This window comes from Rhizomicrobium electricum, from assembly GCF_011762045.1.
GTDB classification, from domain to species: Bacteria; Pseudomonadota; Alphaproteobacteria; order Micropepsales; family Micropepsaceae; genus Rhizomicrobium; species Rhizomicrobium electricum.
In genome coordinates, this window is record NZ_JAASQS010000006.1 from 109,532 (window position 1) to 224,874 (window position 115,343).

The 115,343-nt window shown below is 64.0% G+C and carries 87 protein-coding genes and 3 tRNA genes (2 of these 90 running past the window's edge); 56 read left to right on the forward strand and 34 right to left on the reverse strand.

The window, feature by feature from the left end; translation table 11 throughout:
* Window positions 1-9 carry the end of a GAF domain-containing protein gene (locus FHS84_RS13020; RefSeq protein ID WP_166934945.1) on the forward strand. The gene continues 462 nt to the left of window position 1, outside the view, so the window shows 9 of its 471 coding nt (coding positions 463-471); the start codon falls outside the window, past its left edge; the stop codon is at window positions 7-9.
* A 198-nt stretch (window positions 10-207) separates the two neighbouring features.
* On the opposite strand, the gene FHS84_RS13025 is transcribed toward FHS84_RS13020, so the two are convergent.
* The 3 genes from FHS84_RS13025 to FHS84_RS13035 all read right to left on the reverse strand — a co-directional run bounded on the left by FHS84_RS13025 (window position 208) and on the right by FHS84_RS13035 (window position 4,010).
* Window positions 208-1,260, reverse strand: a complete 1,053-nt coding sequence (locus tag FHS84_RS13025; protein ID WP_166934947.1) for a substrate-binding domain-containing protein — start codon at window positions 1,258-1,260, stop codon at window positions 208-210.
* A gap of 126 nt (window positions 1,261-1,386) precedes the next feature.
* Window positions 1,387-2,697, reverse strand: coding sequence for a hypothetical protein (locus FHS84_RS13030; RefSeq protein ID WP_166934949.1), 1,311 nt, complete (start codon window positions 2,695-2,697; stop codon window positions 1,387-1,389).
* A gap of 98 nt (window positions 2,698-2,795) precedes the next feature.
* Window positions 2,796-4,010, reverse strand: a complete 1,215-nt coding sequence (locus FHS84_RS13035; protein WP_166934951.1) for a retropepsin-like aspartic protease — start codon at window positions 4,008-4,010, stop codon at window positions 2,796-2,798.
* A 659-nt stretch (window positions 4,011-4,669) separates the two neighbouring features.
* On the opposite strand from FHS84_RS13035, the gene FHS84_RS13040 reads away from it, so the two are divergent.
* Window positions 4,670-15,571: a hypothetical protein gene (locus FHS84_RS13040; protein ID WP_166934953.1), complete on the forward strand. Its 10,902-nt coding sequence runs from the start codon at window positions 4,670-4,672 to the stop codon at window positions 15,569-15,571.
* A 120-nt stretch (window positions 15,572-15,691) separates the two neighbouring features.
* Complete coding sequence (locus FHS84_RS13045; RefSeq protein ID WP_166934955.1) at window positions 15,692-16,774, forward strand: LacI family DNA-binding transcriptional regulator; 1,083 nt, start codon at window positions 15,692-15,694, stop codon at window positions 16,772-16,774.
* Between the two features lie 105 nt (window positions 16,775-16,879).
* On the opposite strand, the gene FHS84_RS13050 is transcribed toward FHS84_RS13045, so the two are convergent.
* The 6 genes from FHS84_RS13050 to FHS84_RS13075 all read right to left on the reverse strand — a co-directional run bounded on the left by FHS84_RS13050 (window position 16,880) and on the right by FHS84_RS13075 (window position 23,066).
* Window positions 16,880-17,437 (reverse strand): lipocalin family protein, encoded by a 558-nt coding sequence (locus FHS84_RS13050; protein ID WP_166934957.1) that lies wholly within the window; start codon window positions 17,435-17,437, stop codon window positions 16,880-16,882.
* A gap of 226 nt (window positions 17,438-17,663) precedes the next feature.
* Window positions 17,664-17,740: transfer RNA gene (locus FHS84_RS13055), tRNA-Arg, on the reverse strand.
* A gap of 93 nt (window positions 17,741-17,833) precedes the next feature.
* Complete coding sequence (locus FHS84_RS13060) at window positions 17,834-20,065, reverse strand: CHASE2 domain-containing protein (protein ID WP_166934959.1); 2,232 nt, start codon at window positions 20,063-20,065, stop codon at window positions 17,834-17,836.
* A 37-nt stretch (window positions 20,066-20,102) separates the two neighbouring features.
* Entirely contained in the window at window positions 20,103-20,918 is an 816-nt protein-coding gene (locus FHS84_RS13065) for a metal ABC transporter permease (RefSeq protein WP_208393858.1), read from the reverse strand.
* The gene (locus tag FHS84_RS13070; RefSeq protein WP_166934961.1) at window positions 20,908-21,636 is read right to left on the reverse strand and encodes a metal ABC transporter ATP-binding protein; all 729 of its coding nucleotides are present in this window, start codon (window positions 21,634-21,636) and stop codon (window positions 20,908-20,910) included. The genes FHS84_RS13065 and FHS84_RS13070 overlap by 11 nt, the downstream gene beginning before the upstream one ends.
* An 8-nt stretch (window positions 21,637-21,644) precedes the next feature.
* Complete coding sequence (locus tag FHS84_RS13075) at window positions 21,645-23,066, reverse strand: nitrilase-related carbon-nitrogen hydrolase (RefSeq protein WP_166934963.1); 1,422 nt, start codon at window positions 23,064-23,066, stop codon at window positions 21,645-21,647.
* Between the two features lie 50 nt (window positions 23,067-23,116).
* Between FHS84_RS13075 and FHS84_RS13080 the strand changes: the two genes are divergently transcribed.
* Window positions 23,117-23,818 (forward strand): esterase/lipase family protein, encoded by a 702-nt coding sequence (locus tag FHS84_RS13080; RefSeq protein ID WP_166934965.1) that lies wholly within the window; start codon window positions 23,117-23,119, stop codon window positions 23,816-23,818.
* Here FHS84_RS13080 and FHS84_RS13085 read toward each other — a convergent pair.
* Entirely contained in the window at window positions 23,808-24,281 is a 474-nt protein-coding gene (locus FHS84_RS13085; RefSeq protein WP_166934967.1) for a hypothetical protein, read from the reverse strand. The genes FHS84_RS13080 and FHS84_RS13085 overlap by 11 nt on opposite strands.
* A 52-nt stretch (window positions 24,282-24,333) precedes the next feature.
* Between FHS84_RS13085 and FHS84_RS13090 the strand changes: the two genes are divergently transcribed.
* Together FHS84_RS13090 and FHS84_RS13095 are read left to right on the forward strand one after the other, a co-directional pair.
* Window positions 24,334-25,503: a PQQ-dependent sugar dehydrogenase gene (locus tag FHS84_RS13090; protein ID WP_166934969.1), complete on the forward strand. Its 1,170-nt coding sequence runs from the start codon at window positions 24,334-24,336 to the stop codon at window positions 25,501-25,503.
* Complete coding sequence (locus FHS84_RS13095; RefSeq protein WP_166934971.1) at window positions 25,500-26,660, forward strand: PQQ-dependent sugar dehydrogenase; 1,161 nt, start codon at window positions 25,500-25,502, stop codon at window positions 26,658-26,660. The genes FHS84_RS13090 and FHS84_RS13095 overlap by 4 nt, the downstream gene beginning before the upstream one ends.
* On the opposite strand, the gene FHS84_RS13100 is transcribed toward FHS84_RS13095, so the two are convergent.
* Complete coding sequence (locus FHS84_RS13100) at window positions 26,645-27,265, reverse strand: UdgX family uracil-DNA binding protein (RefSeq protein WP_208393859.1); 621 nt, start codon at window positions 27,263-27,265, stop codon at window positions 26,645-26,647. The genes FHS84_RS13095 and FHS84_RS13100 overlap by 16 nt on opposite strands.
* A gap of 119 nt (window positions 27,266-27,384) precedes the next feature.
* Here FHS84_RS13100 and FHS84_RS13105 point away from each other — a divergent pair.
* From FHS84_RS13105 to FHS84_RS13130, 6 genes are all read left to right on the forward strand, one after another.
* Window positions 27,385-27,460 (forward strand) — tRNA-Ala (locus FHS84_RS13105).
* Window positions 27,461-27,777: 317 nt separating this feature from the next.
* Entirely contained in the window at window positions 27,778-28,083 is a 306-nt protein-coding gene (locus FHS84_RS13110; RefSeq protein ID WP_208393860.1) for a YggT family protein, read from the forward strand.
* A 4-nt stretch (window positions 28,084-28,087) separates the two neighbouring features.
* Window positions 28,088-28,399 (forward strand): DUF167 family protein, encoded by a 312-nt coding sequence (locus tag FHS84_RS13115; protein ID WP_166934976.1) that lies wholly within the window; start codon window positions 28,088-28,090, stop codon window positions 28,397-28,399.
* Window positions 28,396-29,280 carry a bifunctional methylenetetrahydrofolate dehydrogenase/methenyltetrahydrofolate cyclohydrolase FolD gene (gene folD, locus FHS84_RS13120; protein WP_166934977.1) on the forward strand — a complete coding sequence of 295 codons (885 nt, stop codon included), beginning with the start codon at window positions 28,396-28,398 and terminating at the stop codon, window positions 29,278-29,280. Before FHS84_RS13115 ends, folD begins: the two co-directional genes overlap by 4 nt.
* A gap of 300 nt (window positions 29,281-29,580) precedes the next feature.
* A complete protein-coding gene (locus FHS84_RS13125; protein WP_166934979.1) occupies window positions 29,581-30,933 on the forward strand; it encodes an ActS/PrrB/RegB family redox-sensitive histidine kinase in 1,353 nt (450 codons plus the stop codon).
* A 49-nt stretch (window positions 30,934-30,982) separates the two neighbouring features.
* Window positions 30,983-31,513 (forward strand): ActR/PrrA/RegA family redox response regulator transcription factor, encoded by a 531-nt coding sequence (locus FHS84_RS13130; RefSeq protein WP_166934981.1) that lies wholly within the window; start codon window positions 30,983-30,985, stop codon window positions 31,511-31,513.
* A 92-nt stretch (window positions 31,514-31,605) separates the two neighbouring features.
* Here the strand turns inward: FHS84_RS13130 and FHS84_RS13135 are convergent, their stop codons facing one another.
* The 5 genes from FHS84_RS13135 to FHS84_RS13155 all read right to left on the reverse strand — a co-directional run bounded on the left by FHS84_RS13135 (window position 31,606) and on the right by FHS84_RS13155 (window position 35,762).
* Entirely contained in the window at window positions 31,606-33,129 is a 1,524-nt protein-coding gene (locus tag FHS84_RS13135; RefSeq protein ID WP_166934983.1) for a carboxylesterase/lipase family protein, read from the reverse strand.
* Between the two features lie 107 nt (window positions 33,130-33,236).
* Window positions 33,237-33,623 carry an MmcQ/YjbR family DNA-binding protein gene (locus tag FHS84_RS13140; RefSeq protein ID WP_208393861.1) on the reverse strand — a complete coding sequence of 129 codons (387 nt, stop codon included), beginning with the start codon at window positions 33,621-33,623 and terminating at the stop codon, window positions 33,237-33,239.
* Window positions 33,613-34,056 (reverse strand): MmcB family DNA repair protein, encoded by a 444-nt coding sequence (locus FHS84_RS13145; protein WP_166934985.1) that lies wholly within the window; start codon window positions 34,054-34,056, stop codon window positions 33,613-33,615. The genes FHS84_RS13140 and FHS84_RS13145 overlap by 11 nt, the downstream gene beginning before the upstream one ends.
* A 45-nt stretch (window positions 34,057-34,101) precedes the next feature.
* Window positions 34,102-34,704, reverse strand: coding sequence for an imidazoleglycerol-phosphate dehydratase HisB (hisB, locus tag FHS84_RS13150; RefSeq protein WP_166934987.1), 603 nt, complete (start codon window positions 34,702-34,704; stop codon window positions 34,102-34,104).
* A 53-nt stretch (window positions 34,705-34,757) separates the two neighbouring features.
* Window positions 34,758-35,762, reverse strand: a complete 1,005-nt coding sequence (locus FHS84_RS13155; RefSeq protein ID WP_166934989.1) for a C45 family peptidase — start codon at window positions 35,760-35,762, stop codon at window positions 34,758-34,760.
* A 33-nt stretch (window positions 35,763-35,795) separates the two neighbouring features.
* Here FHS84_RS13155 and hslV point away from each other — a divergent pair, with 33 nt between their 5' ends.
* Together hslV and hslU are read left to right on the forward strand one after the other, a co-directional pair.
* Window positions 35,796-36,338, forward strand: a complete 543-nt coding sequence (gene hslV, locus FHS84_RS13160) for an ATP-dependent protease subunit HslV (RefSeq protein ID WP_166934991.1) — start codon at window positions 35,796-35,798, stop codon at window positions 36,336-36,338.
* Window positions 36,338-37,642: an ATP-dependent protease ATPase subunit HslU gene (gene hslU, locus FHS84_RS13165; protein ID WP_166934993.1), complete on the forward strand. Its 1,305-nt coding sequence runs from the start codon at window positions 36,338-36,340 to the stop codon at window positions 37,640-37,642. Before hslV ends, hslU begins: the two co-directional genes overlap by 1 nt.
* Here the strand turns inward: hslU and FHS84_RS13170 are convergent.
* The gene (locus tag FHS84_RS13170) at window positions 37,632-38,063 is read right to left on the reverse strand and encodes a GFA family protein (RefSeq protein WP_166934995.1); all 432 of its coding nucleotides are present in this window, start codon (window positions 38,061-38,063) and stop codon (window positions 37,632-37,634) included. The two genes, hslU and FHS84_RS13170, sit on opposite strands and share 11 nt — an antisense overlap.
* Window positions 38,064-38,259: 196 nt before the next feature.
* On the opposite strand from FHS84_RS13170, the gene metK reads away from it, so the two are divergent.
* From metK to FHS84_RS13235, 13 genes are all read left to right on the forward strand, one after another.
* Window positions 38,260-39,450 carry a methionine adenosyltransferase gene (gene metK, locus FHS84_RS13175; protein ID WP_166934997.1) on the forward strand — a complete coding sequence of 397 codons (1,191 nt, stop codon included), beginning with the start codon at window positions 38,260-38,262 and terminating at the stop codon, window positions 39,448-39,450.
* Between the two features lie 84 nt (window positions 39,451-39,534).
* Entirely contained in the window at window positions 39,535-40,224 is a 690-nt protein-coding gene (gene trmB / locus FHS84_RS13180) for a tRNA (guanosine(46)-N7)-methyltransferase TrmB (protein ID WP_166934999.1), read from the forward strand.
* Between the two features lie 53 nt (window positions 40,225-40,277).
* On the forward strand, window positions 40,278-40,508 hold the full coding sequence (locus tag FHS84_RS13185; protein WP_166935001.1) for a hypothetical protein: 231 nt from the start codon (window positions 40,278-40,280) through the stop codon (window positions 40,506-40,508).
* Window positions 40,509-40,676: 168 nt separating this feature from the next.
* On the forward strand, window positions 40,677-41,171 hold the full coding sequence (gene rimP / locus FHS84_RS13190) for a ribosome maturation factor RimP (protein ID WP_166935003.1): 495 nt from the start codon (window positions 40,677-40,679) through the stop codon (window positions 41,169-41,171).
* A gap of 2 nt (window positions 41,172-41,173) precedes the next feature.
* Complete coding sequence (gene nusA, locus FHS84_RS13195; RefSeq protein WP_166935005.1) at window positions 41,174-42,802, forward strand: transcription termination factor NusA; 1,629 nt, start codon at window positions 41,174-41,176, stop codon at window positions 42,800-42,802.
* Window positions 42,803-42,938: 136 nt separating this feature from the next.
* Window positions 42,939-43,589: an RNA-binding protein gene (locus tag FHS84_RS13200; RefSeq protein ID WP_166935007.1), complete on the forward strand. Its 651-nt coding sequence runs from the start codon at window positions 42,939-42,941 to the stop codon at window positions 43,587-43,589.
* Window positions 43,586-46,240, forward strand: coding sequence for a translation initiation factor IF-2 (infB, locus tag FHS84_RS13205; RefSeq protein WP_166935009.1), 2,655 nt, complete (start codon window positions 43,586-43,588; stop codon window positions 46,238-46,240). The genes FHS84_RS13200 and infB overlap by 4 nt, the downstream gene beginning before the upstream one ends.
* Before the next feature lie 64 nt (window positions 46,241-46,304).
* A complete protein-coding gene (rbfA, locus tag FHS84_RS13210; RefSeq protein ID WP_166935012.1) occupies window positions 46,305-46,784 on the forward strand; it encodes a 30S ribosome-binding factor RbfA in 480 nt (159 codons plus the stop codon).
* Window positions 46,762-47,706, forward strand: coding sequence for a tRNA pseudouridine(55) synthase TruB (gene truB / locus FHS84_RS13215; protein WP_166935014.1), 945 nt, complete (start codon window positions 46,762-46,764; stop codon window positions 47,704-47,706). Before rbfA ends, truB begins: the two co-directional genes overlap by 23 nt.
* Before the next feature lie 18 nt (window positions 47,707-47,724).
* On the forward strand, window positions 47,725-47,994 hold the full coding sequence (gene rpsO, locus FHS84_RS13220) for a 30S ribosomal protein S15 (RefSeq protein WP_166935016.1): 270 nt from the start codon (window positions 47,725-47,727) through the stop codon (window positions 47,992-47,994).
* A gap of 145 nt (window positions 47,995-48,139) precedes the next feature.
* Entirely contained in the window at window positions 48,140-50,422 is a 2,283-nt protein-coding gene (pnp, locus tag FHS84_RS13225) for a polyribonucleotide nucleotidyltransferase (RefSeq protein ID WP_166935019.1), read from the forward strand.
* Between the two features lie 92 nt (window positions 50,423-50,514).
* Window positions 50,515-50,982, forward strand: a complete 468-nt coding sequence (locus tag FHS84_RS13230; protein WP_166935021.1) for a cupin domain-containing protein — start codon at window positions 50,515-50,517, stop codon at window positions 50,980-50,982.
* Between the two features lie 85 nt (window positions 50,983-51,067).
* Entirely contained in the window at window positions 51,068-51,370 is a 303-nt protein-coding gene (locus FHS84_RS13235) for a hypothetical protein (RefSeq protein ID WP_166935023.1), read from the forward strand.
* A 1-nt stretch (window position 51,371) separates the two neighbouring features.
* Here the strand turns inward: FHS84_RS13235 and FHS84_RS13240 are convergent, their stop codons facing one another.
* The gene (locus tag FHS84_RS13240; protein WP_166935025.1) at window positions 51,372-51,929 is read right to left on the reverse strand and encodes a cob(I)yrinic acid a,c-diamide adenosyltransferase; all 558 of its coding nucleotides are present in this window, start codon (window positions 51,927-51,929) and stop codon (window positions 51,372-51,374) included.
* A gap of 197 nt (window positions 51,930-52,126) precedes the next feature.
* Between FHS84_RS13240 and FHS84_RS13245 the strand changes: the two genes are divergently transcribed.
* The 3 genes from FHS84_RS13245 to FHS84_RS13255 are packed head-to-tail and all read left to right on the forward strand — an operon-like array spanning window position 52,127 to window position 55,667.
* Window positions 52,127-52,303, forward strand: coding sequence for a zinc-finger domain-containing protein (locus FHS84_RS13245; RefSeq protein ID WP_166935027.1), 177 nt, complete (start codon window positions 52,127-52,129; stop codon window positions 52,301-52,303).
* Complete coding sequence (gene polA / locus FHS84_RS13250) at window positions 52,249-55,167, forward strand: DNA polymerase I (RefSeq protein ID WP_166935029.1); 2,919 nt, start codon at window positions 52,249-52,251, stop codon at window positions 55,165-55,167. The genes FHS84_RS13245 and polA overlap by 55 nt, the downstream gene beginning before the upstream one ends.
* Window positions 55,167-55,667, forward strand: coding sequence for a GNAT family N-acetyltransferase (locus FHS84_RS13255; RefSeq protein ID WP_166935031.1), 501 nt, complete (start codon window positions 55,167-55,169; stop codon window positions 55,665-55,667). The genes polA and FHS84_RS13255 overlap by 1 nt, the downstream gene beginning before the upstream one ends.
* Here FHS84_RS13255 and FHS84_RS13260 read toward each other — a convergent pair whose 3' ends face one another.
* From FHS84_RS13260 to FHS84_RS13270, 3 genes are all read right to left on the reverse strand, one after another.
* On the reverse strand, window positions 55,668-57,170 hold the full coding sequence (locus FHS84_RS13260) for a hypothetical protein (RefSeq protein WP_166935033.1): 1,503 nt from the start codon (window positions 57,168-57,170) through the stop codon (window positions 55,668-55,670).
* A gap of 86 nt (window positions 57,171-57,256) precedes the next feature.
* Window positions 57,257-58,978, reverse strand: coding sequence for a hypothetical protein (locus tag FHS84_RS13265; RefSeq protein WP_166935035.1), 1,722 nt, complete (start codon window positions 58,976-58,978; stop codon window positions 57,257-57,259).
* Between the two features lie 58 nt (window positions 58,979-59,036).
* Window positions 59,037-59,813 (reverse strand): HesA/MoeB/ThiF family protein, encoded by a 777-nt coding sequence (locus tag FHS84_RS13270; protein ID WP_166935037.1) that lies wholly within the window; start codon window positions 59,811-59,813, stop codon window positions 59,037-59,039.
* A 237-nt stretch (window positions 59,814-60,050) separates the two neighbouring features.
* Here FHS84_RS13270 and FHS84_RS13275 point away from each other — a divergent pair, with 237 nt between their 5' ends.
* On the forward strand, window positions 60,051-61,655 hold the full coding sequence (locus FHS84_RS13275; protein ID WP_166935039.1) for a phosphoenolpyruvate carboxykinase: 1,605 nt from the start codon (window positions 60,051-60,053) through the stop codon (window positions 61,653-61,655).
* Between the two features lie 35 nt (window positions 61,656-61,690).
* Here the strand turns inward: FHS84_RS13275 and FHS84_RS13280 are convergent, their stop codons facing one another.
* The 6 genes from FHS84_RS13280 to FHS84_RS13305 form a co-directional block, all read right to left on the reverse strand.
* Window positions 61,691-62,224 (reverse strand): rRNA adenine N-6-methyltransferase family protein, encoded by a 534-nt coding sequence (locus tag FHS84_RS13280; protein WP_166935042.1) that lies wholly within the window; start codon window positions 62,222-62,224, stop codon window positions 61,691-61,693.
* Between the two features lies 1 nt (window position 62,225).
* On the reverse strand, window positions 62,226-63,371 hold the full coding sequence (gene dnaJ / locus FHS84_RS13285; protein WP_166935044.1) for a molecular chaperone DnaJ: 1,146 nt from the start codon (window positions 63,369-63,371) through the stop codon (window positions 62,226-62,228).
* Window positions 63,372-63,482: 111 nt separating this feature from the next.
* Window positions 63,483-65,393, reverse strand: coding sequence for a molecular chaperone DnaK (gene dnaK / locus FHS84_RS13290; protein WP_166935046.1), 1,911 nt, complete (start codon window positions 65,391-65,393; stop codon window positions 63,483-63,485).
* A 250-nt stretch (window positions 65,394-65,643) separates the two neighbouring features.
* The gene (locus tag FHS84_RS13295; protein ID WP_166935049.1) at window positions 65,644-66,141 is read right to left on the reverse strand and encodes a TspO/MBR family protein; all 498 of its coding nucleotides are present in this window, start codon (window positions 66,139-66,141) and stop codon (window positions 65,644-65,646) included.
* Window positions 66,142-66,354: 213 nt separating this feature from the next.
* Window positions 66,355-67,749 (reverse strand): M20/M25/M40 family metallo-hydrolase, encoded by a 1,395-nt coding sequence (locus tag FHS84_RS13300; RefSeq protein ID WP_166935050.1) that lies wholly within the window; start codon window positions 67,747-67,749, stop codon window positions 66,355-66,357.
* Between the two features lie 114 nt (window positions 67,750-67,863).
* Window positions 67,864-70,119 (reverse strand): NADP-dependent malic enzyme, encoded by a 2,256-nt coding sequence (locus FHS84_RS13305; RefSeq protein ID WP_166935052.1) that lies wholly within the window; start codon window positions 70,117-70,119, stop codon window positions 67,864-67,866.
* A 102-nt stretch (window positions 70,120-70,221) separates the two neighbouring features.
* Here FHS84_RS13305 and mutS point away from each other — a divergent pair, with 102 nt between their 5' ends.
* From mutS to FHS84_RS13345, 8 genes are all read left to right on the forward strand, one after another.
* Window positions 70,222-72,864: a DNA mismatch repair protein MutS gene (gene mutS, locus FHS84_RS13310; protein WP_166935054.1), complete on the forward strand. Its 2,643-nt coding sequence runs from the start codon at window positions 70,222-70,224 to the stop codon at window positions 72,862-72,864.
* Between the two features lie 44 nt (window positions 72,865-72,908).
* Window positions 72,909-73,370: a universal stress protein gene (locus FHS84_RS13315; RefSeq protein WP_166935056.1), complete on the forward strand. Its 462-nt coding sequence runs from the start codon at window positions 72,909-72,911 to the stop codon at window positions 73,368-73,370.
* An 87-nt stretch (window positions 73,371-73,457) separates the two neighbouring features.
* Entirely contained in the window at window positions 73,458-74,387 is a 930-nt protein-coding gene (locus tag FHS84_RS13320; protein ID WP_208393863.1) for a hypothetical protein, read from the forward strand.
* Window positions 74,384-74,578 carry a twin transmembrane helix small protein gene (locus FHS84_RS13325; RefSeq protein ID WP_166935060.1) on the forward strand — a complete coding sequence of 65 codons (195 nt, stop codon included), beginning with the start codon at window positions 74,384-74,386 and terminating at the stop codon, window positions 74,576-74,578. The genes FHS84_RS13320 and FHS84_RS13325 overlap by 4 nt, the downstream gene beginning before the upstream one ends.
* A 70-nt stretch (window positions 74,579-74,648) precedes the next feature.
* Window positions 74,649-76,049, forward strand: coding sequence for a 3-isopropylmalate dehydratase large subunit (leuC, locus tag FHS84_RS13330; RefSeq protein WP_166935062.1), 1,401 nt, complete (start codon window positions 74,649-74,651; stop codon window positions 76,047-76,049).
* A 156-nt stretch (window positions 76,050-76,205) separates the two neighbouring features.
* Entirely contained in the window at window positions 76,206-76,430 is a 225-nt protein-coding gene (locus tag FHS84_RS13335) for a type II toxin-antitoxin system VapB family antitoxin (protein ID WP_166935064.1), read from the forward strand.
* Window positions 76,427-76,801 (forward strand): type II toxin-antitoxin system VapC family toxin, encoded by a 375-nt coding sequence (locus tag FHS84_RS13340; protein WP_166935066.1) that lies wholly within the window; start codon window positions 76,427-76,429, stop codon window positions 76,799-76,801. Before FHS84_RS13335 ends, FHS84_RS13340 begins: the two co-directional genes overlap by 4 nt.
* 11 nt (window positions 76,802-76,812) lie before the next feature.
* On the forward strand, window positions 76,813-77,085 hold the full coding sequence (locus tag FHS84_RS13345; RefSeq protein ID WP_166935068.1) for a hypothetical protein: 273 nt from the start codon (window positions 76,813-76,815) through the stop codon (window positions 77,083-77,085).
* On the opposite strand, the gene FHS84_RS13350 is transcribed toward FHS84_RS13345, so the two are convergent.
* Window positions 77,086-79,275 (reverse strand): primosomal protein N', encoded by a 2,190-nt coding sequence (locus FHS84_RS13350; protein WP_166935070.1) that lies wholly within the window; start codon window positions 79,273-79,275, stop codon window positions 77,086-77,088.
* A gap of 68 nt (window positions 79,276-79,343) precedes the next feature.
* Between FHS84_RS13350 and FHS84_RS13355 the strand changes: the two genes are divergently transcribed.
* The 3 genes from FHS84_RS13355 (at window position 79,344) to FHS84_RS13365 (ending at window position 82,684) form a co-directional block, all read left to right on the forward strand.
* Window positions 79,344-80,033, forward strand: coding sequence for a DUF484 family protein (locus tag FHS84_RS13355; RefSeq protein ID WP_166935072.1), 690 nt, complete (start codon window positions 79,344-79,346; stop codon window positions 80,031-80,033).
* Window positions 80,009-80,929: a tyrosine recombinase XerC gene (locus FHS84_RS13360; RefSeq protein WP_166935074.1), complete on the forward strand. Its 921-nt coding sequence runs from the start codon at window positions 80,009-80,011 to the stop codon at window positions 80,927-80,929. Before FHS84_RS13355 ends, FHS84_RS13360 begins: the two co-directional genes overlap by 25 nt.
* 63 nt (window positions 80,930-80,992) lie before the next feature.
* The gene (locus tag FHS84_RS13365; RefSeq protein WP_166935076.1) at window positions 80,993-82,684 is read left to right on the forward strand and encodes a formate--tetrahydrofolate ligase; all 1,692 of its coding nucleotides are present in this window, start codon (window positions 80,993-80,995) and stop codon (window positions 82,682-82,684) included.
* An 18-nt stretch (window positions 82,685-82,702) separates the two neighbouring features.
* Here FHS84_RS13365 and FHS84_RS13370 read toward each other — a convergent pair whose 3' ends face one another.
* Window positions 82,703-83,908 carry an MFS transporter gene (locus tag FHS84_RS13370; protein ID WP_166935078.1) on the reverse strand — a complete coding sequence of 402 codons (1,206 nt, stop codon included), beginning with the start codon at window positions 83,906-83,908 and terminating at the stop codon, window positions 82,703-82,705.
* A 329-nt stretch (window positions 83,909-84,237) separates the two neighbouring features.
* On the opposite strand from FHS84_RS13370, the gene FHS84_RS13375 reads away from it, so the two are divergent.
* Window positions 84,238-84,939, forward strand: a complete 702-nt coding sequence (locus tag FHS84_RS13375) for a methyltransferase domain-containing protein (protein ID WP_166935080.1) — start codon at window positions 84,238-84,240, stop codon at window positions 84,937-84,939.
* Here FHS84_RS13375 and FHS84_RS13380 read toward each other — a convergent pair.
* Window positions 84,936-85,841 carry a hypothetical protein gene (locus FHS84_RS13380; protein ID WP_166935082.1) on the reverse strand — a complete coding sequence of 302 codons (906 nt, stop codon included), beginning with the start codon at window positions 85,839-85,841 and terminating at the stop codon, window positions 84,936-84,938. The two genes, FHS84_RS13375 and FHS84_RS13380, sit on opposite strands and share 4 nt — an antisense overlap.
* A gap of 418 nt (window positions 85,842-86,259) precedes the next feature.
* Between FHS84_RS13380 and FHS84_RS13385 the strand changes: the two genes are divergently transcribed.
* The 6 genes from FHS84_RS13385 to FHS84_RS13410 all read left to right on the forward strand — a co-directional run bounded on the left by FHS84_RS13385 (window position 86,260) and on the right by FHS84_RS13410 (window position 100,562).
* Window positions 86,260-93,303, forward strand: coding sequence for a beta strand repeat-containing protein (locus FHS84_RS13385; protein WP_166935084.1), 7,044 nt, complete (start codon window positions 86,260-86,262; stop codon window positions 93,301-93,303).
* 342 nt (window positions 93,304-93,645) lie between these two features.
* Window positions 93,646-94,239, forward strand: coding sequence for a sigma-70 family RNA polymerase sigma factor (locus tag FHS84_RS13390; RefSeq protein WP_166935086.1), 594 nt, complete (start codon window positions 93,646-93,648; stop codon window positions 94,237-94,239).
* Complete coding sequence (locus FHS84_RS13395; RefSeq protein WP_166935088.1) at window positions 94,214-95,182, forward strand: FecR family protein; 969 nt, start codon at window positions 94,214-94,216, stop codon at window positions 95,180-95,182. The genes FHS84_RS13390 and FHS84_RS13395 overlap by 26 nt, the downstream gene beginning before the upstream one ends.
* Before the next feature lie 97 nt (window positions 95,183-95,279).
* Window positions 95,280-98,324, forward strand: a complete 3,045-nt coding sequence (locus FHS84_RS13400; protein ID WP_425061563.1) for a TonB-dependent receptor — start codon at window positions 95,280-95,282, stop codon at window positions 98,322-98,324.
* A 136-nt stretch (window positions 98,325-98,460) separates the two neighbouring features.
* Window positions 98,461-99,426: an alpha/beta hydrolase gene (locus FHS84_RS13405; RefSeq protein ID WP_166935092.1), complete on the forward strand. Its 966-nt coding sequence runs from the start codon at window positions 98,461-98,463 to the stop codon at window positions 99,424-99,426.
* A gap of 14 nt (window positions 99,427-99,440) precedes the next feature.
* The gene (locus FHS84_RS13410) at window positions 99,441-100,562 is read left to right on the forward strand and encodes a pectinesterase family protein (RefSeq protein WP_166935094.1); all 1,122 of its coding nucleotides are present in this window, start codon (window positions 99,441-99,443) and stop codon (window positions 100,560-100,562) included.
* A gap of 16 nt (window positions 100,563-100,578) precedes the next feature.
* On the opposite strand, the gene FHS84_RS13415 is transcribed toward FHS84_RS13410, so the two are convergent.
* Both FHS84_RS13415 and FHS84_RS13420 read right to left on the reverse strand, forming a co-directional pair.
* Complete coding sequence (locus FHS84_RS13415; protein WP_166935096.1) at window positions 100,579-101,226, reverse strand: hypothetical protein; 648 nt, start codon at window positions 101,224-101,226, stop codon at window positions 100,579-100,581.
* 102 nt (window positions 101,227-101,328) lie between these two features.
* Window positions 101,329-102,381 carry a substrate-binding domain-containing protein gene (locus FHS84_RS13420; RefSeq protein WP_166935098.1) on the reverse strand — a complete coding sequence of 351 codons (1,053 nt, stop codon included), beginning with the start codon at window positions 102,379-102,381 and terminating at the stop codon, window positions 101,329-101,331.
* A 650-nt stretch (window positions 102,382-103,031) separates the two neighbouring features.
* Here FHS84_RS13420 and FHS84_RS13425 point away from each other — a divergent pair.
* The 5 genes from FHS84_RS13425 to FHS84_RS13445 all read left to right on the forward strand — a co-directional run bounded on the left by FHS84_RS13425 (window position 103,032) and on the right by FHS84_RS13445 (window position 111,428).
* Window positions 103,032-106,091 carry a TonB-dependent receptor gene (locus tag FHS84_RS13425; protein WP_166935100.1) on the forward strand — a complete coding sequence of 1,020 codons (3,060 nt, stop codon included), beginning with the start codon at window positions 103,032-103,034 and terminating at the stop codon, window positions 106,089-106,091.
* A 57-nt stretch (window positions 106,092-106,148) separates the two neighbouring features.
* On the forward strand, window positions 106,149-108,272 hold the full coding sequence (locus FHS84_RS13430) for an autotransporter outer membrane beta-barrel domain-containing protein (RefSeq protein WP_166935101.1): 2,124 nt from the start codon (window positions 106,149-106,151) through the stop codon (window positions 108,270-108,272).
* 118 nt (window positions 108,273-108,390) lie between these two features.
* Entirely contained in the window at window positions 108,391-110,316 is a 1,926-nt protein-coding gene (locus tag FHS84_RS13435) for a glycoside hydrolase family 9 protein (RefSeq protein WP_166935103.1), read from the forward strand.
* Window positions 110,317-110,550: 234 nt separating this feature from the next.
* A tRNA-Thr gene (locus tag FHS84_RS13440) sits at window positions 110,551-110,626 on the forward strand.
* Between the two features lie 196 nt (window positions 110,627-110,822).
* Complete coding sequence (locus FHS84_RS13445) at window positions 110,823-111,428, forward strand: WHG domain-containing protein (protein ID WP_166935105.1); 606 nt, start codon at window positions 110,823-110,825, stop codon at window positions 111,426-111,428.
* Here FHS84_RS13445 and FHS84_RS13450 read toward each other — a convergent pair.
* Window positions 111,425-112,735, reverse strand: a complete 1,311-nt coding sequence (locus FHS84_RS13450) for a glycoside hydrolase 5 family protein (protein ID WP_166935107.1) — start codon at window positions 112,733-112,735, stop codon at window positions 111,425-111,427. The two genes, FHS84_RS13445 and FHS84_RS13450, sit on opposite strands and share 4 nt — an antisense overlap.
* Window positions 112,736-112,917: 182 nt before the next feature.
* On the opposite strand from FHS84_RS13450, the gene FHS84_RS13455 reads away from it, so the two are divergent.
* Window positions 112,918-113,172 (forward strand): helix-turn-helix domain-containing protein, encoded by a 255-nt coding sequence (locus FHS84_RS13455; protein ID WP_166935109.1) that lies wholly within the window; start codon window positions 112,918-112,920, stop codon window positions 113,170-113,172.
* 78 nt (window positions 113,173-113,250) lie between these two features.
* Window positions 113,251-114,414 (forward strand): class I SAM-dependent rRNA methyltransferase, encoded by a 1,164-nt coding sequence (locus FHS84_RS13460; RefSeq protein ID WP_166935111.1) that lies wholly within the window; start codon window positions 113,251-113,253, stop codon window positions 114,412-114,414.
* A gap of 16 nt (window positions 114,415-114,430) precedes the next feature.
* Here FHS84_RS13460 and FHS84_RS13465 read toward each other — a convergent pair whose 3' ends face one another.
* On the reverse strand, window positions 114,431-115,343 hold the end of the coding sequence (locus FHS84_RS13465) for a KUP/HAK/KT family potassium transporter (protein WP_208393864.1). 1,040 nt of this gene lie beyond the right edge of the window; the window shows 913 of its 1,953 coding nt (coding positions 1,041-1,953); the start codon falls outside the window, past its right edge; the stop codon is at window positions 114,431-114,433.

Genomic DNA, 115,343 nt, shown 5'->3' on the forward strand with positions numbered 1-115,343 from the left:
GCCTTCTGAAGACGGGATGAAAAGAAAAGGGCGGCGCTCGGCCGCCCAAGTCCAGGGAGGAGTGACCAGCACTCACAAAGTTCTCGACCGGGCAACGGTCGAGGGCAGTGGCTGAACTATAGCGCAACCCGCCTGCGCTTACCAGAAGTTTTGACAGCGCTTTCCAAAATCAAGGAAAACTATTTCTTATCAAGACGCTATCTCAGATTATCCGATGGCGCCGGGAGGCGGCACGGTGGATTCCCGGACCACCAGTTCGTGCTCGAACTGGCGCTCGACCGGGGCATCGGTGGCGGTCCTCTGGATCAGCATCGAAACGGCGGCTTCGGCCATTTCGCGGATCGGCTGGCGGCAGGTGGTCAGGCGCGGCGACACCACCTGGGCGACCAGGGAGTCGTCGAAGCCGGCGACCGAAAGATCGTGCGGAATCTTGAGATTGTAGCGCTGCGAGCAGGCCAGCACGGCGGCGGCCATGTCGTCGTTGCCGGCAAAGATCGCGGTCGGCCGGTTCTTCAAGGTCAGCAGCTTTTCGCCGGCTTCCAGGCCCGATTGGTAAGAGAAAAAGCCCTGAACGCAGAGTTCTTCTTCGAGCGGCAGGCCGGCATGTTCCAGCGCGGAGCGATAGCCGGCAAAGCGCGCCTGGGCGGCGCCATGGCCGGGATGGCCCTTGATGAAGCCGATCCGCCGGTGACCGAGACCGATCAGATAGGCGGTCATGTCGTACGCCGCCTTGAAATCGTCGATGCGGACATCGGAGGCACCGGGCAGATGCTTTTCCGGGGCAATGCGCACGAACGGACAATTGGCCCGGTTGAGCGCGTCGATCACCGCCTGGGTATCGCACAAAGGCGGGGTCAGAATGACGCCGTGCAGCGAGGATTCCGTCACCAGCGAATGTACTTGGCGGCCGAGATTGGGATTGGCGGCGTCGAGGCTTTCGACGATCAGGTGATAGCCTTCTTCGCGGCAGCGGGTCAGAACGCCCACCTGCATCGCGGCGATATAGCCGGCCGACGGATTGTCGTAGAGCAATCCGATCAGGAACGAGCGCTCGCTGGCGAGGCCGCGGGCGAAAATATTGGGGCGGTAGGACAACGCCTCGACCGCCTCCATCACCTTTTCGCGGGTGGCGTCGCTGACATTGGACTGGCGGTTGACGACCCGCGACACGGTTTTGATCGAGACGCCGGCGCGCTTGGCGACGTCATAGATGCTGGCCGGTTTGTGGTTTTCGGGGCGTTCGGGGGAAGTTGGTTTCACGGTGCTTTTATTTCTGGAGAGAAAATCTCGGAAAACGCCGATGACAACGCTGCCATCATAACCACCGGTCACCAAGATGCCAGATACCAATCGCCCCAGGCCGACGCGAGAAAAACCGCTGAATAATCATATTAATCGGCGCTGTAAGGCCATGGCACCGGCTACGATAGCCGCCAGCATCACCGGATAGGCATAGCGAACCTCGCAGGCCTGCGGCAGCAGGAAGAAACTGAATTCGTAGGCCAGAGCGAACCCGGCCAGCAGGCGGGCATCGCGGCATCCGACGATCAGCACCAGCAGCAACAGGCCGAGATAGACCACGGCGCGGAACGTGAGGCTGACCGGAAAGATGTGACTTGTCATGATCTTGGCCGAAAGCGCCGGCGCAAAGGCTTGGGCGCCGACCGCCGCCACCGCCGGACGCGGCAGCGTGGAAATCCCTGGCGTGAGCGGGCGGCATCGCCAGATATCGCCGAGCCCGATCACCCGCGCGAACGCGGCCATGCGGTGCTGCAGAAAGGCGCCGGGACGCTCGCTCGCGACCCTGCGCCATTGTTCGAGCACGACGCGGTCGGGCACGTAATACAGCCGTCCGAACACGCCGCTGGTCGGCGTGATGGTGCCGCTATCCTTGGTCTGCCATAGCGTGTCGACCCGCACCGGACTGTACTGCGCGCGCATCTCGCGGGTGAGGCGGACGGTATCGAGATGTTCGCGGGCAAACACCGTCAGCGGTGTCGACGGATCGTGCGCGACCGTGCCGGCGATATCGAAGATTGCCATCTTGCGCAGCGACAGCAAAACGTCGCCCGGTCCGGCTTTGACGAACAGTGCCGCCACCGCCGCGTTCACTAGCACGAAGACGACGACAATACCGGCAGCCCCGGCGAACGCGGTCCGGCGGTCGCGCTCGGGCCACCAGGCGATCGCCAACAGCGGCAGGATCAATCCGAACTGATAGCGCAACAGGAAGGCCAGCGTGCCGACCGCAAACGCCGCGAACCAGCGCGCCGGATTTTTGCCCGCCGCCAAAGCAAAAGCGAGCAGCACGAGATGGGCGCCGAACACGTCCTTCACGGTCACGCCTGCGGTGGCGAGCAGCGGCGGCCACACCAGCAGCACGGCGCAGAACAGCGTTGCCGCCCACGCCGGCGGGCGATGGCGCGCCAAGAGAAGACCGACCGCCAGCCATAAGCTCGCCAGTTGCAACGCGGTGAACAGCGCCGGGCCGCGTACCACCATCTCGCTGAGGCGCCAGATCAGGACCAGCGCAGCCGGATGCTGCGCGAACAGCGTGTGCGTTTCGGCTTCATACCAGACGATGATGCCGTCATAAGGAACATTGCCCGGCAACTGCAGCAGCAGCGCCAGCACAAAAAAACCAGCCGCCATCTTGGCCGCCGCGCGGCCATCGAGCGGGCGCTTGAAAACCTGCATGCTTCACCCCTTCACGCGCGCGCACCTTAGGCAAATCGGGACGTGCTGCGGCAGGTCCAGGCGAAGATTTTCGAGCGCGACGGTTGCGGAAGGACGGGTTAGTCGGCGTCCGGCTCGAGCCAGAAACACATGGCATCGAAATCGAGCACCCAGCGGCGGGCGTCCTTCACGGCATCGAGACCGAGGGCGCCGTGGCGATCGGTTTCCGGGCGCGACTGCACGGCGACATTCTGCAATGTCACCGGCGTATTCCCGATCACGATGCGCCATTCATCGAGAACGCGCGCACGGTCGGTGATGCTGCCGCCGGCGCCGCGCCACGTGAGGACCCGCTCCGATGTCTTCTTGGGGCTCGCCGTCACCGTCCATACCGAGGCATTCAGCGTCGTGGTATCGGCGGCGGTATCGAGCGCCAAACGCACTCTGGCACTGCCCGATTGCACCAGCACGAAAGGATCGAGACCCGACAACAGGACATTCGGCTCCATCGCCGCTGCCGCTGCGCCGCGACCGTAATCGAGACGGCCCGCCTCGCGGTCGTAAGCGATGCGGCCGAGCGTTACCAGCACCGGCAGGCCGATCACGGCCTCGATGCGATAGTCCGGCCGAAGGCGCATCGCCGAATCCGGCAGCACTGCGAAGACGACGTTGGCCAGTTCGGCATCGCCGAACATCAACCGGTCGGCAACAGCGAGCTGCATCGGCTGATCGGGACGAGCGGTGGTGAGAACGGTCAGGGCGTCCGGCAAAATCCGCAATCCGAGGCGTTCGGCCACCGACCGGCTCACCACCGAAAACGAGGCGTCGCTGTCGATCACCGCGCGGATCCGTTCGCCGTTGACGGTGACCGGCACGCGGATCAATCCCGCATGGTCGCGACGCGCCTCTACCGATCCGGCGGCGGAGCGAACCAGCGTCATCGGCTTTTCGCCGGCCAATGCGGCAGTGTCGTGCAGCACTTGCAGCGGTTCGCCCTCGAGCGGCGCGCCCGATTGGACCTCGACACAGTGCAATGCGGCGCGGGCCTCGGCGTAACGGGTCTGGCGCAAATAGATGTCGGAGAGAGCAAAACAAGCACCGGCGCTGATGTCCTGCGACGCCGCAGCGCGCGTCAGCGGCTCCAGGATTGCGAGGGCCGCCGTGTCGCGATGGCGCAACGCCAGCACCGCACCGCGCGCGAGCAGCGCGGCGTCTTCGGTCTCGGCAGACAGTGTTTCGAGTGCCGCGATATCGCGATGCGCGATGGCCGTGGTCAGCGGCGAAGCGGCGGCACCGCACACCAGGCAAAAGCCGATCAGAAGCAGTGACCGCATGATGTCCCCCGGCGGCAAACTTAGCCGTGCACCGGAGGCGCTCCAAGCCGCGATCAAACGGGGCGCGAAATCGTGAAGTCTGCTGCGGCTATGCTTGCAGAGACACAGTGTGCGCGAATGTTTGCTGTGCCGTCCTTCACTTGTAGTTGTCGACTGCGAACAGCGGGTCGATCTCGTTGCAGACCTCAGAGACACCAAATCTGCTTTGCCGTTCTCGGCCTAGTATAGGTCGAAGACCAAACGGCTATGGTTAGTAGTCGGAAGACAAGAGTGATTTGAATTTTCAACACTGTAATTTGACTGTTCAGAGCAATGACTTGACCGGAATTCCGTTTACTCGTTTAAAGGGAATGTTACACTCGTATGCATAAAGAAGTGCACAAAGAGACTCATTAATACCAAGGCGTCCTGTTTCGTCCGCGATCCGGACCGAGACTGGGATTGGGGCATCGGGGAATGGTGTTTGGTTATCACGTTGTGCCCGCAAGCGGCACGGTCGTGAGTGGAGTCTGCCGAAAAGTCCACGCCGCATCGGTGTGAATGCGGCCATCACCCATAAGCCCTCGGGCTTGTGGTGCCGGAAATTGTGTATCGGCCCGCCTTTTGGGAGGCGTCCGGCCGGTTATCGCGCAGGAAATCTGTGCGGAAGGGGGAAGATCATGTTCTCGCTCGCCAAAGCCATTCGCCGCGCCAATCCGGTGATGACATCCGTGATCGCGTTGATGTCGGGCCTTGTCGTTTCCTCCATGCCGGCCCATGCGGGCTGTTCGCTCAGCGGAGCGAGCATTGTCTGCACCGGGACGATCGCCGATCCGCTCGTCAAGGGGGCCACCACCACCATCGACACCATGAGCGTGTCGTCGATTGCCAATAGTACGACCCTGATCGCCTTCGTCGGCGACGGCGACGATGTGACGGTCACCCCTACCGACGGGCACTACACCTGCAGCGTCGCCAATCAGTGCGTGATCGTGCCTTACATCGACGACGATCACGGCGAGACCTGCACGCCCAAAACCGACGGCGACGGCAACCCGCTCGGCGCTTGCATCGAAGGCGTGACCAGCATCGGTCCGACCGGAAAATCCGGCGAGAATGTGCATCTGATCATCGATGCGCCGACCTCCGGCACTATCACGATCGGCGGCGCCAGCCTGGATGCGGCCGTCATGGCCCGCGCCAAGGGCGCTAACGGCGGCAACGGCGGCAACAACTATTTCGCCGGCAACGCGGGCAGCGGCGGCGACGGCGCCGACGGCGGCATCGCCACGGTGTCGTTTGCCGGCGTGGTGACGTCCGGCAACTCCGGCGGCATCCTGGCCGCCAGTATCGGTGGCGCCGGCGGTAACGGCGGCAGCAGCAAAGGTCTCGGCGGCAAAGACGGCTCCGGCGGCAAAGGCGGCTACGGCGGCACCGCTACCGCCCTGTTCAGCGCCGGTTCGGTCGCTACCTCGGGCAAGGGCAATATCGGCGTTCTCGCCATCAGCCAGGGCGGCGAAGGCGGCAAGGCCGGCAGCGGCGGCGGCATCGTTCATTTCGGCGCCGGCGGCGACAACGGCGGTCAGGCCGGTTCGGCGAGCGTCATGACGCTGGCGGATACCCTCGTCACGACCTACGGGAGCTATTCCAGCGGCATCGGTGCGCTCAGCATCGGCGGCGGCGGCGGCAAGGGCTCGGGCGGCTTCGGCCTGATCTATTCCGGCGGCGGCGACGGCTCGGCGGGCGGTAACGGCGGCGCGGTGCTGGTGGACGCCAAAGGCACCGTCATTACCCATGGCGCCTACTCGCAAGGCATTCTGGCGCAATCGATCGGCGGCGGCGGCGGCAGCGCGGAAGGCGTTGCGGGCATGGTCGCGCTCGGCGGCCAGGGCGATATCGGCGGCGTCGGCGGAGCGGTCACGGTCACCAATGCCGGCGCGATCACGACCTACGGATACCGCTCGAACGGTATCGAGGTGCAGTCGATCGGCGGCGGTGGCGGTAACGGCGCCAACTCCGGCGGCCTGTTCTCGCTCGGCGGCAAGGGCTCGTCGGCCACCATCGGCGGCACGGTCGCGGTGACCAACAGCGGCACCATCGTCACCTACAACTCGGATTCCATCGGTATTCTGGCGCAGTCGATCGGCGGCGGCGGCGGCAACGGCGGCACCTCGGGCGGCCTGATGGCGTTCGGCGGCTCCGGCGGCGGCGGCGGCGATGGCGGTATCGTCAGCGTCATCAACGCGGGCAACATCTACACCGGCCTCAACAGCGGGACCGCGGGTTCGGCCGGCATCCTCGCCCAGTCGATTGGCGGCGGCGGCGGTAACGGCGGCGGCTCGGTGGCGGCAGGGCCCGGCTTCGCCGTGGCGTTCGGCGGCTCGGGCGGCGTCGGCGGCAAAGGTAAAAGCGTCACCGTCGGGCTCGACGATCCCGATATCACGCTGGCCAAAGGCTACGCCATCGAAACCCATGGCGACGCATCCTCCGCCATCGTCGCCCAATCCATCGGCGGCGGCGGCGGCAACGGCGGCTTCGCCGTGGCGGCTACGGGCAGCGCCAGCCTGTTCAGCGTCGCGCTCGGTGTCGGCGCCGGCGGCGGCGCCGGTGGCGACAGCTCGACGGTCGTGGTCACCACCAAAGGCAGTCTCGTCACACACGGTTTGGCGTCCGACGGCGTTCTGGCCCAATCGATCGGCGGCGGCGGCGGCAACGGCGGCTTCGGCGTGGCGGCGAGCTTCAATATCGGGACGTCTATCGCCGTCGGAGTCGGCGGCGGCGGCGGGTCGGGCGGCGCGGCTTCGAGCGTCACCGTCACCAGCCTCAGCGACATCGCCACCACCGGCGACAACAGCTACGGCATTCTGAGCCAATCGGTCGGCGGCGGCGGCGGTAACGGCGGCTTCTCGGTCGCCGCAAGTGTCGGCATTGTCGGCGTCAGCGTCGGAGTCGGCGGCACCGGCGGATCGGGCGGCGCCGCGGATTGGGCGCATGCGACCAATACCGGCAGTATCCAGACCTCCGGCGAAAACGCGGTCGGCATGGCGGTGCAATCGATCGGCGGCGGCGGTGGTAACGGCGGCTTCGCCGTGGCCGGCGCAATCGGCGCCGGCGGCATCGGCGTCGGCGTCGGCGGCTCCGGTACGACCGGCGGCGCATCCAGTTCGGCGCGGCTCGACGATTCCGGATCGGTCCTCACCACGGGCGACAACGCCACCGGTCTTCTGGCGCAATCGCTGGGCGGCGGCGGCGGCAACGGCGGTTTCTCGGCCACCGCGGCGATCTCCGTGATGGGATCGGCGTCGGTCGGCATCGGCGGCTCCGGTGGCGGCGGCCAACATGCCGGATCGGCTCTGCTCTATGCCGACGGCGGCAATGCCAATATCGCGGTGAGCGGCTACGGAGACGGCTGGACGCTGGTCACCACGGGCGACAACGCGGCCGGTATCGAAGCCCAATCGATCGGCGGCGGCGGCGGCAACGGCGGTTTCGCCGGGACCTTGTCGTTCTCCGGCGGCAGCGCCGTGACACTGGCGCTCGGCGGATCGGGCGGCGCCGGCAGTTACGCCTCCAATGCCACCGTCCATAGCGGCTACGCCCGTGCCTATGCCGAAAACATCTTCACCCGCGGCGACAACTCGACCGGCATCGTTGTGCAGTCGATCGGCGGCGGCGGCGGCAACGGCGGCTTCGCGGTCAGCCTCAGCGGCGCCGTCAACGGCGGCAGTGCGCTGGCGGTGAGCGTCGGCGGCAGCGGCGGATCCGGCGGATACGCGGCGCGGGCCGCCGGGTTCAGCGTCGGCAATATCACCACCCTCGGCAATATGTCGGACGGCATTCTGGTGCAGTCGATCGGCGGCGGCGGCGGTAATGGCGGCTTCTCGGTGGCGCTTTCGGCCTCGACGCAAAGCTATTCCGGCGCCGTGGCGGTCGGCGGCAGCGGCGGTGCCGGCAATCACGCCGGTGCGGCGATCCTCAATTCCAAAGGCAACATCACCACCTATGGCGATCAATCGATCGGCCTGTTCGCCCAATCGATCGGCGGCGGCGGCGGTAACGGCGGCTTCGCCGGGGCGGGTGCGCTCACCCTCAGCAGCGTCGGACTTGCGGCCGGTATCGGCGGCAAAGGCGCCGGCGGCAGCAACGCGTCCACGGTCGATCTGACCAGTGTCGGCGACGTCACCACCTATGGCAACGAGTCGAGCACGATCATCGCGCAATCCATCGGCGGCGGCGGCGGCAACGGCGGTTCGACCATCGGTCTGGCTTTCGGCGGACTCGGTTCGACCGGCGTCACGGTCGGCGGTTCGGGCGGGATCGGCAGTTCGGCCGATGCCGTGACCGTGACGTCGACCGGCAATCTGTCGACCGGGACCGGATCGACCTCGGCGACGCTCGGCAACAATGCGTTCGGTATTCTCGCCCAGTCCTTGGGCGGCGGCGGCGGCAACGGCGGCTTCGCCGGTTCGCTGTCGGCGGGCGGCGCGGTCGGGATCAGTGTCGCGGTCGGCGGGCAGGGCGGCAAAGGCGGCTCCGCCAGCACCGTGACGGTGACATCGACCGGCAATATCTCGACCGTGTTCGACGATTCCGCCGGCATTCTGGCGCAATCCATCGGCGGCGGCGGCGGCAATGGCGGCTTCTCGGTCGCGTTGTCGGCTTCGGCCACCATCGAAGACACCGGCGCCGCGGCGGCCGTGGCCATCGGCGGCTGGGGCAGCGATGCCGGTAATGCCGACGCCGTGTCGGTCACCTCGACCGGTCTCGTGCATACCGTGGGCGCGCATTCGGCGGCGCTCGAAGCGCAGTCGGTAGGTGGCGGTGGCGGCAACGGCGGCTTTGCGATTTCCGGCGCAGCCACGCTCGGACAGGCCGGCGTCAACGTCTCCATCGGCGGTTTCGGCGCCGGCGGCGGCGATGCCGGCAGCGCCACGCTGGAAAGCTACGGCGCAGGCCTCGACATCGTTCCGGCAGCCGACGTCATCACGATTGAAACGGACGGTGTGCAATCGGACGGCATTCTCGCCCAGTCCCTGGGCGGCGGCGGCGGTAACGGCGGCTTCGCAGTCGGTGCCAGTCTGGCCGCGGACGGCGCGGCGCTCGGCGTCTCGATCGGCGGTTTCGGCGCTGTCGGCGGCGATGCCGCTATCGTGAAGGTCACGAGCTACAACAACATCCTGACCAAAGGCTTCCAGTCGAACGCGATTTCGGCGCAGTCGATCGGCGGCGGCGGCGGTAACGGCGGCTTTGCGGTCGAATTGACGGCCGCGTCCGATTTCACCGCATCGGTGGCGGTCGGCGGCTTCGGCGACGGCGGCGGCGATGCCGACAAGGTCACGGTCGACAGTTTCGGCACGCTGGTTACCTCCGGCGCGGAAGCCAACGGCATCCTCGCCCAGTCTCTGGGCGGCGGCGGCGGCAATGGCGGGTTCGCCTTGTCCGGCGCGTTCAGCATGGAAAACGGTGCTCTCGCGGCCAGCCTCGGCGGCTTGGGCGGCAAGGGCGGCAAGAGCGGCGATGTCCTCGTCGCCAGCAACGCCGGCACAACCCTGACCGGCAATGTCGCCACCATCCAGACATCCGGCGACAGCGCCAACGGTATCGAAGCGCAGTCGATCGGCGGCGGCGGCGGCAACGGCGGCTTCTCCGGTGCCTTCAACGCCACGGCCGATGGCACGTTCGGCATGAGCCTCAGTGTCGGCGGCTTCGGCGGTGCCGGCAATTCGGCCGGTTCGGTCGGCCTTACCTCGGTCGACAACATTCTGACCAAGGGCGACGGCGCCATCGGTATCCTGGCGCAGTCGATCGGCGGCGGCGGCGGTAACGGCGGCTTCTCGTTTGCCGGAACGGTGATGATGTCGTCGTCCAAGGGCTTCGCGGTGTCCGCCTCGCTCGGCGGTCTCGGCGGCAACGGCGCCAACAGCGACACGGTGACGGTGAATTCCACCGGCCTGATCTCGACCTCCGGCAAGCATGCCAGCGGTGTCGTCGCGCAATCGGTCGGCGGCGGCGGCGGCAACGGCGGCATCAGTGTCGCCGGTAGCTTCAACGCGTCCGCTTCGTCCACCAACGCCTCGCTTACCGCCTCGGTCGGCGGCAAGGGCGGCGCCGGCGGCGCAGCGTCCGACGTGTTGGTGACCCGCAATGGCGCCATCACCACGCTCGGCGACGATTCCGTCGGCATCGCGGCCCAGTCGATCGGCGGCGGCGGCGGTAACGGCGGCCTCAGCATCGCCGGTTCGATCGGCGGACCGGATGCCAAGCAGATCACCGCCTCGGTCGGCGGTTTCGGCGGACCCGGCAGCGAAGCGGGCAATGTCCGCGTGCGCAATACCGGCACCATCACCACCGGCAAGATCGCAACCCAGAAGATCCAGATCGCTGCCGTGGGCGAAGTGTATATCGACGCATTGGTCGAATACGGCAACGGCTCGGCGGGCATCCTGGCCCAATCGATCGGCGGCGGCGGCGGCAACGGCGGTTTCTCGTTCGCCGGTTCGGTCGGGCCGATGGGCGACAAGACCTCGCTCAATGCGTCTTTGTCGGTCGGCGGTTTTGGCGGCAGCGGCGGTTACGCGGGTTCGGTCGATGTCGGCAATCTCGGCCTGATCACGACCTATGGCGCCAACGCCAACGGCATCGTGGCGCAATCGATCGGCGGCGGCGGCGGCAATGGCGGCTCCTCGCTGACCGGCCAGATCGCAGCCGGTGACGTCACCGGCGGCGGGCGTTCGATCAATATGGCGGTGTCGGTCGGCGGCTTCGGCGGCGACGGCAACAAGGGCGGCGATGTACTGGTCGAACAGACCGGCGGCATCGTCACCACAGGCGCCGCGTCGAACGGCATCCTGGCGCAGTCGATCGGCGGCGGCGGCGGCAACGGCGGCAACGCCAATTCGCTGTCGCTCCAGCTCGCGACCACCTGCACCTTCGACATTCCCGGCCTGCCCAAGATCAAGGGCTGCAAGTCGCCCGAGAACAAGAGCTGGAACGTCCAGTTCGATATCGGCGGCTGGGGCGGCACCGGCAACGATGCGGGCATCGTTACGGTCCTCAATCACAGCTTCATCTCGACCAGCGGCAGCGCGTCGTCGGGCATCAAGGCCCAGTCGATCGGCGGCGGCGGCGGCGATGGCGGCCAGGCGGTGGTCGGTCTCGCCGGCATGTTCCCGGATGCGGAATATGTCGATTACGGTTTGACCGCGACGTCCCTCATCATCGGCGCGTCCGGCATCACCACCGGCTTCGGCCGTATCACGGTCGGCGGCTTCGGCGGTGCGGCGGGCGACGGCAATACCGTCAGCGTCACCAACGAAGGCGTCATCCAGACCACCAGCGACACCTCGCACGGCATTTCGGCGCAATCGATCGGCGGCGGCGGCGGCAACGGCGGCAACGCGTCTTCGGGCGTGACCGCGCTGGCCAGCGTCGGCGGCTTCGGCGGCGCCTCGGGCAACGGCGGCAGCGTCGATGTCCTCAACAAGCTTGGCGCCAACATCCTGACCACCGACTTCATGTCGAACGCGATCTTCGCGCAATCGATCGGCGGCGGCGGCGGTACGGCCTACAGCGACGGCGATGCCAACGGCAACGGCGGCTCGGCCAGCGCCGCGATTGCGCTCGGCGGTTTCGGCGGCGCTTCGGGCAGCGGCGGCGCCGTGAGCGTCGACAATGCGGCGAGCATCGAGACCCGCGGCTTCAACGCGGTCGGCATCTTCGCACAGTCGGTCGGCGGCGGCGGCGGCAATGGCGGCGGCGTCGGCTTGTCGCTGATCGGCGTCGGCGGTTCGGCCGGCGTCCTCGGCTCCACCGGCGACGGCGGCACCGTCAAAGTGACCAATCGCAGCTCCTCTACCATTTTGACCAAAGGCATCCTCGGCCACGCGATCTTCGCGCAGTCGGTGGGCGGCGGCGGCGGTGCGGGTGGATCCTCCAGCCTCATCTCGCTGGTGGCGACGGTCGGCGGCGAAGGCGGCCGGGCCGGCAAGGGCGGCTTGGTCGACGTCACCAACGACGGCCTGATCGAAACCGACAATGTCGATTCCTTCGGCATTTTCGCGCAGTCGATCGGCGGCAGCGGCGGCGCCGGCGGTGCCACCAACCTGTCGCTCATTACCGTGGGCGGTTTCGGCGGCGCAGCCGGCGACGGCGGCGAAGTCGATGTCACCAATCGCAATCAGATCAGGACGCTGGGCGTCGGTTCGGATGCGGTCGTGGCGCAATCGGTCGGCGGCGGCGGCGGTCAGGCCGGCGGCGTCGGCGCGACGGGCGTCACCAGCCAAGGCCTGGGCTTGCTGGTTTCGGTCGGCGGCTTCGGCGGCGCGGCCGGTAACGGCGGCACGGTATCGGTCAACAATGCGGCGGTGCTGCAGACCGAATCCGCGGTGGCCAAAGGCATTCGTGCGCAGTCCATCGGCGGCGGCGGCGGCGACGGCGGTCATGGCATCGGCACCATCGCGGTCGGCGGCTACGGCGGTGCGGCCGGTGACGGCGGCGCGGTGACGGTCACCAATGCGACCGGCGGAACGATCTGGACCAAGGGCGTTCTGTCCGACGGCATCTTCGCGCAATCCATCGGCGGCGGCGGCGGCAACGGCGGCGGCGCGTATTCGGGCTCGTTCATCGGCGTTGCGGCGAGTGTCGGCGGCAAGGGCGCCGGCGGCGGCAAGGGCGGTGACGTCGTGGTCGACAACAATGCCGTTATCCAAACCGACGGCTTGGCGTCGAGCGCGATCTTCGCGCAGTCGATCGGCGGCGGCGGCGGCAATGGCGGCGTGGCCGGTTCGATTTCCGTCCAGGCCATATCGTCGACTTTGCCGGCAGGCTCGCTGGCCATCGGCGGCAGCGGCGGGATCGCCGGCGACGGCGGCCATGTCGTGGTTCGCAACCGGCTCGGCGGTCTGCTCAACAGCACGGCTTTATATTCGACGGGCATTCTCGCCCAGTCGGTCGGCGGCGGCGGTGGCACCGGCGGCTACACGCTGACCGAAGCGGCGGCGGCGACGTTCTCGGTTGCGGTTGCGCTCGGCGGCAGCGGCGGCGCGGCGGGTAACGGCGGCGCGGTCGATGTCTCCAACGCCAGCACCATCGTCAATTCCGGCAAGAACGCGATGGGCATCATCGCCCAGTCGGTCGGCGGCGGCGGCGGCATCGCCTCGGCGTCGTTCAACGTCAGCGATGTTCCGATCACCATCGGCGGCCAGACCGGCGCCAACGGCAACGGCGGCGCGATCACGGTCGACAATTCGGGCTCGATGGGCTTCACCGCCAACAACGCGGTCGCCATCTTCGCGCAAAGCGTCGGCGGCGGCGGCGGCCTAGTGCGGACCGGCGGCGACGTCACCAGTGTGACGCAAACGAACGGCGGCGGCGGCAACGGCGGCACCGTCACGGTGACCAACACCGCGGCAGCGCTCGTGCTCAACGGCCAGAACAGCATCGGCGTCTACGCCCAAAGCGTCGGCGGCGGTGGCGGCGCGGTCGGATTGAATGTCGATCCGCCCGGCCAGGTCGGCGCCTTCCTGTTCTCCGGGACAGCCGGAGGCACGGGCACGGCGGCGGCTGTCACTCTCAACCAGACCGGCAATGTCTTTGCCACGGGCTTGAATTCGATTGCGCTGGTGGCGCAGTCGAGCGCGGCCGGCGGCCAAGGCGACATCACGGTCGCTATCACCAATCCGGCATCGAGCCGCAGCTTCGTGCTCGGCGGTCTCGGCAGCGGTGCGGCGGTCGAGATTCTCGACGGCGGCGCCAACACGCTGAACAATGCCGGCGTGATCGCGGCCGTCACGGCGATTACCGGCACCATCACCGGCGTCTCGGACAACGACGGCACCTTCACGGTCGCGGGCACGCCGGCGACGATTGTCGACGGCACCCAAGGCTATGCCGTGCGCGCCAGCAGCGGGACCGGCACCACGATCAACAACACCGGCCTGATGATGGGTTCGATCGATCTCGGACTCACCGGTCTCAATGCGATCAACAATCGCCAGGGCGGCGTGTTCGATGCCGGTGCCGTGGTCATATTGGGCGCAGGCAATACCTTGACCAATGCGGGTCTGTTGGCGCCGGGCGGCTATTACCATCTGTCGAGCCTCGCCATCACCGGCAATCTGGTGCAGACCGCGACCGGCACCTACGGGCTGGATCTCGATCTCAAGCCGGACGCCACCGACCGCATCACGGTCAGCGGCACGGCGGCGATGTCGGGAACGGTGCTGACCAATCTGACCGATCCGTTGACGGCACCGGGCTTCTCGCTGCCGGGAACGCACACCAAGGTGATCCTGACGGCGACCGGCGGCGTGACCCATACCGGCTTGACGCTGGCGGCGTTCAACACCGCGGTGGCGAATTATGCTCTGGTCTATCCGGATGCGCAGACGGTCGATCTGCAATACGTGGTCGACTATTCGCCCACCGGCCTAACCGGCAACCAGCATGCCACCGGCGATGCGGTCAACATCATCCAGACGGCGCAGACGTCGCCGGCCTTCCGGCCGATCGCGACCAATCTGTTCTATCTGCCCGATGTTGCGACCCTCGGCCGGGCCTACGACCTGTTGTCGGGCGAAGGCATTGCGGCCCTGGAACAGGCCTCGTTCGACTCGAACGAACGCTTCCTTGCGGCAGCCGGCGCGCAAACCGCCGACTGGCGCGATACGCCGCGTTCGCCCGAGCACGCCTGGCGTTTGTGGATGATGCCTTACGGCTACACCGCGCTTTACGGCGGCGACAAGGATATGGGCGCAGCCAAGGTGAAGGATCAGGCCTGGGGCATCGTGGGCGGTGTCGATTACCAGATCTCGTCGCGCGCGCTGATCGGCGTGGCGGTCGGCGGCGGTACCACCTGGATCAATGTTCCCGACCGGCTCACCAAAGCCAGCACCGATGCCATCCATTTCGGTCTCTATGGCGGCTGGAACGGCGATGCCTATTACGCCGACGGCGCCTTCGGCTACGACCTGTTCACGAACGCGGAATCGCGCGTTGCGATCATTCCGGGCGTGACCTTGCCGAAGTCGTTGTTCGTCGACGGCCCGTACCGGGTGCCCGGCTTCTCCGAAACGCCGGAAGCACGCTTCCACTCGTCGTCCTATAGCGGCCACTTGGAGGCGGGCTATCACTACGACCTCGGCATCGTGCGGGCGACGCCGTTCATCGGGCTCAATTTCGGCAGCCTGACCACGGACGGCTTCACCGAGACCAATGCCGGCCAGACCAGCGTTATCGGGATGATCTCCAATCAGCAAACCGTCGATTCGCTGCCCGGCCTCTTGGGCGTCATGGTCGACGGCAAGTTCGATCTCGGCGGCGACCTGATGCTGGCCGGATGGCTCAAGGGCACCTGGAAGCACGAGTTCGACATCAGCCGGAAGACGAGCACCCAGTTCATCTCGGCGCCCGGCTTCGCGTTCCAGGTCCATGGTGCCGAACCTGCCCGCGAGACGGGTGTCGTGGATACCGGTCTGCGTCTGTCGATCGACGGTCACTTGTCGGTGTACGCCAACTACTCCGGCGCGTTCGGCGGACCGAATTCGTCGCACACCGGTACGGCCGGCGTGAGCATTACATGGTGACGAAAGGGAGTTTCTGACCGCGGGCGAGGGCCTGCGCCGACCTGAAAAAGTGGTACGCTCGAAAACCGGACCGGATTGCGCTAGAGCTTGACCGGTCCGAGAGCGGGCGTGTCAGGCCGAATGAAAAAGCAGGTTAGCGAGGGGCGCTCGCCCACTATCGTCGATATCGCGCGGGAGGCCGGTGTGGCCTTCAAGACGGTGGCGCGCGTCGTCAACGGCGATGGCGCGGTCAAGCAGGAGACGCGCGAGCGGGTCGAGGCGGTTATTGCGCGCCTCGGCTACAAGCGGAACGTCTGGGCGCGCTCGCTGCGCAGCGCACGGTCGCATCTCATCGCCATGGCCATCATGCCGACCGCCTCGCCCGACGCCGAGAATTTCGAGCTCACCAGCGAGGAAAACCTCGCAGTTTCGTCCTACTTCAACCGCCTCCAGATGACGGCGATGGCGCGCAGCCAGGAGGCCGGCTACCACCTTTTCGTCGACGTTCAACGCAGCGGCGCAGCCGGCGTCGCCAAGCACATCGTCGATATGGTCGAGCATGCCAACGTCGACGGCGTTCTTCTGGTGCCGCCGCTGTCCGACGATCTCTCCGTGATGAAGGCTTTGCGGAAAAAAGGGGTGCCGTTTGTGCGGGTGTCGCCTTATCAGCACCTCGAAATGTCGTCCTACGTCTATATCGACGACCGGCAAGCCTCTTACGAGCTGACGCGCCATTTCATCAAGCTCGGCCATCGCGACATCGCGTTTTTCAAAGGCGCCCCCGACCACCTGTCGAGCACGGCTCGCTTCGCCGGTTTCGAAGATGCGATGCGGGAGGGGGGCATCGCCATCCGGCCGGAATGGGTCGTCGATCGCGTGTACAGCATGCGCTTCGGCGGCAGGGCCGGCGATCTCCTGCTGGCCCAACCCCGCCGGCCGACGGCGGTCATTTGCTTCAACGACGACGTCGCCGCCGGTGTCATGACGGCCGCGTATCGCATGGGCCTCGAACTGCCCCGCGATCTGTCGATTGCGGGATTCGACGATTCGCCGATCGCCGCCGCGATGTGGCCGGCCCTCACCTCGGTATATCAACCGGTCGGCACGCTGGCGTCGGCGGCGGCGGAAATGCTGATCCACGAGATCGAGCATGGCGCGGAGCACGTCGCTCGCAAGCTGGAGTACCGGCTGGTGCTGCGGGACTCGACCGCTCCGATCCGCTGAATCTCCGGTCCTGCCGCGGCTTTCGGTGCGGTGGCGGCTCCCAAATTGACAACGTTGTCATTCGGCAGCGGAGAGCAGCTTAAAACGACCGGCACGAACGCCCGATCAGGCCCCCGGCCGGTGCTTGGTGGGACGCACCAGGGCCCAATCATAACCGAGCTCTTCGACCCGGCGCTTCAGCATGGCGCGCGCATCGCTCGACGGCTCGGGGCTGCGGGACAGGACCCACAGATAGCGGCCCGATGGCTCGCCGACGATCGACCACTGATAATCGGCATCATGGTCGAGCACCCAGTAATCGCCGTAGAAGGGCCAGAAGAACGTGACCCTCAGCTTGGCGTTGGTGGCGGTATCCGCAACCCGCGCCTTGCCGGTTGCGCTTTTCGAGGGTCCGTCCACCGTCCCCTGGCGGCAGCTGTTCAGAACCCGGATGGAGCCGTCCGGATTCAGCGAGTAATCGGCGGTGACCGCTTCGCAGTCTTTCTGGAACGGCGCCTCGTAGCGGTAAAGCTCGTACCAGCGGCCGAGATAACGGCCTAGATCGACCGGCTTTGCCGGCTGAGGAACGTTGTGATTGCCGACGGGACGCGAGGAAAAAGCGGCACACCCGGCCAACGCCAGCACCATACCGATCAATGCTGCCTTGCCTGCGGACTTGCCCATCGCGTGTCTCCCTTGCCCGACTGAAACGCCACGCCGCACCCATCACGAAAGCCACGCGATGCGCCCGGCGCCCAGAGTGAAGGGATCATCGCCCAAGGCGCCATTGGTTGCCATGCTGAAGTAACGGCCACGATGGGGCGGCGCCGACCGGCGGTGGAGCGCCGGCAACGCGCCTGTGCCGTGCGTGGAAAACCAGCGCAATCTCTGAAACGCGGCATGGGAAAACTGGCGCACCCGACAGGATTCGAACCTGTGGCCTCTGCCTTCGGAGGGCAGCACTCTATCCAGCTGAGCTACGGGTGCGGACAGGGCGGTGAGCTATAGCCGATAGGGCCCGGCACCGCAATCAAGCGGGGTAACACTCGGGCAGAATTTCTCTTTTCGGGTCTGGGGGCGTTACTGCAGGATCGGGCGGAAGGCGCCGTCCCAGTCTTCGCCGGGCGGGTTGGCCTCGAAATAGGCGATCCGGGCGAGGTGCAGGTCGTACAGTTTCTGGCTGGCGCCCGACAGCGTGCGGCATTGGGCGATCAAAGCGCGGGCCTTGTGCCACTCCCGGTCGCGCATCGACTGGAAGATGTGGACGTGGAAGGTGGCCAGGGCCCGGAATTTCGGGCTCGCCCGCATCACCGGATTGCCCAGCATGGCATAGAGCTTGACCGGACCGTCGTGGTTCTCGACCTCGATGAAATCCACTTCGAGGAAGGCAAAGCCGCGCTCGGCGGCCTTGCGGGTGTCTTCGGTGACGACCACGGCCGGGCCGTATTGCCCCGAAAGCTGCTGCACCTTGACGGCCACGACGGCGCAGTCGCCGTTGACCGAATAGGCGGTGCGGCCGTGCACCCTAAAGCCGCCGGCAATGGCCGGGCCGCTGGAAAGGCCGACGCCGATCTCGACCGGATCGAGCGCCACCCCGTCACTGCGCCGCTCATGGGTGATGATCTCGTTGGTGCGGGCAATGGCTTCCATCATGCCCATCGCCGCCTCGCAGGCATGCACGGCATGTTCGGGATCGTCGAGCGGAGCATTCCAGAAGGCGGTGAAACCGTCGGCGGTCAGTTTGTCGATGGCGCCGCCATGCGCCAGCGCCTCGTTCATCAAAGGCTCGAGCACGCGCTGGATCAGCCGAGTGAACGCGGCCGGATCGCCGCGGAACGAAGAGGCCAGTTCGGCAAAGCCGCGCACGCCGCAGGCGAGATAGGTCACGGTGCGGCTTTCGCCTTCCAGCTTCATCGATCCCTGGCGGCGCGCGATCTGATCGATCACCCGCGGCGGCAGCACATCGGTGAAGGCGCGCTTCAGCGACGAACGGACCCAGAGAATTTCCACCGTCCGCGCCGCGGCGCCGGTCGCCCAGACGGCCCACAGACCGGCGGCCAGTCCGACGCCGTCGAACAAGACGCCGTTGCCGGTATAAAGCCGCCACGAGACGGTGCCGATGATGGCGGTGACGAGCAGGACGTAGCCGGCCGCCCAGCGCACGCCGAACTTGGCGATCAGCAGCGAACAGCCAAGCCCGAACAGCGCCAAGCACAAGAGTTCGGCCTGCCCCGCGCTCGGCGGACGCCGCAGCATGCTGCCGGTGAGAAGATCTTCGGCGGCTTCGGCGTGGACTTCGGCGACCGGGCGCGGGCCCAGCGGGGTCTGGATCATCGCGTCGGGCGCGCCGATGTAAACGATCGCATCGCGCACCGCGTCCGGCGGCAACGTGCCGTCCATCAAGGCGGCGGCGGAAATCATCCGGGCCGGATTGGCGCCGGCATAGGCCATCCAGATGCTGCCATCCGGCGTCGTGGCGAGCAGGCCGCGTGCGGTCTCCACCCCCAGCACGCCGGGCGGGCCGCCCAACAGGCCGCTCTGGCCGTCGTCGCTCTTGACCGTCAGAACCGGTTTGTCTTCGGCAAGGCGCAGCACTTCGGCGTCGAGGCTCGGCAACGCTTTGTCGCCGAAGCGGAACACCAGCGGCATGCGGCGGACCTTGCCGTCGGCATCGACCGCCAGATTGAGTGCGCCAAGCCCGGTGCTGGCCGCCTGAACCGCTTCGATCGAACCGGCCGCCCGGCTGGTCGCGGGAACGCGCGGCATCGGATCGCGGCTGCCGCTCCACGCCACTTGCGATTTGAGCGCCACATTGGCGGGCGGCGCATCGCCGTCGAGGGTGAAGCCGGTGACCGATTTCACGCCGGCAAAGGCCGTCGTCAGCGCGGTGTCGGGCGAGGGCAGATGCTCCAGCGCCTGGCGGGCGGCATCATATGCGGGTCCGGGCGGCACCAGCGCGGTGAGATTCCTGGCCGCCGCGGCATCGGGCCGGTCGATGGTGCCGACGAACACCACCAGATACGCGCCGCGGTTTTTCAGGGCATCGACCATTCCGGCCAGCGTGGCGTGCGGCCAAGGCCAAGCGCCGTAGCGGGCGATGGCGGAGGGATCGGCCTCCAGCACTTTCACCGGATGGCCGTAAGCGCGCGTATCCTGGTAGGTGCGCGGACGCGCGCTCGCCAAATTATCGAACAACAAGCCGCGCAAGCGGGTCGCCACGCCGCTCGCATCGGTGCCGAGCACCAGCAATGCAAGCAGCAGCGTGACCAGCGGCAGGCCCCAAACGGCAAACGGTCGGTCGCGAAAAATCATCCAGTCCCCCGGCGGCGCTGCCGCCGATGAGGTTGATTTATCGCGCTTTTTTAGCCAAAGCGGAAGAGGAAATCGCAGCCGCGATGGACGTCAATGCGAACAGCGCACCGGCGGCCAGCACGATGCAAGGTCCGGCCGGCGCATCGCTGCCGAGCGAGGCGGCCAAACCCAGCGGTGCCGCGGCGGCGCCGAGAATCGCGGCCCTGATCGCCATCGCTTCCGGCGTCTTGGCGAGCGGGCGGGCGGCCGCCGGCGGAATAATCAGAAGCGCGACGATCAACAGTGCGCCCACCACCTTGAGGCCGAACGCGACCAGGACGGCGGTGAGGATCAGAAATCCGGTCTGCGCCAGCGGACTGGAGCCGCCTTCGGCGGCGGCGATCGGGCCTCCGGCGGCGGCGCGCAGCAGCGGTTTCCAGATCACGGCCGTCACGCCCAGCACGACAATCCCGACTGCGGCGATGGCGATCAGGTCGCGGTCGGTCAAGGCAAGCACATCGCCGAACAAATATCCCAGCAGGTCGGTGCGGACGGTTTCCATCAGCGACAGCACGACGAAGCCGAGCGCCAGGCCGATATGACCGACGATGCCGACAAAGGTTCCGGCCGGAATGGTGCGGTCGGCGGCACGCGCCATCACCAGCGCGGCGATCACCGCGAGCGCAGCGGTGCCGAGCAGCGCGTTGACGCCCATCAACAAGCCGAGCGCGGCTCCGAGCAAGCCCATATGCGCCACCGACTCGCCGACATAGGCCATGCGCCGCCACAGGATGAAGCAGCCGATCGGGCCGCAGGCGGCCGCCAGCACACTCGCGCCCAGTCCGGCGCGCCAGAGGAAATCGTCAATGATCATGGATGGCAGCGCCGGACGGCGAATGGGCGTGATCGTGGTGGTGAGGATAAAGCTTGAGATCGCTCCGGTCGCCGAAAAGTTCGAGGAAGGCCGGGTCTTGCGCCACGGCATGGGGCGCGCCTTGGCAGCAGATATGATGGTTGAGGCAGACGACGCGGTCGGTCTTGCCCATCACCACATGCAGATCGTGGCTGACCAGAAGGATGCCGCAGGAAAGTTCGTCGCGCAGGTCGGCGATGAGATGATAAAGCGCCGCCTCGCCGGAAATATCGACGCCGCTGAGCGGCTCGTCGAGCACCAGAAGATCGGGCTTGGCGGCGATGGCGCGGGCGAGCAGCACGCGCGCCAACTCTCCGCCCGACAAAGTCGCCAGCTGGCGGTCGTGTGCGTCGGCGATGCCGACCCGTTCGAGCGCCGCGCAGCCCGCGGCGTGTCCGGCAAACAGATCGAGAAACCGGTGCACGGTCATCGGCAGGCTGGGATCGGGCGCATATTGCTGCGGCACATAGCCGATCCTGAGACCGGGACGGCGCACGATCTCGCCTTTGATGCGGATAAGACCGAGCAGAGCCTTCAACAGCGTCGTCTTGCCCGAGCCGTTGGGGCCGATAACGGTGACGATCTCGCCGCGGTGAATGGCCAGCGATATGTCGTTGAGAATGGTCAGCCGCCCGGCGACCAGAGACAGGCCGCGGGCGGTAATGAGAGGCTCGGTCATGCCGCTTCTTACACTGCCCGCTTGGAGGCCGCCACCGCCACGACCAGAAGCAGGAACGACATCGCCAGCGCGATATAGGCGAGTCCGTCGCCGATATCGGCATAAAGCGTGCGTCCCGGCCCGCGCGCAACCTCGGCCCGGAGCGTGACCATGCCGCCGCCGGCGGTGGCTTTGGCGGCAATGACGCGGCCATACGCATCGCTGACGGTGAGAAGTCCGTTGTTGGCGGCGCGCGCCACGGCAAAGCCGTTTTCGACGCCACGCATGATGGCCAGCCGGGCATGCCAAGCGCCGTCTTTGTCAAAGTCCCATGCCGGCACCGCATAAAGCGAAGGCTGCAGCACCGCTTCCGTGCGCACGCTGGCGGGGAAATCCATATCCTTGCAGACCGCGACGCCGGTGAATTCGCTGGTCATGAAGCTTTTCTTGCCGGGTTCGAAGACGGATTCGAGACCGGGGATGAGATGGCGTTTGGCATACGCGATCGGTGCCGCGCCGTTGGCGAAATAATACAGCGCGGCATTGCTGCGGGGCGGCGTGCGGTCGTCGAACCCCATCACCACCGCGGTATGGCCGCCATGGGCAACGGTTTCGAGGTCGGCGTTGGCCGTGCCGCGCCATTCCGGCTTCAGCACCGCGACACGCTCCGGAATCACGATCAGATCGGTCCGTTGCTGCGCCAGCGTTTTGCCGGCACCGGCATAGGCCTTCACCACTTTGAGCGCGCTGGTCTCGTCTTCCTTGAAACGGAGCGGCACCAGCGTGTCGTCGGCGGCAAGGCCGACCGTAACCTTGGTGCGCTCGGGCGCGGTCTGAAGCCGGTAGGCGCCATAACCAAGATCGAGCGCCAGGACGGCGACCGCCAGCACGGCCATCGTGCGCTCTTTGGTGGCGGCGAACATCGCCAGTGCGGCTGCAAACAGAGCCACCACGAAGGTGATGCCCCACAGCCCGAACACCGACGCGATCTGCAGCATCGCGGGCATGCCGATCTGCGCATAGGCGGGCGACGAGGCGGCGCCGTTGGGTCCGAGCGACAACAGGTAATCGACACCGGTCCACAACGCGGCGAACGCGACCGCGCCGCTGATCGGCGCCACGCGGCGCACGACGAAGCGCGCACCGGCCACGGCGAGAGCGAAGCCCAGAGCCGGCGTCAGCAGTGCCGGTACAAGGATCGCGGGCGGCAGCACGCCGGCATAGGCCGGAAGGATGTTGCAGGCGCCGAGCGCCGAGGCGGCGAAGGCGGCCAGGAATGCGGCCCAGCCTCGTTCGGCGCGGAACGCGAACCACAACACCGGCACCGGCGCGAGAAGGGCAACTACCCATAAGACTCCAAGGCCCGGCGCTACCGTTCCGGCAAGCCCCATCGAGAAGAACATCAGCAGGCCGCTCAAGGCGGCGCATAACCAGGGTATCAGGCGTGTCATTGGACTTCCGTGCGGGGTGGGGTCACTATTGCGCAAACCGGACGGACATTATGCCAGAACGCGTAGCGGTCTATCCAGCAGCCGGTTCGGGTATCGGATGGGCGTCGTGGCTGCGCGAGATTGCGGCCGGGATGGCCGTGACTCTTTGGCCGGCCCCGCCTCCATCATCCGTTGTCGCGCGTGGCGACGGGCATCGCGTGCTGCTGATTCCAGGATTTTCGTCCGGCGACTGGTCCCTGGTGCGGCTCAAGGCTTTTCTTCAACGCAGCGGTTATCGTCCCGCAACGGCCGGTATCTGGTTCAATCCTGGGCCAACGCGCCGGCTGATGCGCCGCCTCGAAACCCGGCTCGCGGCGTTGTCGGGCGAGGGCAAGGTGACGCTGATCGGCGTCAGTCTCGGCGGGACATTGGCACGCGACCTGGCGCGTCGTCATCCGGATCAGGTCCGTGCGGTCATCACGCTCTGCAGTCCGGTGCGTTTTCCGGTCACGACACCTCTGGCGCCGTTTGCTTCGGTGCTATCCCCGCTTCACGTATCCGTGTGGGTGGCGCGCCGGCATGACATCGAAAAACCGCTTCCGGTTCCGGTCACCGCTCTGCACGCACTGAAGGACGGCGTCGTTTTGCGCGAGCAATGCTGGCTGGCGGAGCCGTCGGGCGGACGCAACGTCGTCGTGGCAGCGCGTCACATGACGGTCGCATCGCATCCGCAGGCGTTGGAGGCGATCGCCGCGGCGCTGGCTACTTGTTGAGCCGGATCGCCACTTGGGCCAGCAGGACTCTGGCGCCCTTCTTGTTCAGGATACGGTCGGTCACGTCCTGCAGGCGGTTGGCGATCGCGGCCACGTCGGGCTGGCGCCAGGAGCGCACATTGGTGGCGGTGAAGGCCATCAGGCTGCGGACGTAGCCGTCGCGCAATTGCGGCATGTCGCGTTCGACCCGGTCGCGCAGCTCTTTGTCGGGAATATCGAGGCCGATGCCGACCATCAGCAGACCCAGCGGCCGGTTGCCTTCGAGGATGGAGGTATAGAGCGGGTCCATCCCAAGATAGCTTTCCGACTGGGTGATTTTGTGGGTCGCGGCCTTCTTGTCGTCCTTCTTGCCTTTTTCGGCGGACTTTTCGCTCGCCGCCGCGCCTTCCGCGGCGACGGCAGGGGCGGGAACGGCCAGGGCGGCCGCCGCAAGAATTGCCAGGGGAAGAAGAGTCCTTCTCATCGCCTTATGCGTTTAGACCAACATGGTAAAGCGTTGGTGAAGGGGTCTTCCGATGAGAATGCGATTTGCGGTCCTTGCCCTTGCGGCGGTTTTGCTCCCGGCCGGGGCAGAGGACCAGCCGGGTCAGGAATTCCAGGTTTCTCCTGCAAAATTGCCGGCTCCCTATGCGACACCGGGGGTTGATAACCATGCCGATACGATAGCGCGCCCGGCCAAGGCGATGCCGAAAGTGATGCCGGGCTTCACGGTCGAGCCTTACGTCACCGGTCTCGCCAATCCCCGTTTCCTGGCGCTGGGGCCGAACGGCGACGTCTACGTAACCGAAACCCGCGCCGGCAAAGTCAGCGTCATCCGCAACGGCAAAGCGTCCGATTTCGCCGCCGGATTTTCCGGTCCCAGCGGCATCGCCTTCCACAACGGTGCGCTCTATGTCGGCGACCTCGAGGCGGTGTGGCGGGTCGATCCGGCCACCAAAGCCAAGACGCGGATCACCAAGGACGACTTCGGCGGCCGTGGCGGCCACAGCACCCGGACTATCGCGTTCGGGCCGGACGGCACGCTGTATCTCGCCATCGGCAGCGCCTCCAACGTCTCCGAAGAAAAGGCGCCGCGCGCCACCGTGCAAGTGGTGGGCAAGGACGGGCATTTGACGACGTTCGCGTCAGGCACGCGCAATCCGGTCGGCATCGCGCTCTATCCCGGCAGCAACGATCTCTACGTCACCGTCAACGAGCGTGACGGTCTCGGCGACGGCTTGCCGCCCGACTATTTCACCCGGCTGCAGAAGGGCGATTTCCTCGGCTGGCCCTATGCCTATATCGGCCCGCACCCCGATCCCGATTTCGGCAGCAAACGGCCCGATCTGGTCAAGAAGACCAAGACGCCCGATGTGCTGTTCCAGCCTCATTCGGCGCCGTTGGGCGTCGCTTTCTATGACGGCAAGCAGTTTCCCGCCGAGTACAAAGGCAATGCGTTCGTGGCGCTGCACGGCTCCTGGGATGCCGCCAAGCCGACCGGCTTCAAAGTGGTGCGGGTGAAGTTCGCCAACGGCAAACCGCAGAACGCCTATCAGAACTTCGCCACCGGATTCTGGTCGAGTGGAACCACGCCGCCGAAAGTCTGGGGACGTCCGGTCGGGCTTCTGGTCGACAAGGACGGCAGCCTCTTGATCGCCGACGATGTCGCCAACATCATCTGGCGCGTCCGCTACGCCGGCAAATGAAGCGCGTTCTGATGCTGGTCGGCGCCATCGGAATGGCGCAGGCCGCCGAGCGTCCCGGCGAGCGCGTCGTGGTCGATCCGGCGCATCTGCCTGAGCCGTTTGCGACTCCGGCAGCCGACAACGGCGGCAACATGATCGCGCGGCCGAACGGTGTCGTGCCCGACGTGCCGCCGGGGTTTATCGCCGAACCCTATGTCACCAACCTCGCCAATCCGCGCTTTATGGCGCTGGCGCCGGACGGCGGCGTCTTCGTGGCGGAATCGCATGCCAACAAAATCACGCTGCTCAAAAACGGCCGCGCCACGCCGTATCTGACGGGGTTTCAGTATCCGCATGGTCTCGCGGTGAAGGACGGCGCGCTCTATGTCGGCGATCTCGAAACGGTGTGGCGGATCGATCTCGAAACCAAAAAACGCACGCGCGTGACGAAGGATTCGTTCGGCGCCAGGACCTATCACATCACCCGCGACATCGCCTTCGATCCGGCCGGCGCGCTCTACATCGCCATCGGCAGCGCCAACAACGTCGCCGAAGAAAAGCCGCCGCAAGCGACGATCCAGAAGGTGCTGCCCGGCGGCCATATGAAGACGTTCGCATCGGGCTTGCGCAATCCGGTCGGCATCGCATTTTATCCGGGTACGGATCGTCTCTATATCACCGCCAACGAACGCGACGGCTATGGCGACGGTCTGCCGCCGGATTTCTTCACGAGGGTAGAGGAGGGCGATTTCTTCGGCTGGCCATATGCCTATGCCGGGCCTCATCCCGATCCTCAGTTCGGTGCCAAACGGCCCGATCTGGTGAAGCGAACCAAGACTCCCGACGTGCTGTTTCCGGCGCATTCGACTGCGCTCGGACTGGTTTTCTACAACGGCACGCAGTTTCCGGCGGCGTATCGCGGCAACGCCTTCGTGGCGCTGCACGGCTCCTGGGATTCGGCCCAGCCGACCGGCTACAAAGTGGTGCGGATTCCGTTTCGCAACGGACGGCCCGACAAGGGCGCCATCGCTTTCGCCACCGGATTCTGGTCGGGCGGAAAACAGCCGCCGCAGGTGTGGGGACGCCCGGCCGGGCTGCTGGTCGATCGCGACGGCAGTCTGCTGATCGCCGACGACCAGGGCCGCACCGTCTGGCGGGTGCGCTATGCCGGCAAGTGAACGCGCGCGGTCACGAGGTCCTTCACCAAGGCGGCGTATTCGCGCCGTCGGGCGTCGGGATCGGGCATGCGCAAGAGGAACGAGGGATGGATCGTCGCCATTGCCTTGGTGCCGCCGGCCTCAAGGATTTGTCCGCGCACTTTGCCGACCGTCACCGGCCGCCCGAACACGCTGCGGGCCGCGCTGGCGCCCAAGGCGACGATCAGGACCGGCGCCACGAGCTTGGTTTCCAGCTCCAGCCACCAGCGGCACAGCGCCAACTCTTCGGCACTGGGCCGCTGATGCAGCCGCCGCTTGCCGCGCGGGATGAATTTGAAGTGCTTGACCGCGTTGGTGACGAAGGTCTTGTCGCGGGCGATCCCGGCCTCGGCGAGGGCCTGGTTCAGGAGTTTTCCGGCCGGTCCGACGAACGGCCGCCCGGCCAGATCCTCGTCGTTGCCGGGCTGCTCGCCGACCAGCATCAGGGGGGCTCGGGAGCCTTCGCCGGGGACCACCTGGGTGGCATTGGCGTAGAGCGGGCAGCGCCGGCACAGGGCCAAATCCTGGGCGAGACCGCGGAGGCTGTGCGGATTTGGAGCGAAAGCCGGGTCGGTGCGGGGTGCCATCGCTAGAAAAACCGCTGCGCGACAAGACGGTTGCAAGGGGATGCTTGACAGCGGGAGGGCCCGCTTTCTACATACGCGCCCCATCCCGGCCGCATCTTTGGCGACCGGGGACCCGGCTAGGGGCTGTAGCTCAGTTGGGAGAGCGCTTCGTTCGCAATGAAGAGGCCAGCGGTTCGATTCCGCTCAGCTCCACCAGCCTTCGCTCGCGAAGCGAGAGAAGGCTGCCGCGCCGTAGCCAGTTCGGCGAAGGCGGGCCGTCTGCCGCGAGCTACGGCTCGGCAAGCCTGTTCCATCCCTGAAAAAGTTGTTCCGGGCATTCCTCGTGCCGCGCGCTCGTACGCTGCGCGCTACTCGCCGCCCAGGCCGGCCCTTTTTCTGGTTGCCGCGCGCTACGGCCCGGCAAGCCAACCAATTGCCCACCATCAATTGATTTACCCCGCCTGCTGCCACTGCTTGCGGGAGTGGGCCGAAACAGGGTAGTCCCCAAGGCCTCAACCGGAGCCGCGAACGCGATGTTCTATCCCCCGATCAATCCCGTCATCTGGCTGATCGTCACCCTGCTCGACATCTATTCCTGGATCGTCCTGGCGGCCGTGATCATGAGCTGGCTCTTGGCGTTCAACGTGGTGAACTATCACAACAATATCGTGCGCAGTGTGGTCCGTTTCCTCGACGTCCTGACCGAGCCGGTGTTCCGTCAGGTGCGCCGCTTCCTGCCGACCCTCGGCGGTCTCGACCTGTCGCCGATCGTGGTGTTCATCGCCATCATCTTCCTGCAGAAGCTGGTGGTCTGGCTCTATTTCCGCTTCCCGTTCTGATGACATGGCGGACCGCGTTCGCATCGCCGGCGGGGCCGTCAGCTTTCACGTCCGGCTGACGCCCAAAGGCGGACGCGATGCCGTGGAAGGCTGGGAAGCCGCCTCCGACGGGTCCGAACACCTGAAAGCCCGCGTCCGCGCCGTCCCCGAAGACGGCAAGGCCAATACTGCCCTGGTGGCTCTTCTGGCCGACCGGTTCGGCGTGCCAAAATCGACGATAAGAATTGTTGCGGGCGCCACGGCGCGCTTGAAACGTGTGGAAATCGCGGGCGATACGGCCGTGCTCGCCGCCCGTCTTGAGGGGGTAACGAAATGACCGCAGCGCTGATCGACGGCAAGGCCCACGCCGCCAAACTGAAAGCCCGCCTGATCGAGGAAACCGCCCGCCTCAAGGCCGAACACGGTCTGGTGCCGGGCCTCGCCACCGTGCTGGTCGGCAACGATCCGGCGTCGGAAGTCTATGTCCGCAACAAGAACAAGACCGCCGAAGCGCTCGGCTTCAAGTCGGTGCACCACCACCTCGCCGAAACGGCGAGCGAAGCCGAGGTGCTCGATCTGGTGCGTGCGCTCAACGCCGATCCGTCGGTGCACGGTATCCTGGTGCAGATGCCGCTGCCCAAGCAGATCCGCGAGCAGGCGGTGCTCGACGTGCTCGATCCCGCCAAAGACGTCGATGCCCTGACGCCCACCAATGCGGGTCTGTTGCTGTCGGGACGCGCCAAACTGGTGTCGTGCACGCCGGCCGGCATGATGATCCTGCTCAAGGAAACCATCGGCGCTGTGGCCGGTCTCGAAGCCTTGGTGATCGGCCGCTCGCTGTTGTTCGGCAAGCCGGCGGCGCTGCTTCTGCAGGCGGCCAACGCCACCGTGACCATGGCCCATTCCAAGACCCGCGACCTCGCCGAGGTCTGCCGCCGCGCCGACATCCTGGTGGCGGCGATCGGCAAGCCCGAATTCGTCCGCGGCGACTGGGTCAAACCCGGCGCCACCGTGATCGATGTCGGTATCAACCGTGTGCCTGCTGCCGAAGGCAAGACCAAGCTGGTCGGCGATGTCGCCTTCGCCGAAGCCGTCGAACGCGCCGGACACATCACGCCGGTCCCCGGCGGGGTCGGGGCGATGACGATCATCTGCCTGATGCGCAATACATTGATTGCGGCCGCCGCCCTCGCTGGGCTGGCCGTGCCGTCGGTGTAATTGGGTGTATCGCTTCTGATTTGCAATTGCAGATACGATCACATTTTACCGTACACGCAAAATCCAGGTGTTTTCTGGGGAGTATGACAGCGGTGGACACAAATTTGCCAGTTTGCCGCACTAAAGCCCCCAAGACCCGTCCGGTAATGGACCGGAAGTGGGCGCTTTTCGTCAGCTAAGTCGTGCGGATCATTACGTATTGCACTTCTGGTCGCACCCAAGGCTGATAGAGGCATGGAATACATGTCGCAGACGGCAGAGAGCCCGGACGGAGACCACGCCACACCACGGGCGTTGCCTATGGCTCCGGCCTCCGCTTTGCGCGGCCGGGTGAGACTGAGAACTCTTACCAATCTAAGGTGGATGGCGACCGGCGGTCAGACCGTGGCCTTGTTCCTGGTCTATTTCGGTTTCGGCTATCCCCTGCCCATCGCACAGTGTCTTGCCTGCGTGTTGTTCAGCGCCGGGCTCAATCTGGTGCTCGCATTCCGCTATCCGGCCAGCCATCGCCTGACCAACCGCGAAGCGACCGTCTATCTCGCCATCGACGTGCTGCAGCTGGCCGCTCTGCTCTATCTCACCGGCGGCATCGAAAATCCCTTCGCGCTGATGTTCATCGCACCGGTGGTGATCGCGGCCTCGACCCTCAACCTCGGCAACACCATGATCCTCGGCGCCATCGCGCTGACGGCCGCGTCGGTCATCGCCGTGGTGCATGAGCCGCTGCCGTGGGACATGCATCAACCGCACGTGGTGCTGCCGCCGCTCTATCTGGCCGGGACCTGGGCCTCGCTGGTGCTCGGGATCGGCTTCACCTCGGTTTATGCTTGGCGCATCGCGTCGGAAGGCGCCCGCATGTCGGCCGGTCTCGCCGCCACCCAGCTGGCGCTGTCGCGCGAGCAAAGGTTGTCGACCATCGGCGCGCTGGCAACCGCGGCGGCCCATGAACTCGGCACCCCGCTCGGCACCATCGCGGTCGTCTCTCACGAACTCGAACGCGCTTTGCCGGCCGGATCGCCCGAAGCCCAGGATGCCCGCCTGTTGCGCAGCCAGGCCGAGCGCTGCCGCATGATCCTGATGAAACTGGCGCGTCCCGACGAACCGATGCTCGGCGGCACGGGCCGTCTGCCGATCTGCGCTTTGCTCGACGATCTTGCCGACCAGTATCGCGACGAAGAACTCGAAATCGTCATTACCGCCGTTCCCTCGGACCGCGAAATTCCCCAGCCGCAAGTATGGCGTGCACCCGAACTGCTGCACGGCCTCGGCAATATCATCGAGAACGCCGCCGATTTCGCCCGCTCGCGGGTACGGATCGAGGCGTCGTGGTCGCCGACCGCCCTGAAAGTCACCGTCGAAGATGACGGCCCCGGCTTTGCCCCTGACATCTATGAAAAAATCGGCGAGCCCTACATCACGTCGCGTCCCGGCGATCATGCCGTGGGCGAAACCGAAATCGGGCCGCCGGCCTCCAAGATCGGCAAGCATGAAGGCATGGGCCTCGGCTTTTTCATTGCCAAGACCTTGCTCGAGCAGACCGGGGGTAGTGTCAAAGCCTTGAATCCACCCGGAGGCGGTGCACGCGTCAGCGTGTCGTGGCCGCGTGGCTCGATCGACGGCGAGACGACACCCGAACAGGGCGAAGAGGATTGACCAGGCCTGCAACCAGGCCTATGTGCGACAGGCGTAAGGAAGAAGAACAATGATGGAAGATAAAACACTTTTGATTGTCGAGGACGATCGCCCCTTGCGCGAACGTCTGGCCCGCGCCATGGAAACGCGCGGCTTCGTGGTGACGATCGCCGAAGGCGTAGCCGACGGCAAAGCGCGCGCCAAAGAGACCCCGCCGGCGTATGCGGTGGTCGACCTCAAGCTCGAAGACGGAAACGGTCTCGACGTGGTCGAAACCCTGCACACCGTTCGCCCCGACAGCCGCGTCGTGGTCCTGACCGGGTTCGGCAACATCGCCACCGCCGTCGCCGCCGTGAAATACGGCGCCATCGACTATCTTCCCAAGCCTGCCGACGCCGACGACATCACCGCCGCGCTGCTCGCCGCCCCCGGCTCCAAGCCGAAGCCGCCGGAAAATCCGATGAGCGCCGACCGCGTCCGTTGGGAACATATCCAGCGCGTTTACGAACTGTGCGGCCACAACGTCTCCGAGACCGCCCGCCGCCTCAACATGCACCGCCGCACCCTGCAGCGGATTCTGGCGAAGCGCAGCCCGCGCTAAGCCGCCTTCCCATCCAGCGGCCCGCCGCGCGAGCGCTTGCATAAAGTGCTCCGGCGGGCGCCGGATCTCCCCGACACCCGCCGTTTGTACCGTTAAGGCTGCATCGCGGCGATGTAGGCCCGGAAATCCGGGAAGCTGCCGCGTTCCTTGATCTCGGCATCGGTCCCCAGCACCGCCACGCTTGCCGGTGCGCCGTCGAACGTCAGCCACTTCGGCAGACCGTCGCCATTGGGATTGCCGGTCTTGGCGAAATTGGTCCAATAGCGCACCAGCCGGTCGGCCATCATCTTGTCGTCGGCCGTCCACGCCCGCTTGTCGAGCGCCAACTGATCGAAAGCAAACCTGATCTCGGCGCCATGCCCGGCTTTGCAGCCGTAACCGCACGGCGTGACCGGATCCGCCGGCGAATGGACGTAGAAGTAGGTGTAAACCGGCTCGCTCTTGCGGGCGGCGTGCAGGCCGGACCAACGGTACGCCGAGAATCCCATGATGTCGGTGACCAGATGCATCGCCGACGTGCCGGCTTCGGCATCGGTATTGCCCGGATAGATTTTGCGGATCTGCACCGCCAATTGCGGACCGACGAGCTTTTCCACCGCGGCGTTGTAGAGCGCCGGCGTGACGGTCTTGCTGCCGAAGAACTCGGAGACCAGATCGACACCTTCGTCGGCGTTCCAGCCCGTCATCATCGGCACGCGATTGTAGGCCCCGCTTTGATAAACCGCCGCCATATCGGCGGGCAGCGCGGCGCCATCGTTGTTGACGAAGTTCTGCCAGGGCTGACGGATCAGCGTCTCGACATCCTTCTTGCGCAGATCGGCCAGAGTTCCCGCGCCTTGCGCCTTGGCGAAATCGGCGCCGCGTTTTTCCGCCGCCGCTTTCGGCTCCAGCCCGTCGGCCGTGCCGCTTTCGGCAATGGCGCGATGGAACAGACCCTTGGCCTTGGGCGACATGGTGAGCAACGCCACCGAGGAGCCGCCCGCGGATTCCCCGAAAATCGTGACGTTGGCGGGATCGCCACCGAACGCCGCGATGTTCTTCTGCACCCATTTGAGCGCCGCGATCTGATCGAGAATGCCCTGATTGCCGGAGCCCTTGTCCGGCGATTCCGCCGACAGTTCGGGATGGGCAAAGAAGCCCAGCACGCCGAGGCGATAATTGATCGACACCAGGATCACGTCATGGGCGACGATGCCGTTGCCGGCGTCGGGACCCATCTGCGAGCCCGAGCCGCCATGAAAGCCGCCGCCGTGAATCCACACCATCACCGGATATTTGCCGGGCTTGGCCGGCGCCCAGACGTTGAGGCTGAGGCAGTCTTCGCTTTGCGGCTCCTTGATCCAGTCGACGGTCTGCCGGCACACCGGCCCGAACGCATCCGCCTTGCGCACGCCGGTCCAGGGCTTGGCCGGCTGCGGCGCCTGCCAGCGCAGATTGGCCACCGGCGGAGCGGCATAGGGAATGCCGAAATAGCGATTGATACCGTCGCGCGTCGTGCCGGCGACGAGGCCGCTGTCGACGCGGACCGGCGCAAGTGCAGTGTCGGCGGCCGCTGCGCCGACGGCGCAAACGACGATGACCGCCGTTGCGGCCACGATCTTCTTCAAGACTGTCATGGTTTCCCCTTTTCCCTCGCGCGGTTGTTTCCGCGTCGCGGTCGAACGGCACCATACCACTATGAAGCGAAGCACTGCCGGCATCACGACTGTGTGAAGTCTGGAACCTAGCGCGCTTTTTTAATGGTCCGCTTTGGAGCGGCCTTCTTCACCGTCTTCTTGGCGGTGCCGTTCACAAGCTTCTTGGGAGCGTTGTTGGCCCAGTGGCGTTGCAGCATGCCGCGCAAGGTTTTGGCGTCGAGCTTGTCGAGCCGCGCCAACACGATGGGATAGTCCTTGTAGTGGCTGGTGACGTGAAAGATCTCCGGCTCCACCTCCATCAGCATTTCGCGTTCGTCCAGCGAGCCGACGAACAGCACGGCCGAATTGTCCTCCGCCCGAAACCGGGTGAAGAATTTCTTGGCGAGAACATAAGCCGGATGGCCATACGAGGTGCCTTTCTCGACACCTTCGAACGACAAAACAATTTTTTCGAATTGGGCCTTAGAGAGCATTGCTGGCTTCCAAAATCTGCGACAGCCGCTCGGCGGCCACGCGCGCGAAACTCAGCGTCACCGCTTTGCGCCGCGAGGGATGCAGCACGGTGCGCGGAGAGGGCCGCACGATGGCGCCGCCGAACCGGTCGGCGACGATGAGACCGGTCGAGGCAGGCACATACTCGTCGGGAAAATCCGGCGGGATGGCGAAGTAGAACATCTCGCAGAAGTCGAGATACTCGGGCCATTTCTGATCGCCCTTGAGATCGGCGACCGCGACCTTGATCTCGACGCCCACCATGGTGCCGTCGGCCCCGATCGCCGCCACATCCAGCCGCCGGCCGTTGGCCAGCGTGAATTCGAGGATCGGCGAATAGCCTTCCTGGATCAGCAGACGTGAGACGCCGCGGGCGACCCCCAATGCGTTTTCGCTGGAACAGCCGTTTTCCATTTCCGCATTAGAACGGAGCGGGAACAGAAGGTCAAGGCGACCGGATCAATCGTCCTTTTCGCCCAGCACACCCTTCGTTGACGCGAATTCGCCATCGAGGCGTTCGTCGGGGGCGATGGCTTGGCGCAAGGCGCGGGCAAGGCCTTTGAAGCAGGTCTCGATAATGTGGTGGCTGTTGTCGCCGTAGCAATTCTCGACGTGCAGGCAGACGCCGGCGTTCATAGCGAAGGCCTGGAACCATTCCTTGAACAGCTCGGTGTCCATCTCGCCGATCTTGGGCTGGGTGAACTTCACCTTCCACACCAGATACGGCCGCCCGGCGACGTCGATGGCGACACGGGTGAACGCTTCGTCCATCGGAATGCCGGCCGAGCCGAAGCGGGTGATGCCGGCGAAATCGCCCAGCGCCTTCTTCACCGCCTGGCCGATGACGATGGCGCTGTCTTCGGTGGTGTGGTGGAAATCGACATGCAGATCGCCTTGCGCCCGCACCTTGAGGTCGATCATGGCGTGGCGGCCGAAGCTCTCCAGCATGTGGTCGAGAAAGCCGACGCCGGTGTCGATATCGCACTCGCCCGCGCCATCGAGGTCGAGGGAAACGATGATTTCGGTTTCACGGGTTTTGCGTTCGACGGTCGCGGTGCGCATGGGCGCCTCCAAATCACTCGGTCTTCATAGCAAAGACCGGACTAACAAAGAACCTATGCTGCCAGTTCAAAGATTTCGGTCACCGGCGCGGCGCCATGGGTGCCCATCACCGTCAGGGTGCCGGTGGCGGCATTGGCGGCCAGGACAAGCCGGCTGTTGACGTTGGCGATCGGGGGATGGAACCAGGAAAGACCCTCTTCGTTCGCCAGCGTCATGGCCTGGGCGAGCCGTCCCGCGCTGTCGATCGGCCGTGCCTTCCAGCCGAGTTCGGTGTCATCGAGGGAGGACAGGAAATGGTTGGCGGCGCAGACCCGCCCCGCCGTCAGCTCGCGCACGGCATAAGCATCTTCGGTGCGCTCGACGACACAGGCTTCGCTGGCGTGGGTGCCGGTCAGCGTGAATATGGCCGGCACCGCCAAGGGGGTCATGGTCAGCATCTGGCGGGCGCTGGTGTAGTCGGCCGCGGTCTCGAACACCCGGCGCAACAGATGGGCCGGCGGCAGCGCCAGCCGGGCGTGGGTCTTGAAACGTCCTGCCACCCAGGCGCCGACGAAGCCGCCGACATGCTTGCGGCGGGGGGCTTGATTGACCGAGGCGGCAAAGCGGCCGGGCGCCATGGCCTGGAGCACGCCGCAGAAGCCGGGCCAGGTGACGTCGAAGAAAGGACCGGTGCGGCCGGCGTAGTGCGCCACCACCGGGAATTCGCCCAACCGCGGGAACGGCCAGTCGAGCACCCGCCGCAGGAACGGCCCGTCGGGACCGACCCAGGCGCCGCTGGTGCAGCCCCATTCGAGGCAAGTGTTGAGGGCGTAAACGCCGGGGCGGTGGAGCGCGTTGGCGATCAGGGTGATTTCCGGCAAGTAGGGGTTGCTGGTCTTCTCAAGCCAGCGCCGCGATAGCGCATCGGTCGCCTTGGCCACCACCCGCCCCGGACCCTCGCCAATGAGGCTCATCACCCCGTCGAGCAGAACGTTGGCTTGCCGCCGGTAAAGGAACAATAATTCCAAGGGCGTATGGCCGCGAAGGTCGACCAGGGGTATTTTCGCGAGAGGCTGCATATTCCCGAATCCTACCCTATATAGACGGGTATCATGTCCGATCAGAAATGGCGTTCAACCACCATCCTGTCCGTCCGTAAGGGCGGCACCGTTCTTGTCGCCGGCGACGGCCAGGTCACCCTGGGCGCCACGGTGATGAAATCCAATGCGCGAAAAGTCCGCCGCCTCGGCAAGGGCGACGTGATTGCGGGGTTTGCCGGTGCTACGGCCGACGCCTTCGCCTTGTTCGAGCGGCTCGAGGGCAAGCTGGAGCAGCATCCGGGCAATCTCGCCCGCGCGTGCGTCGAGCTGGCCAAGGACTGGCGCACCGACCGCTATCTGCGCCGTCTCGAAGCCATGATGGCGGTGGCCGACCGCCAGACCAGCCTGATCCTCTCGGGCACCGGCGATGTGGTCGAACCGGAAGACGGCCTGATCGGCATCGGCTCGGGCGGACCCTATGCGCTCGCCGCGGCGCGGGCGCTGATCGACCTCGATCTCTCCGCCGAAGAAATCGCCCGCAAAGCGATGAAGATCGCCGGCGACATCTGCATCTACACCAACGAAAACGTCGTCATCGAAAGCCTTTCCGTCTGATGGCCAGTGCCTTTACCCCCCGCGAAATCGTCTCCGAACTCGACCGCTTCATCATCGGTCAGCATGACGCCAAGCGCGCCGTCGCCATTGCCTTGCGCAACCGCTGGCGCCGTCAGCAGCTTGCGCCCGAACTGCGCGACGAGGTGCTGCCCAAGAACATTCTGATGATCGGGCCGACCGGCGTCGGCAAAACCGAGATTTCGCGCCGCCTCGCCAAGCTGGCGCAGGCGCCGTTCCTCAAGGTGGAAGCCACCAAGTTCACCGAAGTCGGTTATGTCGGCCGCGATGTCGAACAGATCGTGCGCGACCTCGTCGAGATCGCCATCGCCCAGGTGCGCGAACGCAAACGCCGCGATGTCGAAGCGCTCGCCGAAGACCGCGCCGAGGATCGCTTGCTCGATGCGCTGGCGGGGCCCTCCGCCGCCCTGCGCGACGGCAAGCGCCGCGCCTTGCGGGCCGGCGAACTCGAAGAAACCGAAATCGAAATCGACATGAAAGATGCCGGCGGCATGCCGCAGTTTGAAATCCCCGGCATGCCCAACGCCAATATCTCGATGGTCGGGCTCGGCGACGCTTTCGGCAAGCTGTTCGGCGGCCGCTCGAAGCCGCGCCGCATCAAGGTGAAAGACGCCCGCCCGCTGGTCCTGGCCGAAGAAGCCGACAAGCTGCTCGACCAGGATGCGGTGACGCGCGAAGCGATCGATTCCGTCGAGCAGAACGGCATCGTGTTTCTCGACGAAGTCGACAAGATCTGTGCCCGGTCCGAATTCCGCGGCGGCGGCGATGTCAGCCGAGAAGGCGTGCAGCGCGATTTGCTGCCGTTGATCGAAGGCACCACGGTCGCCACCAAGCACGGCCAGGTGAAGACCGATCACATCCTCTTTATCGCCTCGGGTGCGTTCCACACCGCGAAACCGTCCGACCTTCTGCCGGAGTTGCAGGGGCGTCTGCCGATCCGCGTCGAACTGAAGGCACTGACCCGCGAGGATTTCGAACGGATTCTCACCGAGCCCGAAGCCAGCCTGATCAAACAGTATGTGGCGCTGATGAAAACCGAAGGCGTCACTCTCGAGGTCACGCCCGACGGCATCGCCGCCATCGCCGAGGTCGCGGCCGCGGTCAATGCGACGGTCGAGAACATCGGCGCCCGCCGGCTGCAGACGGTGATGGAGCGTGTGCTCGACGAGATCAGTTTCGTCGCCAGCGAAAAGCAGGGCGACACGCTCACCATCGATGCCGCTTATGTGAAGGCGCGGGTGGAGGACCTTTCCAAGGACCAGGACCTCAGCCGCTTCATCCTTTAGGCGGCGGCGCCGGCGGCATCCCAACAAAGGCGGGCAGGGCGGGGTCGAGATGGCTCCACGGCTGGGCCGACTTGGTGAAAATCGCCGCCATGACTTTCAGCGCACTGGGATCGTCGAGGCTGGCGGCCTTGATGGCCAACACGCCGGGCTTGGTTTCGTTTTCCCCGAACAGCGGCGTGCCGCAGGTCGGGCAGAAATGGCGGGTGACCTTGTTGCCGCTGTCGGCCGTCACCGTATGGCCCTGTGTCGTGCCCGAAAGCTGGCGAAAGGCCGGGCGCGGCACCAGCACGATCGTCGCGAAGCCGGTGCCCGAGGAATACTGGCAATCGCGGCAGTGGCAGTCGACCACAGCGATCGGCTCGGCGGTGACTTCATAGCGGACGGCGCCACAACGGCAGCCGCCTTGGAATGGAACGGGCATGAGCTTCGCCTCAGGGTTGCCAGTTCCATTTGGGCACTCGCCGTCTGGAGAATATGCGCCCCAAGGCCGCAGGGACCGGTGGAGCCCGGCAAACATATGCCGAAATGTGCATATGCTCATTGACCCCCGCCCCATTACCTGCGAGGAGTCCCCTCAAACGGAGCGCCCGCAGGGCGCGGTAAGAAGGGCTTTGCATATGGCGCGGTCAGACTATCTGTTCACCAGCGAAAGCGTCTCGGAAGGTCACCCCGATAAGGTGTGCGACCGGATTTCGGACGAAATCGTCGATCTGTTCTTCCGGGAAGGCCCCAAGCACGGCTATTCGCCGTGGGATTTGCGCTGCGCAGCGGAAACGCTCGCGACCACCAACCGCGTCGTGATCGCCGGCGAAACCCGCGGCCCCAAAGAAATCACCCATGCCATGGTCGAAGCGGTCGCGCGTGAAGCGATCAAGTCGATCGGCTACGAGCAGGACGGCTTCCACCACGCCACCTGCAAGGTCGAGGTGCTGCTGCACTCGCAGTCGCCGGATATCGCTCAGGGCGTCGACGCCTCGGGCAACAAGGACGAAGGCGCGGGCGACCAGGGCATCATGTTCGGCTATGCCTGCAACGAGACCCCGGTGCTGATGCCGGCGCCCATCGCCTATAGCCATAAGATCCTGGAATTGATGGCGAAAGCCCGTCATGCCGGCAAGGAACCGAAGCTCGGCCCGGACGCCAAGAGCCAGGTCACCCTGCGCTATGTCAACGGCAAGCCGGTGGAAGTCACCCAGATCGTGGTGTCGACCCAGCACCTGGATGCCTCGATGACCTCGGCCGACGTCCGCGCCGTAGTCGAACCCTATGTCCGTGAAGCCCTGCCGGTCGGCTGGATCACCCCCAAGACCGTCTGGCACATCAATCCGACCGGCGCCTTCGTGGTCGGCGGCCCGGATGGCGACTCCGGCCTTACCGGCCGCAAGATCATCGTCGACACTTACGGCGGCGCGGCCCCGCACGGCGGCGGCGCCTTCTCGGGCAAGGACTCGACCAAGGTCGACCGCTCGGCCGCTTATGCCGCCCGCTATCTGGCGAAAAACGTGGTTGCCGCGGGCCTTGCCGACAAGGCGACCATCCAGCTCGCCTATGCCATCGGCGTTTCCGAGCCGCTGTCGGTCTATGTCGACACCCACGGCACCGGCAAAGTCGACGAAGCCAAACTGGAACTCATTCTGCCGGAACTGGTTTCGCTGAAGCCCCGCGGCATCCGCGAGCGCCTCGGCCTCAACAAGCCGATCTATGCCCGCACCGCGGCCTATGGCCATTTCGGCCGTACCCCCGATGCCGACGGCGGCTTCTCGTGGGAAAAGACCGATCTGGTCGACGCCCTCAAGAACGCGTTCTGATCGTCCCACCAGGGATTGATTTGGCAGGGATTGATTTTGGAAGGCGGGCGGATACCGGCTCGCCTTTCTCTTTTTCGAGCGCCCATGTTCGAGCACGAGCAGTTCCAGAAGAAACTCTACGGCCGCCGCAAGGGCCCGAAACTGTCGGCGCACAAGGAAGACTTGCGCCGCACCCTGTTGCCGGCCCACGCGCTGACGATCGTTCCGGGCGCCGATCCGCGCACGTGTTTCGCGCCGCCCGTCGAAGACGTCTGGCTCGAAGTCGGCTTCGGCGCCGGCGAGCACATGCTGGCGCTGGCGCGGAGCAATCCGTCGGTCGGTCTGATCGGTGCCGAGCCTTATGAATCCGGCGTCGCCAAGCTGCTCTCGCATATGGCCGACGATCCGCCGCCCAATCTGCGCATCCATGAAGGCGACGCGCGGGATATTCTCGCCGCCTTGCCGGACGGCACGTTAGGCAAGATTTTCGTGCTGTTCCCCGATCCCTGGCCGAAGACCCGTCACCACAAGCGCCGCTTCGTCCAGACCGAAATGCTGACCGCGTTCGCGCGGGTGCTTCGCCCCGGCGGCGAGTTCCGTTTCGCCAGCGACGATGCCGGGTATGCCGCCTGGACCCTGGAACGGGCGCTCGCCCACCCCGCATTCGCCTGGACCGCGAAAAGTCCGGCCGATTTCACCGCCCGTCCGGCGAACTGGCCGCCGACCCGCTATGAAGCCAAGGCGCTGCACGGCCCGCCGGTGTATTATTCTTTCATCCGGGTCTTCGCCGGCTGACAGCGGCCGCTGCCTCCGGCGCCTATCTCCCGCCACGATATGGGTTTAAAACCATGAGCATGACCCATCCCGACGACGACAAAGACGATCCCAAATGGGTGTGGCCGCATCCGGCCGATCTCGGCACCGTCGCCATCGCTGCCGTGTTCCTGGCGGGCATGATCGGAACCGTCATCTGGCTGTTTTCCAGCCCCGAACCGGTGCGCGAGTTGTTCGGCAACAAGCCGGCTGCCACACAGACCGACAACGGCGAAGTGACCATCGATCTGCAGCAGAAAAAGTGACGTCCCGAAAAGTGGCCAGCTTGTAATTTCACCGTTTCGCGGTTACATAGCGCCCATCCCAGACAACAGAATGCTGTTGTGTGGCGGTCTACGGAGGCCGCCGCGGGAAAAAGGTTTGGCTTGTGGGATACCCCCACACACGAAGGAACTGCTGCCATACTGTCGGCAATGCATCATCTGGAACCGGTCCTGGCGCCCGTCATCGAGGCGGCGGGGTTTCGCTTGGTGCGTCTGCGCATGATGGGCGGCAAGGTCAAAACCCTGCAGATCATGGCCGAACGGCCCGACGGCTCGATGAATGTCGAGGATTGCGCCGAGCTTTCGCGCGCGCTGTCGGATTTCTTCGATGCCGAACCCGATGCGGTGCCCGGCGAATTCAATCTCGAAATTTCGTCGCCCGGTATCGACCGGCCGCTGACGCGCCTCACCGATTTCGCCCGCTGGGCCGGTCACGAAGCCAAGATCGATCTCTCCGCCGCGATCGACGGCCGCAAGCGGTTCCGCGGCATTTTGAAGGGCCTCGAAGGCTCCGACGTCGTCATCGACGCGGGCAAGGATACCCTCACGCTTCCCTTCGCTGCGATTGCGGAGGCGAAACTCGTTCTTACCGACAAGCTGATTGAAGAAGATCTGAAGGCGCGTGGCGCGCATAAGGAGCACTGACCATGGCAGCGATTGCCGCAAACCGTACCGAACTCTTGCAGATCGCCGATGCGGTCGCGCGCGACAAGTCGATCGACAAGCAGGTCGTGCTCGGCGCCATGGAAGAGGCGATGCAGAAGGCCGCCAAGGCCCGCTACGGCGCCGAAAACGAGATCAAGGTCGAGATCGATCCCAAGACCGGCGAGACCCACGTCTCCCGCTATCTGCACGTGGTCGAAGCGGTCGAGAACGACAAGATCGAAATCAGCCTTGCCGACGCCCAGGCGCGCAATCCTTCGGCCATGATCGGCGACATCATCGCCGAGACGCTGCCGCCGGTGGAATTCACCCGCATCGCCGCCCAGGCCGCCAAGCAGGTGATCGTGCAGAACGTGCGCGAAGCCGAACGCGCCCGCCAGTACGACGAATACAAGGATCGCATCGGCGAAATCATTCACGGCATCGTCAAGCGCTCGGAATTCGGCTCGGTGGTGGTCGACCTCGGCCGCGCCGAAGGCGTGGTCCGCCGCGACGAGATGATCCCGCGCGAGAACTTCCGCGCCGGCGATCGCATCCGCGCCTATATCTACGACGTGCGCAAGGAAACGCGGGGTCCGCAGATTTTCCTGTCGCGTTCACATCCCCAGTTCATGGTCCGCCTGTTCGCGCAGGAAGTGCCGGAAATCTACGACGGCATCATCGAAATCCGCGCCGTGGCGCGCGATCCGGGCTCCCGAGCCAAGATCGCCGTGATCTCGAAGGATTCCTCGATCGATCCGGTCGGCGCCTGCGTCGGTATGCGCGGCGTGCGCGTCCAGGCCGTGGTGCAGGAGCTGCAAGGCGAGCGCATCGACATCATTCCGTGGTCGGGCGAAGCGGCGACCTTCATCGTCAACGCGCTGGCGCCGGCGGAAGTCTCCAAAGTCGTGCTCGACGAAGATGCCCACCGCGTCGAAGTGGTGGTGCCCGACGAGCAGCTCTCGCTCGCCATCGGCCGCCGCGGCCAGAATGTGCGTCTGGCCTCCCAGCTCACCGGCTGGCAGATCGACATTCTGACGGAAGCCGAGGAATCGGAGCGCCGCCAGAAGGAATTCGCCACCCGCACGGCGTTGTTCATGGAAAGCCTGGATGTCGACGAGACCGTCGCCCAGTTGCTCGCGTCCGAAGGTTTCGGCGAAATCGAAGATGTCGCCTATGTCGACTTGCACGATCTCGCTTCGGTGGAAGGCTTCGACGAGGAGACCGCCCAGGAACTGCAGAGCCGCGCCGTCGAGTTCATCGAAGCGCGCAACAAGGAAATGGACGACAAGCGCCGCGAACTCGGTGTCGAGGATGCCGTCCTGGAAGTGGACGGAGTCACCACGGCGATGGCCGCGGCGCTCGGCGAGCACGAGATCAAGACCTTGGAAGACCTGGCTGGTTGTGCCACCGACGATCTCTTGGGCTACTACGAAATCACCAAGGACAAGGAGCGCGTCCGCATCGCCGGGGCGCTCGAAGGCTTCGATCTTACCGCTGACGATGCCAACGCCATCATCATGAAGGCCCGCGTCAAGGCCGGCTGGATCGAGGCGCCGGTCGAAGAGGAAGTGGCGGCGGACGGCGAGGAAGTTGCCGAAGACAACGGCGAGGCGCCCGAGGCCGAAGCCTAAGCGCTTCGAAAAGTTGGATGTTTTGCTGATAGGCAAGACCGGAGGGACCGGCTATAAGAGCCCCCTTTCCGGCCCTGATTGAAGGAGTGACGAGCACTGGAACGGGTTTTGGCGATCACTGCGGGGAGGGCGCCCCATGCTGGCGGCCACCACAGACAATGAGGGCGCCTCGCGCGAGCGGCGCTGCATCGCCACCGGTGCGGTTCTGCCGGCGGAGAAGCTCGTCCGTTTCGTCGTAAGCCCCGACGGCGACGTCGTTCCCGATCTCGACGGCAAACTGCCGGGTCGCGGCATCTGGCTGACCGCCAACCGCACCGCCTTTGCCAAGGCGATCGTCAAAGGCGATTTTTCCAGGGCCGCCAAGGCCAAGGTGAAGGTTGCCCCCGATCTTGCCGATCACGTCGCCCATCTTCTGGCGGAGCGGATCAAGGCCGATCTCGGTATGGCGCGGCGGGCCGGACTCGCCGATGTCGGATTCGACAGTGCCATGCGGGCCCTCGACAAGAAAATCCCGCCGGCGCTGATGTTCCACGCCGCCGGTTCCTCCGATGACGGCCGCCGCAAATTGCGCTCGGCGGTCAAAAGCCGCGAACTCGACGTCCGCTTCCTCGATGTCCTCAGCCGGGACGAGCTGAGCTTGGCGTTGGGGCGGGAGAATGTGGTACACGCCGCCATCAGGCCGGGTGCCCTGGCGGATCGACTGATTTTGAATTCCGTAAGACTGGCGGGCCTCAAGGCGAAGCCGTCTGACTTCAAGGGCCCAGCCCAGGACGAAAGCACGTTATGAGCGACACGAACGATACCAAAAAGCCGGCCGCCGCGCACAAAACGCTGTCGCTGAAGAAGACCGAAACCTCGACGGTGAAGCAGAGCTTCTCCCATGGCCGCACCAAGGCGGTGGTGGTCGAGAAGAAGCGTACCCGCGTCGAGCCGGGCAAGCCTGCCGCTCCCGTCAAGGAGACGCCGAAGGCCGCCGCGCCGGCTCCGGCCGCTCAGCCTGCAGCGCCCAAACCGGCAGCAGCGGCATCGGCCCGTCCGGGCGTGGTGCTGCGTCAGCTGACCGATGAAGAAAAGGCCCGCCGCGGCGCCGCTCTTGCCGATGCCCGCATCGCCGAAGAGGAAGCGCGCAAAGCTGCCGAAGAAGAAGCCCGCCGCCGCGCCGAGGAAGAAGCGCGGCTCAAGATCGAGCGCGAAGCCGCCGCCAAGCGCAAAGCGGAAGAGGATGCCCGCAAGGCCACCGAAGAGGCCGCCAAGAAGCGCGCCGAAGACGAAGCCAAGCGCCGCCTCGAAAAGGAAAACAAGGACGACACCGCTCCCGCTCCGGTGACGCATGCGCCGGCAACCCGCGCTCCGGGCGCCAAACCTGCTGGCTTCAAGCCTGCCGGCGCTCCGCCGGCGGCCCCCGCCGCGACGACCGGCCCCAAGCCGGCCGAACCGCCGCGCCGCAAGCTGGTGGTCAAGGAAGAGGAAGAAGAGTCCGCGCCCAAGAAGGCGGGCGTCAAAGTGCCGGTGAAGGCGCCGGCCGCCAAAAAGGGCAGCGACGGCGATCGCCGCCGCGGCAAGCTGACAGTCACCAAGGCTTTGTCGGGTGACGACGAACGGACGCGTTCGGTCGCTTCGTTCCGCCGCCATCTGCAGCGCATGAACAAGGGTCAGGTCGTGCAGCAGGCCGGCCCGGCCGGTCCGCGCGAAGTGACGATTCCGGAAACCATCACGGTGTCGGAACTCGCCAACCGCATGGCGCGGCGCGCCGTCGACGTCATCAAGGTGCTGATGAAGAACGGCATGATGGCGACGGTGAACGACGTGATCGACGCCGACACCGCCGAACTCGTTGCCGCCGAATACGGCCATACCGTCAAGCGCGTCGCCGATTCCGACGTGCTCGAAGGTCTCAAGGGCGGCGAGGATGCCGCCGAAGAAATGCAGTCGCGTCCGCCGGTCGTGACCGTCATGGGCCACGTCGACCACGGCAAGACCTCGCTGCTCGATGCGCTGCGCGCCACCGATGTGGTGGGCGGCGAAGCCGGCGGCATCACGCAGCATATCGGCGCCTATCAGGTGCAGCTCAAGACCGGCCAGAAGATCACCTTCATCGACACCCCCGGCCACGCCGCCTTCACGGCGATGCGCGCCCGCGGTGCCGAGGTGACCGACATCGTGGTGCTGGTGGTGGCGGCCGACGACGGCGTCATGCCGCAAACGGTGGAAGCCATCGCGCACGCCAAGGCGGCGGGCGTTCCGATCATCGTGGCGATCAACAAGATCGACATGGGCGGCGCCGATCCGATGCGGGTGAAGACCGAACTGCTGCAGCACGAAATCCAGGTCGAAGACCTCGGCGGCGAAACCATTGCGGTGGAAGTGTCGGCCAAGAAGAAGATCAATCTCGACAAGCTGACCGAGATGATCCTGCTCCAAGCCGAAGTGCTCGACCTCAAGGCCAACCCGAACCGCACGGCGGAAGGCGCCATCATCGAAGCCAAGCTCGATCGCGGCCGCGGTCCGGTGGCCACCGCTCTGGTCCAGCGCGGCACGCTCAAGGTCGGCGACATCGTCGTGGCCGGTTCCGAATGGGGCCGCGTGCGTCTGTTGCAGAACGAGCGCGGCGAGACGGTGCCGAGCGCCGGTCCTGCGGTGCCGGTCGAAATCCTCGGCCTCTCCGCGGCGCCGGAAGCCGGTGATGATTTCGTGGTGGTGGAAAACGAAGCACGCGCGCGCGAAGTCACCGAGTATCGCGCCCGCAAGCGCCGCGAAGCCCGCCAAGCGACCAGTTCCCGCCAGACTCTCGACCAGTTGCTCAAGCAGCGGGCCGCCGGCGAACGCAAGCTCTTGCCGCTGGTATTGAAAGCCGACGTGCAGGGTTCGACGGAAGCGATCGACGGCGCCCTCAACAAGCTCGGCACCGACGAAGTCGGCGTCCAGGTGTTGCAGTCGGGCGTCGGCGGCATCACCGAAAGCGACGTCATTCTCGCCCATGCCTCGGGCGGCGCCATCATCGGCTTCAACGTTCGTGCCGACAAACTGGCGCGCGAACGGGCCAAGCGCGACGGCGTCGAGATCCGCTACTACAACATCATCTACAACGTGGTGGACGACATCAAAGCCGCGTTGTCGGGCATGCTGGCGCCGGAGACGCGCGAAAAGTTCCTCGGCAATGCCGAAATCCTCGAGGTGTTCACCATCACCAAGGTCGGCAAGGTCGCCGGCTGCCGCGTCACCGAAGGCGTGGTCCGCCGCGGCGCCAAGGTCCGCCTCATCCGCGATCACGTCGTGGTGCACGAAGGCGAACTCAGCACCTTGAAGCGCTTCAAGGACGAGGTGAAGGAAGTGCAGGTCGGCCAGGAATGCGGCATGGCCTTCGCCAATTACCAGGACATCCAGAAGGGCGACGTCATCGAGGCCTTCGAGGTCGAGACGATCCAGCGCGCCCTTTAGGATCTATCCAGCGGCGGCATCGCGCGACATGCGTGCGGTGCCGTCTTCGTATGTGGAGGCTTTCATGCCCCGGCCCCGTTCCCGCGGACATTCCGCCCGTTCCGATCTCGGTCCCACCCAGCGCCAGCTTCGCGTCGGCGAAATGCTGCGCCATGCGCTGGCGACCATCCTGTTCCGCGGCGACATCCGCGATCCCGATCTGGCCGGCGTATCGGTGACGATCACGCAGGTTCTGCCGTCCGGTGACATGCGCCACGCCACCGTCTATTGCGAACCCTTGGGCGGCAAGGATGCCGACAAGATCATCAAGGCTCTGAACCGCAACAAGGCCTACCTGCGCGGTCAGATGGGCCACATGATCGACCTCAAATTCACCCCCGATCTGCGCTTCGTCGAAGACAAGTCGTTCGCCGAGGCCGAAAAGATCGAGATCCTTCTGAAGTCCGAGCGGGTGCAGCAGGACCTCGCCAAGAACGACGGCGACGACCCGGACTCGAGCGACGAAGGCCAAGGAAAAGAAGATGGGCCGACGCAAGAAGGGTAATCCGGTTCACGGCTGGGTGATCGTCGACAAGCCGATCGGGGTCACATCGACGCAGGTTGTGGCCAAGGTCCGGCGTGTGTTCGAAGCCCAGAAAGCGGGTCATGCCGGCACCCTCGATCCGATGGCGACCGGGGTTCTGGCGGTGGCGCTGGGCGAGGCGACCAAGACCGTGCCCTACGCCATGGACGCCGAGAAGACCTATACCTTCACCGCCCGCTGGGGCGAGGGACGGGATTCCGACGACACCGAAGGGGCGGTCACCGGCACCACGGACAAGCGTCCGACCAAAGCCGAAATAGAGGAAGTCCTCCCGCAATTCCAAGGTCTTATCACCCAAATTCCGCCCTCCTATTCGGCCATCAAGGTCGCTGGCGAGCGGGCTTACGATATTGCGCGGGACGGGGATGTGGTCGAACTGGAGGCACGCACGGTTTTTGTGCGCCAAGTCCGGCTGGTCGCTATCCCCGACGCCGACCATGCCGAATTCGAAATGCATTGCGGCAAAGGCACTTACGTCCGCGCTTGGGTGCGCGATGTGGGGCAGGCCTTGGGCTGCCTCGGCCATGTTTCCGCCCTCCGCCGGACGCGGGTGGGGTCTTTCCATGTCGAAGACGCCGTCAGGCTGGATTCGCTGGAGGGTTTTATGCATAGTCCGGCCGCTTTCGAGCACTTGAGGCCCATTTCCACCGCGCTGGACGGCATCCCGGCACTGGCGGTCACTGGGCCGGATGCGGTTCGCCTGAAAAGCGGCAATCCGATTTTGATCCGACCGGCGATGTTCGCGCGGATCACGGAAAGCCACGCAGGCGACGATCTTCAAGGGCTCACGGTCTATTGCTCCACGGGCGAAGGCGAGCCGGTTGCGCTCACCAGCTTCGAAGCCGGGGAACTAAGGCCGTTTCGTGTGTTCAACTTTGGATGACCGAGGATACTTGTTGTTATGACGATCACTGCCGACCGTAAAGCCGAACTGATCAAGGAATATGCGACGACTCCGGGCGACACCGGTTCGCCGGAAGTGCAGGTGGCCGTGCTCTCCGAGCGCATTGCCAATCTCACTGAGCACTTTAAAGGTCACGCTAAGGACAACCACTCGCGCCGCGGCCTCATCAAGATGGTTTCGCAGCGCCGCCGCCTGCTCGACTATGTCAAGGCGACCGACGTGAAGCGCTATGAATCGCTGATCGCGCGCCTCGGACTGCGTCGCTGATCGCGGCCCTATCCATAGTATGGTGTGATTCCCCGCACGCGCCTCTGGTGGGGCGCGTGCGCTCGGATTCCTGCATCCTGCAATGACGGGAACAGGAAAATGCCGCTCGGCAATCCGGCCGCGCGGGAATGAAGGAAAGTAGCAAATGTTCAATATCACTCGAGAGGAAATCGAATGGGGCGGGCGCAAGCTCACGCTTGAGACGGGCAGGATAGCCCGCCAAGCCGACGGTGCCGTTCTGGCGACCTATGGCGAAACGGTGGTGCTGGCGACGGTCGTCGGCGCCAAGCAGCCGAAGCCGGGCATCGACTTCTTCCCCCTCACCGTCAATTACCAGGAAAAGTATTTCGCCGCCGGCAAGATTCCGGGCGGCTATTTCAAGCGGGAAGGCCGTCCCACCGAGCGCGAAACCCTGACCTCGCGCCTGATCGACCGCCCGATCCGTCCGCTGTTCGCCGACGGCTACAAGAACGAAACCCAGGTCATCATCACCGTTCTCTCCCATGACATGGAGAACGATCCCGACATCGTGGCGTTGGTTGCCGCGTCGGCGGCACTGACGATTTCCGGCATTCCCTTCATGGGCCCGATCGCCGGTGCCCGCGTCGGCTATATCGACGGCGAATACGTTCTCAACACGCCGGTCGACAAGCTGCCCGAATCCAAGCTCGACCTCGTGGTCGCCGGTACCGCGGATGCGGTGCTGATGGTGGAATCGGAAGCCCAGGAACTCTCGGAATCCGAGATGCTCGGCGCCGTGATGTTCGGCCACAAGTCGATGCAGCCGGTGATCGACATGATCATCCGTATGGCCGAGAAGTGCGCCAAGGAACCGCGCGAACTGCCGGTCAACGACACCAAAGAGATCATCGAGAAGGTCAAGGCGTTCTCGAGTGCCGATCTTTTGGCGGCGTTCCACATCTCCGAGAAGCAGACGCGCTACGCCAAGAAGGACGAGATCAAGGCGAAAGCCGTCGCGGAATTCGTCGGCGAAGGCAAGCTCGACGAGCAGAAGTTCAATTCGGTCTGGCACGAAGTCGAAGCCCAGGTCATGCGCAACATGGTGCTCGACACCAAGAAGCGCATCGACGGCCGCGATCTCGTCACCGTGCGTCCGATCCTGGCGCAGGTCGGCGTCCTGCCGCGCACCCACGGTTCGGCGCTGTTCACCCGCGGCGAAACCCAGGCCCTGGTCGTTGCCACCCTCGGCACCGGCGAAGACGAGCAGTTCGTCGACAGCCTGGAAGGCACGTTCAAGCAGCACTTCATGCTGCATTACAACTTCCCGCCCTATTCGGTGGGCGAAACGGGCCGCATGGGTTCGCCGGGCCGCCGCGAAATCGGCCACGGCAAGCTCGCCTGGCGCGCCATTCACCCGCTGCTGCCGAAGAAGGACGAGTTCCCCTACACGCTGCGCGTGGTGTCGGAGATCACCGAATCCAACGGTTCCTCGTCGATGGCGACCGTCTGCGGCACTTCGCTGGCGCTGATGGATGCCGGCGTTCCGCTGGCCAAGCCGACCGCGGGCATCGCCATGGGCCTGATCCTCGAAGGCGACCGTTATGTCGTCCTGTCGGACATCATGGGTGACGAAGATCACCTCGGCGACATGGACTTCAAGGTGGCCGGTTCCGAAAACGGCGTCACCGCGCTGCAGATGGACATCAAGATCTCCGGCATCACCGAAGAGATCATGCGCACCGCGCTCGATCAGGCCAAGGCCGGGCGTCTGCACATCCTCGGCGAAATGGCCAAGGCGATCACCCACAGCCGCGACGAGCTCGGCGAACACGCGCCGCGCATCGAGACCATCAAGATCCCGACCGACAAGATCCGCGAAGTGATCGGCTCGGGCGGCAAGGTCATCCGCGAAATCGTCGAAAAGACCGGCGCCAAGATCAACATCGAAGACGACGGCACCGTGAAGATCGCGTCGGCCGACGGCGAGTCGATCCGCGCGGCCCTCAAGTGGATCAAGTCGATCGTGGCCGAGCCGGAAGTCGGCGAAATCTACGACGGCAAGGTCGTCAAGGTGATGGACTTCGGCGCCTTCGTGAACTTCTTCGGTCCGCGCGACGGCCTCGTCCACATCTCGGAACTGGCGCCCAAGCGCGTCGCCAAGACCACCGATGTCGTCAAGGAAGGCGACACCGTGAAAGTGAAGCTGCTCGGCTTCGACGATCGCGGCAAGGTGCGTCTCTCCATGAAGGTCGTCGATCAGACGACCGGCGAGGACATCACCGAGAAGCTGAAGGCGGAAGCCGCCGCGAACGGCCAGCCGTTCGAGGAAGATCAGGGCGGCCATGGCGGCGGTCACCGCGAACACCGCGACCGCGGCGGCCGCGGCCGGCGCGACCATCACGGCCGGGGTCACCGCGAAGAAGGCGGCGCTCCGGAAGCAAAGACGGAAGAGCCCAAAGACGAGTAACGTTTCCGTTTCTGCATAGAATGGAACCGCTCGCGGCATAGCTGTCGCGGGCGGTTTTGTTTTAGGCTCCCCTCGGAACGAGGGAGACATCCATGCCCAAGATCGACATCGAGACCGCCCCCGAACGCCGCGGAACCCGCTATCCCAAGCCTTACGACACGCCGTGTCTCGATCGCGTGCGCCAGCAGCTCGGCGATGCCGGCGGACTGACCCAGTTCGGCGTCAATCTCTTGACGTTGCAGCCGGGCGTGTGGTCGGCGCAGCGTCATTGGCACGTCGAGGAAGACGAGTTCGTCTTCGTCGTTTCCGGCGAGGTCGTGCTGATCGACGATGCCGGCGAACATGTTTTGAAGGCGGGCGATTGCGCGGCGTTCAAGGCGAACGATCCCAACGGCCACCACCTCGTCAACAAATCCGCACATCCGGCGCAGGTTCTCGAAGTCGGCACCCGCACGCCGGGCGACAAGGATACCTGCTATTATCCGGATGCCGATCTCGTCTGGGATGGCCCCAAAGGCACCTACACCACGCGCGACGGAACGCCCTATCCGGAAAAATAACGCCAGGGATGGTTAACCTGCGCTAAGCATCTTGTGCCCGCGCCGTTTCGCGTCACAATCCGCCTGTGGTCGACGGGGGTCTTCGATGCGTACGTTTCTCAGCTATGTGGGGCTCATCCTGTTGGGCCTCGCTTTGATGCTGCTCGGCGCCGACATGGTGACGACCCTCGAGCATCAAGGTCAGATCACGCTGCGCTCGTTCCTCGATGTGTGGGCGATTTTCGACAAGAGTGCGGTCGCCGCCTTCACCGCGTGGCTGGGGCGGACCTTGCCGCAATGGGGCGCCAGTGCCGTTCTGTTGGTGCTCGGCATTCCGGCGTGGTCGATCGGCTTTATCGGTTTCTTCATCACCTTCTTCGCCGGCCACAAGCGGGAAGAGGCCGCATAATTCAGCGGTTCTTGCCCGGCACCCACAGCACGTCGTTGCCGCCGTTGGCGAGGCGGCTCAAGACGAACAGGTGATCCGATAGCCGGTTGATGTAGGCAAGCGCCGCGGTGCCTACTTTCTCGGCCTTGGCCAGTGCCACGATATCCCGTTCGGCCCGGCGCACGATGGTGCGGGCCAGATGCAGTTCGGCCGCCAGCGGCGTTCCGCCCGGCAAGACGAACGAATTGAGCGGCGCCAGCGTCGCGTTCATGGCATCGATTTCGTGTTCGAGCCGCTCCACCTGTTCGCTCACGATGCGAAGGTGCGGACCTTCCTCGCCATCCTTTTCGGGCACGCAGAGATCGGCGCCGAGATCGAACAAATCGTTCTGGATGCGGCCGAGCATGGCATCGATGTCGCCGCCGGCGGCGAGGCGGGCCAATCCAAGCGCGGCATTGGCTTCGTCGACGCTGCCGAGGGCTTCCATCCGCAGAGCATCCTTGTCGATGCGGGTGCCGTCGCCGAGGCCGGTCTGTCCGGCGTCGCCGGTGCGGGTGTAAATGCGATTCAGTTTGACCATCCACCGAGCCTAGAGCATTTCACCGTTTCGCGGAAACCGATGAACTTCTCTAGATTCTTTGGTTGTCGCGCTTTCGGACGGAAAACCGGTTCCCACTTTTCCTGAAAGCGCTCCTGCGCCGGGCTGGTATCCGTCAAACGGGTTGCCTAATAGGGGGAGCCGACTATCATCTTGATGCCTGAACGGATCGGAAACGAATGACCACCGAAGCCCCCGAAATCATCGAAGTGGAAGACACCCGCGTCGCCTGTGACGGCGGCGGCGGACCGCTGGGTCACCCCAAGGTTTATCTCGAAATGGGCGACGAGGGGTTCGTCGAATGCGGTTATTGCGACCGCAAATACGTTCTCAAACAAGGGGCGGAAGCCCATTGAGCGCACTTCAAAAAGGCGACCATCTCTATCTGATCGACGGCTCGGGGTATCTGTTCCGCGCCTATCACGCCTTGCCGCCTTTGACCCGCAAGTCCGACGGCCTGCCCACCGGAGCGGTGTCGGGCTACTGCAACATGCTGTGGAAGCTGATCGAGGACATGCGGGACGGCGATAAGCCGACCCACCTCGCGGTGATCTTCGACGCCGGCAAACATACGTTCCGCAACGACATCTATCCCGAATACAAGGCCAACCGGCCGCCGCCGCCGGAAGACCTGATCCCGCAGTTCCCGCTGGTCCGCGATGCCACCCGTGCTTTCGGCGTCGCCTGTGTCGAACTCGCCGGGTACGAGGCCGACGATCTCATCGCCACCTATGCCCGGATGGCGCGCGAGGCCGGCGCCCGCTGCACCATCGTGTCGTCCGACAAGGATCTGATGCAGCTTGTGGTCGACGGCGAGGTGCAGCTGTTCGACGGCATGAAGAACAAGCGCATCGGTTCGGCCGAAGTGATGGAAAAATTCGGCGTGCCGCCGTCCAAGGTGGTCGATGTGCAATCGCTGGCCGGCGACTCCACCGACAACGTGCCGGGCGTACCGGGCATCGGCATCAAGACCGCGGCGGAACTCATCAACACCTTCGGCGATCTCGAATCCCTCTTGGCCCGCGCCGGCGAGATCAAACAGCCCAAGCGACGCGAAACCTTGCAGACGAATGTCGAGAAGGCTCGCATTTCGCAAAAACTGGTGAAGCTCGACGATCACGCCGCCATCACCGAACAGCCCGACGGCTTCATCGTACGCGAGCCGGTGCCGGCCGATCTGATCGCCTTCCTTACGGCGATGGAATTCTCCACGCTGAAGAAGCGCGCCATTTCTCATTACGGCGTCGGCGATGCCGATGCGATGGTCGCCGAAGTCGGACTGACCGCCGAAAGCAACAAGCAGGTTGAAGCGTCCGCCGCAGCCAGCGGCGAAGTCGGCGCGGTGGCCGATCGTACCGCGATCCTGAAGCCGATCGATCACTCCCGATACGAAACCGTCACCAATCCCGAACGGCTCGATGCCTGGATCGCTAAGGCGCGGGCGCAGGGCTATGTCTGCGTCGATACCGAAACCACCTCGCTCGACGCCATGCAGGCGCGCCTGTGCGGCGTGTCGCTGGCGGTGGCGCCGAACGAAGCCTGTTACGTCCCGTGCGGGCATGTTCCCGCCGGCGGTCTCGATCTGATGGGCTCGCCCGATCTGGTGCAGATGCGCGAGAGCGTGCTGCTCGGCCAGTTGAAAATGCTGCTGGAAGATCGGGCGGTGCTCAAGATCGGCCAGAACCTGAAATACGATTATCTGATTTTCCTGCAGCGCGGCATCCGCATTGCGCCGTTCGACGACACCATGCTGATGAGCTATGTGCTCGATGCCGGCCGGCAGGGCCACGGCATGGACGAGCTCAGCGAACTGCATCTGTCGCACAAGCCGATTTCGTTCTCCGACGTCGCCGGCAAGGGCAGGGAAAAGGTCACTTTCGATTGCGTCGGCGTTGCCGAAGCGACGCGCTATTCGGCCGAAGACGCCGACGTCACCTTGCGCCTCTGGATGCTCTTGAAGCCGCGGCTGATGGCCGAAAAGAAACGCACGGTCTACGAGACGCTCGAACGCCCGCTGATGCCGGTGCTCGCCGACATGGAACGCGAAGGCGTGATGATCGATCCCGATCTGTTGCGCCGGCTGTCGAACGACTTCGCCACCGACATGGCGAAACTGGAAGAGGAAATCTGCAAGCTCGCAGGCGAGAAGTTCAATGTCGCTTCGCCCAAGCAGCTGGGCGAAATCCTGTTCGACAAGATGGGCATTCCCGGCGGCCAGAAAACCAAGACCGGCGCCTGGTCAACCGATGCCGGCATTCTCGAAGATCTGGCGGCGCAAGGTCACGATCTGCCGCAGAAAGTGCTCGACTGGCGCACGCTGGCGAAACTGCGCGGCACCTACACCGATGCGCTTCCGACGTTCATCAATCCGCAGACCGGCCGCGTCCACACGTCGTATGCGATGGCGGCAGCGGCAACCGGACGGCTCGCCTCCACCGATCCGAACCTGCAGAACATTCCGATCCGCACCGCCGAAGGACGCAAAATCCGCCAGGCCTTCATCGCGCCTGCGGGCAAGAAGCTGATCAGCGCCGACTACAGCCAGATCGAACTCAGGCTGTTCGCGCATATCGCCGACATTCCGCAATTGAAGAAGGCCTTTGCCGACGGTCTCGACATTCACGCCATGACCGCGTCGGAAATCTTCGGTGTGCCGGTGAAGGACATGCCGGCGGAAGTGCGCCGCCGCGCCAAGGCGATCAATTTCGGCATCATTTACGGCATTTCCGCGTTCGGTCTGGCGGCTCAGCTCGGCATCGCGCGCGGCGAAGCGGACGATTACATCAAGAAGTATTTCGCCCGTTTCCCCGGCATCCGAGATTACATGGAGACCACCAAGGCGTTCGCGCGCGAGCACGGCTATGTCGAAACCCTGTTCGGCCGCCGCGTCCACATCCGCGAAATCGCCTCGAAAGTTCCGGGCCTCAGAGGTGGTGCCGAACGGGCCGCGATCAATGCGCCGATCCAGGGTACCGCGGCCGACATCATCCGGCGCGCCATGATCCGGATGCCGGACGCGCTTGCTGCCGCCGGATTGAAGGCCAAGATGCTGTTGCAGGTGCACGACGAACTGGTGTTCGAAGCCGCTGGCGCCGAAGAGGAGACGACCCGCACCATCGCAAAGAAAGTAATGGAAGAGGCCAATCTTCCGGTAGTGCCGCTCAGCGTCAAGCTCACCGTTGAAGCGCGCGCTGCCGACAATTGGGATGCGGCTCACTGATGCCCGAGGACTCGACGCGCGCCGCTGGTCCGGTGGACATCCGTCCGCCGAAGCCGGGCGACATCGGCTGGATCATTCACCGCCACGGCACGGTGATCACCGCCGAGTTCGGTTGGGGTGCCGGCTTCGAAACCTGCATTGCCGAGATACTCGGCCAGTTCGGTCACCATCCGGGGCGCGAAGCCGGTTTCGTGGCCGAGCGCGATGGCGAAATTCTCGGATCGGTGTTTGTCATGCCCGAAAGTGAAGACGTTGCCCGTCTGCGCGTGCTCTACGTCGAAGCGGCGGCGCGCGGGCTCGGGCTTGGCAGGCGCCTGGTCGATCTCGCCATCGGCTTTGCCCGCGATGCCGGGTACCGCAAGCTCAAACTCTGGACGCACGAATTTCAGAAGCCGGCGCGCACGATCTATCAGGCTGCGGGATTTCGCTTGGCGAACGCGGAAAAGACCCGCTCGTTCGGCGTCGATGTCGTCAGCGAAACCTGGGAATTGGACCTGTAATCACGCCGCCAGCAATTCGCGCACGTCTCCGGCGCTCAATCCGATTTTCGCCGTGCGCTGAGTCAGCTCGCTCATGGCGCCGGCCGGATCGGCCTTGGCGTACTTGATGTAGGCGGCAAGAAAGCCCGGCGTCGCCATATAGCCGATCACCAGATCGCGCACTTTCTGCGACAGCCGGCCTTCGGTAAACGTGCCCGCTTCGCTGAGCTTGAGCAGGGTCAGAACTTTCTCGACCGGGTTGGGCGAGCGCGCTTCGATGGTCTCGAACAGTTTGGTTTGCACCGTCAAGTCGTACGCCACGGAGTCGCACGCAGACGCAAGTTGCCGCTTGTCGTTTTCGTGGAAGCCGCTCGCCTCCGCCGCCGCACACAGCCCCGCCAGACGCTGCAGCCGACGGGACAGCGACACGCTGGAAATCTGGAACCGGGTCTTGAACGAATCCGCTGTCGCGATCCGGACTGCCTGCTCGGCCAGAATCTGCTTGCTGCGTGCGCCGGTGATGCAGGATTCGGCGAACAACAGCCAGTCGATCTTTTCGTCGGGCAGAACCGAATTGGACAGCCCCATCTTAACGGCTTCGGCAGTGACGAACCGTTTCGAGCGCAGGTCGAGGGCGGCCAGCGCGTCGTCGCGCTTGAGCACGTTGCCGGTTCCTTTGAGCACGAGCGCGGTAATGTCCCGGAACATGCGCATCTCGTCGTCGAGCGAGTCTTCGCGCAGACGTTCCAGGCTGTAGATTTCGTCGACGATGCGTTCGGCGAGGGCGGCATGCGCCAGCGGCAGCACGCCGCGCACCATCAGCGTGGAGATCAGCGGCATCGCATCGCCGTCGGCATATTGGACCTCTTCCGTCATGCCGAGGAAGTGATGCAGCAGCGCCAGCACGAAGTCGCCGAAGGTCTCGCGCGACCCGATCAGATCGTCCAACGCCTTGGGGGTCGCCACCAGTTCGCCGAGAACGACGTCGATGGCGCCGCGCAGGAAGGCACCGCCCTCCTTTTCTCCGGCCTTGAGGATCGCAATCAACCGCAGCGCTTTCTCGTTCCAGGTCTTGGCATCGCGCAGATGGAAGGCCAGGGCGCCGTTGAGGATGAAAAGACCGTCCGGCTTGGCCGCCAGCGCACCCGCCAGCGCCCCGAATTTATCCGCCGGCAGTTCGGGAAACAGCCCGTTGCGCTTGGCGCCGTGGACCTTTGCGATCACGCCGTCGATCAGCTTGTTGAACTCGCGGATGATCTCCTGAACCGAACGCCCTTCCGAGGAGGCGCGCGCCACGGCGACTTGCTGCACGACGAACTGCAGCAGGGACCCGGTCGACTCGACGCGATGGAGCATCTCGGCGCGATGCAGGAGCTCGGTGGCGGTCAACTTGTACTTGGCGAGAAAGTCCGGCAGCAGCCGCGCCAGAATCCGCTTGGCCGGCGGCTCAAACAGGTCCTCCACCTTGGAGCAGGACCCTTGCCGCGCAACTTGCGCAATCTCGATGTGGAGTTTGTCGGCCATGCCCAAACCTGCAATCCAACCCGCTAAAGGGGGTTTAATAATTCCTACGAGTTTCCCTGCATCTTCCCCCCACGACGAATTCGCACTCAAGCGGCTATGGTTTTGAGACCCGTTTCCGGCGTAATGCCGGCCTTTTCCAGCAGACGCATGAGATCGGCGACTGCGGCATCGCGATCCGGCGGCATACCGTCCTTGGCGTTCTGCGCGACATAGCCGGCGAGGAAGCCGGGTTTGCCGAGATAGCCGATCACCATCTCGCGGGCCCGGCCGGTCAGCCGCGGCGATGTCAGCGCATTGGACGAGAGCAGCTTGATGACCGCAAAGGCTTTTTCGTTCGGCGAGGCATTGCGCTTGTCGATCGAGTCGAACAGCCGGCCCTTGCTTTCCACCGACGCGGCAACCCGGTCGATGACATCGGTAATTTCGGTCTTGTGATTTTCCTGGAAACTCGAATGCATGACGCGGTCGGCGAGCTGCACCAGCTGCTGCAGCCGCTGGATGACCGGCACTTTCGGCGACTGGAAGTGTTCCTCGAACAAAGGACCGGTGACGATCGGGGTGATGAAGGCGGCGAGACGGCGCTTGTTCTCGGCGCCGATGATGTTCTCTTCCACGAACAGGACACGCTCGAGCTTCACGTCCGGCGCCTCGCCGTGCAGATACGGCGCCAGGCTTTCGCTGGTGATGAGACGCTGGCTCCGAAGCACGAAGGCGGCGATCAGGTCTTCGTGGCTGAGGTATTTGCCGATGCCGACGACGACGAGATTGGCGATCTGGCGCAGCGCCTTGAGTTCCTCTTCCAGCGAATCCGGAACCAGACGCTTGAACGAGCGGATCTCGGCAATGATGCGATCGGCGATCGCGCCGCGTGCGTTGGGCAGGGTGTCGGCGGCAAACTGCTTGGTCAGCGCGATGAGGCCGTGGTGGCCTTCGGTCTGATCCGGTTCGCGGCCGAGGAAAAGTTTGACCAGCGCCATCACCGCTTCGCCCTGATTGGCCTGGGTGCCGATCAAAGCCTTGAGGCCGGCCGATCCGGTCAGGATCTCGCCGATCAGCGTATCGATCACCGCGAGCAGAAGCTTGGCGCCGGCCGTCTCGCCGTGGATTTCGTCCATCAGCACCATCAGGCGGCGGACTTTTTCGTCCCAGCTTTTGGCATCTTTCAGGTATCCGGCGACGACGCCGTTGAGCAGATAGCGTCCGTCGCTGGCTTCAGCGAGTTTCTCGGCCAGAGCGGCGAAATGGCCCGGTTTGCAGGCCGCAAAGCGTCCCTTGGCGGTGTCGCGATAAACCCGATGGCAGGCCTGCGTGGTGAGCTCGCTCAAGCTGCGAATGATCTTGAGCACTTCGTTTTCGTTCTCGATGGCCTGGCAGACCGCGACCCGCTGGATCGCCTGCTGCAAGAGCGTGCCTGCGGCTTCGAGTTTTTCCAGCAGATCGGCGCGGTGCCCGAGTTCGGTGACCGTGACTTTGTGATGGGCGAGGTAATCGGGGATCAGCTGCGCGATCGTCTTGCGCGCGTGATACGAATAAAGATCGTCGACCTTGAAACAGGGCGTGCTCGGAACGTCGTCGTATTTGGGCTTGGCCTTGGTTTTGATGGCGCCGTGCTCGAACACTTTCAGCGACAGGTAATCGCCGGAGGCTTCGTTGAAGGTCTCCTTGACGACCTTGACCCCGGTGGCGCCGGCCTTGACCAGTTCGTCGGCGAAGGCCAGGGCGTCGTCGCGTTTGTCGCGCACCTCGACCAGGCTCCAGCTGCCCGCGCCTTGACGTCTGAAAATCTCGTAGTGAACGTCCAGTGCCATGCCGTGCCCCAAGACCAGCAGGCACGCTACGAAGTTCACTTTAAATGCCGGTAAATGTTCAGGGTTGTGGCGGCAAAATTCTTGGAGTTGTACCGCACAGCGGACACGCCGGATCGGGCTTCAATGTGACCGTGCGAAAGCGCGTATCGAGCGCATCGTACAACAGTATCCGGCCCGCCAGCGTGGTTCCGGCACCGGTGATTTCTTTCAGGATTTCAAGCGCTTCAAGTGTTCCCATGACGCCGGCCGCGGCCCCGAGCACGCCTGCTTCGGTACAAGGGCGCACACTGCCTGCGGGTGGCGCTTCGGGCAGAAAACAGCGGTAACAAGGCCGCCCCTCGGGTTTGAAGGTGGCGAGCTGGCCGGAAAATTCGGTGACCGCCGCGCTGACCAGGGTCTTGCCTTCGAAATGGCAGGTGTCGGCGATCAGATGGCGGGTGGAGAAATTGTCCGACCCGTCGGCGACGATGTCGTAGCCGGAAATGATCGCGCGTGCGTTTTCGGGCGTAAGTTTCTCGGTGTGCGTGTTGATGGCGACATGCGGATTGAGCGCCAGCGCATTGTCGCGCGCCGAGTCCGTCTTCATCCGGCCGATATCGGCGGTGCGGTGCGCGATCTGGCGCTGCAGGTTCGACAGACTGACGGCATCGAAATCGGCGATACCGATGGTGCCGACGCCCGCTGCGGCCAGATAAAGGATCACCGGACTGCCCAGTCCGCCGGCGCCTACCACCAGCACCTTGGCGGCGCGGATCTTCGCCTGACCGGTGCCGCCGACCTCGCGCAGCACGATATGCCGCGCGTACCGCTCCAAATCCGTCTCGGAAAAGCTCATGAGGTTGGTCTTACTGCGTTTTGGCTGTCAGGACGAATGCGGCTTTTGCGCAACAATATGCCCTGGATGCGACAATTCCGGCCCTATGAATTGCCAATCCGATTCGAGAAATAAACGTCTAGTTTCTCCCATTGCGGTGAAACAAACAGAAACATAGGTTGGCCGCCAGAGGCGCGCGACGGGCAACCAACGACCGGTTTCGAGATCTCGCGCGCCTGCAAAGCTAGAAGGACTTCAATGTCGGAATTTGGCTCCCAGCTCGAACTGCACGGCTTCAAGGAATTGAAAGCCGTCTACCGCAATTTGTCGACTCCGACGCTCTATGAAATGGCGATCGCCCGCAAGGAAGGCATCCTGGCGCGCGGCGGTGCCCTGGTGGTCCTCACCGGCCAGCACACCGGACGCTCGGCCGGCGACAAGTTCATCGTCAAGGACGGGCTGACCACCGACAAGATCTGGTGGGACAACAACAAGGCGTTGTCGTCCGATCATTTCGCCACTCTGCACGCCGACATGATGGACTATGCCAAGGGCAAGGACCTCTTCGTCCAAGACCTTTGGGGCGGCGCCGATCCGACCCATCGCCTGCCGGTCCGCGTGGTGACCGAGTTCGCCTGGCACTCGCTGTTCATCCGCCACCTTTTGATTCGTCCGCCGTCGGATGCGCTCGAGCATTTCGATCCCACCTTCACGGTTATCGATCTGCCCGGCTTCCGCGCCGATCCCAAGCGCCATGGCTCGGTCAGCCCGACCATCATTGCGGTCGATTTCAGCCGCCGCATGGTTCTCATTGCCGGCACTTCCTATGCCGGCGAGATGAAGAAGTCGGTGTTCACGATCCTGAACTTCCTGTTGCCGTCGAAGGGCGTGATGCCGATGCATTGCTCGGCCAATGTCGGCGACAAGGACGATGTCGCGGTGTTCTTCGGTCTTTCCGGCACCGGCAAGACGACGCTGTCGGCCGATTCCTCGCGCATGCTGGTGGGCGACGACGAACACGGCTGGGGCGAGCATGGCGTCTTCAATTTCGAAGGCGGCTGCTATGCCAAGGTGATCCGCCTGTCGCGCGATGCCGAGCCGGAGATTTACGCCACCACCGAGCGCTTCGGCACCGTGCTGGAGAACGTGGTGTGCGATCCCAATACCGGTCTGCTCGATCTCGATGACGACCGCTATACCGAGAACACCCGCGCCGCCTATCCGATCCACTACATTCCGCACGCCTCCGAAACCGGCCGCGTCGGTCAGCCGTCCAACGTCATCATGCTGACCGCCGATGCCTTCGGCGTTCTGCCGCCGATCGCCAAGTTGACGCCGAGCCAGGCGATGTATCACTTCCTGTCGGGCTTCACCTCGCGCCTTGCCGGCACAGAAAAGGGCCTCGGCAAGGAACCGGCGCCGACCTTCTCGACCTGCTTCGGCGCGCCGTTCATGCCGCTGCATCCGAGCGTTTACGGCAACCTCTTGCGCAGCCTGATCGACAAGCACGATTGCGACTGCTGGCTGGTCAATACGGGGTGGAACGGCGGTCCGGCCTCGGACGGCGGCAAGCGCATGCCGATCAAGGTGACCCGCGCGCTCCTCAATGGTGCCCTCAACGGTTCGCTGGCGATCAGCCAGTGGCACCACGACCCGGTATTCGGCTTCCGCATTCCGGTCGAAGTGGCGGGTGTGGATTCCAAGATCCTCAATCCGCGCAACACCTGGGACGACACCGCCGCCTACGACGCCCAGGCCAAGAAGCTGGCCGGCATGTTCCGCGACAACTTCAAGAAGTTCCTGCCCTTCGTCGACGAACGCGTCCAGCGCATCGCCGACCAGATCGCGAGCGCGGCGGGGTAATGGCGAACGGACGCGGAGGCATCGCCTCCGCGTCTTCATGCCCCCGCGCGATAGGTCCAGACTGCGGCCGGCGGCAGGTTCGACCAGACGCGGGCGATTTTTTTCACGGTGGCGCCATTGGGTGGTGCGACCGGTGCGCTGAGACCGTAGGAGAACTGCACGAAGGGGGCGCCTTTCGGCATCACTGCCAGCGCGGCGGCGATGAGGGCGCGTCCGTGATCGCGCGGATAATTGAGCAACGGCAGGCCCGAGACGACGGCCGAGAACCGCATGGCCCCAGTGAGCGCCCGAAAGTCGAAGGCATCGCCTTGCAGCACCGTGATGCCGGGATAGACAGTGCGCAGCAGCGATGCGAACGCGCTGTCATACTCGATCGCGGTGAGATGATGGGGCGGCAATCCGGCAGAGAGCAACGCCCTCGTCACCGCGCCTGAGCCCGGCCCCAACTCCAGCACATCACCGGAGAGATCGGCCGCCGCGGCGATGGCCTGAGCCAATCTCCGTCCCGAAGGCGCGATGGCGCCGACGCGTTTGGGATGGGCAAGAAAGCGGGCGAGAAACGCGGCCACATCAGTGCTTGGTTGCCGAGCCTTCCCAGAAGGCTTTCACCTTCGAGAAGAAGCCTTCGCATTCGGGCTGGCAGCCGCTGTGGCCGCAGCCTTCGAACTGGCGCAGCAATTCCTTCTGCTCTTTCGACAATTTGCACGGCGTTTCGACGAAGATCTCGACGAACAAGTCGCCGGCGAGGCCGTTGCCGCGCAGGACCGGCATGCCTTTGCCGCGAACGCGGAACTGGCGTCCGGTCTGGGTGCCTTCGGCGATCTTCACCTGCGTCTTGCCGCCGTCGAGCGTCGGCACTTCGACCGCGCCGCCGAGCGCCGCCGTCACGAACGACACCGGCACGCGGCAATAAAGGTCGTGACCGTCGCGCTGGAAGATCGGGTGCTGGCCAACCGACAGGAATACGTACAAATCGCCATTGGGGCCGCCGCCGAAACCGGCCTGGCCTTCGCCCGACAGGCGAATGCGGGTGCCTTCTTCGACGCCCGGCGGAATATCGACCACCAGGGTACGTTCCTTCTGCACATGACCGGCGCCGCCGCAGCTCTTGCACGGCTTGCGCACGATCTTGCCGCGGCCCTGACATTGCGGGCAGGTGCGTTCGATGGTGAAGAAACCTTGGCTCGCGCGCACTTTGCCGTGGCCGCCGCAGGTCGGGCAGGTTTCGGCCGATGTGCCTTTCTCGGCGCCCGAACCGTTGCAGGCCTCGCACGCCACCGCGCTCGGAACGCGGATCTCGGCCTTGGAGCCATTGAAGGCTTCTTCGAGGGAAATCGACAGATTGTAGCGCAGGTCGCCGCCGCGGTTCTGTTTGCGGCCGCGCTGCCCGCCCATCATTTCGCCGAAGATATCTTCGAACACATCGGCGAACGAGCCGGCGAAATCGAACGGATTGCCGCCGCCATGGAAGCCGTTGCCCATCCCGCCTTGTTCGAACGCGGCATGGCCGAAACGGTCGTACGCGGCGCGCTTCTGATCGTCCTTCAGGACGTCATAGGCTTCGTTGACTTCCTTGAATTTGGCTTCGCAGCCATGATCGCCGGGATTGCAGTCCGGATGCAGTTCTTTGGCGAGCCTGCGGTACGCCGCCTTGATCTCGGCGGGCGAAGCTCCCTTGTTGCAGCCCAGAACGTCGTAGTAATCGCGCTTGCCCATGGACCCTAATTTTTCGCGCTCCCGTGCCGATAGCCGGTTCCGGAATGCGCCCTAACAGTCAAAACTCTGCCGCCGCCCCCTGGTGAAGAGAGCGGCGGGTTCTGATGACAGTTACTGGTTCTTCTTGTTCTCGTCGACTTCGGAGAACTCCGCATCGACGACATTGTCGTCTTTGCCCGGTTCCGTCCCGCCCGGAGCGGCTTCGCCGCCGGCGGCCTGCTGGGCCTTGTACATGGCCTCGCCAAGCTTCATCGACGCCTGCGCCAGGGTGTTGGTCTTGGCCTTGATGTCTTCGACGTCATCGGTCTTGACGGCTTCCTTCACCGCCGCGATGGCATCTTCGATGGCGCGCTTTTCGCCGTCGCCGATCTTCGAGCCGTGCTCGGACATCGCCTTTTCGGTGGTGTGAACCAGCGCGTCGGCCTGGTTCTTGGCTTCCGCCATTTCCTTGCGGTTCTTGTCGTCGGCCGCGTGGGCTTCGGCTTCCTGCACCATCTTCTTGATGTCGGTGTCGGAAAGGCCGCCCGAGGCCTGGATGCGGATCTGCTGTTCCTTGCCGGTCGCCTTGTCCTTGGCGGTGACCGACACGATGCCGTTGGCGTCGATGTCGAAGGTGACTTCCACCTGCGGAATACCGCGCGGGGCAGGCGGCAGGCCCATCAGATCGAACTGGCCGAGCAGCTTGTTGTCGGCCGCCATTTCACGCTCGCCCTGGAAGACGCGGATGGTCACGGCCGTCTGATTGTCTTCGGCGGTCGAGAATACCTGGCTCTTCTTGGTCGGGATGGTGGTGTTGCGGTCGATCAGGCGGGTGAACACGCCGCCGAGGGTCTCGATGCCGAGCGACAGCGGGGTGACGTCGAGCAAGAGGACGTCTTTGACCTCGCCCTTCAACACGCCGCCCTGAATGGCGGCACCGATGGCGACGACTTCGTCCGGGTTGACGCCCTTATGGGGCTCCTTGCCGAACACCTGCTTGACGACTTCCTGCACCTTCGGCATGCGGGTCATGCCGCCGACCAGGATCACTTCGTCGATCTGGTTGGCCGATACGCCGGCATCCTTGAGCGCCTGACGCACCGGGCCGACCGTGCGCTGGATGAGATCGTCAACCAGGGCTTCCAGCTTGGCGCGGGTGATCTTGATGGTGAGATGCTTGGGGCCCGAAGCGTCGGCCGTGATGAACGGCAGGTTGACTTCGGTCTGCATCGACGAGGACAGCTCGATCTTGGCCTTTTCGGCGGCGTCCTTGAGACGCTGCAGGGCCAGACGGTCCTGGCGCAGGTCGATGCCGTTTTCCTTTTTGAACTCGTCGGCGAGGTAATTGACGATACGCTGGTCGAAGTCTTCACCGCCGAGGAAGGTATCGCCGTTGGTCGACTTCACCTCGAACACGCCGTCGCCGATTTCCAGCACCGACACGTCGAAGGTGCCGCCGCCGAGGTCGTAGACCGCGATGGTACCGTTGCCCTTCTTGTCCATGCCGTAGGCAAGCGCCGCGGCGGTGGGCTCGTTGATGATGCGCAGGACTTCAAGGCCCGCGATCTTGCCGGCGTCCTTGGTTGCCTGGCGCTGGGCGTCGTTGAAGTAGGCCGGCACGGTGATGACGGCCTGGGTGACTTTCTCGCCGAGGTGGGCTTCGGCGGTTTCCTTCATCTTCTGCAGGATGAAGCCCGAGATCTCGCTCGGGGCGTATCTCTTGTCGCGGCCTTCGACCCAGGCGTCGCCGTTGTCGGCCTTGACGATCTTATAAGGAACCATGCCCGTGTCTTTCTGGGTCATGGGATCGTCGAAGCGACGCCCGATCAGACGCTTGATCGCGAAATAGGTATGTTCGGGGTTGGTGACGGCCTGCCGCTTGGCGGGCTGGCCGATCAGGCGCTCACCGTCATTGGTAAACGTAACAATGGACGGCGTCGTGCGGGCGCCTTCCGAATTCTCGATGACCTTGGGGGCACTGCCCTCCATGACCGCGACGCACGAGTTGGTCGTGCCGAGGTCGATGCCGATCACTTTACCCATAGTTGTCTTCCTTCCTCAAAAGCAGCGGGTCTTGGGCCTCTTAAGAGCGCCGGGAGTTGCCCGCCCCGTTAGAAACAGTTGAGCAGGGCCGGACATGACCCCACCCCGCAGTCTGAGGGGTATATAGGAACGAGGGTCTCCGCTCGCAAGGTCGTGATATCGCTGTCAGAGCAGTAATTTTTGCGAACAAACGCAGTACTTGGAAAGACTTAGCAAACACATTCCAAAACCGGTCGCGACATTTGGCACTTTATGCGTTCAACTGCCAGACCCAGAAGTTCAACACCCCGGCAAAGCTCACCCAGCCAAGGTAGGGGATCAGCAGCCAGCCGGCCGGTTTGTCGATCCGCCCGAAGGCGATGAGGGTAGCAAAGATCGCTCCCCACAACAGCACCAGATCGGCCAAGGCCGCGCCCGCAGCATGGGCGCCGAAGAATATGAAACTCCAGGCGAAATTCAGCCCGAGCTGAACCAGCCAAAGCGCCAGGGCGGGAGTCCGGAACCCTTTCGCCCGCCAAACCCGCCAAGCCGCCACGGCGATAAGGACGTAAAGAGCGCTCCACACCGGGGCGAAGACCCAGTTCGGCGGGTTGAAGCTCGGCTTGGCCAAGTGGTTGTACCAGCTCGGAATATTCGGCGCCGTCACCTGCCCGGCCGCGAATCCGGCGGCCAGCGTGAAAGCCAGAAATCCGAACAATACCAACAGACTAAGCCCGATCGCCGGGCGCTTTTCGAAAGCTGCTTCCATGGCTCACATATGTCCCGTCAGGATCCAAATCAGGATGATGACCGGAATGGGAATGCCAATGAGGTAAAGCAGGCAAGAGCGCATCGCGTGTCCCCTGGTAGCAGGCCGGGGGACCAACGCCGGGCTGACGGGCCGGGTTCCGCGCGCCGGTAGGGACAAGAAAAAGGGCGCAGCCGTCGCCGGCCGCGCCCTCATCGATAATGCAACCCCGTCTTATTTCTTGGCGTGCGCTGCCAGGATGTCGGCGATCGAGGCCGACACTTTCTTGGCCGCCGGGATGTGCAGGAATTCGTCGGGGCCGTGGGCGTTGGAGTTGGGTCCGAGTACGCCGGTGACGACGAACTGGGTGCCGGGATATTTCAGGCCCAAGAAGCCCATGAACGGAATCGAGCCGCCTTCGCCCATGTAGGCCGCGGGCTTGCCGAAATGGGCGTTGGAGGCCGCCGTTACCGCCTTTTCCAGCCACGGCGCCAGCGACGGCGCATTCCAGCCGCCTTGTCCGGCTTCGGTTTCGAAGCGCACGTCGGCGTTGCAGGGCGGATCGGCTTCCAGCGTCTGTTTCATCGCGGCGACGGCCTTCTCGGCATCGCAGGACGGCGGCAGGCGCATCGACAGTTTGGCGACGGAGTAGGGCAGCAGCACGTTGCCGGCGGTTTCCGGTGTCGGATAGCCGTCCATGGCGATTACCGAAAGCTGCGGCCGCCAGGTGCGGTTGAGGATCAGCTCTTCGTTCGATGCGCCCATCGGTTTGGTTTTGCCGGCAAACGGCATGCGGTTCCATACCTCGTCGCCGAGCGCGGCGGCGGCTTCGTGGATCTGCTGTTTGCGGTCGGCGGGCACCGTGACGTTGAGCGCATCAAGTTTGATCGCGCCGGTGGTTTCGTCTTCGAGCCGCGACAGAAGCTGGCGCAGGATGCGGAACGACGACGGCACGATGCCGCTGGCGTCGCCGGAGTGGACGCCCGCCGTCAAGACGCGGATGGAAAGTTGTCCCGCCGCGATGCCGCGCAGCGAGGTCGTCAGCCACAGCTGATCGTAATTGCCGCAACCGGAATCGAGGCACACCACCAGATCGACCGCGCCGATGCGGTCAGACAGGCTGTTGATGTAGTACTCGAGATCGGGCGAACCGGACTCTTCGCCGGCTTCGATAGTGACGACGCAGCGCGCATGCGGCGTGCCCGCTTCATGCAGCGCCAGGATAGCGGAGAGGGCTGCGAACATGGCGTAGCCGTCGTCGGCGCCGCCGCGGCCGTAAAGCTTGCCGTCCTTCAGAACGGGTGTCCACGGGCCCATGCCTTCCGACCAGCCCTTCATTTCCGGCTGCTTGTCGAGATGGCCGTAGAGCAGGACGTTGCCCGGCGCAGTACCCGGCACTTCGATGAAGATCAGCGGCGTACGGCCTTTGGGCGCGATCACTTCGACCTTGGCGCCGGCAATTTTGGCAAGGTGCTTCTTGGCCCAGGATTCGAACAGGGCCACCGCTTTCGCCATCTCGCCGCGCGTTTCCCACTCGGGATCGAACATCGGCGATTTGTTGGGGATCAGGATGTAGTCGGACAGGGTCGGGACGATGTCCTCGTCCCACAGGCGGTCGATGAAGCTCATGGCAGTCCTAGTTCAGCAAAAGGTTTAGGGGCGGCAAGGCCGCTCCGTCTTGTCCGCTTGATACCACGGCGCGCGGCAATATTCTTGCCCTTTGCGCGCATGACAGGTCCGGCGCTACAGCGAAGCAACCAAGGCCGCGTTGTAGATTTCCGTCATATTGGCGCCGAGCGAGACGATCTGGACCGGTTTTTCGAGCCCGACCAGGAACGGCCCCAGCATCGAAACACCGCCGATTTCGCCCAGCATTTTGGTGGCGATCTGCGCCGAATGCACCGCCGGCATCACCAGTACGTTGGCGGTGTCGGTGAGGCGGCAGAACGGATAAAGCCCGAGCTTGTTCTTGCTCAGCGCGACATCGACCGCCATTTCGCCGTCGTATTCGAAGTCGACCTTGCGGTGATCGAGGATATGGACGGCCTCGACGATGCGTTCGGAGCGTTCGTTGCGGGGAAAACCGAACGTCGAGGAAGCCAGCAGGGCGACGCGCGGCGTGAAGCCGAAGTGGCGCGCCACCTGGGCTGCCTGGACCGCGATATCGGCGAGTTCTTCCGACGTCGGCAGTTCATGAACAGAGGTGTCGGCGGCGAAGATCACTTTCCCTTTGGCGAAGATGACCAGAACGCCCATCGGACGCTGGCCGACTGGGCAATCGAGCACCTGACGCACATCGCCGAGCGTCGCGGTATAGGCGCGCGTCACGCCGGTCACCATGGCATCGGCTTCGCCGGCGGCGAGCAGCGAGGCGGCGTAGATGTTACGGTCGTTGGTCACCATGCGCACGCAATCGCGATAAAGCGCGCCGCAGCGTTGCAGCCGCTTGTACAGCGCTTCGATGTAGGGTGAGGCTTCCTGCGCCGAATGGGGCACGCGGATTTCGAGATCGGCGCCATCGAGCCCCATGCCCCACACGGTCGATTGAACCACTTCCTTGCGGCCGACCAGGATCGCCTTGCCGAGACCGGCCTGTTGGAACGCGACAGCCGCACGCACCACGCACGGCTCTTCGCCTTCGGCAAACACCACCCGCTTGGGATTGGCGCGCACGATGGTTTGCAGCCGGTGGAACAGATTGGCGGATGGATCGAGCCGTGCCGTGAGTTCGGCGCGATAGGCTTCCATATCGGTGATGACGTGCCGCGCCACGCCGGTCTTGATTGCCGCTTCCGCCACCGCCGACGACACCCGCGAAATCAGCCGCGGATCGAACGGCGAAGGAATGATGTATTCGGCGCCGTAACTGGGCCGGGCGCCGCGATAGGCAGTCGCGACTTCGTCGGGCACGTCTTCGCGCGCCAATGCCGCCAGCGCCTGAGCCGCCGCGATTTTCATCGGCAGATTGATTTCGCGCGCCCGGACATCGAGCGCACCGCGGAAGATGTACGGAAAGCCGAGAACGTTGTTGACCTGGTTGGGATAGTCGCTGCGGCCGGTGGCGACGATGGCGTCGGGACGCACGGCTTTGACGTCTTCCGGCGCGATTTCCGGGTCGGGATTGGCCATGGCGAAAATGATCGGCGCCTTGGCCATGGTCTTGACCATCGCCTGGGTCACCGCGCCCTTGACCGAAAGGCCGAGGAACACGTCGCAGCCTTCGATGGCTTCTTCCAGGGTGCGGGCCTTGGTTTCCACCGCGTGCGCGCTCTTCCACTGATTCATGCCTTGGGTGCGGCCGCGATAGATCACGCCTTTGGAATCGCACAGCGTAGCGTGCTCGTGCGGCAATCCCATAGTCTTCAACAGTTCGAGGCAGGCGATGCCCGCGGCGCCGGCGCCGTTCACCACCACTTTGATGTCTTCGATCTTGCGGCCGGTGAGCTGCAACGCATTGACGATTCCGGCGGCGCAGATGATGGCGGTGCCGTGCTGATCGTCGTGGAAGACCGGAATGTCCATCAGCTCTTTGAGCCGCGCTTCCACCATGAAGCATTCCGGCGCCTTGATGTCTTCCAGATTGATACCGCCGAACGTGGGGCCGAGATAGCGAATAGCACCGACCAGTTCATCGACGTCGTGGGTGTCGACTTCGATATCGATGGTGTCGACATCGGCGAAGCGCTTGAACAGCACCGCCTTGCCTTCCATCACCGGCTTCGAGGCCAACGCGCCGAGATCGCCGAGTCCGAGGATCGCCGTGCCGTTCGAAATCACCGCCACCAGGTTGCCCTTGGCGGTGTAGTCGTAGACCGCGTCCGGCTTCTTCGCGATCACCCGGACCGGCACCGCCACGCCCGGCGAATAGGCCAGCGACAGGTCGCGCTGGTTGGCCATCGGCTTGGTTGGAGTCACCGAGATTTTGCCTGGCTTGCCCTGGCTATGAAAGGCGAGCGCTTCCTCATCGGTGAAGGTGGGGCGGTCGGAGGTTTGTTCCATGGGGCGATTCCCCTCGCTTTTCCACAAGAATACAGCTTCGCACCGGCATGTACGAACCCCGGTCGCGGCGCAACAAGGATGCGGCTTTGCTAGGTTGGGCTCATGGCCGCAGACCCCTCAGAAAATCCGCTCGAAGGCGCCACCCCCGTGATGGCGCAATTTCTGGAAATCAAAGCGACCCATCCTGATTATCTTCTTTTCTACCGGATGGGCGATTTCTACGAACTTTTCTTCGAAGACGCCGTCAAGGCGTCGGAAGCGCTCGATATCGCCCTCACCAAGCGTGGCAAGCACCTCGGCGAGGACATTCCGATGTGCGGCGTTCCGGTCCATACCGCGGAAAGCTACCTGGAGCGCCTGATCCGCAAAGGCTTCCGGGTGGCAATCTGCGAGCAGATGGAAGACCCGGCCGAGGCCCGCAAGCGCGGTTATAAGGCGGTGGTCCGGCGCGAAGTGATCCGCCTCGTCACCCCCGGCACCCTGACCGAAGACTCGCTCCTGGAGCCCAAACAGGCCAATACGCTGGCAAGTTTGGCGCGGGTGGGCGGGGATCTGGCGCTGGCGGCCGCCGAAATGAGCGCCGGTTCGTTCCGGGTGGCGGCCATCGGCGCTGCCGATCTCGGGGTCGAACTGGCGCGGCTCAATCCGTCGGAACTGATCGTACCCGATACCCTGCTGGCCGATCCGGCGCTCGCCGCTCCGCTCAACGGCTTCGGCCCGGCGCTGACGGTGCTGCCGGCGGTGAAATTCGACTCCGCCACCGGCGAGCGGGCGCTGAAGGAATTCTATGGTGTTGCCGAGCTTTCCGGCTTCGGCACGTTCAGCCGGGCGGAAGTCGCGGCGGCCGGCGCCTTGATCGGCTACCTGGAGTTGACCCAGAAAGGCAAAGTCCCGGCCCTCAGCCCGTTGGCGCGCGAGGGTGTCGACGCCTTCATGGCGATCGATGCCGCGACGAGGCGCAACCTCGAATTGATGCAGACTTTGGCCGGCGAACGTCGCGGCTCGTTCCTCTCGGTGATCGACCGTACCGTGACCGCGGCCGGCGCGCGGTTGCTGGCATCCCGGCTTGCAGCGCCGTTGACCGATGTCGCGACCATCGAAGCCCGGCAGGACGCGGTGGCCCAATTCGTCGACTCGCGCGATCTCTGCGAAGAGTTGCGCGACAAGCTGCGCAGCGCGCCCGACATCGCCCGCAGTGTGGCGCGGCTGTCGGTGCAGCGCGGCGGTCCGCGCGATCTCACCTGTTTGCGCGACGGCATTGCGGCGGCGCGGGGCGTACGCGAACTGATGCGCCTCGCCCATGGCGAAGCCGAAACCGCCATTGCCGGACTGCTCGAAGGGTTGGTGGCGGTGTCGGGGCTCGATGCCAAGCTCTCGCATCTGTTGGTGCCCGAGCCGCCGTTCTATGCCCGCGACGGCGGCTTCATCCGCGCCGGCGCCCATGCGCCGCTCGATGAGCTGCGGGCGCTGCGCGACGAATCCCGCCGCGTCATTGCCGGGCTCGAAACCCGTTATCGCGACGAAACCGGCGTGCCGCTCAAGATCAAACACAACGGCGTGCTCGGCTATTTCATCGAAGTGACGGCGCAGCATGCCGACGGGTTGATGAGCAACGCCGCCTATCGCCATCGCCAGACCATGGCCGGTGCGGTGCGGTTCTCGACCGACGAGTTGTCGACGCTGGCCAATCGCATTTCGCAAGCCGGCGATCAGGCGCTGGCGCTGGAAAAGCAGTTGTTCGACGAAATGGCCGCCGATGCTTTGGCGCAAGCGCTCGCGCTGGCCAAAATCGCCGAAGGTCTTGCGGTGCTCGATGTCGCGTCGGGGCTGGCGGATCTGGCGCTGTCGAAGCGCTATGTGCGGCCGAAGGTCGATGGCTCGAAAGCGTTTCAGATCGTGCGTGGCCGTCATCCCGTGGTGGAAGCCGCGCTCGATGCGGCGCGGGCGCCCTTCGTGCCCAATGACGCCAGTCTTTCCGGCGACAAACGGCTGTGGCTGGTCACCGGTCCGAACATGGCCGGTAAATCGACCTTTCTGCGCCAGAACGCATTGATTGCGATCCTCGCCCAGATGGGCTCGTTCGTGCCGGCGGAGTCGGCGCATATCGGTGTGGTCGACCGGCTGTTCAGCCGCGTCGGCGCCGGCGACGATCTCGCGGCCGGCCGTTCCACCTTCATGGTCGAGATGGTGGAAACCGCCGCCATCCTCAATCAGGCGACCGACAAGAGTCTGGTCATTCTCGACGAAATCGGCCGCGGCACCGCCACCTTCGACGGTCTCGCCATCGCCTGGGCGACCGCCGAGCATCTCTGCGTCAAGAACAAGTCGCGCGCGCTGTTCGCCACCCACTATCACGAGATGACGGCATTGGCCGAACGGCTGTCGGCGATGGCGTGCGTCACCATGCGGGTGCGCGAATGGAACGACACCATCGTGTTCCTGCACGAAGTGGTGCCGGGCGTTGCCGACCGCTCTTACGGCATTCACGTCGCCAAGCTGGCCGGATTGCCGGGCCCGGTGGTGCATCGCGCCCAGGAGGTGCTCGCCGCACTGGAAGAGGGCCGCGAAGGCCACAAGCCGCTTGCCCGCATCGACGATCTGCCGCTGTTCTCGGTCTTGGCACCGGCCAAGAAAGAGCAAAACGCCGTCGAGGAAGCCCTGCGCGCCGTCGATCCCGATGCCCTGTCGCCCAAGCAGGCGCTGGAAGTGCTGTACGAGCTGAAAAGCAAGCTGCCGTTGAACTAGCTGGCTCTTGCTCCCGTCCCCGGCTTGGTGTCAGGCTCCCGCCTATGGAGGCACAGGTTCGCAAGTTCCTGGTGGTGGTCGACAAGACGCCCGAATGCAAAGTGGCGGTGCGTTTCGCGGCGCGCCGGGCGCAGCACACGGACGGGCGGATGACGCTGCTCTGCGTTGCCGCGCCGGTCGATTTCCAGCAATGGGGCGGCGTCGAAGAGATCATGACGGACGAAGCCCATCGCGATGCCGAAGCCCTCGTTTATGACGCAGCGAAAATCATCAACGAGCTGACCGGCCTGACCCCCGAACTCATCATCGAGCATGGCGAAGCCGCCGAGTGCCTGATGGAACTGATCCGTCGCGACCGCGACATTTCCATTCTGGTCTTGGCGGCCGGTACCTCGAAGGACGGCCCCGGCCCGCTGGTCAAGCTGTTCGCCACCAAGGTCCAGGCGATCCCGGTGACCATCGTACCCGGCAATCTCACCGACACCGAAGTCGACGAACTGGCTTGACGGCTTGTCCTCGGCAGACCAGCTTTTCTCGGAACCGACACAAGGGCAGAGGCGATGTGGGATTTCCGTTTCGGCACAGCGATCGCAATGATGCTCAGAACGCTGCCGTTTGTGTTGCTGCGGCTGGTGGTCTTTGCCGTCATCGGCGTGGCGTATCTGTTCGCCATGGGCACCGGAGCTGCGGTCGGCTATGGCATGGCGCGTGTTTTCGCTGGCGGCGGCGAGGGCGGCGCATTTCTGGGTGGGGCGCTCGGCTTCGGCATCGTCAGTGTGGCGCTCTATCTGGCGCGCGAGTATCTGCTCTATCTCGTCAAGGCGGCCCATATCGCCGTGCTGGTCGAACTCTATGACGGCCACGACATTCCGGCCGGCCAAAACCAGATCGCTTTCGGCAGCGGCTTTGTGAAAACCCATTTCACGGAATCGTCGGTGCTGTTCGGCGTCGACCAGCTTATCAAAGCGATCCTCAGAACGGTTTTCGGCAGCGTCAATTTCATCGCCTCCTTCCTGCCGGTGCCGGGGCTGCAAGGACTGCTCAACCTCGCCGAAAAGGTGGTGCGCCTGTCGCTGACCTATGTCGACGAGATCATTCTCGCCTATCTGATCCGGACCCGCACCACCAACCCGTGGGCGACCGCCCAGGAGGGGCTGATTCTCTATGCCCAGAACTACAAGCACTTCCTCAAGAACGCGCTGTGGCTGGCGGTGTTCTTGTGGCTGCTGACGGCGGCGATTTTCGTTGTCCTCTTGGCTCCGGCCGCAGCGCTGGCGGCGCTGATCCCCGGCGATCTCTCGCTGTTCGGATTTGCCGTGGCGCTCATCCTGGCCTTGAGCCTGAAAGCGGCGCTGCTCGAACCCATCGCTATCGCGGCGCTGATGGAGGTTTATTTCAAGACCATTGCGGGTCAGACGCCCGACCCGGAATGGTCGGCCCGGCTCAATGAACTCTCGGGCAAATTCCGCGATCTCGGCGCCAAGGCGGCGCGCTGGACCCGTCCGGCAGAGGTTCGGGTATGATCGGTCAAATCCTGATCCTGATCGCCCTCGGCGTCGTCGCGGCGGTGCTGCTGGCCGGCATTGCGGTGATGGCGATCGGCGGCCAGACATCGGCCCGCTGGTCGAATGTGCTGATGCGGTATCGTATCATCGCCCAGGCTGCGGCGCTTCTGATCATCGCCTTGGTGGTTTATGTCGCCAGCGGCCGCTAGGGCTTTAAGGGACTTGCGCCAAGGCTCCGGCTGGTGTTGTTAGGCCCCCTTAACACAAGGCAAGACGGCGATGGCCAAGACTCTCTACGACAAGATCTGGGATGCGCATCTGGTGCACGAGGCACCGGGGGAATCGAGCATTCTCTATATCGACCGCCATCTCGTGCATGAGGTGACGAGTCCCCAGGCGTTCGAGGGTCTTCGCACCAGCGGCCGTAAGGTGCGCCGGCCCGAAAGGACGCTGGCCGTGGCCGATCACAACGTGCCCACCCGCGATCGCGCCAAAGGTATCGCCGATCCGGAAAGCGCCGAGCAGATTGCAACGCTTGAGCGAAACACCAAGGACTTCGGGGTCGAATACCTCGCCATGGACGATATCCGCCAGGGCGTGGTCCATATCGTCGGGCCGGAACAAGGCTTCACCCTGCCGGGCACGACCATCGTCTGCGGCGACAGCCACACCTCGACCCATGGCGCCTTCGGCGCGCTGGCGTTCGGCATCGGCACCTCGGAAGTCGAGCATGTGCTGGCGACCCAGACGCTCTTGGCGCCCAAATCCAAGAATATGCGGGTCACGGTCAACGGCGTGCTGCCGACCGGGGTCACCGCCAAAGACATGGCGCTCGCCATCATCGCCAAGATCGGCACCGCCGGCGGCACCGGTTATGTGGTGGAGTTTGCCGGCGAGGCGGTGCGCGCCTTGTCGATGGAGGGCCGCATGACCCTCTGCAACATGACCATCGAGGGCGGCGCGCGCGCCGGTCTGGTGGCGCCCGACGAAACCACCTTCGCCTATATCGCCGGCCGTCCGCGGGCGCCCAAAGCCGCCGCGTTCGAAGCCGCGGTGGCGACCTGGAAGCTCTTGAAGTCCGATCCCGACGCCCAGTTCGATGCCGAGATCGTGCTCGAAGCCAAGGACATCGTGCCGATGGTGACCTGGGGCACCTCGCCCGAACAGGCGCTGCCGGTGACCGAAACCGTGCCCGATCCGGCAAAAATGGCCGATCCGGCGAAGAAATCCGCCGCCGAACGGGCGCTCGCTTATATGGATCTGAAGCCGGGAACGCCGCTTTCCGACGTCAAAGTTGACCGCGTGTTCATCGGCTCCTGCACCAACGGCCGCATCGAAGACCTGCGCGCCGCCGCCGCCATTGCCAAGGGCCGCAAAGTCGCCGCCCACGTGAACGCGATGGTGGTGCCGGGCTCCGGGCTGGTGAAGGAACAGGCGGAACAGGAAGGCCTCGACCAGATCTTCCTCGAGGCCGGGTTCGAATGGCGCGAGCCGGGCTGCTCGATGTGTCTGGCCATGAATGCCGACCGGCTGGCGCCGGGCGAACGTTGCGCCTCGACCTCGAACCGCAACTTCGAAGGCCGCCAGGGCCGTGGTGGACGAACCCACCTCGTCAGCCCTGCTATGGCTGCTGCCGCCGCAGTGACTGGTCATTTGGTAGATGTTCGGACACTTGGGTAGACGTATTCGGTAGATTTATCCGGCATCAGGGCAGATGAAAGTCTGCCCTTTTTGCTAATTATGGTATATGAAATCGGTATATCGACGGCAGATTTTATCTAAAACTCTATTCAAATTCTACCTTTCCTCGGTATAGTAAACCAATGGGAGGTAGAAATGGGCTTGAATATCAAGAATTCCGCCACCGAGAGCGCCATTCGCGAGCTGTCGACGTTGACGGGCGAAAAACTGACGGTTGCGGTCCATAACGCGGTGGCCGAAAAGCTCGAACGGGTGAAACGCGGCAAAGGCAAGCAGCCTTTGACCGAGTATCTGGCGTCTCTCGGCAGTCTGCAGGCCGCGCTGGCCTCCCAACCCCATAAGACGGAGGATGCGCCGTGATCGTGGTTCACTCCTCGGCCGTGCTGACGCTGCTCACCAACGCGCCCGGCTGCAACGCCGTCGCCGCCAAGCTGTGCGATGCGTCCGATGCCATCATGTCGCCGGTATCGGTGATGGAAGCGCTTCTGGCATTGACCCAGCGGTACGAAGACCCGGCGCCGATTTTCACCGCCTTCCTCAAGCAAAGCCGCATCGCCCAACGGCCGGTAGATGCCGCACAGACATCGTGGGCGCGCACCGGTTTTCTCGCTTATGGTGCCGGCCGCTGGTCGCTCGCCGATTGTTTCGCATATGGCGCCGCGAAGGCGCTCGACGCCCCGCTGCTCGCCACGACGGATCTTTTCGCCAAGAGCGATCTGAAAATGGTGTGACGGGAGCAAGAATGCGTCGGGCGATTGTCGTGTTGATCGGATTGGGCCCAATCGGATTGGGGTTGGCGGGCTGCACGGGTCCGGGGTGGGATCACACCTTCGCTTTTCTCGATGCCAAAGAGAAAGCGCCGCCGCCCGCCGTCGCGTCGGCGCCCGATCCCAACTGGTGCACCGATGCCGCCGCCGCCGCCAAACGCGAGGCCGCCGAACAAGGGTTCGACGCCATGACCCAAACGCGCCGCGCCGAGGCGATTTATGCGCAATGCCAACGATCGCAGCGGTAGCTAAAAAAAGCTCACCGGATCGACGTCGACCACCACACGCACGTTTTTCGGCAGCGTTGCGGCGGCGAGCCAGGTGCGCAAATAGGCCTGGATGTCGACCGATTTTTCGGTCTGCACCAAAAGACGCTCGCGGGTCTGACCGCGCAGCAGGGAATAGAAGGCCGGTGTCGGACCCCACACTTTGACAGCGCGCGCCGCGGGGGCGGTTTGGGCGAGAATGCGTCCGGCACTTCGCACCGCGTCGCCATCGTGACCGGAGAGAATGATCGCGGCGAGGCGCCCGAACGGTGGGGCGTGTGTGACTTCGCGGTATTTGGTCTCCTGGTCATAAAAGGCGTCGCGATCCGAGGCGATCAGCGCCTGCATCACTGCGTCTTTGGGATTGCGCGTTTGCATCAGCACAAGCCCCGGCTTTTCGGCACGGCCGGCACGTCCCGCCACCTGATGCAGAAGCTGGAAAGTGCGTTCGCGGGCGCGCAGATCGCCGTCGGAACCGCCGAGATCGGCATCGACCACGCCGACCAGTGTGAGTTGCGGGAAGTGATGACCTTTGGCGACGATCTGGGTGCCGATCAAGACATCGATTTCGCGCTTCATCATGGCGCGGATGGCAAGCTGCATTTCCGCCGGCCCGCCCATCGTGTCGGAGGACGCGATGGCGACGCGCACTTCGGGAAAAGCGAGCTTGAATTCCTCCATCACCCGCTCGACGCCGGGACCGCAGGCGGTAAAGGCGCCTTGGGTATGGCATTCGGGACATTCGGTGGGCAGTCCTGTTTCGTAGCCGCAGTGATGACAGACGAGGCGCTTGCGATAACGATGCTCCACCAGCCAGGCCGAGCAATTGCGGCACACCAGTTTGTGGCCACAGGATTCGCACAAGGTCAGCGGAGCATAGCCGCGGCGATTGAGGAACAGCATCGCCTGTTCGCCGGCTTCGATGGTGGTGGCGAGCGCGCCGCGCAAGGTCGGCGACAGGAAGGTGCCGGGATCGCCGCGATCGTTGCGCAGGTCGATCAAGCGCACTTCCGGCAGCACCGCGGCGCCGTGGCGGCTGGTCAGCCTCAGATGCGCATAACGGCCGGTCTTGGCGTTGACATAGCTTTCCAAGGACGGAGTCGCGCTTGCCAGCACCACCGGGCAGCCTTCGATGCGGGCGCGCACCACCGCCATGTCGCGGGCATGATAGATGGCGCCGTCTTCCTGCTTGTAGGCTTGCTCGTGTTCTTCGTCGACGATGACGAGGCCGAGATCCTTGAACGGCAGGAACAGGGCCGAACGAGCGCCGACCACGACGCGCGCTTCGCCGCTCATCACCGCGCGATACACCCGCCGCCGTTCGCGCTGGGAAAGATCGCTGTGCCATTCCGCCGGGCGGACGCCGAAGCGCGCCGCGAAGCGATCGAGGAATTGCACCGTCAGCGCGATTTCGGGGAGCAGGATCAGCACCTGCCGTCCCAGCCGCACGGCTTCCGCCGCCGCTTCGAAATAGGTTTCGGTCTTGCCTGATCCGGTGACGCCGTCGAGCAGCGAGACACCGAAGCGTTTTGCCTTCACTGCCCCCTTCATCACATGGGCCGCGAGATCCTGTTCGGTGTCGAGCACGGGCTGCGAGAAGTCGGGATCGGGTCGCGGGAACGGATCGAACTCCGGCAGATCGACCGGGATCAGGGCACCGCAATCGATCAGTCCGCGCACCACGGCCGGAGTCACATTGGCCTCTTCGGCAAGCTGCGGCACGCTCCGCGCCAATCCATCGGCGGCCGTGTCGAGCACGCGCTGACGCGCCGGAGTCAATTTTTTTGGAAGGCCGTCACCTTTGATGTAGGCGACGCGCGCCGATTCAGGCTCGAACGCTTGGCGCGAGCGCAGTGCCATCGCCAGCACCATGCCCGGCAGGGTCAACGTGTACTGCGCCACCCAATCGACGAAATCGCACAGTCCCGGCGGCAGCGCGGGCTCACCGTCCAGCGGAACGGCTTGTTTCAGCCGTGGTTCCGCAACGCCACCAGCCGCATCGCCCCACACCACGCCGATCGAGGTCCGCGGTCCCAGCGGCGCCGCCACAATTTGCCCACGCCGCGCCGGTACTGACAATTTGTAGTCATACGCATCCGCCAGCGGCAGTGGCAGCAAAACGCCAGCGCGGCAGCAATCGGTTTTCCCGGACTTCAGATCGGGCGCGGTCATGCGTTAAGCTTGCGAATCACGAGTCTCAGACCCATATCACTGTCGAATAACACGCCATACCACGAAGAATGAGCGAAAGCGCACCATCCCGTGAACCACATATCGCCGCCGCCGAGGCGGTGAAGGCGTATATTCGCATGCATCGCGACCAGCTTGCAGCGGACGGCGAGCTTTTGTCGCTTCTGGTGCCGGCGCGCGCCGACGAAGACGGCGTGATCGACTTCACCCGCTATGTGCTGGAAAAGCTGCGCGATGAAAACCTGGCGCTCAAGGCCGAGCGCGATGCGCTGAAGTCGGTGGCGGATCGCGGCACGCGTCTGTCCGATGGTGTCAAGCGGGCGATCCTCGATCTCATCGATGCGCGTTCGTTTGCCGAGGCGATTCTGGCGGCGACGGCGGCTGCGCCGGCGTTCGGAGCCGATCGTGCGGTGTTCTGCATCGAAGCCGCCGACGGCCTTGCGGCCGCAACCTCGTGCGAAGGCGTGCGCTTGATTGCGCCCGGCACGGTGACGGCGGTGGTCGGTCCGGACGGCATGGGCGCGATCCTGTCGGGCGGCGGCGAGTTGTTGTTCGGCCGTACCGGTTACCGCAGCCTCGCAGCCTTCCGTTTGCGCATCGGATCGCAGCCGGCGCTGTATGTCCTGGGTTCGCTGGCCGAGAACCGGTTTGACGGGCGCGATTGCGAAGCCGATCTCGGGCTGTTCGCGCGGGCGCTGGAACGGGCAATCCGGGCATGGCTCGATCTGCCCAAATCCTGAAAGCCGATTGGCTTGACGGTCTCGCGCACGAACGGCGGGCGAGCCCGCATACGTTGCGTGCCTACGGCGACGATCTCGACCGCTTTTTCGGGTTCCTTTTCGAGCATCTCGGCGGTGTGCCGACCGAGCGCGATCTGAAAGCCCTGACGCCGGCCGATATCCGCGCCTTCATCACCAAGCGTCGCAATGAAGGCCTTCAGGCCCGCAGTGTTTCGCGCGCGCTCGCCGCTGTGCGCAGCTTTTTCCGTTTTCTGGCGCGCGAAGGCATTCTGGAAAACGCCGCTGCCCGCGCGGTGCGCACGCCGCGCATTCCCCGCACCCTGCCGCGGCCGCTCTCGGAGATCGATGCCGCACGCACGCTCGCCGAAGCGGGCGAAAACGATGTCGAGTGGATTGCGGCGCGCGATGTCGCGCTTCTCACGCTGCTCTACGGCGCCGGGCTGCGCATCTCGGAAGGTCTCAGCCTCAAGCGCGGCGACGTTCCGCTCGGCGAGACCATCACCGTGCTCGGCAAGGGCAAGAAGGAACGCACGGTGCCGCTGATCCCGGCGGTGCGCGAAGCGGCGGCAGCCTATGTCGCCAAACTTCCGTTTGCTCTCGGCCCGCAGGCGCCCTTGTTCGTATCGCGTACGGGCAAACCGATGAGCCCGCGGGAGGCCCAGGCCTTGATGCAGCGGCTGCGCTCCCGGCTCGGCCTGTCGGAGCGGGCAACGCCCCACGCCTTGCGCCACTCCTTCGCCACCCATCTGTTGGCCAATGGCGGGGAACTTCGCGCCGTGCAGGAACTTCTGGGCCACGCCTCGCTGTCGACCACCCAGACCTACACCGAAATCGACGTCAAGCGGCTGATGGACGTTTACGCAAACGCACACCCGCGTTGCAAAACCACCGTGTGATCGCGAGCCAGCCCTTACGGTATCCTGTCCTTCGATGGCGCACGCCTCGGGAAGGGCTCGGCAATGGAATTTCAGGAACAAGCTGTCCGCAGCAATATCGAAATTGCGCGCGACGCCAAGATGAAACCGATTGGGGAAATCGCCAAGAAACTCGACATTCCGGACGCGGCAGTCATCCCTTACGGCCACACCAAAGCGAAGATTGCGCTCGATTTCATCGAAAGCCTGAAGGACCGGCCGAACGGCAAGTTGATCCTAGTCACCGCGATCACGCCCACCCCGGCGGGCGAGGGCAAGACCACCACCACGGTCGGTCTCAACGACGCGCTGAATGCGCTCGGCTATCGCGCCATGGCGGCGTTGCGCGAGCCGTCGCTGGGCCCATGCTTCGGCATGAAGGGCGGGGCGGCCGGTGGCGGCTATGCCCAGGTCGTGCCGATGGAGGACATCAACCTCCATTTCACCGGCGACTTCCACGCCATTACCGCGGCCAACAATCTGCTCGCCGCGATGATCGACAATCACATCTATTGGTCGAATTCGACCGGACTCGATGCGCGCCGCATTTCCTGGCGCCGCTGTCTCGACATGAACGACCGGGCGCTGCGGTCGATCGCCTCCTCGCTCGGCGGGGTGGCCAATGGTTTTCCGCGCGAAGACGGCTTCGACATCACGGTCGCCTCCGAAGTGATGGCAATCCTGTGCCTGGCTTCGGATTTGAAAGATCTCGAACGCCGTCTCGGCAATATCGTGGTCGGCCAGACCCGCGACCGGCGCTATGTCACCGCCAAGGAACTGAATGCGCCCGGCGCCATGAGCGTCTTGTTGAAAGATGCGCTGTTGCCCAATCTGGTGCAGACGCTGGAGAACAATCCGGTGTTCGTGCATGGCGGCCCGTTCGCCAACATCGCGCACGGCTGCAATTCGGTGATGGCGACGCGGGCGGCATTGAAGCTCGCCGATTATGTCGTGACCGAAGCCGGTTTCGGTGCCGATCTCGGCGCGGAGAAATTCTTCGACATCAAGTGCCGCAAAGCCAAGCTCGATCCGGCCGCGGCGGTGATCGTGGCGACGGTCCGCGCCCTCAAGCATCACGGCGGTGTCGCCAAGGAAGATCTCAAAAAGCCGAACATGCAGGCGATCGAGCGCGGCGCCGCCAATCTCGAACGCCATATCCGCAATGTGAAGAAATTCGGCGTGCCGGTGATCGTGGCGGTCAACCAGTTCCTCGGTGACAGCGAAGAAGAAATGCAACGCGTGGTCGAGATCGCCAACGCCGTCGATTGTCCGGCCCATATCAGCCGCGGCTGGGCGCAAGGCGGCAAGGGCGTCACCGATCTTGCCAAATGCGTGGTCGAGACTTGCGCTACGACAAAATCGGAATTCAAGCCGCTTTATCCGGTCGAAATGCCGTTGTGGGAAAAGACTCAGACGGTGGCCCGCACCATCTACGGCGCCAACGGCATCACCGCCGACTCGGCGACGCGGGCCCGCTTCAACGAACTCGAAGACGCCGGCTTCGGTCATCTGCCGGTGTGCATGGCGAAGACGCAGTATTCGTTCTCGACCGATCCGGAAAAACGCGGCGCGCCTACCGATCACATGGTCAAGGTGCGTGAAGTGCATCTGTCGGCCGGCGCCGAATTCGTGGTGGTGATTGCGGGCGATATCATGACCATGCCCGGCCTGCCGCGCATTCCGGCGGCGGACAAGATTCATCTCAACGAGATGGGGCAGATCGAAGGGTTGTTCTAGAAGCGCGACCGTGAAAACCTAAATCGTATCGACGTGCTCGCTCTTGCCGCCGTGGATGATGGCTTCGCCATGCCAGCGGCGGGCGAGCAGGAGCGTGAAGCCGATCGACACCACGCCCAGCGCCGTCATCATCAGATAGGCCTTGCCGCCGAGCGAGGAATAGACCGGGCCGATGGCGAGCGTCGCCAGTCCCATCATGATGCCTTGACTGCCGACGAAATAAAGGCTTTGGGCGGTGGCGGAGAGCCGCTGCGGCACGGCTTTCAAGATGAAGAACACGGCGCCGAGGTGGGCGAGGGCGAAGGTGCCGCCGTGCATGAATTGGGCGAAGATCACCAGCGGCAGCGGCGGATCGAAAGCGAGAATGGTCCAGCGCACGATTGCCACCAATCCGCCCATCAAAAGGAGTTTGCTCGGTCCGAACAGGCGCAGCACGCGCAAGGCCTGGCTGAAAAGAGCGATTTCGGCGAACACGCCCAGCGGCCAGATGATGCCGATCAGCATTTCGGAATAGCCGATCGCTTTCCAGTGCAGGCCGCCATAGCCGTAATAGAAAGCGTGGGTCGCCTGCTCGCAGCTCGCGGCGGCGAGAAAAACGAGGAACACCGGGGTCCGCAGCAGCTCCTTGGTCTCCTCGAGCGTTGCCTTGAGACGCGATCCGAGCGGCGCCGCGCCTTCAGTCGCCGGCGGTGCCGGCAGCATGATGGTCGACACCACGCACAGCGCCGCGCCGATGGTCAGCATCGGAGCCACGGCGCCGAGGCCGAGGAATTTCACCACGATGCCGCCGGTGACGTTCATCACCACGAATGCCGACGAAGCCCAGATGCGCACCCGGCCGTAATCGAAGCCGAAGCGCTCGGCGAGCCGCACCGACACGCTTTCGAGCAGCGGGGTGGCGGCGCCATAGGCAATGTAGGCTGGGACCGAAACCAGGAAGATCAGCAGCGGCGAGCCGACCACGCATAGCGAGCCGAACCCGGCCACCATGATCCAGTACAGCACCAGCATCACGGCGCGGCGGTCGTTGCGGGCGTCGGCGAAGATGCCGGACAGCGGACCGGCCACGGCGCGAAGGATCAGCGCGGTCGACAACAGCAGCCCGATCTGGTCGGCGGAGAGCCCGCGCCATGCCAGCGAGGCGGCAAAAAAAGGGATGAACACGCCCGACACCGAGCCGGAGGCGAACTGGCTGAAACTCAGGCGGGTGGAAAGGTGTTTCACAGAGACCGGAAAGCGAACATCGCCATTACCCCCTAGCGCAAAGATTGGGCAGCTAAAAGGCGCACCTTGCGGCCGATCGTGCCAGGAGGAAGAAGGAAACCGGTGTCGCTGCTTGCCGGCATGGCATCAATCCCGCTTCCCCATCAAGCACTTAGCGAAAACGGTCTGGTGTGGTACCGGGGTGCAGCTATCGGCTGAGCCGAGGGGCCGCGTGATCCCGCGGTGACGTCATGGTCGCGGCCGCTCTGCGCCGAAAAGTCCTGGCACGGGTTCCAATCGGCTGGGATCGGGCTGCTATAAAGCCTGCAGGCCGGACCTCGGGGGTATTAATGGATCTCAGCTTTGCCAAGACAATTCCTGGCGCCAAACCGGTGTATCTCGGCTTGGTGCGTCTGCATTCCTGGCTGTTCACCGGTTCGATGGTGGCCGCCTATCTCCGCCACCACCGCGTCCGCAAGCTGCATATCGGCTGCGGCGTGAACCGGCTTTCCGGTTGGCTCAATTCCGACCTCATTCCCGTCCGGTTCGGCGCCATCCGGCTCGATGCCACCAAGCGCTTTCCTCTGCCCGATGCCAGTCTCGATTACGTCTACAGCGAGCACATGATCGAACATGTGCCGTATGCCGGCGGCATGGCCATGCTGGCCGAAATCTTCCGGGTGCTGAAGCCGGGCGGGCGGGTCCGCCTGTCGACGCCGAAGCTAGAATTCCTTCTGGCTCTGATGACCGAGCCGAAGAGCGACCTGCAGAAGGCTTATATCGCGTGGTCCTGCGAGCGGTTCGTGAACGCCGGCACGGCCAGCGACGCCATGGTGGTTAACAACTTCATGCGCGATTTCGGCCACCAGTTCATCTACGACCGCAAGACTCTGGTCGCGGCGCTTGAGCGGACCGGCTTCGAAGCGGTCGAATCCTTCGATGTCGGCGTGAGCAACGATCCCGAATTGGCCGGTCTCGAGACCGAGACGCGCATGCCGCCGGGATTCCTCCAGCTTGAGACGTTCACGCTCGAAGCCAGGAAGCCGGGCTAGAATTTGCGGCCGATGCCGCCGCCGAGCACGAATTCCAGATAGCGCTGATGAAGTTTGAAGAAGGGCCGCCCCGGCATCCACACCGCCTTGGCGAAGGTCGAGCCGTAGTAATTCGGGCCCATCGAGACATCGATGCCCATGAAGCCTTGTAAGGCGCCGAACATGGTCGAGCTGCGCTGGGTGTAGGTATAGGAGCCGACGAAGGCGTTGGAAGCTCCGAGGTCGGCATTGACCGAACCCCAGCCGACTCCCAGCCCGGTGCCGATATACGGCTGCAGAATGGCTTTGGTGCCGGGCCGGTAGGCGACATTGACGAAGCCGAGATGGCCGTGGGCGTTGATCGTCGTATGCGCGTTGATGGGATCGGTCAGGACTTCGGCGCCTTTGGGCAGATCGAGAATGAGTTTGCCCTCGGAGTTGAGGTACAGGTACTCGAGGCCGATCGACCAGTCGCGGCCGATCCAGTGATCGATCCAGAATTGCACCGTTCCGGCGTCGCCGTCGCTGCCGATGCCGGCGGTCGATGTCAGAGCGCCATGGTTGACGATGAAATTACCACCGTGACTGCCGATTCCGAGGCCGTAGCCGATGCTGGCGCGATAGCTGACCGGGTGCTTGCGGTGCTCCGCGGGCGCGGCTGTCTGGGTGGCGACGGCGGGCGTAGCCCCCGTCCGGGGGGGCGTTCGCAGGGGACGATCGGTTGCGGGCTGGTCGGCGGGAACGGAAACGTCGAAGCAGGCCAATCTGGCGCGATCGTCGCGGATCGCCTGACAGGTTTTCCACCACGCCGGAGGTTCGCTCTGGGCCAAGGCCGGTGCCGCTGCGGCGAAAATGCCCAGTCCCGCCCCGATCAGAATGCGCCATAGGGCGGTCAAGCCCGGTCGCGACGCCGTGGATTTCATTGTTTCCCCCGTAGAGGCGCAATGTTAGCGGCGGGCGTTGCCAATCGGTGAGCGGATTCTTTCGCGCGGCACAATGTGACGCTGGCCGTCCGCGGCGTTTTCGATCGCGCCATTCATAGGCTCCTTAGTGAACTCGTTCAGTGATCGGCCCGCACCTGCCTCTCCAACGAGCGCTTTTCATTTCCACCGCCAAAGCAAAATCACATCTGCGCCGAACAGACTTCACACATTCTTCATATTGGCCAGTCGCGCCTGCGATGGTGCACCGCAATAGACTTTGTCACATCATATGTTTACAGTCGCCATATGCCATAAAAGGCATTTCTGGTCTGCGCCAATCCTTCAAAGAAGTCGCCGGACTTCGTCAAAGGATCTGAGAGCGGCCGGATATGGCGTTTGATTTGAGGGGGACTAAGCCATGCCAGTTCTTTCGCTCGGTGCGGGTTACGACGACTTTTCGGCTCTTTACACGCCCTACCTCGACGCTGAGGACCCCAAGAGCTTTTTGACGTCCGATCCCGCGGAAGGGGCGGCATTCAACGCCGTGTTGAGCGAATTCGCGCGTCCGCTGACGCTGGTGAAGAACACGGCCACGCAGGCGATTTTCTCGGTCGACGGATATTATTTCGTCATCGACGGCAGCGGTCTCAGCATGACCGCGAGCGGCAGCGGTACATTCGGCGACTATGGCCAGCACTCGACCGGCACCCTCAGCACGATGAAAGTGTATCAGGGCGGCTCGGTATCCAACGGGACGTTCTCGGGCGGCACGCTCATCACGACCGCAAGCCTGAGTTCCTCGGCGGCGACGCTGACGGTCGGCGGCAAGCAGGTGGTGCTCGATGGCGCCGGCCTGCCGACGTCGCTGGCGAGCGTCCAGGCGCTGCTCGATCTCAACTACACCGGCACGAACATCTCCATCACCGATCTCAAATACCTGAGCGGCGGCTCGGTGGTGAAGACCTTCACACTGCCCTCCAGCCCACTGTTCTCGGCCCTGAACGATTACCAGGACGTCGCCCGGTTGATCACCGGCAAATACGGTGACGCGTTCAAGCAGGATCTCACGGTGCTGCAGTTGTCGACGACGCAACTCGCGTTCTCGAACAGCGACGGCATCTTGCTGGTGCAGGGTACCGGCCTCACCTACACCGGCTCGTATTCCAGTATCGACTACAAGGCGATCGGCGGCACGATCACCGGCGCTCAGTTCTATCTCGGCGGCACCTACAGCAGCACCACGCATACCGTGAGCGGCGGTACGGTCGGCTTGTCGGCGACGATGAGCACGACCCAGGTTGCGCTGACCTGCGGCAATATCCAGATGGTGTTCGACGGCACCGGCCTGCCGACCTCGTGGGGCACCTGGCTGTCGATTCTCGATGGCAGCTACAGCGGATCGGCGCTGGGCGTGAAGGATTTCAAGATCCTCAAAGACGGCCAGGAAGCGCTGGCGATCTCGCTCACGGCCACGGAACTCGATGTCTCCGCACTGGGCTATAAGCTCGCCTTCTCCGGCACGTTCGACACCTCCGTCCTCGCCAGCGTGATTCAGGGCACGGCGAAGCCGAACATGTCGATCACCGGCGTAACCGTCACCAAGATTGCGGGCGGCGCCACGGTCCTTTCGCTCACCGGATTGACCAACCCGATTTCGGTGTTCAGCGGCAACAAGCTGTCGCTCGACGAGTTGTTCTCGACCATCACCGGGATCAATGCGTCGACGGCGACGACCGGTCTGACGCTCGATGTCAGCGCGTTCCCGAATGCCGCCACGATCACCGGCGGATCGGGCAATGACACGATCAAGGCAAATTTCCAGGATCGTACCGACGCCCTGTCGGCTGGACCGGCATCGAACGGCACCTATACGATTTCCGGCGGCGCGAACACGCTCTATACCCTGACCAATATCGAAAACGTCAGCATCACAGGCGGTGAAGGCAACGATACGCTGGTCGGCGGCACCGGCAACGACTCACTGGACGGCCACGGCGGCAACAACGTTTTGTACGGCGGTGCCGGCAACGATACGCTGGTCAGCCATGGATCGGGCGATTGGTTGGGCGGCGATGCCGGCGACGACACGCTGATATTCTGGAATTGCTCCGCGAGCCAGCCGGTCGTTTCGGACGGCGGCGCCGGCAACGACACCGCGGTCGTGAAGTACATCTCGGCCGATGGGATCACCGGCAGCTTTATCAACGGCAACTACATCATCGCCACGGGCAGTAGTTCAGTGGCAACGTTGCTGAACGTTGAAAACGTCCAGGTCACCGGTACCTCCAGCAGCGATACGCTCAGCGGCGGCGCCGGGAATGATGTCCTCGACGGCGGTTATTCCGGAGCCGACGTCCTCAATGGTGGCGGCGGCAACGATACGCTCCGGATCAACGCCGATCTCAATACCGATACCGTCGATGGCGGAGCGGGTACCGATACGCTCGTCGTCAACCTTGCCAACCTGCAGTGGGCGCAGAACGTTTCATCGGTTTTGTATACCACGTTCTCGCCGTCCGGCGGCGTCACCGCCTATCTGAACTATACTAACAACGGCGTGCCGACGTACGGCAGCAAAGTCCTCGTTAATTTCAGCAACATCGAAAATTTCGAGATCACCGGCACCGGGACCAGCGACTATTTCACCGCCGGCCAAGGCAACTATGTCTTCAACGGCGGCGGCGGCTATGACTCGGTCGGCTTCGCAGGGGCAACCGGCGGGGTGACGGTCAATCTCAACCTCACCGGAGCGCAATCGGTGGGCGGCGGTCTGGGGACCGTGAAGTTGTCTTCGGTCGAGAACGTCACGGGTACGGCTTACGACGACACTTTGATCGGCGACGGGGCCAGCAATTATTTCTCGCCGGGCGCGGGCAACGATTCCGTCGACGGCGGCGCCGGAACGACGGACGCCGTGATCTATACCAGCGCGACCAGCGCAGTGACGGTCAATCTGGGCCTTACGGGCGCACAGGCGATCGGCGGCGGACAAGGTTCCGACGCGCTGGTCAATATCGAAGGCGTCTTGGGCTCGAGCTACAACGACACGCTGACCGGCAACGCGAGCGACAACTTCTTCCGCGGCGGGGCCGGCGACGATTCGATCAACGGCGGTGCGGGCAGCGATACGGCCTACTACGACGATGCCTCCAGCGGCGTGACGGTCAATCTGTCGGTTACCACCGGACAAAGCGTTGGCGGCGGCCGCGGTGTCGACACCCTCAGCGGCATCGAGAATATCATCGGGTCGTCGTACGACGACACGCTCACCGGTGATTCGGGCAACAACACCCTGACCGGCGGCGCCGGCAACGACTCCCTCAACGGCGGCGCGGGCAGCGATACGGCCTCTTATGCCAATTCCGGCGCGGGCGTGACGGTCAGCCTGGCGATCACCGGTGCCCAAAGCGTCGGTGCCGGTCTCGGCACGGATACGCTGACGAACATCGAGAACCTCATCGGCTCTTCCTCCAGCGACACCCTGACCGGCGACGGCAACGACAACGTCATCGATGCCGGCGGCGGCTACGGCGACAAACTGTTCGGCGGTGCCGGCAACGACACCTTGATCGGCGGCGATTACGCCACCACGTTCGACGGCGGTGCCGGCAACGATCTGTTCCAGGGCCATGGCGACCGTGGCAATTGGGCGAGCTATGCCAATGCGACGGGCGGCGTCACGGTCAATCTCGGCCTCAGCGGCGGGCAGAGTGTCGGCGGGGGCATGGGAACCGACACGCTGCTCGGCATTACCAGCCTCATCGGTTCTTCGTTCAATGACGTTTTGACCGGCGATTCTGCGAACAACCAGCTTCAGGGCAATGCCGGCGACGACACCCTCAGCGGCGGCGGCGGCGCCGATTATCTCGCCGGCGGTGCGGGCAACGATTCGCTCGACGGCGGCGATGGGAACGACCAGCTCTATGCCGGCGATCCGAATTCGGCGGGTGGTAGCAGCGGTACCGACATTCTGAACGGCGGTGCCGGCGACGACACGCTGTACCTCGGGCTCGGCAGCGCCACCGCCAATGGCGGCACCGGATCGGATACGGCGAACTACTCGGCCGCCACCGGCGGCGTGAGGGTCAATCTCTCCCTTACCGGTTCCCAAAGTGTCGGCGGCGGCATGGGGACGAACACGCTGACCTCGGTCGAGAACCTCACCGGCTCGAACTACAACGACACTTTGACGGGCGATGCGGGAAACAACTCCATCAACGGCGGCAACGGCGACGACAGCCTCAATGGCGGCGCCGGCAACGACTACCTGCTCGATTGGAGCGGCACCAACACGCTGGTTGGTGGCGATGGCGACGACAAGCTCGTCAGTTGGGGCGGCGTCAATTCGATGTCCGGCGGCATCGGCAACGACGTGTTCGAACTAAGCGCCGACAAGGTGACCGCGGACGGCGGCGACGGCAACGACAGCTTCAACATTAGTCGCGGCAGCAACACCGTCACCGGCGGTGCGGGCGACGATACCTTCACCATCACGGAACATCAGTTTGCCGACGTCATCGCGATCGACGGCGGTACCGGCAACGATATCGTGGTGCTGGACGGCGACTTTTACACGGGTTCTGGGGACAACGATCCCAAGGATCGCGTCGTGTTGAACGACCTGACCTTCACCAACATCGAAACCATCCGGCTGGCGGCGGGCCATCGCTACGATCTGACCATGGCGAACGGCACCGTTGCGTCAGGCCAGTCGCTTACCTTGGATGCATCGGCGCTGGGCAGCGGCGACGGGCTGGTCTTCACCGGCACTGCCGAAACCGATGGCCGCTTCAACATCATCGGCGGCGCGGGCGACGACCTGATCCGCGGCAGTGCGGGTGCCGATACCATCAATGGCGGCGCCGGTAACGACTTCCTGAAGGCCAACGGCGACGATGTGATCGACGGCGGCACCGGCTGGAACCGGGTCGGATTCTCCGGCGCGGCGCATGGCGTCACGGTCGATCTCAGGCTGCAGGGATCGGTACAGGATACGACGGTGGGCCGGATGACGCTCACCAATATCCAGGACCTCTCCGGCACCACCTATGCCGATACGCTGACCGGCGACAGCGGCGACAACTGGCTGTGGGGCGTTGGCGGCAACGACATCCTGTCGGGCGGCGCCGGCAACGATATTCTCGAAGTCGGACCAACCGGCACGCAGACGGTCGATGGCGGCACCGGCGTCAACACGCTGTCCTTCTACGATAGTTGGTCCGCCGAAACCGTCGGCGTGACCTTCGATCTGAGCGCCTCCGGCGCGCACACCATCGGCACGGGGTCGGTCGTCGTGACCAACATCCAGAACCTGGTGGGAACGCAGCTGGCCGATTCGCTGACGGGCGATGCCAACGATAACGCCCTTTACGGCAGCGACGGCGCCGACACGCTGTCCGGCGGCGCCGGTAACGACGTGCTGTACGGCGACTCCACGTATTTGCCGTGGGATAACAGCGGCCTCGACGGCCCGCGCACCAAGATTGATTCGCCGCAAGGCGATGGCGCCGGGAACGACTCGCTGATTGGCGGTGCCGGCAACGATTCGCTCTACGGCGGCGATTGCCAGGACACCCTGCAGGGCGGCGCCGGCAACGATCTGATCGACGGCGGTAACGGACTCGATTGGGCCGCTTATGCCGATGCGACCGGCGGGGTCACCGTCAGCCTGGCGGTCTCCGGGGCGCAGACGGTCGGCGGCGGCAGCGGCGTCGACACGCTCGTCAGCATCGAAAACCTGATGGGGTCGGCCTATGCCGATACTCTGACCGGCGATGCGAACGACAACGTGCTCAACGGCGGCGCCGGCAACGACGTCCTGGATCCGGGCACGGGCAAGAACACGGTCATAGGCGGCGACGGCACCGACACGCTGGTGCTGGCGCTCGCTCCGGCCAGCTATACGGTGAAGAAGAACGACGACGGCTCCTATCTGGTCCAGGATACGGCGGGCAATACCAATACGCTCGTCGATGTCGAGCAGGTCCGCTTCGCGGCAACCGGCCAGACGCTATCGCTGGCGGATTTCCAGACGCAGTCGTTCGATCCGTTGCGCTACATCGCGTCCTATCCCGATTTGATCGTGTCGTGCGGCGACAATGCCCAGTACGGTCTGCAGCACTACATCAACAATGGCGCGGCCGAAGGGCGCAAGATCACCTTCGATCCGGTCGCTTATCTTTGCGCCAATCCGGGTTTGATCGCAGTCTTCGGCACCAACCTGACGGCGGCGACGGAGCACTACATCAAGAACGGCTACTGGGAAGGCCGCAAGACGACGTTCGATGCGGTCGGCTATCTCTGCGCCAACCCCGATTTGATCGGAGTCTTCGGTACCGACACGGCGGCCGCCGAAATGCACTACGTCAAGAACGGCTATTGGGAAGGCCGTAAGACGGCGTTCGATGCGGTCGGCTATCTCTGCGCCAACCCCGGATTGATTGCGGCCTTCGGCACCGATACGGCGGCGGCCGAAATGCACTACGTCAAGAACGGCTATTGGGAAGGCCGCAAGACGGCATTCGATGCGGTCGGCTATCTTTGCGCCAATACCGATCTGATCGGGGCTTTCGGCACCGATACGGCGGCGGCCGAAATGCACTATCTCAAGAACGGCTATTGGGAAGGGCGCAAAGTGGCGTTCGACGCGCTCGCTTATGTCTGTTCTTACAACGACCTTCTGGTCGCATTCCGCGACGACAAGGCGGCGGCCGAAAAGCACTATCTCAATAACGGCTACTGGGAAGGCCGCAAGGTGACGTTCGACCCGCTCGCCTACCTCTGTTCCTACACCGACCTGATCGGCGCGTTCGGCAACGACAAGGTGGCGGCGGAGGAGCACTACATCCGCAACGGTTATTGGGAAGGCCGCAAGATCACCTTCGACGCCTTGAACTACATTGCGTCCTATAACGACCTCATCATCACCTTCCACGAAGACAAGACGGCGGCGGAAGAGCACTATCTGAGGAACGGCTACTGGGAAGGGCGCAAGGTCACCTTCGATCCGGTCGCCTACCTCATCAACAACACCGATCTGGGCTCGTGCGGGTTCACGGCGAGCGACGCCACCCTGCATTATCTCAGGAACGGGTATTGGGAGCACCGCACCGCCAACGGTTCGTTCGGCAGCGACCAGACCAGCCACGATCTCGCGATCGGCGGCAACGTCTCCGACACCATCGGCGTGGCCGGCGACAAGGATTGGTTCGGCGTTTCGCTGATCGCGGGCCAGAGCTACATCTTCTCGCTCAGGGGTGTCGACGGCGGCGGCGGCACGCTGGCCGATCCGTTCCTCAGCCTTTACGACGCGCACGGTCTGTTGGTGACGAGCAACAACGACGGCAAAGGCCACGATTCGCAGATCGCCTTCACCGCGACTGCGACCGGCAGCTTCTATCTGGCTGCTTCGGCCAACAACACGGGCACGGGAACCTACAAGCTGTTCGCCGCTACCGACTGATGATCGAACTGCGTCGGGCCTCCGGCTGAAAACGCCGGAGGCCTTTCGCATATCTGCGAAAAACTCCGGACATAGGCGCTGCGCAGCAACCGTGCGTGGGCGGCGCGTGCTATGGATGCAAGGCGCGCGTGTATCTTCTTTCCATGCGTCCGGCTCCGTCGTTCGTCCACGCCAGTCTGGCTTGCCGGCTACCGCGGGGCAAAACCACCAGAAGACGGGCTAGGGCGCCATTTCCCTAATGAAAAATGCAGCGGCGACGCCAAATGCCGCTTGCCCCGAAAATCGAGGCCGAAAAGGGGCCTGTTCACTTGCAAAAGAAATACGTCGTGCTTTCCTGTGTTCATGTCGGACGACCTGAGCGACCGGTCTCGTTGGCTTGCCATCAACGTATTGCCGCATGAAGCGCTGATACGCTCGAAGCTCAACGACATACGCTCGTACAACCTCGACATCGAAGATGTGATCCAGGAAACCTACACGCGAATGCTGTCGGTCCCGTCGCTCGAGACCATCCGCCATCCCAAGCAGTATGCGGTCAAGACGGCCAAAGCGATCATCATCGACCATGTCCGGCACGCGCGGGTCGTTTCGATCGCATCGGCGGGAAGGAGCGACACGGTCGATGTTCCCGAACGGAGCGCCACCGCAGAGGAGCGGCTCGAGTTTCAGGAAGAGGTTGCGGCGGTCGAAGAAGCTTTGGCAGCCTTGCCGGAGAAGTGCCGGATGACGCTGCTGCTTCGCCGCGTCGAAGGGCTGCCGCAAAAAGAAGTCGCCCATCGTCTCGGTATCAGCGAGAAAATGGTCGAGCGGCATATGACGGACAGCATAAAACATCTCATAAAGCTGTTCGGACGAGGGAGGAAAACGAGAGTCCAAACGTCAAATAGAGCATTCGAGATCGGTGGTTCAGATGTCGTCGACAAGCCAACAGGTTGATGAGCAAGCGGCCAAATGGGCCGCACTGCGCGACTTGGGCCTCACGCCGCAGCAGGAGGCCGAGTTCCAGCATTGGCTCAAGGCCGACAAGCGGCATCTGGGAGCGTATGCCAGGGCCGAAGGCGTCTTGATCCGCGTGGAGCGCTCGCACGGCTGGGCGCGCGATATTTCCAGCATTCTGCCGCCGGTGAAAACCTCTCCGTGGACGCGGCGGCGCCTGTTTTTCGGCGGCAGTTTGGCAGCGGGATTTGCCGCGGCGGGCGTTTTCGGTGTTGCGCTTTGGAAGAAGAGCCGCCGCCAGATCTATGCCACCGGCAAAGGCGAGGTGCGCGAGATCCTGCTGGCGGACGGTTCGGTCGCCAAGCTCAACACGGCGTCCACCATCGAAGTCCAGTATACGGACGACGCGCGCATGATCCGCCTCGTTGCGGGCGAAGCTCTGTTCGACGTCGCCAAGAACAAGGCAAGGCCTTTCGTGGTCCGGGCGAACGATACGCTGGTCCGCGCCGTCGGTACGAGCTTCACGGTTTCGATGCTGCCGCGCAATCCGGTCCGGGTTCTGGTGAAGGAAGGCGTGGTCGAGCTCAAGCGTGCCGACGCCACGGCCGCACCGCTCCGCGTGGGCGCCAACAGCCAGGCGATTGCGCCGCATGACGGCCCGATCCGGGCCGTGCCGATCGATCGGTCGAAGCTGGTCCGCAATCTGGCGTGGGAATACGGGCGCCTCGCATTCGACGATCAGACGCTTGAGGCCGCGGCGAGCGAATACGCGCGCTACAGCGACATTCGAATCGTGGTCGATCCCGCGATCGCCAACAAGACCATCACGGGGTCGTTCGTGTCCAACGATCCGATCGGGTTTGCCAGGAACGCGGGGGCGCTTCTGGATCTGCAAGTGGAGGTGAACGGGCGCGAGGTGAAAATTTTTCGCCGGTCGCCTTAAGTCGTATTAGGGAAATCGCGAAGGTCGCCGTCTTCTGGTCCGTCATCAGGAGAGGGCGAAGAGAAGCCGCAGGACAGGCGGACATAAGCGGGGTGGAGTGAGAACGGTAGGAGTCTGGGCGGCGGCAGGTGCATGCGCATTCGCTTGGACCTTAAGCTGCTCACCAAGCACCGCTGAAGTCATTCAATTCGATATTCCGTCGGAAAAGGCTGGATTATCGATACCTGAGTTTGCGCGCCAAGCGGGGGTATCGGTCATGGCGCGAGGCGAGTTGCTTCGCGGCGTCGTGACTCCTGCGCTTCAAGGCAATTACGACGTTGTTGCTGCTCTCGAACTGATGCTGAAGGGGACTGGCCTAACCGTCAGTCGAACGACGGACGGGGTCTTGATGATCTCGTCGTCGGAAGCAAACAGACGAGAGGAGCAGGAAGGTATGTCACATGGTTTAAGGAACTCGACATCGGCCATGGCGCTGGTGTTGGGGGTTGTGGCCGGGATGCCGGCACTGGCGCAGGATGCCGATACGGTCGAAACCGTAACGGTCACCGGCTTCCGCGCGACGTTGCAGGAAGCTCGCGACATCAAGCGCAAGGCCGTGAACGAGGTCGAAAGTATCGTCGCCGAGGACATCGGCAAGATGCCGGACCTGAATTTGGCGGAATCCATTCAGAGGCTGCCGGGCGTCGCCATGACGCGTGAAGGTGGCGAAGGGCGCAACATCACGCTGCGCGGCTTCAGCCCGGATTTCACCCGCACCACCTTGAACGGGATGGAAGTGCCGGCGAGTTCCGACGGTCTCGATTCCGGTGGCGTCACCATCAATGCCGGTCGCAGTTTCGATTTCCATGTCTTCGCCGCGGAACTGTTCAACCGCGTCGACGTGCAGAAAACCCAGCGTGCGTCGCTCGAAGAAGGCGGCATGGCCGGCACCGTCGACCTTTATACCGCCAAGCCGTTCGACTTCGATGGGCTGGCGATCATGGGCTCCACCGAACTCGGCTACAACACGCTGACGGAATCCGGCGACCCGCGCCTCGCGGTGATGGTGAGCGATACCTTCGCCCACAACAAGCTCGGCGTCCTGCTCTCGGTGGCGGTGTCGCGGCGAACCGTTCATCAGGAAGGTTGGGCCAGCGTGCGCTGGACCTCACCCGCTCTGGCCGGCGATACCTGGAACGACGCAAATACCAAGGTGACGGGCACGCCGAGCGATTACTGCGGCGCCGCCGACGCGCTCAATTGCGTCTATTCGCCGAACCTGCCGCGCGCCGACTTCTTCGGTAACAAGCAGAAGAGACTCGGTCTGACCGCTTCGGTGCAATACCGGCCGATCGATTCCGTGCTCCTCACCTTCGACGCGCTGCACTCCGAGCTCGACAACGACCGCCAGAACTACAACTCGATGGAGTGGCTTCTGACGCATGGCGTGCCGGGTAATTATACCGGACAGACACCGTTGTCATTCACGATCGCGCCCAACGGCAAACAGCTGCAGGCCGCATCGTTCGACAACGTGACGTCCTGGTATGAAAGCCGTCAGCAGAACTCGGTATCGAAGTTTGACCAGTACGCGCTGTCGGGCGAGTGGACGCCGACCAACAAGATCACGGTCAATACCTTGATCGGCCTGGCGCGGGACAAGGCGAACCGCACCGAGGTACGCCCGTATTACCGCTCGATTCCGCATCCGTATTCGTTCGATTTCACCAACAACTGGCTGGTGCCCGAGGTCGGCTTCGGCTCGTACGATCCCAACAAGGGCAGCAACTACATCAATGCGATTACCGGCTCGCACCGCAGCAACCACGTCGAAAAGGAGAACTTCACCTCCAAGGCCGACGTGACCTACAAGACCGATACGTTCTCGCTGATGGCCGGCATCGACTACAATGATCGCCAAGTCGAGTACGGCGAAGGGGCCGGCAACAATCCGAGCTTCGATGCCTCGAAATACACCAAGGCCTTCCCGGTTTCCGATTTCGGTCACGGTCTGCCGGGCGGCGCCAAACTCTGGACCTGGGCGGTCGCCGATTTCGACGCTCTGTTCCGCGACGGCGTCTACACCAACGTCTACACCCCGGATCTCACCAAGTGGTGGACGGTCGACGAGCGCACGCTGGCCGGCTTCGTCGAATTGAACAGCGAGTTCGAGATTGCCGGCCTGCGTCTCAGGGCCGATTCCGGCATGCGGTTCGTCCAGACCAACCTCAAATCGAAGGCCATTCTCAACGGCAAGCCCGTGCAGGTCACCAACAGCTACGACAGCTATCTGCCGTCGTTGAACCTGGCTCTCGATATTACCGACGATATCGTCGCCCGCTTTGCCTATGCGCGCAGCATGGCGCGTCCGGGCCTCAACTCGCTCAACATCGCAGGACCGGTGTTCGGCTACAACGGGCGGACGGTCGGCAACATCGGCAATCCGGACCTGAAGCCGTACGAATCCAACGATCTCGACCTCAGCTTCGAATGGTATATGGGCAAGGGCGGCCTGTTGGCGGTCGGCCTGTTCAACAAGGACATGGTCACCTCGCTGACGACCGAAGTCGTTCAGAAGATGGTGCCGCAGGAATACTGGGCCGGCATCTACGCCGATCCGCAATACGATCCGTCGTACAATGCCGATCCGTCCAAGGTTCCCTATACCTGGACGATTCCGGCCAACCGCGAAGGCGGCAACCATGTGCAGGGTATCGAGCTGACCTTCAACCAGCCCTTCACCTTCCTGCCCGAATGGATCGGTTTCCTGCCGAACTGGGTCGGCAACTTCGGTATCGCGTCCAACTACACCTACGTTTCCGCCCAGGATTCGCGAGGTCTGTCGCCCAACTCCTACAACTACACCGTCTATTACGATCAGGGCGACTTCGGTGTCCGTCTTTCGGTCAATCAGCGCGACGATTATCTCTTGACCGAGCCGGGCGGAAACGGGAATGCGCAGGAGAAGAAGTACGGTCCGCAGCATGTCGACTTTGCCGCGTTCTACAACCTCACCGATCACCTGACGTTCCGCATCGAAGGCGTCAATATCACCGACGAGATCGAGCGTATCTACGATACCGGCGATGGTACGATGAACACGACGCGTGAATTCAGCCACACCGGCGCCCAGTGGTTCCTGGGTGTGCGGTATCGCTACTAAACCGCAGTCGGGGCCGCCTCGAAGCCGGTTCCCCGCTGGCGGCAAGGCGGTATAACCCTCGCGCGGGATCGTTCGTCGGTTCCTACCCTCCAGACGGACGGTCCCGCGTGAAGGTTTCCAAATCGAAGGGTGGAGTATGAAACTGATCTTCGCAGCGGCCGTCCTGGCGGCCTTTTCGTCGGGATCTTTTGCGGGAGAGCTGATCCCGGTCGACGACAGCTACACGGTTTCGCAGCGCTATTCCGCCTACAAGAAGGATTATCCCGAGCTGCAACTGCCCCGTCTGCAATTCGAAGCGGGCCAGCAGATTCTGTTCGATCGGCTTTACAAGAAGATCGGCGACCGGGAATTGCACATCGACGTCTTCCTGCCGGTGCCGGCGCGCGCCAACCACCAGGCCATTCTTCTGGTGCACGGCGGCGGCTGGCATAGCGGCAACAAATCCAACTTCTACGCCATGGCCGATCTTCTGGCGCAGCGCGGCTATGTCGTCCTGACGCCGGAATACCGCCTGTCGCCCGAAGCGGCTTATCCCGCTGCGCTGATCGACATCAACGACGCCATCGTCTGGGCCAAAGGCCAGGCCGGCGAACTCGGCTTCGATCCCGCCAAGCTGGCGATCGGCGGCGAATCCGCCGGCGGCCAGATGGCCTCGCTGCTTGCCTATTCCTCCGCCCGGCCCACCTTCAAGAGCGATCCCGGCCTCGATACGCGGGTGAACGCGCTGATCGATCTCGACGGCGTGCTCGATTTCACCACCCCGCTGGCGCTCAAATTCGAAAACGCGGCCGGCGCGAAGTCGGCGGCAGGCTCGTGGCTCGGCGGAGCGTTCGAGACGGCCGGCGCCAAATGGCGCCAAGCCAGTGCAGCGAGCTACGTCGGACCCCAGTCGCCGCCCACTCTGGTGATCGCCAGTTCCGAGCCGCGCTTCACCGCGGGGCTGGAAGAAGTGAAGCCGGCGCTCGAGCGCCATCACATCAAGAATGCCGTCATCGCGTTCGAGCACACGCCGCACGCCTTCTGGCTGTTCGAGCCGTATGTGACTAAGATTACGATGGCGATCGACGAATTCCTGCGTCCGGCGGGCGCGGCGAAGCGGTAAAGCGAGAAGCGCGCATGAAGAACTTCGGCATTCGTTTTGCGGTTGCGGCCTTGTGCTTGGCCGCGAGTTTCTCCGGCGCTTCGGCGGAGCGCGCAGCGGCCTATCGTGTCGCGCACGACTGCGCCGGCGCGGCCAGCTGCTTTACGTCGATCCAGGCGGCCTTGGATGCGGCAAGCGGCGAAGGCTGGGTCACCGTCAAAGTGGATGCGGGCGATTTCTACGAGAAGGTGACGATCCGGCGTCCCAAGACCGTCCTCAAAGGCGAAGGCGTCGGCCGCACCCGGCTTCATTTCGATGCGGTGGCGCAGACGGCCGGACAATATCACCGCGATCATTGGGGAACGCCGGGGTCCGCCACGCTGACCATCGATGCCGATCAGGTCACCGTCGATGGCCTCACGATCGAAAACACCTACGATTTTCTCGCCAACGATGCGCTGGCCGCCGGCGATCCGCGCAAGACCGGCAACTCGCAAGCCGCCGCCGTTCTGCTCGATGTCCACAGCGACCGTGTCCTGATCGAGAACGCCTCCCTGCTCGGATATCAAGATACGCTGTTCGCCAACGGCGGACGGGCCTACATCCGCCGCAGCTTGGTGGCCGGGAACATCGATTTCATTTTCGGCAACGGCCGGCTGTTGATCGCCGACAGCGAAATCCGCACCCGCAACCGTGCGTCGGTGGTGGCGCCGGGCGACTTCCACTCCTTCGTCGTCGCGCCGTCGACCCAGCTTTCCCAAGCCATCGGCATTGTCGTCTATCGTTCGCGGCTGACGCGCGAAGCGGGCGTGCCCGACAATTCGGTTGCTTTGGGCCGCCCCTGGCATCCAACGACGCGGTTTGCCGATGGCCGCTATGCCGATCCCAATGCGGTGGGACAGGCCTCGTTCATCGATTGCTTCATGGACGCCCATATTCATCCGGACCATTGGACGACAATGGGTGGAACGGCACGCGACGGCAGCAAGACCGCTATTTTCCGGCCGCAGGATTCGCGCTTCTCCGAAACCGGCTCCCATGGCCCCGGTGCCCGGCACAACGATATCGGGATCACGTGGACCAATCCCCTCAGCATGCGCGACGTCACGGCCGCGATGTTCGCGGGATGGCCGGAAGCGCAGCGGCTGGCGCCATAAGCGGGCCCTGGCCGGCCTACAGCACGACCTGACGGGCTCGGGCGCGGACGTCGTTGAGGCTGAGGTCCTTCTTCATGATGATGTAAGAGCAGAAGGCGTTGATCCCCTTCAGCATCGCGGCGCGGTTCATGCCGGAGAAGGTGCCGGCCGTATCGGATGTGCCGGGACCGATTCCCGGTCCACCCCCCGCCGTCACGAACAAATTGGCGTCGGCGTTGCCGAACCCCATCGCGGCGTCGGTGGCCGGCACGCCGGGCCGGCCCGGCAAATCGAGTTCTCCGATGACGTAATTGGCAGGTGTTTCCACCTTCTGCCGCCAGCCATTGCCGGGCACTTTCTCCAGCCGATCCGGTGCGAAGGCGAGGGTCAGGAGCAGATATCTCATTGCCCCGGCAGCGCGATGCGAGGCGAGCTCCTTGGCGCGATCGCCGACCGATGCCGAACCGAAACCGAACGTGAGCCAATAATTGGGACCTTCCCACAAGGTCGCAAACGCCCCCTTGGAGAGCGGCACCTTCACGCCGTCGCCGTAATCCATGTAGGGCGGCTTTCCCGCCACGGTCTTGGCACTGGGCAGGCCGTCGTCTGCAGCAAAGCTTGCTGGTGCGGCGGCAACGAGGGTTACACCGGCCAAACCGGCGATCGCTGAGCGGCGCGTGTGCATGGGGCAATCCTCCACCAGGGATGCGCTCTCAAAGATACCGCGTGATGCCGTGGCCGTCGCGCCAAATTCTCGAGGCAGGCAACACCGGTCGCGATCAATATATCAGGCCGTCGGCGGCCGGGCGGTGGATCCGCGGACGATGATTTTGTGCGGCAGGGTCAACGGACCGATGGGCTTGTCGCCATGATGGATCAAGGCGAGGAAGGCGGCTTCCGCCATATCGGCAATGGGTTGGCGGCAGGTGGTCAGGCGCGGGTACATCGCATGGGCGAAAATGGCGTCGTCAAACCCGGCCACGGAGAGATCCTGCGGCAGCCGCAGATTATAGCGTATCGACGAGGCCATCACGCCGGACGCCATGTCGTCGTTGCTGGCGAAAATCGCGGTCGGTCGGTCCTTCAGTGTGAGCAGTTTTTCGCCCGCCAGCATGCCCGCCCTGTAGGTGTAATTGCCGGTCTGGCAGTACTCGTCGAGGAAGGGGATGTCGGCTTCCGCGATCGCCCTGCAGTAGCCTTCATAGCGCGCCCTGGCGTCGGCGTGTTCGAGCGGGCCGCGGATGAAGCCGATCCGCCGATGGCCGAGCCCGATCAGATACTTGGTAATGTCATACGCAGCCTGGCAGTTGTCGATATCGACGTCGATCACGTCGGGGACCGCCGCCTCCGGCGAAAAACGCACGATCGGCGTGCCGGTGGCCTTCAGGGCATCGATCAGGGTGGGCAAGTCGCTCAAGGGCGGAGTCAGCACGACGCCGGCCAGCTTCGATTGGGCCACCAGGGCGTGGACCTGCTGGGCGATATTCTGGTTGGTGGCGTGAATGCACTCGACGATCAGGTGATAGCCTTCTTTCTGGCACATGGTCAGAATGGCCATCTGGATGCGGGCTATGTAGCCGGAGCCGGCCGCCGGGGCATCGCAGAACAAGCCGACCATGAACGAACGCTGTGAGGCCAGACCGCGCGCCAACTGATTAGGGCGGTAGGAAAGCTCCTCGATAACCGCCTGCACGCGTGAGCGCGTCAGGCGGCTGACTTCCGGCAGATTGTTGATGACCTTGGAGACGGTCTTGATCGAAACATTGGCGCGCTCGGCGACGTCATAGATGGTCGCGGGCTTCGGAGCTTCAGGAGGGCTGCCATTTAGTGGGTCGCGCACGATTGTCCTCGCCTACGCTGCCAGTCGGGCAGTTGTGTTTCGAATGTGCGGGCTCGACACGTTGTGCGCACCAAATCCAATCTGGGCGAGGCCTCTCATCATCCTGTTCCTGTATCGATTGTCCAGTTCGATACAAGCACATAGACGAAGTGCATAGCGGCGGCGGCACTAACGGAACGGCCCTTTTTTTATGGTGCCAGCCGACAAACCGCAGCGCTTTACCGGACTTCCCAGGCCAGCCCGTGCGCGCGGGGGACGAACACTGCGCGATTCATCCTACTGCTCATCACGTGGCGGATTGACGCGTCAAGGCAAAATTAGGCTTCAGTAAGCGCTTACGTGCGCTCCGCAACCGCTTACCGTTCACCGGTAAGCGCTCGCGGAAGCGTTGCCTAAATGCCTACATTTAAACGCTAATTTAGATCCGAGGCGGTCGGGTTTCTTGACGGGTCAGGGCCGCCGGACAATCCTATGACAGCGCTTTCTAGTGCGCCAATTTGGATCAGGGTCGCTGATCCGGACAGGGGAAACGGAAAACAGGCCGGAGCGGATCCAACCGCCCCCGGCTGTGACGATGGCGGGGGGTGCTCCGCATCGAATCAAAAATGCTCGGCTGCCGTGGGGTGGCCGACCGTAGGGAGAAAACAGTAATGGCTGCCAAATTGAAGTCGCGCCTGTATTGCTCCGCCGCCGTCGCGCTATTTGCGTGTGTCGGTTCGGCGCAAGCCCAGGAGATGGAGACGGTCGTTGTTACCGGACAACGGGCCGCAATCGAATCCGCTATTGCGATCAAACAGAAAGCGGAAGTGATCGTCGACTCGGTTTCGGCCGAAGACGTCGGCAAGCTTCCGGACAACTCCATCACTGAAGTTCTGCAGCGCGTGCCGGGTGTGAACATCACCAAGCTGCAGGTCGGCGGTTCGAGCGAAAACTACCTCGGCGAAGGCACCAACATTTCGATCCGCGGCCTGACTTCGACCGTCAGCCTTCTGAATGGCCGCGACAGCTTCAGTGCCGCCAACGGCCGCAACCTGGCGTGGGAAGACATCCCGCCGGAACTGGCCCAGGGTATCGACGTCTACAAGTCGCTTTCGGCCACGCTGCCGGAAGGCGGTTTCGGCGGCGTCGTCAATCTGCGCACCCGCCAGCCGTTCGATTTCGACGGCCTGACCGCTTCGGTCACCCTGACGGGCAATTACGCCGACTGGTCGCACAAGGGCCATCTCGGCGGCGTCGGCATGATCAGCGATCGCTGGCAGACGAAAATCGGCGAAATCGGCTTGCTGCTGAACGTCGCCTACTCCGATCTCTCGACCAAGGCCGACGGCGTTCAGATCCTGCCGTACTTCCCCGCGGTCTATAATCCGACCTACACCGCCAGCCACAACGCCACGCTTCCGTCACTGTCGGACGCCGGCTCGACCGAAGTCTATGTCCCGAACGGCTTCGGCTTTAACCGCCGCGTCGACGATCGCACCCGCATCGGTCTCTACGCCGCGGCGCAGTGGCGGCCAAACGAAACGCTGCTGATCGGCCTGACCGCGTTCCAGTCGCGCTACACCATGAACGACGCCTTCCACGGCCTCTTCCTCGGCTCGGGCACGCAGGCGGTTCTCGGTCCCAACAGCACCAACACCTTCGATTCCGACGGCAACCTGACCTACACCAGCGGCCTCGCCGACTTCATGTACGGCACCACCGCCGCCGGCATCACCAATCCGAATGCGTGGGCCTATCAGCCGATTCCCTACAACAACACCACGACCTATCAGCACGACGTCAACACGACCACCGACATAGCACTCACGGCCGATTGGCATCCGAACGACAAGTTCAGCGCCAACGTCGCGCTGCAGTATGTCGATTCGTCGGCCAAGTCCGACTACAACAGCGCCGGCTTCTACGAGTTCATCAACGGCCTCGGCCTGCAGCTGACCTCTTATGGCGACGAATCGCTGCCGAAGGTGATCCAAGCCGAGACCATGGCCGACCTGTCGAACCCGGCCTATTACGGCTGGCTCGAGACCATGCCGCATCGGCTGCACAACTACGGCCGGGAAGCGGCGATCTATATCGATACCGTCTACAACGTCAGCGACACGGGCTTCCTCCGTCAGATCCGCAGCGGCCTGAAACTCACCTACCGCAACGAACGCGACAAGGAGACCAACTGGAACTACAAGCAACTCGCGCCATATTGGGGATCGACCTACCATTATGCGTCGGACGATCCGAAGAAGGCGACGCTGGTCGACCTTTCGGATCTGTTCAACGGCGACGTCGGGATTCCGAAGGCGTTCTGGTTCCCGAGCTTCGACGCCATCAAGGATCCGGTCGCGCTGCAGAACGCATACGGCACCAGCGGCTACACCTCGGATCAGATTCTCGCCAATCTCAATAACGACACGCTCGCCAAGCTGAGCGAATCCACCTTCACCGCCTACGCCATGGCGACGTTCGCCAAGGACGACTTCTTCATCCCGATCAGCGGCAATATCGGCTTCCGCGTCGTGACCTATCGCGATCATGCGTCGGGTTATCGCTGGACGCCGCTGCTTGAAGCCGTGTCGATCGAAAACATCGTCGACGGTTCGGGCAACTGGCTGGCGCCGAAGTTGAACGCCCCGATGCAGAGGACGACCGTTTCCGGCGGCCGCACGCAGACTGACGTTCTGCCTTCGGTCAACCTTCAGGCCCAGATCACGCCGGAACTGAAGGCGCGCTTTGCCTTCAGCCAGGCGGTCAACCGGCCGACCTTCGCCCAGATGAATCCGCGCGGTTTCGTCAGCGGCACGTACGTCGGTACCTACGATGCCTACTTCAACGGCAACTGGGGCAATCCCAATCTGAAGCCGGAAAAGGCCGAACAACTCGACGTTTCGCTCGAGTACTACTTCGCCAGCGGCGGCATGGTGCATGTGTCCGGGTTCTGGAAGCAGATCCACAACATGATCTCCACCACCCAGCAGGCCGAACCGACGACGTTCAGCGCGTCGTGGGCCGGCTTGACCAACCCGACACTGTGGCAGCCGGGCGATCCGACCGCCGCAACTCTGTGCACGGGTGCGGCCGCGGCCATGACCTGTACGGTGACGGCATCGATCACCGAGTACTTCAACGAAAAGCAGATGGCGCGTATCGACGGCTTCGAAATCGGCCTGCAGAAGTACGCCAGCTTCCTGCCGGATCCGTTCGACGGTCTCGGTCTCGACTTCAACTACACCTATATCGACAGCCAGCAGCCGGGCGCGCTTGCCTACGACATGAAGGGCGCTCCGATCTCCGGCCTGCCGGTGACGGGTCTTTCCAAGAACACCATCAATATCGCCGGCATGTACGACAAGGGTCCGCTGTCTCTGCGCGTCGCCTACAACTGGCGCAGCGACTTCCTGGCCTCGACGGCCGCATGGCAGACCTCCGGCACGTACAACTACATCAACAACATCAACTTCGGCGGCAACACCGTCGGCAAGGTCACGACCTTTGCCTTGCCGGTCTACCAGTACGCGGTAGGGACCTTGGATGCGAACGTCACCTACAATTTGACGGACAATGTGAGCTGGACGCTCGAAGCTTCCAACCTGACGCGGTCGGTCACCCGGCTGTACATGATGGAAGGCTACACCTCGTCCGGCAAAGAGCGTCTGTTCAACCGCAGTTGGTATCTCGCCGATACGCGGTACACGTCGCAAATTCGCGTGAAGTTCTAAGGGACCAGTTCGCGGTGCCGGGACGGCCTTCGGGTCGTTCCGGCCTGGGAGGAAAAAATGAACATGAACAGGAACAAATTTCAGACCCGGCTCTTCCTTTCCGCCAGCGCGCTGGTTTTTGCAGCTTGCATGGGAGCAGCCAGCGCTACGGATGTCGTTCTCGACACCACCAACACGCCACGGTCGCTGATGGGTGACGCGACGGTCGACAACCTCATCATCGGTTCGGGCCAGACCGGCTATCTGACGGCCAACTACAACACCGCTCCGGCGGGCGATCTTGCGATCACCTGGACCGGCAGCCCGAGCGTTTCGTCCACCGGCGCCTGCGATTTCGGCGGATGCTTCGCCACGGCCGACACCATTACGGTCCGTAGCGGCGGCAAGATCATCGTTGACAATCCCTGGGGCTGGCAGCCGTTCCAGTCGATTTTCAACGTGGCGGGCGATGCGGAGTTCGGCATTGCCAATTGGGGCGGCGGCACCACCATCCTGATGGGCACCAGCACCTTTACCGGCAACCTGACTCTTGATGCCGGCGTCGGTACCAATACCAATCTTCTCCAGGTCGGCCAGGACTGGAAAGCCGCCACGATCGTGTTCGGGGCGAACAGCAACATCATCCTGAACAGCGGAACCCACCTGGAAATGTGGATGCCGAGTTCGGCTCCGGCGGTCGTGGGCGGCACCGTCAGCGGGCCTGGTGCGCTGACGATCCATTCCGGCTCGATGACGATCAACGGCATTGCCACCAATGCAACGTCCTACACCGGCACGGTAACGCTCGGTGCCGGCGCCGGACTGGTGATCGGCGATGCCACGCACTCCGGCGCCAAGTTCGGCGACATCGCCGGCTCGACGGCGGTGATCAACGTCAACCAGTCGGGCGGCACCCTTGCTACGGTGAAGGGCTACGGCACGTTCTACGGCACGCTCAACAACAACGGCGTCGTCGCTCCGGGCGGTACGACGGGAACGCTGGGAACGCTGACGGTCACCAACTACACGCAAGCCGCAACCGGCGTTTTGCAGGTCGAGATATCCCCGACCGGCGCCTCGAAGCTCAACGTCACCGGCACGGCGGCGCTGAACGGCAGCATGTCCGTGAAGATCGATGCCGGCGATTACGGCAACAGCGTCTTCCCGATCCTGACGGCCCACAGCATCACCGGTTCGTTCTCGACGGTGTCGACGACCGGCAGCGTTTCGGGTGCGATCGTTGCGCTGCAGACGTCCTCGACCGGCTACAGCATCGTCACCGAGAAGGCGTCGAGTTCGCAGGTCATCGGCCATCTCGTCACTGCCAACCGCAACGGCATCTATGCCTTCACCGATTCGCTCTATGACGTGGGTCCGAGTGCCGTCCACAACAACAAGGTCTCGTTCTGGCTGACGCCGACGGGACGCCTCGACAACATCGGCCGCGACGGCGCCGGGTACGGGCTCAGCGCTTACGGCATTTCCGGCGGCGCCCAGTACAATGCTGCCTGGAAGAACGCGACCGTCGGCTTTGCCCTGGGTTACGACCATGCTTCGCTCGACGTGAAGAACGAAGACACCAAGGCCCACAGCAATACCGTCAACCTCGCGCTCTATGGCGGGGCCGATGTGCTCAACGCGCGGATCGACGGCGCGGTCTTCTACAATACTTACGACGCCGCCTCGAAGCGCGTGATGGAAGGCTACGGCACGGCGGCCGCCAGTCCCAAGGGCTGGGGCTGGGGCGCCACCGTCCAGGTGAGCCGCTCGCTGTTCCATGACCGCGTCGTGCCGTATGTGCGCGGCACCTTCGCCCGCGTCATCCAGGATGCGGTCACCGAAAGCGGCGTGAGCACGTTCGATCTGGCGTACAAGAAGATCGACGCCAACACCTTCGTCGGCGACCTGGGCTTCAAGGTGAACGTCCTGCCGGAAACCTCGAAGATCAAGCTGCAGACCACCGTCGCTCTGCGGCACGACTTCTCCGATCCGGGCGAGACGGTCAACGGCTCGTTCGCGGAGCTGTCGGGCTCGTCCTTCTCCTATCATTGGAAGGGCGATGCGCAGAACACGCTCATCGTCGGCGCCAATGCCGGCGGCGACGTTCTGCCCAATCTGTCGGTATTTGGACGGGTCCAGGGCGAGTTCACACAGGCCCGCCGGGCGGTCGCGTTCGGTCTGGGCGCGAAGTACAAACTCTGACGGTCACGAGCGTTTCGTAATTGTTTCTTCAGGGGCGGCCTTGCCGCCCCTTCTTTTTTCTCTTTTCGCAGCGTTATGGTCATCGCATCATGGCGCGCCGAACCGGCGAGGGGATGTGATGACGTCGATACCGAGGACTGCCGCCCGTTGGACGGCCGGAGCAATTTTGCTGGCAGGCAGTGCCGCCGCTGCAGTGCCTTGTGCGTCCCCATCCTTCAGCCACTTCATCGTGGTCGACCAGTTCGGCTATACGCCGGCGATGCAGAAAATCGCGGTGATCCGCTCACCGGTGACGGGTTACGACGCTGCCAAGGCATTCTCGCCCGGTCCCGTCTATCAGGTCGTCGACGCAACCACCTGCGCCGTCGTGTACGAAGCGGCGCCGCGTGTCTGGAACGGAGGGGCGGTCGATCCGACCTCCGGCGACAAGGCCTGGCTGTTCGACTTTTCCGCAGTGACGGCGCCGGGGCGCTATCTCGTCCGCGATCGGGCCCGTGGCGAAACCACGGGTGCATTCGAGATCGGCGGCAATCCCTACCGGCAGGTCCTGGTGCAGGCGATGCGCTTTTTCTATTACCAGCGCGCCGGAGAGGCGAAGATTGCCCCTTACGCCGACCCGCGCTGGAGCGACAAGCCCGATCACCTCGGCCCGCGCCAGGACACCGAGGCGCGGCATCTGATGAAGAAGGACGACCCGTCGTCCGCGCGCGATCTTCACGGCGGCTGGTGGGATGCGGGCGACTACAATCGCTATACCAATTGGCACAGCGATTACATTCTCAGCCTGTTGACGACCTATACAGAAAACCCCGGCATCTTCACCGACGATTTCAATATTCCGGAATCGGGCAACGGCATTCCCGATATCATCGATGAAGTGAAGTTCGGCCTGGATTTCATGATCCGCCTGCAGAGCCCGGACGGCTCGGCCTTGGCTATCGTCGGCTCGGGTTTTGGGGGTGCACCGCCGTCATCGGCGACGAGTCCGACCTATTACGGCGGGCCGTCGACCTCGGCGACCTATAGTGCGGCGGCGTCCTTCGCTTACGGCGCTAAGATTCTCGCCCGCTTTCCCGCCTACGCGACATATGCGGCCGATCTCAAACTGCGGGCAAAGAAGGCCTGGGATTGGGCCGAAGCCCATCCGGACGTGACCTTCTTCAACAAGGACAAGGCCTACGGCGACCAGACGCTCGGCGGCGGCGAACAGGAAGTGACGCCGGAAGGCCGTGCGCTCAGAGCAATGACGGCCGCGATTTATCTGTTCGACCTCACCGGCGAGAAAATTTACGAGGATCGCGTCGTTGCGCTCGCCAAGGCTTCGCCGCTGATCGCCAAGAGCTGGTTCGGGCCGTCCGATGCGCCGTGGCTGCAGCCGCTGCTCTATTACGCGGGTTTGAAATCGGCGCGCGCCAACATGGCCGGCGAGATCAAGCGCCACTATGCAGCGGTGTTCAGTTCCGATGCGGTTTACGGCGCCGAAAGCGCTTGGCGTAATCCTTATCTGGCGTATCTGCCGACCTACTATTGGGGTTCGACCAAGGAGATTTCGCGCCAGGGCTATTTCTTTTTGTATCCCAAAGAACTCGGAATCGGCGATGTGCCGGCCGGCGCCGATACGTTGGCGGCGCACTACCTGCACTATCTGCACGGCGTCAATCCGATGGCCAAGGTCTACCTGTCGAACATGGGCGATTACGGCGCCGAGAACTCGGTGGATTCGTTCTTCCATGCCTGGTTCTTCAAGAACACGCCGTGGTCGAGCGTGAAGTCCTCGAAATTCGGGCCGCCGCCCGGCTATCTCGTCGGCGGACCCAACCCGAGCTACAACTGGACGTCCGGCTGTCCGGCGATCAGCCCGGCCTGCGGCAAGGCCCCGCCGTCGCCGCCGTTCGGCCAGCCGCCGCAAAAATCCTACGCCGATTTCAACGACGGCTACCCGATCGCGTCCTGGGAGGTGACCGAGCCCTCCGTCGGCTACCAGGTCGAGTACATCCGGCTGCTGGCCCATTTCGCCGCCGAGCCTGCCGGCAAATCGCAATAGAGCCGTTCCGGAGGGGGCCGATTGTGCTGCCGGAACCTCGGCTCAACGCCGCAGGGCCGAGGCCGGCCGGATAACCCCTTGGAAAATCACGGGCGCCTGTTGCCGCGGCCGGAAAATGGGCTGTTGCAAGCACCCCCCTGGATGCGTATTTTCCGCCCCTCGCCGGACAGCCCTTCGCGGGGATTTCCGGCCGTTTTTGCGCCTTTAAGGGTTTTGCCCCATAAAGGCCGTTGGGCCGCCTTAGCTCAGCCGGTAGAGCACCGCATTCGTAATGCGGGGGTCGGGTGTTCGAGTCACCCAGGCGGCACCAGCCCTTCCCGATCCCATCGAGAGTTCCTGCCGGGCGGCAGCCGCGGTATTCTCTGCGTCCACCGCTACGGGATGCAGCGTACACGGAGAGATGCTCCGGCGGTTCGCAGGGGCAGCAGACGGTTGGCACGGTTACATGTTTGTGCCACGTTGGATATCCGGCCTGCGTCGCGGCCGGCCATTCGGGAGTCGCCGACGTGCCGCGCACTTTGAGCGAAGAAGATATCGCCGAATTCCGCGAGCAGCTTTGCGCCGCGGCCAGCCGCCTGTTTGCCCAGCGGGGCACCGACGGGGTCACGATGCGGGCTTTGGCGGAGATCATGGGGATCAGCCCCATGAAGCCCTATCACTATTTCCGCGACAAGGAAGAGATCCTTGCCGCCGCCATGGAACGGGCCTTCAACCGCTTCGTGGCTGCGCTGGAGGCGGCCGAAAACACCGCGGCTCCGGCGCTCGAACGGGCCAATGCCCGGCGTCAGGCCTATGTCGCGTTCGCGCTCGCCGAACCCGACTGCTACCGCGTCATGTTCGAGCTGCCGCATCCCGACACCGCGAAATATCCCGGTTTGCAGGCGGCGATGGATCGCGCCCGTGCCGTCACCCGGCGCGGCATGGATGCGTTGATCGCCTCGGGGTTGATCGAGGGCGACCCGGTGGTGCTCGGCAATGTGTTCTGGTGCGCGCTGCACGGTGCGGTGAGCGCCTACATCGCCGGCAAGCTCGACAGCCGCGAACAGCTTGAGGCCATCCTCGACATCTCCATGAAAAGCCTGCGCGAAGGCCTGAAACCGGCGGCGCGCTAAAGCTTCTTCAACGCCGCCGTATGGGCGCGGATCACCGCCAGCGTGGACGCATCGCTGTCGAACACCGAATTGCGCCCTTGCGGTTCCTGCGGCGGGTCGCCGACATAGGCGGTGTCGCCCGGCTTCATCATGGCGTCGGGATGCAAGGCGCGGCCTTCGCCGCCCCAGGCCCAGAAATTGGTGCCGGCAAACGGGCCGTTCCTCTTGGCGTCGGCTTCCACGGCGTCGAACACCATGCGGTAGAAACGGTCGCGATGGGTGGTCGGCGCGCTCGGCGCGTTGAGCCCGCCTTCGCGCGGAAAGCCGAATTCCTCCAGCACCAGTGGTTTGTTCAGCGAGCGCGCCAGCGCGATGTGGGTGTCGATATAGGCGCGGCACTTGGCAAGGCCGGATTCGAAGGTGGTGTCGAGCTTGTCCGCATCGATCCAGCTCCAATTGAGCGGCCACATATGGACGGTGACGTAGTCGATCGCTTTCGGCGCGCTCGCTTTGGTCACGCACTCGGCCGACTCCAGACACCCCATGACGCCTTCGTTGCCGGTAGAGACGAGGTGGTTGGGATCGAGCCGCTTGATCAGACCGGCCGAGCGGGCGATCCAGGCGTAGAAGGCTTCCCATGGCGCCTTGGAGGGTGTGCCGCCGGGCCGCGGCTCGTTGGCGAGCTGCCAGGCCATGATGGCGGGATCGTCCTTGTAGGGCTTGCCGGTGACCGTATTGGTGCGGCCGACGATCCGGGTCACATAGGCTTCGTAAAGGGCCACGGCTTTGGGGCTGGCATAGAACTGGGCCGAGAAATCGGCGAATTCCGGCCAGGGATGGGCGGGATCGCCCAAATCGATATAGCGCCCGCCATTGGACCAGTACTGGTAGGTCACCATGCCGCCGGACCATTCCCAGAAATTGTTGAGGAACAGCACCGCCTTCTGGCCGCGCTTGGCCATCTCGGCGAGGGTGAAATCGAGACCTTTGAGCAGCGCTTCGCTGTCGGGGGCGCCGCGTTTCTGGATCGCGGGGGACAGCGAGTTCTTGAGCGGCGAGGTCTCGCCCGACGCCAGCACCCGGATATTGTCGATCCCGAGCCGATGAAGGGCGTCGAGTTCGCGCTTCAGGCGGTCGCGGTGGCCGAGCGGGCCGGGCGAGCCGAGATACGGCCCGTACCAGAGATTGGTGCCGGCATAGCGATAGGGCTTGCCTTGGCTGAAAAACCGCATGCCCTCCGCGGTGACGAAGGCGCCCGGCTTCAGGCCTGCCGCTTGGGCGCCCACCGCCAGTCCCGCCCCAATCATGACGCTCCGCCGGGTCAGCATGGCCGCCTCCTTGACAGGTTTTCCGGAAAATCCCTATCAGACCAAGGCGTTTTGCCGAAGTCCGCAGGACGCCGCGGCGGCGTGGCCCTTGTCGGACGCGAGGTCAAGGTGGATAGTTGATAGCCAAAGCATCGATTTTTCGGTTTTGATGCAACTAATAGCAATGTGAGCAGGGTGAAGCGATGATCAGTGCAGGGCAGCTTCGGGCAGCGCGGGCTTTGCTGGGTATCGACCAGCGCCAGCTTGCCGAGATCGCCGGACTGTCGGTCCCGACCATCCAACGCATGGAATCTAGCGACGGCGTCATCCGGGGCAATGTCGATTCACTGATGAAGCTGATAGGTGCACTGGAATCGTCCGGCATCGAACTGATCGCCGACGGTGCCGCTTCGCCCGAGGGCGGCCGCGGTATACGGTTAAAAAAGAAACTCGCCTAGACCGGACGCGCGACCGGAAAAAGGTGAGCGGTTTTCCGACACCTTGCGCGATCGAAAGATAGAGTCAGGAACAAAACAATGACGGCACGCCCTCTCTTGCGGGTGAAACCCCGCGAAGGCAAACGCGCTCGCGCCGGCGCGCCCTGGCTATTCTCCAACGAAATCGAGATGCAGAAGACGCTCGCGCCCGGCACGATCGTCAATGTCTCCTTCGACGACGGCCGTCCGCTCGGCACCGGCTTCTTCAATCCGAAAAGCCTGATCGCCGTGCGTCTCGTCGATCCCGCCCTCGATGTCGTGCTCGACGAAGATTTTTTTGCCGCCAAATTCGCCCGCGCCCTCGCGTTGCGCGACGCGCTTTATGCCTCGCCGTTTTACCGCCTCGTCCACGCCGAAGGCGATCTGCTGCCGGGCCTGGTGATCGATCGCTTCGGCGATACCGTGACGTTGCAGATCACCACCGCGGGCATGGAAGCCTTGAAGGACACGCTGATCGCGGCCTTGAAGCGCGTGCTCGATCCGGCCCGCATCATCATCCGCGCCGATGCGCCCGCCCGCAGCCTGGAAGGGCTCGACAGTTATGTCGATGCCGCCGGTTCGGGGCGCATTTCGGTGCTCGAAAACGGCGTCATCTATTTTGCCGATGCCGGCGCCGGCCAGAAGACCGGCTGGTATTACGACCAGCGCGACAACCGCGCCTTCATGGCGGCTCTGTCGAAGCGCAAGAGCGTGCTCGACGCCTATTCCTATGTCGGCGGATTCGGGCTTGCGGCGGCCAAGGCCGGGGCCAAGACGGTGGTGGGACTGGAAAGCTCGGCCGGTGCGGTCGCCTATGCCGAAGAAGCCGCGAACACCGGCCATCTCGCAGCCAAGTTCCTCAAGACGGATGTGTTCGAGGAGCTGGAGCGGCTCGGTGCCGCCAAGCAGACGTTCGATGTGGTGAATGCCGATCCGCCGCCGTTCGTCAAAGCCAGGAAAGACCTCGAAACCGGCGCCAAGGCCTATCGCAAGCTCGCCAAGTTGGCGGCCGCAGTGACGGCACCGGAAGGCATCCTCTTCATCGCGTCGTGCTCGCACAATATCGCGATGGACCGGTTCGCTCTCGAATGTGCCGCGGGGATTGCGCGGGCGGGCCGTAAGGCGCGCCTCATCCGCATGGCCGGCGCCGGTCCGGATCATCCGATCCACCCGATGCTGCCCGAAAGCGCCTATCTGAAGGCGCTGGTGTACGCGCTGGATTGAACCGCGGCGGGAGACGCTAGATCGTCACCTGCGCGCCAAGCTCGATCACCCGGTTGGGCGGCAGGCGATAGAACCGCGCCGGCGACAGTGCGTTGGCGGCAAGCTGCATGTAGATCCAGCGCCGCCACGATTCCATCTGCGAATGCTCCGCCGGCACCAGCGTTTCGCGGCCGATGAAGAAAGTCGTGGTTTCGGGATCGATGGCGAGGCCGAACTTGCGCGCTTCGCTGAGCGCCTTGGGCACGTCGGGCGTTTCGAAGAAGCCGTGATGGATGTGGACGCTGTAGAAGCCCTTGCCGAGTTTCTCCACTTCGAGCCGCTTTTCGGGCGCCACCAGCGGAGTATCGTCGACCATCACCTGGGTGATCAGGATGCGTTCGTGCAGCACCTTGTTGTGCTTGAGATTGTGCAACAGGGCGCTGGGGCAGACATCGGCTCTGGCCGACAGGAACACCGCGGTTCCAGCCACCCGCACCGGCGTCTTCTCGGCGCGTTCGACCAGAAGATTGAGCGGCATGGATTCGTTGCGGATGCGGTCGAGCTGGACCCGCCGGCCGAGCCGCCAAGTGCCCATGATGGCGTAGACGCAGGTGGCGATAAACAGCGGCAGCCAGCCGCCTTCGACGATCTTGAGCGCGTTGGAGCCGAGGAAGGCAAGGTCGACGAAGCCGAGCAGACCGAACAGCGGCACCGCCGTCCAGATGCTCCATTTCCACTGCCGCACCGCGACGAGGCCGACCAGCATGGTGGAGATGAACATCTCGCCGGTCACCGCGATGCCGTAGGCGGCGCCGAGCGCATTCGAGTTCTTGAAGATGAGGACGATCAGCACCACGCCGACGCAAAGCACGGCGTTCATCCGCGGCACGAAGATCTGGCCGTAATCGGTCGCCGAGGTATGGCGGATTTCCATGCGCGGCAGCATGCCG

What these genes read in the sequence shown, in the direction of transcription:
- FHS84_RS13275 (WP_166935039.1), top strand. Translation starts at nt 60,051, where the DNA reads ATGTCGGAATTTGGCTCCCAGCTCGAACTGCACGGCTTCAAGGAATTG.
- trmB (WP_166934999.1), top strand. Translation starts at nt 39,535, where the DNA reads ATGTTCGAGCACGAGCAGTTCCAGAAGAAACTCTACGGCCGCCGCAAG.
- FHS84_RS13300 (WP_166935050.1), bottom strand. Translation starts at nt 67,749, where the DNA reads ATGAGCTTCATCGACCGCCTGTGGGACGAGGACATCGTCCCGACCCTG.
- FHS84_RS13265 (WP_166935035.1), bottom strand. Translation starts at nt 58,978, where the DNA reads ATGGCACTGGACGTTCACTACGAGATTTTCAGACGTCAAGGCGCGGGC.
- FHS84_RS13145 (WP_166934985.1), bottom strand. Translation starts at nt 34,056, where the DNA reads ATGGAAAACGGCTGTTCCAGCGAAAACGCATTGGGGGTCGCCCGCGGC.
- FHS84_RS13200 (WP_166935007.1), top strand. Translation starts at nt 42,939, where the DNA reads ATGCTGGCGGCCACCACAGACAATGAGGGCGCCTCGCGCGAGCGGCGC.
- FHS84_RS13410 (WP_166935094.1), top strand. Translation starts at nt 99,441, where the DNA reads ATGAAGAACTTCGGCATTCGTTTTGCGGTTGCGGCCTTGTGCTTGGCC.
- FHS84_RS13295 (WP_166935049.1), bottom strand. Translation starts at nt 66,141, where the DNA reads ATGGAAGCAGCTTTCGAAAAGCGCCCGGCGATCGGGCTTAGTCTGTTG.
- FHS84_RS13065 (WP_208393858.1), bottom strand. Translation starts at nt 20,918, where the DNA reads ATGATCATTGACGATTTCCTCTGGCGCGCCGGACTGGGCGCGAGTGTG.
- FHS84_RS13430 (WP_166935101.1), top strand. Translation starts at nt 106,149, where the DNA reads ATGAACATGAACAGGAACAAATTTCAGACCCGGCTCTTCCTTTCCGCC.
- mutS (WP_166935054.1), top strand. Translation starts at nt 70,222, where the DNA reads ATGGCCGCAGACCCCTCAGAAAATCCGCTCGAAGGCGCCACCCCCGTG.
- rimP (WP_166935003.1), top strand. Translation starts at nt 40,677, where the DNA reads ATGCATCATCTGGAACCGGTCCTGGCGCCCGTCATCGAGGCGGCGGGG.
- FHS84_RS13170 (WP_166934995.1), bottom strand. Translation starts at nt 38,063, where the DNA reads ATGCCCGTTCCATTCCAAGGCGGCTGCCGTTGTGGCGCCGTCCGCTAT.
- FHS84_RS13035 (WP_166934951.1), bottom strand. Translation starts at nt 4,010, where the DNA reads ATGCGGTCACTGCTTCTGATCGGCTTTTGCCTGGTGTGCGGTGCCGCC.
- FHS84_RS13135 (WP_166934983.1), bottom strand. Translation starts at nt 33,129, where the DNA reads ATGACAGTCTTGAAGAAGATCGTGGCCGCAACGGCGGTCATCGTCGTT.
- FHS84_RS13185 (WP_166935001.1), top strand. Translation starts at nt 40,278, where the DNA reads ATGAGCATGACCCATCCCGACGACGACAAAGACGATCCCAAATGGGTG.
- FHS84_RS13095 (WP_166934971.1), top strand. Translation starts at nt 25,500, where the DNA reads ATGAAGCGCGTTCTGATGCTGGTCGGCGCCATCGGAATGGCGCAGGCC.
- rbfA (WP_166935012.1), top strand. Translation starts at nt 46,305, where the DNA reads ATGCCCCGGCCCCGTTCCCGCGGACATTCCGCCCGTTCCGATCTCGGT.
- FHS84_RS13320 (WP_208393863.1), top strand. Translation starts at nt 73,458, where the DNA reads ATGATGCTCAGAACGCTGCCGTTTGTGTTGCTGCGGCTGGTGGTCTTT.
- FHS84_RS13100 (WP_208393859.1), bottom strand. Translation starts at nt 27,265, where the DNA reads ATGGCACCCCGCACCGACCCGGCTTTCGCTCCAAATCCGCACAGCCTC.
- FHS84_RS13360 (WP_166935074.1), top strand. Translation starts at nt 80,009, where the DNA reads ATGGCTCGATCTGCCCAAATCCTGAAAGCCGATTGGCTTGACGGTCTC.
- FHS84_RS13060 (WP_166934959.1), bottom strand. Translation starts at nt 20,065, where the DNA reads ATGATTTTTCGCGACCGACCGTTTGCCGTTTGGGGCCTGCCGCTGGTC.
- FHS84_RS13125 (WP_166934979.1), top strand. Translation starts at nt 29,581, where the DNA reads ATGGCTCCGGCCTCCGCTTTGCGCGGCCGGGTGAGACTGAGAACTCTT.
- FHS84_RS13050 (WP_166934957.1), bottom strand. Translation starts at nt 17,437, where the DNA reads ATGGGCAAGTCCGCAGGCAAGGCAGCATTGATCGGTATGGTGCTGGCG.
- FHS84_RS13350 (WP_166935070.1), bottom strand. Translation starts at nt 79,275, where the DNA reads ATGACCGCGCCCGATCTGAAGTCCGGGAAAACCGATTGCTGCCGCGCT.
- dnaK (WP_166935046.1), bottom strand. Translation starts at nt 65,393, where the DNA reads ATGGGTAAAGTGATCGGCATCGACCTCGGCACGACCAACTCGTGCGTC.
- FHS84_RS13395 (WP_166935088.1), top strand. Translation starts at nt 94,214, where the DNA reads ATGTCGTCGACAAGCCAACAGGTTGATGAGCAAGCGGCCAAATGGGCC.
- FHS84_RS13460 (WP_166935111.1), top strand. Translation starts at nt 113,251, where the DNA reads ATGACGGCACGCCCTCTCTTGCGGGTGAAACCCCGCGAAGGCAAACGC.
- leuC (WP_166935062.1), top strand. Translation starts at nt 74,649, where the DNA reads ATGGCCAAGACTCTCTACGACAAGATCTGGGATGCGCATCTGGTGCAC.
- FHS84_RS13335 (WP_166935064.1), top strand. Translation starts at nt 76,206, where the DNA reads ATGGGCTTGAATATCAAGAATTCCGCCACCGAGAGCGCCATTCGCGAG.
- FHS84_RS13090 (WP_166934969.1), top strand. Translation starts at nt 24,334, where the DNA reads ATGAGAATGCGATTTGCGGTCCTTGCCCTTGCGGCGGTTTTGCTCCCG.
- FHS84_RS13415 (WP_166935096.1), bottom strand. Translation starts at nt 101,226, where the DNA reads ATGCACACGCGCCGCTCAGCGATCGCCGGTTTGGCCGGTGTAACCCTC.
- FHS84_RS13450 (WP_166935107.1), bottom strand. Translation starts at nt 112,735, where the DNA reads ATGCTGACCCGGCGGAGCGTCATGATTGGGGCGGGACTGGCGGTGGGC.
- FHS84_RS13365 (WP_166935076.1), top strand. Translation starts at nt 80,993, where the DNA reads ATGGAATTTCAGGAACAAGCTGTCCGCAGCAATATCGAAATTGCGCGC.
- FHS84_RS13130 (WP_166934981.1), top strand. Translation starts at nt 30,983, where the DNA reads ATGATGGAAGATAAAACACTTTTGATTGTCGAGGACGATCGCCCCTTG.
- FHS84_RS13140 (WP_208393861.1), bottom strand. Translation starts at nt 33,623, where the DNA reads ATGCTCTCTAAGGCCCAATTCGAAAAAATTGTTTTGTCGTTCGAAGGT.
- FHS84_RS13345 (WP_166935068.1), top strand. Translation starts at nt 76,813, where the DNA reads ATGCGTCGGGCGATTGTCGTGTTGATCGGATTGGGCCCAATCGGATTG.
- FHS84_RS13070 (WP_166934961.1), bottom strand. Translation starts at nt 21,636, where the DNA reads ATGACCGAGCCTCTCATTACCGCCCGCGGCCTGTCTCTGGTCGCCGGG.
- FHS84_RS13455 (WP_166935109.1), top strand. Translation starts at nt 112,918, where the DNA reads ATGATCAGTGCAGGGCAGCTTCGGGCAGCGCGGGCTTTGCTGGGTATC.
- FHS84_RS13355 (WP_166935072.1), top strand. Translation starts at nt 79,344, where the DNA reads ATGAGCGAAAGCGCACCATCCCGTGAACCACATATCGCCGCCGCCGAG.
- nusA (WP_166935005.1), top strand. Translation starts at nt 41,174, where the DNA reads ATGGCAGCGATTGCCGCAAACCGTACCGAACTCTTGCAGATCGCCGAT.
- FHS84_RS13155 (WP_166934989.1), bottom strand. Translation starts at nt 35,762, where the DNA reads ATGCAGCCTCTCGCGAAAATACCCCTGGTCGACCTTCGCGGCCATACG.
- FHS84_RS13390 (WP_166935086.1), top strand. Translation starts at nt 93,646, where the DNA reads ATGTCGGACGACCTGAGCGACCGGTCTCGTTGGCTTGCCATCAACGTA.
- metK (WP_166934997.1), top strand. Translation starts at nt 38,260, where the DNA reads ATGGCGCGGTCAGACTATCTGTTCACCAGCGAAAGCGTCTCGGAAGGT.
- FHS84_RS13325 (WP_166935060.1), top strand. Translation starts at nt 74,384, where the DNA reads ATGATCGGTCAAATCCTGATCCTGATCGCCCTCGGCGTCGTCGCGGCG.
- FHS84_RS13385 (WP_166935084.1), top strand. Translation starts at nt 86,260, where the DNA reads ATGCCAGTTCTTTCGCTCGGTGCGGGTTACGACGACTTTTCGGCTCTT.
- pnp (WP_166935019.1), top strand. Translation starts at nt 48,140, where the DNA reads ATGTTCAATATCACTCGAGAGGAAATCGAATGGGGCGGGCGCAAGCTC.
- folD (WP_166934977.1), top strand. Translation starts at nt 28,396, where the DNA reads ATGACCGCAGCGCTGATCGACGGCAAGGCCCACGCCGCCAAACTGAAA.
- FHS84_RS13245 (WP_166935027.1), top strand. Translation starts at nt 52,127, where the DNA reads ATGACCACCGAAGCCCCCGAAATCATCGAAGTGGAAGACACCCGCGTC.
- FHS84_RS13240 (WP_166935025.1), bottom strand. Translation starts at nt 51,929, where the DNA reads ATGGTCAAACTGAATCGCATTTACACCCGCACCGGCGACGCCGGACAG.
- rpsO (WP_166935016.1), top strand. Translation starts at nt 47,725, where the DNA reads ATGACGATCACTGCCGACCGTAAAGCCGAACTGATCAAGGAATATGCG.
- FHS84_RS13080 (WP_166934965.1), top strand. Translation starts at nt 23,117, where the DNA reads ATGCCAGAACGCGTAGCGGTCTATCCAGCAGCCGGTTCGGGTATCGGA.
- FHS84_RS13085 (WP_166934967.1), bottom strand. Translation starts at nt 24,281, where the DNA reads ATGAGAAGGACTCTTCTTCCCCTGGCAATTCTTGCGGCGGCCGCCCTG.
- FHS84_RS13425 (WP_166935100.1), top strand. Translation starts at nt 103,032, where the DNA reads ATGGCTGCCAAATTGAAGTCGCGCCTGTATTGCTCCGCCGCCGTCGCG.
- FHS84_RS13405 (WP_166935092.1), top strand. Translation starts at nt 98,461, where the DNA reads ATGAAACTGATCTTCGCAGCGGCCGTCCTGGCGGCCTTTTCGTCGGGA.
- FHS84_RS13255 (WP_166935031.1), top strand. Translation starts at nt 55,167, where the DNA reads ATGCCCGAGGACTCGACGCGCGCCGCTGGTCCGGTGGACATCCGTCCG.
- FHS84_RS13075 (WP_166934963.1), bottom strand. Translation starts at nt 23,066, where the DNA reads ATGACACGCCTGATACCCTGGTTATGCGCCGCCTTGAGCGGCCTGCTG.
- FHS84_RS13435 (WP_166935103.1), top strand. Translation starts at nt 108,391, where the DNA reads ATGACGTCGATACCGAGGACTGCCGCCCGTTGGACGGCCGGAGCAATT.
- FHS84_RS13230 (WP_166935021.1), top strand. Translation starts at nt 50,515, where the DNA reads ATGCCCAAGATCGACATCGAGACCGCCCCCGAACGCCGCGGAACCCGC.
- truB (WP_166935014.1), top strand. Translation starts at nt 46,762, where the DNA reads ATGGGCCGACGCAAGAAGGGTAATCCGGTTCACGGCTGGGTGATCGTC.
- FHS84_RS13045 (WP_166934955.1), top strand. Translation starts at nt 15,692, where the DNA reads ATGAAAAAGCAGGTTAGCGAGGGGCGCTCGCCCACTATCGTCGATATC.
- FHS84_RS13315 (WP_166935056.1), top strand. Translation starts at nt 72,909, where the DNA reads ATGGAGGCACAGGTTCGCAAGTTCCTGGTGGTGGTCGACAAGACGCCC.
- hslU (WP_166934993.1), top strand. Translation starts at nt 36,338, where the DNA reads ATGGCCAGTGCCTTTACCCCCCGCGAAATCGTCTCCGAACTCGACCGC.
- dnaJ (WP_166935044.1), bottom strand. Translation starts at nt 63,371, where the DNA reads ATGGGCAAGCGCGATTACTACGACGTTCTGGGCTGCAACAAGGGAGCT.
- FHS84_RS13040 (WP_166934953.1), top strand. Translation starts at nt 4,670, where the DNA reads ATGTTCTCGCTCGCCAAAGCCATTCGCCGCGCCAATCCGGTGATGACA.
- FHS84_RS13235 (WP_166935023.1), top strand. Translation starts at nt 51,068, where the DNA reads ATGCGTACGTTTCTCAGCTATGTGGGGCTCATCCTGTTGGGCCTCGCT.
- FHS84_RS13110 (WP_208393860.1), top strand. Translation starts at nt 27,778, where the DNA reads ATGTTCTATCCCCCGATCAATCCCGTCATCTGGCTGATCGTCACCCTG.
- FHS84_RS13030 (WP_166934949.1), bottom strand. Translation starts at nt 2,697, where the DNA reads ATGCAGGTTTTCAAGCGCCCGCTCGATGGCCGCGCGGCGGCCAAGATG.
- infB (WP_166935009.1), top strand. Translation starts at nt 43,586, where the DNA reads ATGAGCGACACGAACGATACCAAAAAGCCGGCCGCCGCGCACAAAACG.
- hslV (WP_166934991.1), top strand. Translation starts at nt 35,796, where the DNA reads ATGTCCGATCAGAAATGGCGTTCAACCACCATCCTGTCCGTCCGTAAG.
- FHS84_RS13380 (WP_166935082.1), bottom strand. Translation starts at nt 85,841, where the DNA reads ATGAAATCCACGGCGTCGCGACCGGGCTTGACCGCCCTATGGCGCATT.
- FHS84_RS13375 (WP_166935080.1), top strand. Translation starts at nt 84,238, where the DNA reads ATGGATCTCAGCTTTGCCAAGACAATTCCTGGCGCCAAACCGGTGTAT.
- FHS84_RS13260 (WP_166935033.1), bottom strand. Translation starts at nt 57,170, where the DNA reads ATGGCCGACAAACTCCACATCGAGATTGCGCAAGTTGCGCGGCAAGGG.
- polA (WP_166935029.1), top strand. Translation starts at nt 52,249, where the DNA reads ATGCGGTTATTGCGACCGCAAATACGTTCTCAAACAAGGGGCGGAAGC.
- hisB (WP_166934987.1), bottom strand. Translation starts at nt 34,704, where the DNA reads ATGCGCACCGCGACCGTCGAACGCAAAACCCGTGAAACCGAAATCATC.
- FHS84_RS13270 (WP_166935037.1), bottom strand. Translation starts at nt 59,813, where the DNA reads ATGAGCTTTTCCGAGACGGATTTGGAGCGGTACGCGCGGCATATCGTG.
- FHS84_RS13305 (WP_166935052.1), bottom strand. Translation starts at nt 70,119, where the DNA reads ATGGAACAAACCTCCGACCGCCCCACCTTCACCGATGAGGAAGCGCTC.
- FHS84_RS13115 (WP_166934976.1), top strand. Translation starts at nt 28,088, where the DNA reads ATGGCGGACCGCGTTCGCATCGCCGGCGGGGCCGTCAGCTTTCACGTC.